This window comes from Leptolyngbya sp. AN10 (assembly GCF_050565645.1).
In the GTDB taxonomy this organism is placed as follows: Bacteria; Cyanobacteriota; Cyanobacteriia; order Leptolyngbyales; family Leptolyngbyaceae; genus Leptolyngbya.
Window position 1 is genome coordinate 170,089 of the sequence record NZ_JBNXVP010000005.1, and the last position, 115,343, is coordinate 285,431.

At 46.3% G+C, this 115,343-nt stretch carries 101 protein-coding genes and 1 pseudogene (1 of these 102 running past the window's edge); 42 read left to right on the forward strand and 60 right to left on the reverse strand.

Annotation, left to right across the window (positions count from 1 at the left end; genetic code table 11):
- Nucleotides 1–314: 314 nt before the first annotated feature.
- Nucleotides 315–1,442 (reverse strand): DNA replication/repair protein RecF, encoded by a 1,128-nt coding sequence (gene recF / locus ACQ4M5_RS09145; protein WP_430675274.1) that lies wholly within the window; start codon nt 1,440–1,442, stop codon nt 315–317.
- A 129-nt stretch (nt 1,443–1,571) separates the two neighbouring features.
- Nucleotides 1,572–4,424: a cation-translocating P-type ATPase gene (locus ACQ4M5_RS09150; RefSeq protein ID WP_430675275.1), complete on the reverse strand. Its 2,853-nt coding sequence runs from the start codon at nt 4,422–4,424 to the stop codon at nt 1,572–1,574.
- 179 nt (nt 4,425–4,603) lie between these two features.
- Here ACQ4M5_RS09150 and ACQ4M5_RS09155 point away from each other — a divergent pair, with 179 nt between their 5' ends.
- Nucleotides 4,604–5,701, forward strand: a complete 1,098-nt coding sequence (locus ACQ4M5_RS09155; protein ID WP_430675276.1) for an AAA family ATPase — start codon at nt 4,604–4,606, stop codon at nt 5,699–5,701.
- 95 nt (nt 5,702–5,796) lie between these two features.
- On the forward strand, nt 5,797–6,036 hold the full coding sequence (locus ACQ4M5_RS09160; RefSeq protein WP_068392294.1) for a helix-turn-helix domain-containing protein: 240 nt from the start codon (nt 5,797–5,799) through the stop codon (nt 6,034–6,036).
- 3 nt (nt 6,037–6,039) lie between these two features.
- Here the strand turns inward: ACQ4M5_RS09160 and ACQ4M5_RS09165 are convergent, their stop codons facing one another.
- Nucleotides 6,040–7,131 (reverse strand): Gfo/Idh/MocA family protein, encoded by a 1,092-nt coding sequence (locus ACQ4M5_RS09165; RefSeq protein ID WP_430675277.1) that lies wholly within the window; start codon nt 7,129–7,131, stop codon nt 6,040–6,042.
- 268 nt (nt 7,132–7,399) lie between these two features.
- Between ACQ4M5_RS09165 and ACQ4M5_RS09170 the strand changes: the two genes are divergently transcribed.
- From ACQ4M5_RS09170 to ACQ4M5_RS09195, 6 genes are all read left to right on the forward strand, one after another.
- Nucleotides 7,400–8,353 (forward strand): alpha/beta hydrolase, encoded by a 954-nt coding sequence (locus tag ACQ4M5_RS09170; protein WP_430675278.1) that lies wholly within the window; start codon nt 7,400–7,402, stop codon nt 8,351–8,353.
- Between the two features lie 5 nt (nt 8,354–8,358).
- Nucleotides 8,359–10,092, forward strand: coding sequence for a phosphatidylglycerol lysyltransferase domain-containing protein (locus ACQ4M5_RS09175; protein ID WP_430675279.1), 1,734 nt, complete (start codon nt 8,359–8,361; stop codon nt 10,090–10,092).
- A 61-nt stretch (nt 10,093–10,153) separates the two neighbouring features.
- Nucleotides 10,154–10,651 carry a pentapeptide repeat-containing protein gene (locus tag ACQ4M5_RS09180; protein ID WP_430675280.1) on the forward strand — a complete coding sequence of 166 codons (498 nt, stop codon included), beginning with the start codon at nt 10,154–10,156 and terminating at the stop codon, nt 10,649–10,651.
- Between the two features lie 3 nt (nt 10,652–10,654).
- Nucleotides 10,655–10,957: a hypothetical protein gene (locus ACQ4M5_RS09185; protein ID WP_430675281.1), complete on the forward strand. Its 303-nt coding sequence runs from the start codon at nt 10,655–10,657 to the stop codon at nt 10,955–10,957.
- Nucleotides 10,958–11,025: 68 nt separating this feature from the next.
- Nucleotides 11,026–11,268, forward strand: coding sequence for a hypothetical protein (locus ACQ4M5_RS09190; RefSeq protein WP_430675282.1), 243 nt, complete (start codon nt 11,026–11,028; stop codon nt 11,266–11,268).
- A complete protein-coding gene (locus ACQ4M5_RS09195) occupies nt 11,261–11,443 on the forward strand; it encodes a hypothetical protein (protein ID WP_430675283.1) in 183 nt (60 codons plus the stop codon). Before ACQ4M5_RS09190 ends, ACQ4M5_RS09195 begins: the two co-directional genes overlap by 8 nt.
- Here the strand turns inward: ACQ4M5_RS09195 and ACQ4M5_RS09200 are convergent.
- Nucleotides 11,440–11,724, reverse strand: coding sequence for a hypothetical protein (locus ACQ4M5_RS09200; RefSeq protein ID WP_430675284.1), 285 nt, complete (start codon nt 11,722–11,724; stop codon nt 11,440–11,442). The two genes, ACQ4M5_RS09195 and ACQ4M5_RS09200, sit on opposite strands and share 4 nt — an antisense overlap.
- Nucleotides 11,725–11,867: 143 nt before the next feature.
- Between ACQ4M5_RS09200 and ACQ4M5_RS09205 the strand changes: the two are divergent.
- The 3 genes and pseudogenes from ACQ4M5_RS09205 to ACQ4M5_RS09215 all read left to right on the forward strand — a co-directional run.
- Nucleotides 11,868–12,434 (forward strand): annotated as a pseudogene (locus tag ACQ4M5_RS09205) (Rpn family recombination-promoting nuclease/putative transposase); the annotation flags it as partial.
- Between the two features lie 471 nt (nt 12,435–12,905).
- Nucleotides 12,906–13,418 (forward strand): hypothetical protein, encoded by a 513-nt coding sequence (locus ACQ4M5_RS09210; RefSeq protein WP_430675285.1) that lies wholly within the window; start codon nt 12,906–12,908, stop codon nt 13,416–13,418.
- On the forward strand, nt 13,415–14,566 hold the full coding sequence (locus ACQ4M5_RS09215) for a hypothetical protein (protein ID WP_430675286.1): 1,152 nt from the start codon (nt 13,415–13,417) through the stop codon (nt 14,564–14,566). Before ACQ4M5_RS09210 ends, ACQ4M5_RS09215 begins: the two co-directional genes overlap by 4 nt.
- Nucleotides 14,567–14,586: 20 nt before the next feature.
- Here the strand turns inward: ACQ4M5_RS09215 and ACQ4M5_RS09220 are convergent, their stop codons facing one another.
- The 5 genes from ACQ4M5_RS09220 to ACQ4M5_RS09240 form a co-directional block, all read right to left on the reverse strand.
- Nucleotides 14,587–15,276 (reverse strand): hypothetical protein, encoded by a 690-nt coding sequence (locus ACQ4M5_RS09220; RefSeq protein ID WP_430675287.1) that lies wholly within the window; start codon nt 15,274–15,276, stop codon nt 14,587–14,589.
- A gap of 9 nt (nt 15,277–15,285) precedes the next feature.
- The gene (locus ACQ4M5_RS09225; RefSeq protein ID WP_430675288.1) at nt 15,286–17,322 is read right to left on the reverse strand and encodes a ribulose bisphosphate carboxylase small subunit; all 2,037 of its coding nucleotides are present in this window, start codon (nt 17,320–17,322) and stop codon (nt 15,286–15,288) included.
- 174 nt (nt 17,323–17,496) lie between these two features.
- Nucleotides 17,497–17,796: a EutN/CcmL family microcompartment protein gene (locus tag ACQ4M5_RS09230; protein ID WP_058998145.1), complete on the reverse strand. Its 300-nt coding sequence runs from the start codon at nt 17,794–17,796 to the stop codon at nt 17,497–17,499.
- A 6-nt stretch (nt 17,797–17,802) separates the two neighbouring features.
- The gene (locus ACQ4M5_RS09235) at nt 17,803–18,144 is read right to left on the reverse strand and encodes a carbon dioxide-concentrating mechanism protein CcmK (RefSeq protein WP_017290237.1); all 342 of its coding nucleotides are present in this window, start codon (nt 18,142–18,144) and stop codon (nt 17,803–17,805) included.
- 62 nt (nt 18,145–18,206) lie between these two features.
- Nucleotides 18,207–18,515, reverse strand: coding sequence for a carbon dioxide-concentrating mechanism protein CcmK (locus ACQ4M5_RS09240; RefSeq protein ID WP_430675289.1), 309 nt, complete (start codon nt 18,513–18,515; stop codon nt 18,207–18,209).
- A gap of 481 nt (nt 18,516–18,996) precedes the next feature.
- Here ACQ4M5_RS09240 and ACQ4M5_RS09245 point away from each other — a divergent pair, with 481 nt between their 5' ends.
- The 7 genes from ACQ4M5_RS09245 to ACQ4M5_RS09275 all read left to right on the forward strand — a co-directional run bounded on the left by ACQ4M5_RS09245 (nt 18,997) and on the right by ACQ4M5_RS09275 (nt 29,097).
- The gene (locus ACQ4M5_RS09245) at nt 18,997–20,832 is read left to right on the forward strand and encodes an NAD(P)H-quinone oxidoreductase subunit F (protein WP_430675290.1); all 1,836 of its coding nucleotides are present in this window, start codon (nt 18,997–18,999) and stop codon (nt 20,830–20,832) included.
- A 7-nt stretch (nt 20,833–20,839) separates the two neighbouring features.
- Nucleotides 20,840–22,360: an NADH-quinone oxidoreductase subunit M gene (locus ACQ4M5_RS09250; RefSeq protein ID WP_430675291.1), complete on the forward strand. Its 1,521-nt coding sequence runs from the start codon at nt 20,840–20,842 to the stop codon at nt 22,358–22,360.
- Nucleotides 22,361–22,363: 3 nt separating this feature from the next.
- On the forward strand, nt 22,364–23,500 hold the full coding sequence (locus ACQ4M5_RS09255) for a CO2 hydration protein (RefSeq protein WP_430675292.1): 1,137 nt from the start codon (nt 22,364–22,366) through the stop codon (nt 23,498–23,500).
- Nucleotides 23,493–23,945, forward strand: coding sequence for a hypothetical protein (locus tag ACQ4M5_RS09260; RefSeq protein ID WP_430675293.1), 453 nt, complete (start codon nt 23,493–23,495; stop codon nt 23,943–23,945). The genes ACQ4M5_RS09255 and ACQ4M5_RS09260 overlap by 8 nt, the downstream gene beginning before the upstream one ends.
- Nucleotides 23,946–24,304: 359 nt before the next feature.
- Complete coding sequence (locus tag ACQ4M5_RS09265) at nt 24,305–26,203, forward strand: NAD(P)H-quinone oxidoreductase subunit F (RefSeq protein ID WP_430675294.1); 1,899 nt, start codon at nt 24,305–24,307, stop codon at nt 26,201–26,203.
- 49 nt (nt 26,204–26,252) lie between these two features.
- On the forward strand, nt 26,253–27,770 hold the full coding sequence (locus ACQ4M5_RS09270) for an NADH-quinone oxidoreductase subunit M (protein ID WP_430675295.1): 1,518 nt from the start codon (nt 26,253–26,255) through the stop codon (nt 27,768–27,770).
- 22 nt (nt 27,771–27,792) lie between these two features.
- On the forward strand, nt 27,793–29,097 hold the full coding sequence (locus ACQ4M5_RS09275) for a CO2 hydration protein (protein WP_430675296.1): 1,305 nt from the start codon (nt 27,793–27,795) through the stop codon (nt 29,095–29,097).
- An 88-nt stretch (nt 29,098–29,185) separates the two neighbouring features.
- Here ACQ4M5_RS09275 and ACQ4M5_RS09280 read toward each other — a convergent pair whose 3' ends face one another.
- Nucleotides 29,186–29,587 carry a fasciclin domain-containing protein gene (locus tag ACQ4M5_RS09280; RefSeq protein WP_068382327.1) on the reverse strand — a complete coding sequence of 134 codons (402 nt, stop codon included), beginning with the start codon at nt 29,585–29,587 and terminating at the stop codon, nt 29,186–29,188.
- A 451-nt stretch (nt 29,588–30,038) separates the two neighbouring features.
- Between ACQ4M5_RS09280 and ACQ4M5_RS09285 the strand changes: the two genes are divergently transcribed.
- Complete coding sequence (locus ACQ4M5_RS09285; RefSeq protein ID WP_430675297.1) at nt 30,039–31,010, forward strand: LysR substrate-binding domain-containing protein; 972 nt, start codon at nt 30,039–30,041, stop codon at nt 31,008–31,010.
- Between the two features lie 255 nt (nt 31,011–31,265).
- Here the strand turns inward: ACQ4M5_RS09285 and ACQ4M5_RS09290 are convergent, their stop codons facing one another.
- Nucleotides 31,266–32,456 (reverse strand): Coenzyme F420 hydrogenase/dehydrogenase, beta subunit C-terminal domain, encoded by a 1,191-nt coding sequence (locus tag ACQ4M5_RS09290; RefSeq protein WP_430675298.1) that lies wholly within the window; start codon nt 32,454–32,456, stop codon nt 31,266–31,268.
- Nucleotides 32,457–32,747: 291 nt separating this feature from the next.
- On the opposite strand from ACQ4M5_RS09290, the gene ACQ4M5_RS09295 reads away from it, so the two are divergent.
- Together ACQ4M5_RS09295 and ACQ4M5_RS09300 are read left to right on the forward strand one after the other, a co-directional pair.
- Complete coding sequence (locus ACQ4M5_RS09295) at nt 32,748–33,443, forward strand: response regulator (RefSeq protein WP_430675299.1); 696 nt, start codon at nt 32,748–32,750, stop codon at nt 33,441–33,443.
- Nucleotides 33,444–33,588: 145 nt separating this feature from the next.
- A complete protein-coding gene (locus ACQ4M5_RS09300; protein ID WP_430675300.1) occupies nt 33,589–35,214 on the forward strand; it encodes a B12-binding domain-containing radical SAM protein in 1,626 nt (541 codons plus the stop codon).
- Here ACQ4M5_RS09300 and ACQ4M5_RS09305 read toward each other — a convergent pair.
- On the reverse strand, nt 35,197–36,279 hold the full coding sequence (locus ACQ4M5_RS09305; RefSeq protein WP_430675301.1) for an acyl-CoA dehydrogenase family protein: 1,083 nt from the start codon (nt 36,277–36,279) through the stop codon (nt 35,197–35,199). The genes ACQ4M5_RS09300 and ACQ4M5_RS09305 overlap by 18 nt on opposite strands.
- Nucleotides 36,280–36,323: 44 nt before the next feature.
- On the opposite strand from ACQ4M5_RS09305, the gene ACQ4M5_RS09310 reads away from it, so the two are divergent.
- Nucleotides 36,324–36,953 (forward strand): rhomboid family intramembrane serine protease, encoded by a 630-nt coding sequence (locus ACQ4M5_RS09310; RefSeq protein ID WP_430675302.1) that lies wholly within the window; start codon nt 36,324–36,326, stop codon nt 36,951–36,953.
- Here the strand turns inward: ACQ4M5_RS09310 and ACQ4M5_RS09315 are convergent, their stop codons facing one another.
- Together ACQ4M5_RS09315 and ACQ4M5_RS09320 are read right to left on the reverse strand one after the other, a co-directional pair.
- On the reverse strand, nt 36,954–37,352 hold the full coding sequence (locus ACQ4M5_RS09315; RefSeq protein WP_430675303.1) for a type II toxin-antitoxin system VapC family toxin: 399 nt from the start codon (nt 37,350–37,352) through the stop codon (nt 36,954–36,956).
- A 2-nt stretch (nt 37,353–37,354) separates the two neighbouring features.
- Nucleotides 37,355–37,651: a hypothetical protein gene (locus tag ACQ4M5_RS09320; protein ID WP_430675304.1), complete on the reverse strand. Its 297-nt coding sequence runs from the start codon at nt 37,649–37,651 to the stop codon at nt 37,355–37,357.
- 90 nt (nt 37,652–37,741) lie between these two features.
- Between ACQ4M5_RS09320 and ACQ4M5_RS09325 the strand changes: the two genes are divergently transcribed.
- A complete protein-coding gene (locus ACQ4M5_RS09325; protein ID WP_430675305.1) occupies nt 37,742–38,326 on the forward strand; it encodes a DUF4340 domain-containing protein in 585 nt (194 codons plus the stop codon).
- A complete protein-coding gene (gene purU / locus ACQ4M5_RS09330) occupies nt 38,323–39,177 on the forward strand; it encodes a formyltetrahydrofolate deformylase (protein WP_430675306.1) in 855 nt (284 codons plus the stop codon). The genes ACQ4M5_RS09325 and purU overlap by 4 nt, the downstream gene beginning before the upstream one ends.
- On the opposite strand, the gene ACQ4M5_RS09335 is transcribed toward purU, so the two are convergent.
- Nucleotides 39,142–40,569 carry an ATP-binding protein gene (locus ACQ4M5_RS09335; protein WP_430675307.1) on the reverse strand — a complete coding sequence of 476 codons (1,428 nt, stop codon included), beginning with the start codon at nt 40,567–40,569 and terminating at the stop codon, nt 39,142–39,144. The genes purU and ACQ4M5_RS09335 overlap by 36 nt on opposite strands.
- 106 nt (nt 40,570–40,675) lie before the next feature.
- Here ACQ4M5_RS09335 and ACQ4M5_RS09340 point away from each other — a divergent pair, with 106 nt between their 5' ends.
- Nucleotides 40,676–41,359 carry a response regulator transcription factor gene (locus ACQ4M5_RS09340; RefSeq protein ID WP_430675308.1) on the forward strand — a complete coding sequence of 228 codons (684 nt, stop codon included), beginning with the start codon at nt 40,676–40,678 and terminating at the stop codon, nt 41,357–41,359.
- 234 nt (nt 41,360–41,593) lie between these two features.
- Here ACQ4M5_RS09340 and ACQ4M5_RS09345 read toward each other — a convergent pair whose 3' ends face one another.
- Nucleotides 41,594–43,069: a pentapeptide repeat-containing protein gene (locus ACQ4M5_RS09345; RefSeq protein ID WP_430675309.1), complete on the reverse strand. Its 1,476-nt coding sequence runs from the start codon at nt 43,067–43,069 to the stop codon at nt 41,594–41,596.
- A gap of 93 nt (nt 43,070–43,162) precedes the next feature.
- Here ACQ4M5_RS09345 and ACQ4M5_RS09350 point away from each other — a divergent pair, with 93 nt between their 5' ends.
- The 3 genes from ACQ4M5_RS09350 to ACQ4M5_RS09360 all read left to right on the forward strand — a co-directional run bounded on the left by ACQ4M5_RS09350 (nt 43,163) and on the right by ACQ4M5_RS09360 (nt 46,566).
- On the forward strand, nt 43,163–43,999 hold the full coding sequence (locus ACQ4M5_RS09350) for a prephenate/arogenate dehydrogenase (protein ID WP_430675310.1): 837 nt from the start codon (nt 43,163–43,165) through the stop codon (nt 43,997–43,999).
- A gap of 91 nt (nt 44,000–44,090) precedes the next feature.
- Entirely contained in the window at nt 44,091–46,364 is a 2,274-nt protein-coding gene (locus ACQ4M5_RS09355; protein ID WP_430675311.1) for a heavy metal translocating P-type ATPase, read from the forward strand.
- A complete protein-coding gene (locus tag ACQ4M5_RS09360; RefSeq protein ID WP_430675312.1) occupies nt 46,345–46,566 on the forward strand; it encodes a hypothetical protein in 222 nt (73 codons plus the stop codon). The genes ACQ4M5_RS09355 and ACQ4M5_RS09360 overlap by 20 nt, the downstream gene beginning before the upstream one ends.
- A gap of 305 nt (nt 46,567–46,871) precedes the next feature.
- Here ACQ4M5_RS09360 and sppA read toward each other — a convergent pair whose 3' ends face one another.
- From sppA to ACQ4M5_RS09380, 4 genes are all read right to left on the reverse strand, one after another.
- A complete protein-coding gene (sppA, locus tag ACQ4M5_RS09365; RefSeq protein ID WP_430675313.1) occupies nt 46,872–48,677 on the reverse strand; it encodes a signal peptide peptidase SppA in 1,806 nt (601 codons plus the stop codon).
- Nucleotides 48,678–48,985: 308 nt separating this feature from the next.
- Nucleotides 48,986–49,405, reverse strand: a complete 420-nt coding sequence (locus tag ACQ4M5_RS09370; protein ID WP_430675314.1) for a heavy metal-responsive transcriptional regulator — start codon at nt 49,403–49,405, stop codon at nt 48,986–48,988.
- Between the two features lie 6 nt (nt 49,406–49,411).
- Nucleotides 49,412–49,699: a hypothetical protein gene (locus tag ACQ4M5_RS09375; RefSeq protein WP_430675315.1), complete on the reverse strand. Its 288-nt coding sequence runs from the start codon at nt 49,697–49,699 to the stop codon at nt 49,412–49,414.
- Nucleotides 49,700–49,791: 92 nt separating this feature from the next.
- Nucleotides 49,792–49,962: a chlorophyll a/b-binding protein gene (locus tag ACQ4M5_RS09380; RefSeq protein WP_072218042.1), complete on the reverse strand. Its 171-nt coding sequence runs from the start codon at nt 49,960–49,962 to the stop codon at nt 49,792–49,794.
- 63 nt (nt 49,963–50,025) lie between these two features.
- On the opposite strand from ACQ4M5_RS09380, the gene ald reads away from it, so the two are divergent.
- Nucleotides 50,026–51,171, forward strand: coding sequence for an alanine dehydrogenase (gene ald, locus ACQ4M5_RS09385; protein ID WP_430675316.1), 1,146 nt, complete (start codon nt 50,026–50,028; stop codon nt 51,169–51,171).
- Between the two features lie 440 nt (nt 51,172–51,611).
- Here the strand turns inward: ald and ACQ4M5_RS09390 are convergent, their stop codons facing one another.
- Nucleotides 51,612–53,228 carry a glycosyltransferase family 39 protein gene (locus tag ACQ4M5_RS09390; protein ID WP_430675317.1) on the reverse strand — a complete coding sequence of 539 codons (1,617 nt, stop codon included), beginning with the start codon at nt 53,226–53,228 and terminating at the stop codon, nt 51,612–51,614.
- A gap of 64 nt (nt 53,229–53,292) precedes the next feature.
- On the opposite strand from ACQ4M5_RS09390, the gene coaE reads away from it, so the two are divergent.
- From coaE to ACQ4M5_RS09405, 3 genes are all read left to right on the forward strand, one after another.
- Nucleotides 53,293–53,868, forward strand: a complete 576-nt coding sequence (gene coaE / locus ACQ4M5_RS09395; RefSeq protein ID WP_430675318.1) for a dephospho-CoA kinase — start codon at nt 53,293–53,295, stop codon at nt 53,866–53,868.
- A 52-nt stretch (nt 53,869–53,920) separates the two neighbouring features.
- Nucleotides 53,921–54,496, forward strand: a complete 576-nt coding sequence (locus ACQ4M5_RS09400; protein ID WP_430675319.1) for a hypothetical protein — start codon at nt 53,921–53,923, stop codon at nt 54,494–54,496.
- Between the two features lie 182 nt (nt 54,497–54,678).
- Complete coding sequence (locus ACQ4M5_RS09405) at nt 54,679–55,719, forward strand: fatty acid desaturase (RefSeq protein ID WP_430675320.1); 1,041 nt, start codon at nt 54,679–54,681, stop codon at nt 55,717–55,719.
- Nucleotides 55,720–55,786: 67 nt separating this feature from the next.
- Here the strand turns inward: ACQ4M5_RS09405 and ACQ4M5_RS09410 are convergent, their stop codons facing one another.
- The 4 genes from ACQ4M5_RS09410 to nusB all read right to left on the reverse strand — a co-directional run bounded on the left by ACQ4M5_RS09410 (nt 55,787) and on the right by nusB (nt 59,353).
- Nucleotides 55,787–56,203 carry a hypothetical protein gene (locus ACQ4M5_RS09410; protein WP_430675321.1) on the reverse strand — a complete coding sequence of 139 codons (417 nt, stop codon included), beginning with the start codon at nt 56,201–56,203 and terminating at the stop codon, nt 55,787–55,789.
- 136 nt (nt 56,204–56,339) lie between these two features.
- Entirely contained in the window at nt 56,340–57,050 is a 711-nt protein-coding gene (locus ACQ4M5_RS09415; protein WP_430675322.1) for a Uma2 family endonuclease, read from the reverse strand.
- 22 nt (nt 57,051–57,072) lie between these two features.
- Entirely contained in the window at nt 57,073–58,692 is a 1,620-nt protein-coding gene (gene ftsY, locus ACQ4M5_RS09420; RefSeq protein WP_430675323.1) for a signal recognition particle-docking protein FtsY, read from the reverse strand.
- A gap of 40 nt (nt 58,693–58,732) precedes the next feature.
- Nucleotides 58,733–59,353: a transcription antitermination factor NusB gene (gene nusB / locus ACQ4M5_RS09425; RefSeq protein ID WP_430675324.1), complete on the reverse strand. Its 621-nt coding sequence runs from the start codon at nt 59,351–59,353 to the stop codon at nt 58,733–58,735.
- 133 nt (nt 59,354–59,486) lie between these two features.
- Between nusB and ACQ4M5_RS09430 the strand changes: the two genes are divergently transcribed.
- Entirely contained in the window at nt 59,487–59,693 is a 207-nt protein-coding gene (locus tag ACQ4M5_RS09430; protein ID WP_430675325.1) for a type II toxin-antitoxin system HicB family antitoxin, read from the forward strand.
- A gap of 13 nt (nt 59,694–59,706) precedes the next feature.
- Here the strand turns inward: ACQ4M5_RS09430 and ACQ4M5_RS09435 are convergent, their stop codons facing one another.
- The gene (locus tag ACQ4M5_RS09435) at nt 59,707–60,048 is read right to left on the reverse strand and encodes a translation initiation factor (protein ID WP_430675326.1); all 342 of its coding nucleotides are present in this window, start codon (nt 60,046–60,048) and stop codon (nt 59,707–59,709) included.
- 137 nt (nt 60,049–60,185) lie between these two features.
- Between ACQ4M5_RS09435 and ACQ4M5_RS09440 the strand changes: the two genes are divergently transcribed.
- Complete coding sequence (locus tag ACQ4M5_RS09440) at nt 60,186–60,653, forward strand: hypothetical protein (RefSeq protein ID WP_430675327.1); 468 nt, start codon at nt 60,186–60,188, stop codon at nt 60,651–60,653.
- A 5-nt stretch (nt 60,654–60,658) separates the two neighbouring features.
- Nucleotides 60,659–61,909 (forward strand): glutamate-5-semialdehyde dehydrogenase, encoded by a 1,251-nt coding sequence (locus tag ACQ4M5_RS09445; protein WP_430675328.1) that lies wholly within the window; start codon nt 60,659–60,661, stop codon nt 61,907–61,909.
- A gap of 384 nt (nt 61,910–62,293) precedes the next feature.
- Here the strand turns inward: ACQ4M5_RS09445 and ACQ4M5_RS09450 are convergent, their stop codons facing one another.
- The 3 genes from ACQ4M5_RS09450 to ACQ4M5_RS09460 all read right to left on the reverse strand — a co-directional run bounded on the left by ACQ4M5_RS09450 (nt 62,294) and on the right by ACQ4M5_RS09460 (nt 64,652).
- Nucleotides 62,294–63,475, reverse strand: a complete 1,182-nt coding sequence (locus ACQ4M5_RS09450; protein ID WP_430675329.1) for an ATP-binding protein — start codon at nt 63,473–63,475, stop codon at nt 62,294–62,296.
- A gap of 64 nt (nt 63,476–63,539) precedes the next feature.
- Nucleotides 63,540–64,157: a hypothetical protein gene (locus ACQ4M5_RS09455; protein WP_430675330.1), complete on the reverse strand. Its 618-nt coding sequence runs from the start codon at nt 64,155–64,157 to the stop codon at nt 63,540–63,542.
- Between the two features lie 177 nt (nt 64,158–64,334).
- Complete coding sequence (locus ACQ4M5_RS09460; RefSeq protein ID WP_430675331.1) at nt 64,335–64,652, reverse strand: hypothetical protein; 318 nt, start codon at nt 64,650–64,652, stop codon at nt 64,335–64,337.
- 213 nt (nt 64,653–64,865) lie between these two features.
- Between ACQ4M5_RS09460 and ACQ4M5_RS09465 the strand changes: the two genes are divergently transcribed.
- Both ACQ4M5_RS09465 and ACQ4M5_RS09470 read left to right on the forward strand, forming a co-directional pair.
- Nucleotides 64,866–66,185, forward strand: coding sequence for an efflux RND transporter periplasmic adaptor subunit (locus tag ACQ4M5_RS09465; RefSeq protein WP_430675332.1), 1,320 nt, complete (start codon nt 64,866–64,868; stop codon nt 66,183–66,185).
- A 6-nt stretch (nt 66,186–66,191) separates the two neighbouring features.
- Nucleotides 66,192–69,515, forward strand: a complete 3,324-nt coding sequence (locus ACQ4M5_RS09470; protein ID WP_430675333.1) for an efflux RND transporter permease subunit — start codon at nt 66,192–66,194, stop codon at nt 69,513–69,515.
- Between the two features lie 414 nt (nt 69,516–69,929).
- Here ACQ4M5_RS09470 and ACQ4M5_RS09475 read toward each other — a convergent pair whose 3' ends face one another.
- Together ACQ4M5_RS09475 and ACQ4M5_RS09480 are read right to left on the reverse strand one after the other, a co-directional pair.
- Entirely contained in the window at nt 69,930–70,691 is a 762-nt protein-coding gene (locus ACQ4M5_RS09475) for a glutathione peroxidase (protein WP_430675334.1), read from the reverse strand.
- Between the two features lie 45 nt (nt 70,692–70,736).
- Nucleotides 70,737–71,333, reverse strand: a complete 597-nt coding sequence (locus ACQ4M5_RS09480; RefSeq protein ID WP_430675335.1) for a TetR/AcrR family transcriptional regulator — start codon at nt 71,331–71,333, stop codon at nt 70,737–70,739.
- A 40-nt stretch (nt 71,334–71,373) separates the two neighbouring features.
- Between ACQ4M5_RS09480 and ACQ4M5_RS09485 the strand changes: the two genes are divergently transcribed.
- On the forward strand, nt 71,374–71,868 hold the full coding sequence (locus ACQ4M5_RS09485) for a hypothetical protein (RefSeq protein ID WP_430675336.1): 495 nt from the start codon (nt 71,374–71,376) through the stop codon (nt 71,866–71,868).
- Here ACQ4M5_RS09485 and ACQ4M5_RS09490 read toward each other — a convergent pair.
- The 8 genes from ACQ4M5_RS09490 to ACQ4M5_RS09525 form a co-directional block, all read right to left on the reverse strand.
- The gene (locus ACQ4M5_RS09490) at nt 71,865–72,746 is read right to left on the reverse strand and encodes an alpha/beta fold hydrolase (RefSeq protein ID WP_430675337.1); all 882 of its coding nucleotides are present in this window, start codon (nt 72,744–72,746) and stop codon (nt 71,865–71,867) included. The two genes, ACQ4M5_RS09485 and ACQ4M5_RS09490, sit on opposite strands and share 4 nt — an antisense overlap.
- A gap of 144 nt (nt 72,747–72,890) precedes the next feature.
- On the reverse strand, nt 72,891–73,241 hold the full coding sequence (locus tag ACQ4M5_RS09495; RefSeq protein ID WP_068390893.1) for a DUF1815 family protein: 351 nt from the start codon (nt 73,239–73,241) through the stop codon (nt 72,891–72,893).
- A 441-nt stretch (nt 73,242–73,682) separates the two neighbouring features.
- The gene (locus tag ACQ4M5_RS09500; protein WP_430675338.1) at nt 73,683–73,895 is read right to left on the reverse strand and encodes a DUF2839 domain-containing protein; all 213 of its coding nucleotides are present in this window, start codon (nt 73,893–73,895) and stop codon (nt 73,683–73,685) included.
- Nucleotides 73,896–73,926: 31 nt separating this feature from the next.
- Nucleotides 73,927–75,450 carry an ATP-dependent DNA helicase gene (locus tag ACQ4M5_RS09505; RefSeq protein ID WP_430675339.1) on the reverse strand — a complete coding sequence of 508 codons (1,524 nt, stop codon included), beginning with the start codon at nt 75,448–75,450 and terminating at the stop codon, nt 73,927–73,929.
- Nucleotides 75,451–75,550: 100 nt separating this feature from the next.
- Nucleotides 75,551–76,444, reverse strand: a complete 894-nt coding sequence (locus tag ACQ4M5_RS09510; protein WP_430675340.1) for a hypothetical protein — start codon at nt 76,442–76,444, stop codon at nt 75,551–75,553.
- Between the two features lie 75 nt (nt 76,445–76,519).
- Nucleotides 76,520–77,125, reverse strand: coding sequence for a DUF1517 domain-containing protein (locus tag ACQ4M5_RS09515; protein ID WP_430675341.1), 606 nt, complete (start codon nt 77,123–77,125; stop codon nt 76,520–76,522).
- 208 nt (nt 77,126–77,333) lie between these two features.
- On the reverse strand, nt 77,334–78,263 hold the full coding sequence (locus ACQ4M5_RS09520) for a CBASS cGAMP-activated phospholipase (protein ID WP_430675342.1): 930 nt from the start codon (nt 78,261–78,263) through the stop codon (nt 77,334–77,336).
- 60 nt (nt 78,264–78,323) lie between these two features.
- Complete coding sequence (locus ACQ4M5_RS09525) at nt 78,324–79,004, reverse strand: hypothetical protein (protein WP_430675343.1); 681 nt, start codon at nt 79,002–79,004, stop codon at nt 78,324–78,326.
- Between the two features lie 115 nt (nt 79,005–79,119).
- On the opposite strand from ACQ4M5_RS09525, the gene dacB reads away from it, so the two are divergent.
- Nucleotides 79,120–80,577 (forward strand): D-alanyl-D-alanine carboxypeptidase/D-alanyl-D-alanine endopeptidase, encoded by a 1,458-nt coding sequence (gene dacB, locus ACQ4M5_RS09530; protein WP_430675344.1) that lies wholly within the window; start codon nt 79,120–79,122, stop codon nt 80,575–80,577.
- On the opposite strand, the gene ACQ4M5_RS09535 is transcribed toward dacB, so the two are convergent.
- From ACQ4M5_RS09535 to ACQ4M5_RS09560, 6 genes are all read right to left on the reverse strand, one after another.
- Nucleotides 80,574–80,981 carry a pentapeptide repeat-containing protein gene (locus ACQ4M5_RS09535; protein ID WP_430675345.1) on the reverse strand — a complete coding sequence of 136 codons (408 nt, stop codon included), beginning with the start codon at nt 80,979–80,981 and terminating at the stop codon, nt 80,574–80,576. The genes dacB and ACQ4M5_RS09535 overlap by 4 nt on opposite strands.
- Nucleotides 80,982–81,165: 184 nt before the next feature.
- The gene (locus tag ACQ4M5_RS09540) at nt 81,166–83,487 is read right to left on the reverse strand and encodes an ATP-binding protein (protein ID WP_430675346.1); all 2,322 of its coding nucleotides are present in this window, start codon (nt 83,485–83,487) and stop codon (nt 81,166–81,168) included.
- A 26-nt stretch (nt 83,488–83,513) separates the two neighbouring features.
- The gene (locus ACQ4M5_RS09545; RefSeq protein ID WP_430675347.1) at nt 83,514–84,359 is read right to left on the reverse strand and encodes an MBL fold metallo-hydrolase; all 846 of its coding nucleotides are present in this window, start codon (nt 84,357–84,359) and stop codon (nt 83,514–83,516) included.
- Between the two features lie 248 nt (nt 84,360–84,607).
- Entirely contained in the window at nt 84,608–85,117 is a 510-nt protein-coding gene (locus ACQ4M5_RS09550) for an inorganic diphosphatase (protein WP_430675348.1), read from the reverse strand.
- Nucleotides 85,118–85,166: 49 nt separating this feature from the next.
- A complete protein-coding gene (gene ilvA, locus ACQ4M5_RS09555; protein ID WP_430675349.1) occupies nt 85,167–86,678 on the reverse strand; it encodes a threonine ammonia-lyase, biosynthetic in 1,512 nt (503 codons plus the stop codon).
- Between the two features lie 51 nt (nt 86,679–86,729).
- On the reverse strand, nt 86,730–87,449 hold the full coding sequence (locus tag ACQ4M5_RS09560) for a Uma2 family endonuclease (RefSeq protein WP_430675350.1): 720 nt from the start codon (nt 87,447–87,449) through the stop codon (nt 86,730–86,732).
- Between the two features lie 59 nt (nt 87,450–87,508).
- Between ACQ4M5_RS09560 and ACQ4M5_RS09565 the strand changes: the two genes are divergently transcribed.
- Nucleotides 87,509–88,402: a heme-dependent oxidative N-demethylase family protein gene (locus ACQ4M5_RS09565; RefSeq protein ID WP_430675351.1), complete on the forward strand. Its 894-nt coding sequence runs from the start codon at nt 87,509–87,511 to the stop codon at nt 88,400–88,402.
- 4 nt (nt 88,403–88,406) lie between these two features.
- Here the strand turns inward: ACQ4M5_RS09565 and ACQ4M5_RS09570 are convergent, their stop codons facing one another.
- The 14 genes from ACQ4M5_RS09570 to ACQ4M5_RS09635 all read right to left on the reverse strand — a co-directional run bounded on the left by ACQ4M5_RS09570 (nt 88,407) and on the right by ACQ4M5_RS09635 (nt 114,149).
- Nucleotides 88,407–89,909, reverse strand: a complete 1,503-nt coding sequence (locus ACQ4M5_RS09570) for a tetratricopeptide repeat protein (protein ID WP_430675352.1) — start codon at nt 89,907–89,909, stop codon at nt 88,407–88,409.
- A 2-nt stretch (nt 89,910–89,911) separates the two neighbouring features.
- Nucleotides 89,912–92,560, reverse strand: coding sequence for a hypothetical protein (locus tag ACQ4M5_RS09575; protein ID WP_430675353.1), 2,649 nt, complete (start codon nt 92,558–92,560; stop codon nt 89,912–89,914).
- Nucleotides 92,561–92,575: 15 nt separating this feature from the next.
- Entirely contained in the window at nt 92,576–94,726 is a 2,151-nt protein-coding gene (locus ACQ4M5_RS09580; RefSeq protein WP_430675354.1) for a hypothetical protein, read from the reverse strand.
- A gap of 1 nt (nt 94,727) precedes the next feature.
- Nucleotides 94,728–96,086: a HAMP domain-containing protein gene (locus tag ACQ4M5_RS09585; protein WP_430675355.1), complete on the reverse strand. Its 1,359-nt coding sequence runs from the start codon at nt 96,084–96,086 to the stop codon at nt 94,728–94,730.
- Nucleotides 96,087–96,392: 306 nt separating this feature from the next.
- Complete coding sequence (locus ACQ4M5_RS09590) at nt 96,393–97,709, reverse strand: hypothetical protein (RefSeq protein ID WP_430675356.1); 1,317 nt, start codon at nt 97,707–97,709, stop codon at nt 96,393–96,395.
- Between the two features lie 4 nt (nt 97,710–97,713).
- Complete coding sequence (locus ACQ4M5_RS09595) at nt 97,714–98,703, reverse strand: phage tail protein (RefSeq protein WP_430675358.1); 990 nt, start codon at nt 98,701–98,703, stop codon at nt 97,714–97,716.
- A gap of 2 nt (nt 98,704–98,705) precedes the next feature.
- Nucleotides 98,706–100,889: a putative baseplate assembly protein gene (locus ACQ4M5_RS09600; RefSeq protein WP_430675359.1), complete on the reverse strand. Its 2,184-nt coding sequence runs from the start codon at nt 100,887–100,889 to the stop codon at nt 98,706–98,708.
- A gap of 32 nt (nt 100,890–100,921) precedes the next feature.
- The gene (locus ACQ4M5_RS09605; protein ID WP_430675360.1) at nt 100,922–101,398 is read right to left on the reverse strand and encodes a GPW/gp25 family protein; all 477 of its coding nucleotides are present in this window, start codon (nt 101,396–101,398) and stop codon (nt 100,922–100,924) included.
- A gap of 124 nt (nt 101,399–101,522) precedes the next feature.
- Nucleotides 101,523–104,336: a hypothetical protein gene (locus ACQ4M5_RS09610; RefSeq protein WP_430675361.1), complete on the reverse strand. Its 2,814-nt coding sequence runs from the start codon at nt 104,334–104,336 to the stop codon at nt 101,523–101,525.
- Between the two features lie 4 nt (nt 104,337–104,340).
- Nucleotides 104,341–106,602 (reverse strand): hypothetical protein, encoded by a 2,262-nt coding sequence (locus ACQ4M5_RS09615; RefSeq protein ID WP_430675362.1) that lies wholly within the window; start codon nt 106,600–106,602, stop codon nt 104,341–104,343.
- A 321-nt stretch (nt 106,603–106,923) separates the two neighbouring features.
- Nucleotides 106,924–109,158: a hypothetical protein gene (locus tag ACQ4M5_RS09620; protein WP_430675363.1), complete on the reverse strand. Its 2,235-nt coding sequence runs from the start codon at nt 109,156–109,158 to the stop codon at nt 106,924–106,926.
- A gap of 192 nt (nt 109,159–109,350) precedes the next feature.
- On the reverse strand, nt 109,351–109,881 hold the full coding sequence (locus ACQ4M5_RS09625) for a hypothetical protein (RefSeq protein WP_430675364.1): 531 nt from the start codon (nt 109,879–109,881) through the stop codon (nt 109,351–109,353).
- Nucleotides 109,878–111,608 carry a hypothetical protein gene (locus ACQ4M5_RS09630; protein ID WP_430675365.1) on the reverse strand — a complete coding sequence of 577 codons (1,731 nt, stop codon included), beginning with the start codon at nt 111,606–111,608 and terminating at the stop codon, nt 109,878–109,880. The genes ACQ4M5_RS09625 and ACQ4M5_RS09630 overlap by 4 nt, the downstream gene beginning before the upstream one ends.
- Nucleotides 111,609–111,617: 9 nt before the next feature.
- On the reverse strand, nt 111,618–114,149 hold the full coding sequence (locus ACQ4M5_RS09635) for a hypothetical protein (RefSeq protein ID WP_430675366.1): 2,532 nt from the start codon (nt 114,147–114,149) through the stop codon (nt 111,618–111,620).
- A gap of 255 nt (nt 114,150–114,404) precedes the next feature.
- Between ACQ4M5_RS09635 and yidD the strand changes: the two genes are divergently transcribed.
- On the forward strand, nt 114,405–114,623 hold the full coding sequence (gene yidD / locus ACQ4M5_RS09640) for a membrane protein insertion efficiency factor YidD (RefSeq protein WP_430675367.1): 219 nt from the start codon (nt 114,405–114,407) through the stop codon (nt 114,621–114,623).
- Entirely contained in the window at nt 114,620–115,312 is a 693-nt protein-coding gene (locus ACQ4M5_RS09645; RefSeq protein WP_430675368.1) for a M15 family metallopeptidase, read from the forward strand. The genes yidD and ACQ4M5_RS09645 overlap by 4 nt, the downstream gene beginning before the upstream one ends.
- Nucleotides 115,313–115,317: 5 nt before the next feature.
- Here the strand turns inward: ACQ4M5_RS09645 and ACQ4M5_RS09650 are convergent, their stop codons facing one another.
- On the reverse strand, nt 115,318–115,343 hold the end of the coding sequence (locus tag ACQ4M5_RS09650; RefSeq protein ID WP_430675369.1) for a Uma2 family endonuclease. Its footprint extends 619 nt past the window's final position; 26 of the gene's 645 nt are visible here — the last part of the coding sequence; its start codon lies off the right edge, out of view; the stop codon is at nt 115,318–115,320.

Consider the following 115,343-nt stretch of genomic DNA (forward strand, 5'->3'; position numbering starts at 1 on the left):
ATCTTTGAGTAAAAATATTAGAAGTGCGATCGACCTCAATAGAGGTGTTGTTTGAGCCTTTCTATACCTGAGAGAATGTTTGAAAAGTATAAAAAGCGGCTTTGCTGCGTTGCCAGTCCGCCCGGAAATGAATCTCCGGGCTAATGGAGGAAACCCCGCTGAAGCGGGCTGGAAGAGTAATGCGGAGTTCTTAGCCCAGTTTAGTGGGCTTCCCCCGATTAGCCCGGAGATTCATTTCCGGGCGGGTGAATGCGACAAACGATTACTTCTCAAACACCCTCTTAGGGCGAATAGACAACGATGCACAGGGTCTTTCAACTTGCAAAAAGCTGTCCTGATTTCACTTCTAAAATCTGCGCCGAATCAATCCATTGAGCATCAAACGATCCTAAATGAGTCGTCGTAATCAAAGTCTGAAACCGATCTTGAATGGCATCTAACAATTGATTCTGCCGATTGAGATCTAATTCCGCCAACACATCATCTAATAATAACAGCGGCGGTTCTCCAATCACATCTTCGATCAACTTAAGTTCTGCTAACTTCAATGCAAGCACCAATGTTCGTTGTTGTCCCTGCGATCCGTATTGACGGGCTGGCGTTTGATTAATCATAAATTCCACCTCATCTCGATGCGCCCCGACGAGCGTTGTCCCTTGATGTTGTTCAGCGATCGCTCTCGCCTGAATCTTTTCTAAAAACGCACTCTGTAAAGCTTCAGGTGTATCCTCTTCAGCCGTTACATTTGGCGCATATCGAATCTCTAACTTTTCGGTACTGCCACTAATGGCTTGATGCCATTGTTCTGCAAATGGAGCTAAACGATCGAGAACTCGCGCCCGTCGTCGGATTACTCTCGAACCTGCGATCGCCAATTGTGCATCCCACAAGGCTAAATCTGGAGCCGCAACTGTTTTACCTTCACTTTCTTCTCTTAATCGCTGTCTCAAGAGTGCATTTCGTTGTCTCAGCACTTGATTGTATTGTTGCAGCACATAAGCATAAATTGGCTCTAGTTGAACTAACAACGCATCGATCCAATGTCTGCGCTGATCGGGACCTCCTCGCACTAAGTCCAAATCTAAACTCGAAAATTGCACCATGTTTAATGTGCCAAGGAAATCAAGTTGTCGCCGGAGAGAAACACCATTCTGAGCAACCGTTCGCCGTCCGCTTTCTCGTAGCGTCATTGACAATTCAAGCTCTCCAGTTTCGCGCTTTAACTGTCCGGTAATCTGAGATAGCATTTCACCATCGAAAATCAAATCGCGATCGCGAGAAGTTCGATGCGACTTCAGCGACGATAACAACTCAACCGCTTCTAATAAATTCGATTTGCCTTGAGCATTATTGCCCAACAGAATTGTTTTTGCAGCCGTAAAATCGATGTACTGATCGTGATAGTTGCGGAAATTGCGAAGGTGCAGAGAGCGCAGATACATGGTGAAGGCAGAAAAGATCATTCGGAATTCGGAAATTGATCAATCCGCGATCCGAATTCCTCACAAGTGTATCAAATGAAATAGCCGCCCTCGATTTGAGAACGGCTAAACAGTTAGATGAAATAATTCTTAGCGCTTCTTGCTGAAATAAAAGCGGAAGAATAATTTCTCCATTTCAATCCACACAAACATTAATGCACTCACACCGAAACACACCATCAATTCGTTGAATGGGAGATAGTGCGTTCCGAAGAAGCCTCGGAGCGGTGGAGCATAGACTAACAACAATTGCAGAATCGTGGTGAGAATCACTGCGCCCCAAACATAGAGGTTCGTGAACGGATTCAGTTCGATCGTGAGTTTGGTGTTCGATCGAATGGCGATCGCGTGTCCCATCTGCGCTAAACACAGGGTTGTGAATACGATCGTTTTCCAGCGATCGGCATCTAGAGCACCCCCAGAGTTTCCAGGTGCATTGGTGTAGTTATAAGCCCAAACCATTGTTGCAGTGGCAAGAATCGCCAACACAATCCCAATTCGGACGATGTACGCGCCTAATCCACGCGAAAAGATGCTTTCACCCGGATGGTTTGGCGGACGGTTCATCACATTCGGTTCCGCAGGTTCAACTGCTAACGCTAATGCAGGTAAACCATCGGTAACGAGGTTCATCCACAGAATTTGTAGCGGAGTCAGGGGAACACTTCCAGTCGCAGCCACCGCTGGAATTAAAACCACGGAAAGCGCGATCGTAATCACTTCCCCAATGTTCGATCCCAGGATGTATTTGATGAAGCGGCGAATATTCGTGTAAACGACTCGACCTTCTTCAACCGCAGAGACGATCGTAGAGAAGTTATCATCCAGCAGCACCATATCCGAAGCTTCTTTACTCACATCGGTTCCGGTGATACCCATCGCGACCCCGATATCTGCTTGTTTGAGCGCAGGTGCATCATTCACACCGTCTCCAGTCATCGCAGAGATTTCGCCCTGTTTTTGGAGTGCTCGAACAATTCGCAGCTTATGTTCAGGAGCAACACGAGCATAAACGCTGACCCGATCGACATGAGTTTCAAGCTCTTGATCGCTCATCGCTTCGAGTTCACGACCGATCAAGACTTCATCACCTGGTTTTGCAATGCCCAAATCTTGAGCGATCGCGCTTGCGGTGAGTTGATGATCTCCTGTGATCATCACGGGACGAATTCCCGCTGTCCGACACCGTTTCACCGCTTCACGGACTTCTGGACGAGGCGCATCTAGCATATTGATTAAGCCAAGCCAGACTAACCCTTGCTCAGAGGCTTCCTCAGAGTTTTCAGGTGGAACTTCCTTCAACGGTTTGTAGGCGAAACCGAGAACTCGAAGACCGTTTGCAGCGAGATCATTGTTCTGTTGTAGCACTTGCGATCGCTGAGCTTGCGTAATCGGCTCTACTCGATCGTGAACTTGTATCTGCTGACACCGCTCTAGAACAATCTCCGGCGATCCTTTCGTAAACATCAGATACGGCGTAGATAAGAAATCCGTTTCAGATTGCAGCAAGCCAGCGGCATCTTTGACAATCACACTCATCCGTTTACGATCGGACGAGAACGGAAATTCTGAAACACGCGGCAGTTTGCTATTCCACTGATCCCGCTCTAATCCCGCTTTCGCCGCTACGGTTAGCAATGCACCTTCAGTCGGATCACCCAAGATAATCCACTGACCGTCCTCTTGTTGCAGAATCGAATCGTTACACAGTGTACAAGCCAGTAGCAATGCTCTGAGTTCAGGATCATCGGATGGAATCACTCTTGAACCATTGTTGAGGAATTCTCCATCCGGTGCATAGCCTTGTCCAGAGACTTTCGGACTCGAACTAATGGAATGAACGGATTGCACCACCATTTTGTTCTGGGTCAGCGTTCCAGTCTTGTCTGAACAAATCGTTGTCACAGAACCCAAAGTTTCTACAGCAGGAAGCTTCCGAATCAGAGCTTGGCGGCGAACCATTCGCTGAGTTCCAATTGCCAAAGTCACAGTAATTACCGCTGGCAATCCTTCAGGCACAACTGCAACCGCCATACTCAAAGCCGTTTGCAGCAAGTTTTGAAGCTTGGTAAAGTCGCGACTGATCAAGAAGCCACCACCGACCACGATCGCGACTAGAATCAGTGCGCCCGTTACCAGGGCTTTACTCAGTTGATCCATCCGTTTCTGCAATGGAGTCGGTTCTGATTCCACCCCTTGAATCTGGGCAGCAATCTTTCCTAACTCCGTTCGCATTCCCGTCCCTGTCACCAACACAGTACCGCGACCGTTAACGACTTCTGTACCTTGGTACGTCATGTTAATTCGATCGGCGGGCATCGCATCTTCTCGGATGACCGCATTCGCATTCTTGCTAACGGCTTCCGCTTCTCCGGTCAGGGCAGCCTCTCGGATTTGCAGATTCGCAGCTTCGAGAATTCGACCATCCGCCGAGATTTGAACCCCTGCTTCGACTAACATCACGTCACCGGGAACGAGATATTTAGAATCGACTTCGGTGATTCTGCCACCGCGTAGGATGCGGACTCTGGGCGATGAAAGTTGTTTTAACGCAGCCAGGGCTTGTTCTGCTCGGCTTTCTTGGACGTAACCTAATGCGCCATTCAGAACCACGATCGCTAAAATTGCGATCGTGTCTTTGAAGGGCACGTCGCCTTCTTTGATGTTGCCTTGAGAGAGTGCAAGCAACTCAAGCAGCCCGGAAACCAATGCAATCCCAATGAGCATCAGCAACATGATGTTCTTGAACTGATCGATCAGAATTACCCAGGCGCTGCGTCCGCCCGTTTCTTCTAGTTCATTGGTTCCGTACTGTTCGAGGCGGAGTGCCGCTTCTTGTTCGCTTAATCCAGTCTTGATGTCGCTGTTCAGGGTTGAAAGCGATCCATTCGTATCTAAGGTATGCCAAGCTGTCGTTGGCGATGGGAGGGAATGAGCAGACATAAAAATTCTCTGAGTTAGGGGATGAATGCCTACAGCACCTTATCATAGTGCCAAACGGCAAAACATAGCACTATTAAATAGTATTATCTTTTGAAGTTTCGTTATAAAATCTAGACGATACAGTTTCAAGGAACGGGTGTGAAGCGTCTAAGGGTACAGATCTCTAGTAACGATGAAGCATGGTGAGTCCTCCGTTTCTTTCTTCTCAACTGGTCGGACGGCAGCAAGAACTCGCGCAGGTGAGTCAGATTTTGATGAGCGATCGAGACGTTCTCTTAGCGGGTGTTCCAGGGATCGGACGACGAACGCTGATTCGTGCTGCTGCGCGTGATTGTGGAGCCAAAGTACTCGAAATCGACTGTCTCCGAGCCACGAACTATTCACGCTTTCTCCAATTGCTGGCAGATGCGATCGTGTCCACTTACGAAACTCCAGAAGAACTGCGCTTTGTCGATCGCTGGAGCAAAGAGCATCCGTTTGTTTTGCGATCGACGAACACTAGACCGCAACTCACTTGGCACGCTTCACCCGGTAAAGAATCGGTTTTATTTGAGGCGCTGTTAACGTTACCACAAGCGATTGCAGAATGGTCAAATAGTCGCGTGGTGATCGTGTTTCTGAATTTTCCACATCTGCGATCGTTCGATCGGGCAAATAAATGGGAGCAATACTTACGTCAGGAAGTCGAGCGGCAAAGTCGAGTCAGCTACGCGCTCATTGCCACGGTTGCCGAACGTTGGTCAGCCTCGAATCAACTTCCGATCGTCTCGCTCAGTCCGGTTTCAGACAAAATCATGCAAACCTGGATTGCCAAAACGATGCTGACAGAAGGCTTAGAATTTGAGCCAGAAAGTCTGCTGCTGTTTCTCAGCTATGTGCAAGGTCATTTTGGAGATGCAATCACCTTGGCGCGTCGAATCTGGTTGGAGTACGGCAAACGCGAGGATCGGAAAGATTTTGACCCTGTAACGCTGATTCAGCCGCATCATGTCGAACGAAGTGCGATCGCGCTGATTGAAGATTTATCCGTTACCTTTGAATCGCTGATTTTACTCTTACCGCAGAGCCAGGTACGAGTCCTAGAAAGTTTGGCACTTGATCCCACCGATAGTCCGCATTCTCGTGAGTATATTCAAAAGCACAATTTGTCGCGTGGGGGCGGATTACAAGGCGCACTCTCAAGCCTGGAACAGAAAGGATTAGTGTATGGAGCCGAGCTTGGATACCGGATTGCGCTACCGATGTTAGCGGCATGGATGAAGTATCGATTGACGTAGAAAAATCTAAACTTATGATAAGTAGCACTCTATTTATTTGCACAGAGTTTAAAACCCGATATAGTCAAAGCATCCACTGTTGTTTAAAACGGAGCATGTCAAAAGCGGGGAGTGCATTGAAACAAGTGCTGGAATCCTACAGCATTACGCAGTATCAACTATCTGCGATCATGGGTGTGAACCGATCGAACTTCAGTCGTTGGCTCCGAGGTGAGCGCGATCCGCTGGCTGAAGTCGTGGTCGAGATTTACAAGGCGTTAAAGTCTTTGAATCCCACTGCGGCTTCTGAGTTTATTCGTCTGTATCTGGGGCTTGCGCCGGACGAGGAGATTTAATCCTTACCAGCGTGGAACTTTCACCCAGGTTCCGGTTTCGGTCGATTCGTGTGCCAGATCCATCAGGAGTTGAGCGTACACGCCTTCTTTGAGTGAGGGCGCGACAGATTCTTGTCTGTCAATACTAATGAGCCATTGATCAATCATTCGGATAAATGGCGCGATTCGTCCATCTGCAAAGACTTGCTCAAACGCATATCGTTTCGGAATTTCAATCTCTGCCAGGTCTTGTCCGATCGCTGCCCCCCAGAGTTTGAATCCGTGCACATAGTCTTTCTGATTGTCACTTCCAAGAATCAATGTTCCGCGATCGCCATAAACTTCGATCCAGTGTCCTCGTCCCTGAGTGGTCACCGAGCTAATACAAATCTGACAGGGCGTTCCGTCTGCAAGTTCTAATGTAATGTTGCAAGTATCATCTGAATCAACAGGCTTGAGTTCGCCTGTCATCGGATCAGGTCGATCGAGAATTGCAGTACTCAGATTGGCAGTTAATCGATCGACTTCTCCGAACAGCCAAGCAATGTAGTCAAACGTATGAGATCCCAAAGCCCCTAAAGCGCCGCCGCCTTGATCTTTTCGGGCGTACCAGTTCCAGGGACGAGACGCATCTGCTCGACTTGAAACTAACCAATCAATCTTGATCAATCGTTTTTGTCCGACATAGTTTTGCGAAAGCAAATCTGCGAACTGTTGCCATGCAGGAACAAATCGGAATTCAAAGTTCATGCTGGTAATTGATCGATTTTTTAGCGATCGACTATACAAATCTTTTGCTTGTTCGACATTCAATGCAGTCGGTTTCTCCAACAGCAAATGTTTTCCTGCATCTAGAACCTGCTTCGCCATGTCATAGTGCAAAAATGGCGGCGTTGAGATACTGACTCCATCGACATTAGGGAGATCTAAAATTTCTTCGATCGACGAACACGCCTGCGGAATCTGATGAGTTTGTGCAATCGACTGTGCTTTCTGCAAATCTCGATGATAGACAGCGACCACTTCAGTTCGCGGATGTGCCTGAAATCCTGGAATATGAACCTTTTGTCCAAATCCCGTTCCAACGATTGCTACACCAAATTTAGAGCCAGCCATTTGATTTGTTTGTCGATCGCGTCTTGATTAGTTTAGATCATTGCGGAACTTGCGCGATTTCTGCAATTGTGGCATTTAGCCGAGTGAAATGGTTTAGATTTAAGTTGACTTTCTCCCCGTATCTAAAACGTCTACCGTTTCTGTTAGCTCCGATTTCTAATCCGGGGCGAGATAGCGCAGAGGACGAAACGCCCAAAATACTCCTTGTTGAGATTGATGCAAGATTTTAAGTTACCGTAGTTAAAAAAGTGGTTGTTTAATCTATACAATGCCACTCACCTCTAAACCCAAACGTAAATCTCGTCTCAAACCTGTTCTGGCATTCATCACGATCGCGTTAAGTGCGATCGCAGGTGGAGCATATTGGTATGTTTTTGTCCTCGGTGCTCCTCAACTAGATACCCCTCAAGTTGAAGAAGTTGCAGGACTCAATTTTCAAGTAAGAAGCTTCTACAGTGAAGCAATGAGTGAACAGCGGCGATATGGCGTAATTCTGCCACCCGGATACGAAAAGCATCCGAATCGACGCTATCCCGTAATTGTTCTCCTGCATGGTGGACACGGAGATGAACGCGATTACTACGAAAAAGCCGCAATCACCAGCACCTTAAAGCAACTCTACAGTAATAAAAAGCTTCCAGCCGCCTTAATCATCATGCCTGATGGCAACGACGATCGAGGTACTAGCCCCTTTTGGGATTCCGATTACTTTGATGGGGAGCATGGCAAAGTTGCAACCTACATTGGCTCAGATTTAGTGCAAGAAGTGAAGCGCCAATTTCGCACGATCGAAGATTCTCACTACTGGGCAATGGGCGGTTTATCTTCCGGTGGTTGGGGTGCGTTTAACATTGGCTTAAGACACATAGAGCGCTTCAACATCTTCTTTAGTCACACCGGATACTTCATCGACGACAGTGGATCTCAGAACAGTCCTCAAAGTTTTGTAGCGCAAATCCCACCTGAAAAGCGTAAACGTATCCGAGCTTATTTAGATGCTGGAGAAGCAGACGAAAAATACTTAGATGCCACCCGTGATTTTCACAAAGTATTGAGCAGTTTAGGAATCTATAACGAATTCTATGTATTTCCGGGTGGACATGGAATTGTCGGACAAAATGTGGGATGGAACTACTGGAGAACGCATCTTGCCGATTCGCTTACTTTTGTAGGTCGCCAACTTCGTCACGCCCAAACCCAGAAAAAACATCGCCACTTTTAAGGTTCATGCAGAAGGTAACTCCTCCCAAATTCGGCTGGAATCGGAAACGACCCGAAACCCTCGATCGTAAAACTCGATTTGGAGTTTGGTCAGCCGCAATCTTAACCGCGATCATGGGATTCGTAAATCTCTGGTCTGCGGTTGTTCCCAGTTATCCAGAGCGAACTGCCTGGTTAAAACATTTCTTTCCGTTTTCAGTTCGAGTAGGCGGTCACTTATTTGCAGCACTTGCAGGATTTATTCTACTAACTCTCGCAGCTAATCTCTTACGGCGAAAACGAGTTGCTTGGTATCTCACAGTTGGATTGTTAATCGTTTCAATTCTGAGTCACTTAATCAAAGGCTTTGACATTGAAGAAAGCACTCTCGCAACCGTTTTATTGATCCAACTATTTTTATTACGTAAAGCTTACACTGCACAATCCGATCGACCTTCGATCGCTCAAGGCATTCGAGTTTTGATTGCAGCAATCTTTTTTACCCTGGCTTATGGAACGATCGGTTTCTACATCCTTGATGGCTATTTCAACATCAATGGACAGCCGATAAACTTCAGCTTTACTGAATCAATCCTGCAAACTTTAGCAATGTTCTTCACCGCAGACAACGCGGGACTTGAACCCAGAAGACGCTATGCTGAATTCTTTGCTAATTCTATCTATGCGGTCGGTGCGATTACTTTAACGTATGCACTCTTTATGCTGCTGCGACCAGTATTGCTACGAGATCCAGCAACTTTAAGCGATCGACAAAGAGCACGTCAAATCATTGATCAATACGGCAAAACTTCACTTGCTCGATTGTCGTTACTTCCAGATAAATCCTACTTCTTCAGTCCATCCGGCAAAAGTGTGGTTGCCTATGTTGCCAAAAGTCGAGCCGCGATCGCACTGGGTGATCCGATCGGACATCCTGATGATATTAAAGAAGCGATCGTTTCTTTTCAAGAGTTCTGCAATCAAAATGATTGGTTCCCTACGTTCTACGAAGTCCTACCAGAGAACCTACCGCTGTATCAATCCATCGGCTATCGTTGGGCACAGATCGGAGAAGAAGCGATCATTGATCTCCACACGTTCAACTTAAAAGGCAAAGCGAATCAAGACTTTAGAACTGCGATTAACAAACTGACAAAAGCAGGCTACCACTTACAAGTTTATGAACCCTCGATCGACGATGGACTACTCAATCGATTAAAGCCCGTCAGCGACGAATGGCTCAAATCCAAACAGGGATCAGAAAAACAATTCTCGATTGGATGGTTCGATCGAGACTATCTCAGAGGTTGTCACATCGCAGTCGTCTACAATGCCAATGGCAAAATCATTGCCTTCTCGAATCTCCTTTCTGGCTACAACCGCAAAGAAGTCACAGTCGATCTGATGCGTCACTTAAACGAGGCAGAAAAAGGCACAATGGACTTCCTCTTTGCAATGATGATCCAACACTTCCAGCAAGCCGGGTACGACAGTTTTAATTTCTCTTTATCACCCTTAGCGGGAGTCGGTGAAGCAGCAGATTCGCTTAGAGTCGAAAAGGGATTACACTACTTCTTCGAGCATCTCAACCAGTTCTACAACTTCAAAGGACTCCATCAATTCAAAGAGAAGTTTCGCCCCCATTGGGAACCGCGCTATCTAATCTTTCCAAGCTTCACCGTCTTACCAGAAATTGCAGTGGGATTAGTTCGAGCCGATTCAGGCGATCGCTTACTCGACTATCTCAAACCCGGTAGTTAAGTTGTCTAGCCCAATGCTTGATAGAATTGCGAAATGTAACGCAATCTAGTTAAGCGATCGTATGCGAACCTGGCAAGTATTTTTCGGCTTTCTTCTAGCAGTCATTCTGATGATTGGATTCCCTCAAACTGCGAATGCGGCGAGTTCAGGTGCAATTCGAGCGATCGATGATTTTTCAGCAACGACCAAAGACTACTCCAAACAAAATCTAATTCGCGCAGAGTTCAGCAATGCCCGTCTCTCTGGCAGCAATTTCAGCGGTGCAGATTTACGAGGTGCAGTCTTCAGCGGTTCCGATCTAAGCAAATCGAATTGGCAAGAAGTCGATTTTGGTGATGGCATTGCTTACATCACAGATTTATCCGGTGCAGATTTGAGCGATGCAGTACTAACTTCCGCCATGATGATCGGTTCAGTTTTCAAGGATGCCAACATTACAGGTGCAGATTTTAGCTTTGCCGTATTAGATCGATCGCAAGTGGTCGAACTCTGTAAAAGAGCCAGCGGCGTAAATTCCAAAACAGGTATCAGCACCCGCGAGTCTTTGGAATGCCCTTGAAGATTGGAGTTACGATTATGCGATGTCATTCGACTGTGGGAAGAACCCGATACTTTGTTTCTGCAATATCCTGGGTTGCTTCCCTTTGCCGCTCTCGGTCAAACAGATGATCCAGAAGCAACGTTGAGACAAACGGCGCAGGCAATCGATAATATTCCCGATCGAAGAAGTCCAACAACTTCAACAACAGCTAAACGAATCAACGCAGAACTAATGCGATCGTACTCTTCGATCGACCCAAGAACGCGAACCCCTTCGGTGAGCGAAATCCCTCCACCTCAAAGCAGCGCAGAGAGCAACTCCTGAGCTTGAGAGATTGACGAAGAATTGATTGCGTAAGACATAATTGAAAATATCTTAAGTGAATCTCCGCTATGTCTTCGCAACTGCAACAAGCGATCGATTTAGCTCAATCTCTACCTTTCGAGGAACAGCTTGAACTACTCAAGACGTTATCGATCGTCATTCAAGAAACTCATGCACGAGAAAACCAATCTTCTGAGGTAGAAGATCACACGGGTTTCTCAGCAGACAGCTTTCGCAAATCTTGGCAGCAAGCCATGACCGGACAAACTATACCGCTTTCTCAACTCTGGGAGGGCATCGACGTTGACTGATTTGCCCGTTGAGATTCGTCCTACTTCCGAGTTTCAACGAGAACTAAAGGATCTTGCCAAGAAATATCGCCAAGTTCGCTGGGATCTTCAGCCTGTACTCGATCAATTGCAATCTGGAGAAATTTTGGGAGATCAAATCTCTGGGATTGGCTTTCCAGTTTGGAAAAGACGTTAACCAGAATATCTACAGCACGTTCTTTGAAATCTTAGACTTCCTGCTAACAACACCCCAGCCCCGATGATCACCCCTTCTCCGACCTCGATCGTGCCTTCATGCGCTTGAATCACCGACCCAAGCCCGACACACACGCTTTGATGAATCACAATCCGACTTCCCGGATCAGCTTGCAGCAAAACGCCTGGTGCGATCGCTGCCCCTGGGTGAACCGTGACATCCCCACTTACATAGCAGTGAGTTGTACTCACGGGCATTAACTGTAGAGGCGGCGATTGCATCAGAGTAAACCGGAATAGGTTGCGGTCGCATGTCTAAAAAGATTAATTAATGAAGACAAGTCGTACAATCGTTCTTATGTTGTGACGACACTTGCCGCTTTCTTGCCGAACACTTCTCCGCCGACTTCGCCAGTTGGCTTCTTGGAGAGCCTATCATCCTAACCGAAATTCAACCGTCGGAGCTTTCACTTGATCCAATTCGAGCCGATGCTCTGATTCTACTAGAGTCGGATCAAACGATTTTGCATCTAGAATTTCAAACTCGTCCTGACCCAGATATTCCGTTTCGGATGTTTGATTATCGCGGACGGGGGTACAGGCGAGATAAGACAAAAACGATGCGCCAAGTTGTGATCTATTTGAAGCAGACCACATCCGAACTGGTTTACAAAACTGACTTTACCCTAGAGCGCACTTATCATGAGTTTGATGTTGTGCGGTTATGGGAGCAGCCTGATGATTTGTTTTTGCAATACCCTGGTCTAATTCCCTTTGCGGTTTTGGGTCAGACCAATAATCCAGAGGCAACGTTGCGACAGGCAGCGCGGGCGATCGATCAGATTCCCGATCGTACAAGTCAAGCAAATCTATCAGCAGCCTCAGCGATTCTTGCTGCGTTACGATTGGAGAGTGAGATTATCTATCGTGTACTAAGGAGAGACATCATGCAGGAATCCTCTGTTTATCAGGCGATTCAAAGAGAGGCATAAGAAGCAAGGGATCGAGAGATCGCGCTTAGTTCGCTACGAGAAGGCTTATCGATCGAAGTAATTGCCCGTATAACAAAATTGTCGATCGAAGAAGTCCAACAACTCCAACAACAGCTAAACGAATCAACGCAGAACTAATGCGATCGCATTTCTCGATCGACCCAAGAACGCGATCAATGCAGTAGGGAACGCTTATCTCATTGAGCAGAGCGCTTATTAAATCCACAACTAGCACACTCAGATATCAAGCCAGAAGCCACTCCTTCACTTCAAATTAAGACGCTTTCGCCGTAAACCACGCTGACTAAAGAGTTCAAATATTGCAAGCTTTTGAAAAACAATTTCTTTGCTTCATCAAATTTAGTTGAATACTTTTTCCATTACCTAGTAAATTGATGTAATCATTTAACGTCTGCTTACGTGAGGGAATTTTGACCGCAAACAATCCACCTTATATTGCCCCTACAATCTTTGTCGGAGCGTCACCAAGCTCTCACTACTTCAGTCGCTGGAAGTTATCTTGAAGCTGCAAGGGTATGTCTTGATCGACATCATATTTCTCCAAAAGAATTCACGCTCAAAGATAACGCGGCTGAAACCATAGCAAAGGTTGAATGGGTTGTAGCAGACGATAGAACCAGAGCTGCTTGGGCAAATGCGGATGATGCCACAAGGGATGGAGCATACGCTTTTGCGATTGCAGCTACTGAACTTTTGAGGGGTATGTTTGCTATAAGACGTGCAGAAACACGCACAGGTGCTGATTATTACATTGTTCCAGCAAATCAAGACTGGGAGGACTTAGAAAATTGCTTTCGCTTGGAGGTTTCAGGAACTCATTCAGATAAGTCAGAAGTACAGAGGCGACTTCGTATGAAGCTTGAGCAGGCAAAGCAAGGTAAAAGCAATCTACCAGCTTTGGCAGCCGTTGTTGGATTTCGAGTACAGTTAATATTATTGCAGACAGTCGATGAGGCATCATGAGTTGGTTAGCGCATCATACTCTGAGTGAAGGGTATGCAAGTCAAGCAGAAGAGTTCTGTAGACAGCAAGACTTTGAGCGTGCTGCTAAGTTCTATCGTCTTGCTGCCAAAGCAGAATTAAATGCGCTAGAAGACATCGATCTAGGTAAAACACGAACGATTGGTATAACAGCCACGAGTGCTGCATCGCTATACTTTAAAGCTCGTGATTTCTTACAGGCAAAGCGACTCGCTCATAAGTGGTTGGCTACTGAACTTTTGCCGCCCTTCGCTGTAGATGAGCTAGAGGAGCTTTTGCAGGTTATTCGATATGAAGAATCGCGAATACAGTCAGGCGTTCAGTTCATTGAGGGTGAAGTATTAGTTTCCGTGAGCGGGGGACAAATCCTGTATGGTGCAGCCCCTTTAGAGCTTGTTCTGCGTAAAGTGGAACAAATCAGAAGTATTTTCTATCGAACGACGGAGCTGCTACTGGATTTACCACTGCGTACACGTGGTGGTCCTACTCAGGATGTCAAAAGCCAGTGTGATCCTTGGCTTCTACAAGCTCCTCCGGGAAGTTATCAATTTGCTGTACGAGTACGTAAGCCGCAAGAGCAGCTAACAATACCTGGATTGCCTGATCTTGGTCTACGTGTTGAGCAAGTGACTAAAAAGTTCCTTCAAATTGTTAGAGCAACTACACAAGATCCAGAAGGTGAGTTAATTGAGGTTGTGCCTAGAGAGGAGTATCGAGAGGCATTCCTGAAGTTGACTCGTGAACTTGCGCCACCCACGTCAGGCAAGTCTTTCAGCCAAATAGAAATAAAATCAAGCAGTGACGTAGAGCCACGCCCTGTACTTCTTCTCCCTGATACTCGTGAGATTATTAAACAGGCTTTGAAGAAATCAGAGCCTGCATCTCAGCAACTTTCTGAAGTTAAAGTGCTTAGACTGCGAGGAACTTTGCGCGGTTTGCAATTGGATAATGACTGGATTGAAATAACTGTTGATGGCGAAAACAGAAAGATCTATGACGCGAAAGAAGAGATTGATGATGTAGTCGGACCTATGGTGAATCGGAAAGTTGTTGCAGAGGTAGTTGAAAGAATCGATAGACCAGTCGATAAAAGATACTCTTTACGCGACTTGCAGCTTGAGGAAGATTGAATGCAGAGCGCCAAATATATCTATACTGATTGAGGCGAATCACTGTTGTTGTTGAGCGATCGCTGATTCGGAAACATCTTACCCAACAATCGATTTACATAAGCCTGCCCATACACCTCGCCATTCTGTGAACCGGGAGACTCAATCTCATCCGACTCTTGCATCTCTTCAGTTGGCTTTGATCCATTCACTTGAACTGGCTCAGGCTTCGATCCGTTTGTTTGTGCGATCGCTCCATTCTGTGGCGCTGGATCTTGCCAAACATCCTCAAGCTCTTCAATCTTTTGCTCTGGTCGTGGCGGACAAAAACCAGGCTCGTAAACTTCTTCCGTCGGCTCTTCTACCGCAGCCGATCGCATTTCCTCACACAACAACGACCCCGGAGGCACGATCGATATTCTTTCGATCGCTCGATTCATTACCGTTGTTCCCGATCCCACACAAGCGCGATCGCCAACGGTTAAAGCTCCAACCAACAACACCCCAGCCCCGATGATCACCCCTTCTCCGATCTCGATCGTGCCTTCGTGCGCTTGAATCACTGACCCAAGCCCAACACAAACACTTTGATGAATCACAATCCGACTTCCCGGATCAGCTTGCAGCAAAACGCCTGGTGCGATCGCTGCCCCTGGGTGAACCGTGACATCCCCACTCACATAGTAGTGAGTCGTACTCACGGGCATTAACTGTAGAGGCGGCGATTGCATCAGAGTAAACTACTTAGCGGGTTGTTGAATCACCATTTCAGCCACACGCCGCTTTGCTTTCGGATCAATTCCGATTAAGCGGACATAGAGACCTGCATAGTTTGCGATCGCAGCTTCAACCTCTAAGATTGCTTCTGCATCGCGGGTCGTTTGAATCGAAGTTGCAGTCTGCCAAGAACTGGTTTTGTAGCGTCGCTGATCCGCGAACTCTACCCCAATCTTGTAGCCTTGACGCACAAGCTGACGAATCTGCTCTACTGTGTCCGAACTTAGCCGACCGTTCCCATTGCTGGAAGGCGTGTACATCGGAGGTGCAGATTGATAGCTCGCAGGCTCGTTATACATCGGAGGTTCAGAAGCAGCAGAGCTACTGTAACCATTACCGTTAGAACTCGCCGCTTTGCCCGGACGATGGATCACACTTTCTGCAATCCGCTTTTTCTGTCTCGGATCAACGCCAACTAAGCGGACATAATGATTCTGATGTTCAGCGAGGAACGAATTCAGAGCCGCGATCGCTTGAGAAGCAGAACTCGCCTGAATCGGAGGCGCACTGTTCCAAGAACCATACTTAAACCGACGCTCATCAGCAAATTCCAACCCGATTACGGCTCCTTGTGCCATCAGTTGCTGGATTTGCTCGGCTGCATCCCCTGAAGCTGAACCGCCACCACTCTGATGATGAACTGGAGCTTGAGGTGCAACGTGCGAAGTTGGCTGTGCGACAGGTTTGCCATCGGGACGCTGAATAATCGTTTCAAGCATCCGCCGCTTGTTCTGAGTGTCAATCCCGATCAAGCGAACATACTCGCCGCTGTGTTCTTGCAAACACCGTTGTAGTTCAGTCACCACAGCCGATTCATTCGTAGTCTGGATCGGAGCGCAACTCTTCCAAGAACTGGTCTGGAATTGTCGCTTGTCTGCGTGTTCGGTTCCAATCCGACCACCTTTTGATAAGATTTGGCGGATTTGTGCCACCAGAGCCGGATCGAGTCCGCTGCTACTGTGACCATTACCATTCGAGGACGGACTGTAACTCGAAGCGGAACTGTAGCTCGAAGCACTATACGACGGAGCCGAATAGCTCGAACCACCTGAAACAGTTGCAGGCTGATCACCGGGACGCTGAATAATTGCTTCCAGCACCCGCTTCTTATTTTTCGTATCAATCCCAATCAAGCGAACATACTCGCCGCTGTGTTCTGCAAGACAGGATTGTAATTCTGCCAACACAGCCGACTCGCCTGTCGCTTGAATGGGAGCACAACTCTTCCAAGAACTGGTCTGAAACTGTCGCTTATCCGCGTGTTCCATTCCGATTCGGTAGCCTTGCGCTAGTAATTGCCGAACGTGGTTAATAACTTCGCCGTTCATAATTGACCCATTTTCTGTAGCGCTATTGCCAGCTTTAACATCTGTCGTGGACTTGGCGACATTCCGACTTGGAACCGCCGCACTTTGAGAACTAACCGTCTGAGAACTTGATTTCGATGCAGTGCCGACAATATAGGAAGCAAAAGCACGATCGCGCTCAGTGACTTCCGGTAATCGATCGGCTTGCTGCTGAGTTGTAATCACTGCGCCTGACGGCACATACTTCCCAGGCGGCACTTCCACATCTTGTACCAGACTGTGCATCATCACAATGCACCCGTTTCCGATTCGAGCGTTAAACACCGTCGATCGAAAACCAATAAAGCAATCGTCACCCACATAGGCAGGTCCGTGAATCAGCGCCATGTGGGTGATGGATGTATTTTTTCCAATCCAGACCGAATAGGAATTTCCGTCGTCCCCAACGACCCGCCCTTGCTCCAAACCATGAATCAGTGCTCCGTCTTGAACGCTCGATCGCGCTCCCAAATAAAACGAAGTGCCTTCATCTGCCCGAATCGAAGTCCCTGGCGAAATTTTCACATTCGCTCCGATTCGCACATCGCCAATCAGATTAGAAAACGAATGCACATTCGCCGATTGATCGATTTTCGGCTCGGCAAGATTCCGCGATCGCAGAGCAGGCGGAGCCGCATCGCTACGGACTGCCATAATCTTTCTCCTAACAAAACCGCACAAGCAAGCTAATCAACTATGCAGGGAGATGAAGTCTAGTGTTGTGTTTGAAGCGAATGGGTAGGGGGTGGGGAGTGGGGAGTAAAACGTTTGAGCTACTCCCCACTCCCTACTCCCCACTTTCCAACCGAACTTCAACTCGACCAACTCCTAATACTGAGTTCCTTTGTTGTACAGCGGGCGATTATCCACGCTCACCGTATCAATAATGGCAATCACAGCAGCATCAACCGGGCGATTCTCACTACCGGGAACCTGCCTAGCTGCACTGCCGCGACTCACTAATACCCACTCATCGACCCCTGCGCCCACGTTGTCAGCAGCCACCTCATACACTGGGAGGGGCTGCCCTTCTTCATCTAAAACCTGCACCAAGAGGAATTTCACGCCTCTTAGACTGGGTTCTTTTTGAGTACTAACAACGGTTCCCCGAACTTTTGCAATCTGCATCGGGGATTATGGACGGTTCAGCGGACGAATACCGCTCACGCTTTCACGGAACGGCTCAACTGCCTCGGTGTAACGAATCGGCAGCACGTATTCAAGGTTTTCGTGCGGACGCGCAATAATGTGAGTAGACAACACTTGTCCACCGTTGACGCGCTTCACATTTTCAATTCCAGCCGCGACCGAAGCTTGCACTTCTGAAACGTCGCCGCGCACGATCACGGTCACGCGACCGCTACCGATTTTCTCGTAGCCCACCAAGGTCACACGAGCAGCTTTGACCATTGCGTCTGCGGCTTCCACAACTGCGGGAAACCCTAACGTCTCGATCATGCCAACTGCAATAGCCATTGTAATTCTCCCTTCCAATCAAAAAAAACGAATGTCAATTCAAACCCAACCAGTCGCGCACTCTAACCTCGGAATTGTTCAACCGCTTCGGTGTATCGAATCGGTAGAACATATTCTAGGTTCTCATGCGGACGCGCAATAATGTGACTTGATACGGTTTCGCCTCCGTTCACGCGCTTGACATTTTCAAGTCCAGCCGCGATCGAAGCTTGTACCTCGGACACATCGCCCCGAACGATAACAGTCACACGACCGCTACCAATCTTTTCATAGCCAACCAGGGTGACACGAGCGGCTTTCACCATCGCGTCTGCGGCTTCAACCACAGCCGGAAATCCCCGCGTCTCAATCATTCCCACAGCGATCGGCATTTCGTCTCTCCATGACTAAGTGGAACTGTTCAATCATCGTAAACTAAAACAGGGACGGGGATCGCCCATCATTCTTAGCTTTGTCGAGTTTTCCACTGTGCTACTTCTTAAGAATAGAGTTGCGCCTGTCACTTGACAATATAAAGTTCTATGATAGTTGCAAATTCATGACATAAGCTGGGCTAATCTCTAGATTCACAAGCGGCTACAAAGAGTTTGACAACTTCTAACCATAGATCGATTTCAATCCAAAATTTGAAAGATTAATAAATAATTAAAAATCTATATAAACGAGAGCGAATCTCAATGATTGGATTTGTCTATCGATCGCATTTTACTTTTCCAAGGTTGAGGCGCTAAGCTGAATTTTGAGGATTTGAAAAGCTAGTTTCTCAACTTCAGAAAATTATGTGAAGCTCCCCCAAGTTCGAGCGGATTGGCTTCGGGGAGCATTTTTATCAACCATTCTAGGTGATGAGCTATGGAGCAGTTTCTTGTCGAAACAAGCTGGTGGATTCCTTCCTATGGAATCTTAGGTGCGGTGCTGACGTTGCCTTGGTCGATCGGATTGATTCGGAAGACGGGTCCTCGCCCTGCGGCTTATCTGAATATCTTGACAACGGTGCTGGCATTTGTTCATGGACTCGCACTGTTTCATGCTGTTTGGGGACAGGAACCGCAACATTTCGCTTTTCACTGGTTGAAGGCGGCAGATTTGGATCTGACGTTTTCGCTAGAAGTTTCTCCGATTAGTGTCGGTGCAGTGTTACTGGTGACGGGTTTGAGTTTGATAGCTCAAGTGTTTGCGCTGGGATACATGGAAAAAGATTGGGCACTAGCGCGATTTTTTGGATTGATGGGATTTTTCGAGGGTGCGATGAGTGGGTTGGCGATTAGTGATTCGCTGTTTCTCACGTATGCACTGTTGGAAATGCTAACGCTCTCGACCTATTTACTCGTCGGATTTTGGTATGCTCAACCGCTAGTCGTAACGGCTGCGCGAGATGCGTTTCTGACCAAGCGGGTTGGGGATGTGTTGCTGCTGATGGGGGTTGTGGCGTTATCGGCATTTTCTGGAAGTTTGGATTTTCCAGGTTTGTATGATTGGGCGGAAAAGGCTGAATTATCTCCGGTTGTTTCGGCATTGCTTGGATTGGCGTTGATTTCGGGACCGATCGGGAAATGTGCTCAATTTCCTCTGCATCTCTGGCTAGATGAAGCGATGGAAGGTCCGAATCCTGCATCGATTCTGAGAAATTCTGTCGTTGTGGGTTGTGGAGCGTATGTCTTGATCAAGCTTCAACCGATCGTGACTTTATCGCCAGTGGCTTCGACTGCTTTGGTAACGCTGGGAACGATGACCGCGATCGGAGCTTCCCTAGTTTCTCTCGCTCAGATTGATATCAAACGCGCCCTTTCTCATTCCACCAGTGCGTATCTAGGATTGGTTTTTATCTCCGTTGGAATTGGCTGGACAGATTTTGCATTCATCTTGCTGTTTGCTCATGCGATCGCGAAAGCACTCCTCTTTATGAGTACCGGATCGATCATTATGACTACAAGTTGCCAGGACATCACCGAAATGGGAGGTCTGTGGTCAAAAATGCCAGCAACAACAACCGCATTTTTAACAGGATGTGCGGGATTAGTGGGGCTGTTTCCGCTGGGTGGATTTTGGGCGTTTCAGCGTGGAATTGATGACTTTTGGAACGACGAACCTTGGTTAGTTGTTGTCATTCTTCTGGTGAATGCGCTCACCGCTTTGAGCTTGACTAGAGTGTATCGCTTAGTGTTCATGGGCGAAGTGCAGCCAAAAACTCGACGCGCTCCAGAAGTGCCTTGGGCGATGGCAGTTCCGATGGTTTCGCTGAGTGTTTTCACTTTGACTGTGCCGCTGATTCTTAATTCGCTGCATTTGCTTCCAAGCTGGGAGTTCGTGAATTGGTCGGCAGTCGGACTGTTGATGATGTCTGGAATTACAGGGACAGCTTTGGGATTCGCGATCACATTGAACTATGCCTGGATTCGTCCGATTCAAGCTCCGTTGCGGTTCTTACAGGATTTTCTGGCGTATGACTTTTACATCGATCGCTTGTATCGCGTCAGTGTTGTTTTAGTGGTTAATGCGATCGCTCATTTTAGTTCTTGGTTCGATCGACATATTGTCGATGGCGTGGTGAACTTCGTTGGAATTGCTTCGATCTTCAGCGGTGAAACTTTGAAGTACAGTGAATCGGGACGATCTCAAGCTTATATGCTGACGATTTTGCTGGTGGTTGGATTGTTAGGTGCAGTTTTAACTTGGTCGATGTGGTAACTGATATATGTTAAGTGCATTAATTTGGATACCGATTTTAGGGGCGTTGATTGTTGGGCTAATGCCGGGATCGATCGCAGATAAGAATGTTAGAAAAATCGCGATCGTAACCCTCAGCATTACGCTGGTTGTATCGCTTTATGTTGCTGCTCGGTTTGACACAATCAATACTGGGCTTCAGTTTCAAGAAGATTTGCCTTGGTTAGAACCTTTGGGTCTTACCTATCGATTGGGCTTGGACGGTTTATCACTGCCGCTGATTGTTCTAAATAGTTTCTTAACGCTGATTGCAGTATTTTCCACATCGCCAACCATTCAGCGATCGCGTCTTTACTATTCATTGGTGCTTGTGATCAATGCTGCGGTTGCTGGAGCATTTCTCGCTCATAACTTGCTTTTGTTCTTCTTATTCTATGAGCTAGAACTCATCCCGCTGTATTTGCTAATTGCTATTTGGGGAGGAGCAAGACGCGGATATGCTTCGACCAAGTTTCTAATCTATACCGCTGTTTCAGGCATTCTGATTCTGATTGCATTTTTGGGTCTAACTTGGTTGAGCGGTGCGACTACATTTGAATACAATCCAGCGTTATCTCAATCGTTGCCTTTGACATCGCAATTTATTCTGCTAGGCGCGATTTTGATTGGATTCGGGATCAAGATTCCTCTGTTTCCATTGCATACTTGGCTACCGGATGCACACGTTGAAGCTTCTACACCAATCTCGGTTTTGCTTGCAGGGGTGTTGTTGAAGCTTGGAACTTATGGACTATTGCGGTTTGGATTGCAGCTATTTCCTCAAGCTTGGGCAGTGATGGCTCCATATTTGGCAATTTGGGCTGTGGTCAGTGTCTTGTTTGGAGCATTTACCGCGATCGCTCAAACCGATATGAAAAAGATGGTGGCTTATAGTTCAGTCGGTCACATGGGATTTATCCTACTCGCTGCTGCTGCGGCAACTCCGCTGAGTTTAATCGGCTGTGTGTTTCAGATGGTTAGTCATGGCTTAATTTCTGCAATGTTGTTTGCTCTTGTTGGGGTGGTTTATGACAAGACGAAAACACGCGATATTACTGTTCTGCAAGGATTGTTAACACCAGAGCGAGGTTTACCGATCGTAGGTAGCTTAATGATTCTGGGTGTGATGGCAAGTGCTGGAATTCCAGGAATGGTTGGATTTATCTCAGAATTTTTGGTGTTCCGGGGAAGCTTTACTGTCTTTCCGGTGCAAACGTTACTCAGCATGATCGGAACTGGTTTGACAGCCGTTTACTTTCTACTGCTGGTGAATCGGACTTTCTTTGGTCGTCTGCCAGATCAGTTTGCGAATTTGCCTGCGGTGTCTTGGTCTGAAAGAGTTCCGTCTTTAGTTGTGGCAGCTTTGATTGTTCTGTTGGGTCTACAACCGAGTTGGTTAGTTCATTGGACAGAAACAACGACGACTGCAATGTTGCATGAGTATTCGACGATCGCAGTTCATCCCGCTCCGATCAAATCTGAACCTATCTCAGTCTTACCGCTGGAGTAAATCATGGTTGTTGCACGTTCCAAATCTACACATCCGCTGGCTGAGATTGTTGATCGTATTGAAGCGGGTGGCGCACTGTTGCCCGAATCGCCTACAAACTTGATCGAAGTAGTTGGCGTTCTCAAGAGCTATGGCATTGTTTTAGATGCTTATTCTCGTAATCTCAAATTCATTGCGAACAATCAGTTTTTAGTGTTGTTTCCGTTTTTCAAATACTTCGATGGCGAGATTACAGCAAAAAAACTTCTAAGGCACTGGTGGCACGATCGGATTAATTACGAGTTCTCTGAATACTGCATGAGAGCGATGATGTGGCATGGCGGCGGCGGACTCGATCCGTATCTTGATAGTCAAGAATTTGTCGATCGCGCACAAGAAGCGATTCAAGCAAAGATCAAAGGCAATTTCTTTATCCGAAATCTGTCTCAAATTTTTCCGAATTTCTTGCTTGAACAAGTTCGGATGTCTTGTTACTACAGTGCGATCGGGCAATTTTGGACAGTGATGAGCGAGATGTTTCTTGAATTAAGCGATCGCTACGACAACGGCGAAATCAAGACGATTCAAGATGTCGTTAATCATGTAAAAGCGGGACTTGTGAACAATGCCGCGTTACCGATTACTTACTCAGTCGAAATTGGCGATCGTTTTTACGAGATCATTCCCGAATCCGCTGGAATAAAATTCTTGATGGACACAGCCGTTCCCTACGTCGAAGCGGTTTTCTTCAAGTCTTTTCCGTTCATGGGAACGATTTCTTACAACGCTCAAGCCCGACAAATTCCGTTAGAACAAGAGCGATTTTCCTACGGTGCGCTGTATGCTGATCCGCTGCCGATTGGGGGTGGGGGAATTCCGCCGACATTATTGATGCAGGATATGATGCACTACTTACCGGATTATCTGCTCGATTATTATCGACAGTTGCCTAGAGGCGAAACAGACGTGCGAGTGAAAATTTGTCTCAGTTTCCAAAGGTCAATGTTTTGTGTCACGACTGCGGCGATTTTGGGACTGGCTCCGTATGCGATCGACACGCAAAATCCGAAAGAACAAGCCGAAAATCGTGTTTACCTTGAAGACTGGCTAGATAAACTAATGGAATCACGCCTTATTAGTTTTCAAGCCAGCGATGTTTAAACAGATTAACGGAATGATTCAAGCTGGATATGGGGTTGCTTCGGGCAATACAGAAAACAGCCCCTATCCAAAAGGCACGATCGAGATGCAAACTCCTTTCTTTAAAGCGTTGGGTCTCGATCTTTCAAGTTTTTTTCCCGGTACATTAAACATCAACATTAGCCCGAACGAATTTGAACTGATTTCGCCACAATATACGTTCAGAAATGTTCGCTGGGCTGATGGATTTCCTCCAGAAGATTTCTCGTTTACGCCCTGTCAGATCCTTTATCAGAATCAAACTTTTGATGCGTTAGTCTACTATCCGCATCCGGAGACGAAAATCGGGCACTTTCAGAATCCGTCGATCGTCGAAGCGATCGCGCCATTGATTCCTGAGCTGAAATATGGCGATCGCGTCACACTCCGCACTAATACTGACGAAATTCGGATTCTTGAGAAATAGATTTTAGGCAATGAAATGCGATCGTAGAATTAATCGCGCAATCGATGAATAATCTCTGCGATTACTATAGAAATTTCCAATGGTTGAATTTAGTATTGATAATTATTGATTCGGATAATCACTACCATAGTCAACAGGTTATAAATATTATCACTATTGAGTTTCAGCGCTTAATTTGAGGGACTCGTCGTGTTTCTTTCAATGCTTAAGTGTGATAAACATTATAGTTACTACCGAGTGTTTAAGAATTTATAAAATCAGTCCCAGGGCGCTATGGCGGTGAGTTGGGCACTGCCTGTTTCTGGACGATTCTCATTCATCTGATTCCGATTCAGCTTGCTATCTAGAGGTGAATTTCGATGGCTCACCCTTTGCTTCAGAGCATTTGGTTAATTCCTTGCTACGCCCTTATTGGCGCTATCCTTTCCGCACTCTGGTTTCCAGGAATTACGCGGCGAACAGGTCCTCGTCCTTCCGGATATCTGAATGCAATCATGTCCTTGGTTACATTTATTCATGCTTCCTTGGCGCTGCCTGCAATCTGGGGTCAGCCTCCTCAAGAGATTTTGATTCCTTGGCTAAATGTTGCAGGACTGAATTTGACAATCCCGATCGAGATTTCCACTCTCAGCGTGGGCGCGATCGTTCTCGTTGCCGGAATTAATCTTCTGGCACAAACCTACGCTTTCGGCTACATGGAAATGGACTGGGGTTGGGCGCGATTTTTCTCGCTGCTCGGTCTGTTTGAAGCGGGAATGACTGCACTCGTCCTGTGTAATTCTCTGTTCTTCAGCTACTTCATTCTAGAAATTCTGACACTTGCAACTTATTTGCTAGTTGGCATCTGGTTCAATCAATCGCTCGTTGTTACAGGTGCGCGAGATGCGTTCCTCACCAAGCGGCTTGGCGACTTGTTCTTGCTGATGGGCGTTGTCGCACTGTTACCCCTAGCAGGAACTTGGAATTTCAACGAATTGGCAGAATGGGCAAAAACGGCTCAAGTCGATCCGAAAGTGATCACTTTAGTTGGATTGGCGCTAATTGCAGGTCCAATGGGTAAATGCGCTCAATTCCCGCTGCACTTGTGGCTGGATGAAGCGATGGAAGGTCCGGTTCCGGCTTCGATTTTAAGAAACTCGGTTGTGGTCGCGACTGGAGCTTGGGTCATGTACAAGTTGGAACCTGTACTAGCTCTGTCTCCTACGGTGCTTGGAGCAACAGTTTTTATCGGTGCAGTAAGCGCGATCGGTGGATCATTAATTGCGATCGCTCAAATTGACATTAAGCGGACTCAATCCTACTTAGTCACTGCTTACATGGGATTGGTCTTCATTGCCATTGGAACTCAACAACCTGAAGCAGCACTCTTACTCGTTCTGAGTCATGCGCTTGCTTCCGCCTTGATCATCATGGGCGGTGGTGCAATCGTTTGGAATAGCATCACGCAAGATATAACGATGTTGGGTGGATTGTGGTCGCGTCGTCCGGTATCGGGCTTCAGCTTCCTAATTGGTCTTGCTGGACTGGTGGCTTTCCCGCCGTTTGGTGGATTCTGGGCGCTGCTGAAAATCTGTGAAGGCGTTTGGGGCACTCAGTCCTGGATTGTTGGCATTGTTCTATTGGTGAATGCGTTTGCAGCCTTTGGAGTCACACGAGTCTTCTGTCTGCTGTTCACTGGTGAAGCGAAGCAAATGTCGCAGCGATCGCCAGAGATTCACTACTGGATGGCATTGCCGATGATCTTTATGATGGGCTTTACGCTGCATCTGCCGCTGATTCTTCAGGCTTTGAATCTTATCCCAAGCTGGGCTGAAATCAATACCGATCTCGCTCTGTTGCTAATTTGGTCAACGATTACAGGAATTGCTCTCGGTGCAGTCGTTTACACCAGCAAGAACATTGCGAAACCTGTGGTACTTCCCTGGAAAGGCTTGCAAGACCTTCTGGCGTATGACTTCTACACGCCGAATCTGTATCGCAGCAGCATCGTATTTATTGTTGCACTCGTCTCTCAAATCACCTCCTGGTTTGATAGATATTTGGTAGACGGCGGACTGAATCTGTTTGGAGCATTGACGATCTTCAGTGGTCGGAACTTGCGATACAGCACATCAGGACAATCGCAGTTTTATATGTTGACGATCGTGTTTGGAATCGCATTGATCAGTGTCTTACTGAGTCTTCCTTTCCTCTCACACGTCACCGTCTCGCTGTTCCCACAGAATGCGACTGAGATTGTGATGAATGTTCAGCGTTAATTGCCATTTCAATTCCCTCTAGATCCTAAGCACGAAAGGAAAGATTTCTATGCTGAGTCCGTTGATTTGGCTACCGCTGATCGGCGCGTTAGTCATTGGATTAGTTCCAAACCTCTCTGCAAAACAAGCTAAATTAGGCGCGATCGCAGTTTCCGGTGCAATTCTGGCTTGGACTGCGGTATTGATGGTGAACTTCGATCTGAGCCAGCCTGGTTTTCAGATGAAGGAATATCACACCTGGATTCCGACTTTGGGAATTAGCTACAGTTTAGCGATCGATGGTTTATCGTTGCCGCTGATTGCTTTAGGAAGTTTGATCACGATCGTGGTGGCTTCCAATAGTGAAGTTGGATTGAAACCAGGGGAAACATTACAACGCCCGCAATTGTTCTACTCGCTGCTTTTGATTGTGTATGCGGGTGTAGCAGGTGCATTCCTCGCTCAGAACTTGCTGCTGTTCTTCTTGTTCTACGAGGTTGAGCTTGTTCCGTTCTATCTGCTGATTCTGATTTGGGGCGGACAGAAGCGCGAGTATGCAGCGATGAAGTTCCTGATTTACACAGCAATTTCAGGCATTCTGATTTTGGCAGCGTTCCTTGGTGTAGCTTGGTTAGGGCATTCAGCAAGCTTTGATTACAGCGATATCAACACTTCAGTTTTACCTCAGAACGTTCAACTCATTCTGTTAACACTGGTACTGATTGGCTTCGGAATTAAAACTCCGTTGGTTCCACTTCACACTTGGTTGCCAGATGCGTATGTGGAAGCTTCGACTCCCGTTGCAATTTTGCTCGGTGGAATTTTGGCGAAGCTTGGAACTTATGGCTTAGTCCGATTCGCACTTGGACTGTTTCCCGAAACCTGGAAGCTTGTTTCACCGGGACTTTCCATCATTGCAGCCGTTTCGATTCTGTATGGGGCATTGTCCGCGCTGGCACAACATGACATTAAGCGAATGGTCGCATTTAGCTCGATCGCTCACATGGGATATGTATTGCTTGGTGCTGCTGCGCTAACTCCACTTGCAATGGTCGGTGCAGTTTCGCAGATGATTGCACATGGATTGATTCTGGCGCTGTTGTTCTACCTGGTTGGATTGGTGGAATCGAAAACAGGAACACGCGATCGCGATGTCTTGAACGGTTTACTCAATCCAATTCGGGGATTGCCGCTGACTAGCGCATTGTTAATTTTGGCTGCGATGGCAAGTGCTGGAATTCCGGGACTCGCTGGATTTGTCGCTGAATTCTTAGTCTTCCAAGGCAGTTTCTCGACCTTTCCAATTCAAACTCTGGTTGCAATTCTAGGAACAGGTTTAACCGCTGTTTACTTTGTGATTCTGCTAAACCGCACTTGTTTTGGAAAGCTGGATAACTACACTGCTTACTATCCACGAGTCAAATTCACCGAGTACGTGCCTGCGCTCGTGTTGACCGCATTAATTTTCTGGTTTGGGATTCAACCCAGTTGGCTCGTGCGCTGGAGTGAGCAAACTACAAAATCGCTAGTCACTGCTGCCATTCCTCAAGTCGAACAAGTTGCGTTTAATTCGGTCGATCGTTCTTAACTGACCCAGGAGAGAGTTCACCATGAATATGCCCGCTCCCACCAAAACCAAGCTGCCTCCATCGCAGCACCCTTTTGCAGACGTGATTCACCGGATGGAAGCAGGCGGCGCAATGCTGCCCGATACGCCAGAGAATCTGATGCAAATTATCGGTCTGTACAAGGCTTATGCAGTTCCGATGGATTTCTACTGGCGCGATTTGCTCTACATTGGTGAGCAAGTGTTCCTCAATCCTTTGCCCGTCTTCAAGTATTTCATTTCTGATGAGTACATGAAGCGCCACAATCACTATGCAGGCGATGACGCGGATTTGCGAATCTGGCGTGGAACTGCGGAAGCACACCCAGAACTGATCGAGTTCATGGAAAAGGGTGAGTTGAATAAAAAGCTGCCCCGTGGACTGCATCACCTTTGGCACGATCGCATTAACATGGAGTTCGCTGAAGAATGTATGCGGGCGATGTTGTGGCATCGTGGCATGTATGTTCCGGTGAATCAGTTCGATCCGTACCTCGATTCTGATGAGTACAAAGCGAACGCCGATCGAGCAATCAAAGCGTATTTCCGCAAGAATCCATTGATGGCTGGTTTGTACAAGCTGTTCCCGGATATGTTCATGGAGCAGTGTCGTCAAGCGTCCTACTATGCGAATCTCGGATTGTTCTGGGAAGTAATGGCTCCGGTGTTCTTTGAGATGTCCGATTTGTATGATGAGGGCAAGATCGCAACGGTTCCGCAAGCGATGGACTTCTTGGTGAATGGAATTTTCGCGATCGCAGGTCGTCCGATTTACCACAATGTTTATATTGATGGTGAATGCTACGAAATTATTCCGAAGTCAAAAGGATTCACTTGGCTGTATGAGGCTGCGTTACCTTACGTGGAAGCAGTTTTTTACAGAACGGCTCCCTTCCGAGGAACGAAGTCTTATAACGCGCAAGCGGGTCAAGTTCCAGATGCTCAGAAAGACTTCCATTACGGCGTTCTGTACGCGGATAAATTCCCGGTTGGAACGGCTGGAATTCCGCCGACATTCTTGGCTCAGGATATGTTGCACTTCCTTCCGCCGTACCTGGTGGAATATTACAAGCAACATTGTCGCGGTGAAGACGATATGCTCGTTCAGCTTGCTGTGAGTTTTCAGCGATCGATGTATTGTGTCACTTCTGCGGTGATTCAAGCGCTGCGCTGTGCGCTGTTGTATCCGTTAGATGATCCGAATCCGAATCATTTGATGGCAAATCGGCGGTTTTTTGAATCACAACTCGATCGATTCTTGCGTCCTGAATCGCGAATCCGTGAAATTCAATCCCAGAATTATCGATAAACCTTGTTGGATCGGGAGTTTACCTGATTCAACTCAAAAAAATTGGGAGTGACTTTAACCATCACTCCCCGAATCATTCATCTGATTCCTAGCCCATCAAAATAACGGTATCAATCACATGAATCACGCCGTTATCTGCTTCGATATCTGCTGCTAATACCGTTGCATTCTTCACTTCAAACCCATCCTCGAAGTGAAACGGAATCGGTGAACCTTCCAAAGAAGGCAATGATTCTAGCTTTTCCAAATCGGCTTTCATATACTTTCCAGCAACCACGTGAAACGTCAGAATGCGGGACAGTTGTGGAATATTTTGGACCAGCGTTGTAATCGTTCCCGGTGGAAGCTTCGCAAACGCATCATCATTGGGTGCGAACACCGTGAACGGACCTGGGCTTTTCAGCGCATCGACTAAATTCGCTGCTTTTACTGCGGTGACAAGCGTATTGAACGAGCCAGCGCCAACTGCAATATCAACAATATCTGCCATAGTTGCGAATCCAAGGGTAGAGGGTAACGGGACAAAGCACAGAACCTTACAACTGTAGTCACCCCATTGAACTTTACAATGAGAATGCTGATTTTGGGAATTAAAGTTCTGTTGCTTTTGGCTCAAGGAAAAAGCATTTGGTCTATCATTCTGAGCCATAAGAAAGGCGTTACACGGGATAGATCTGAAGGAATTAAGTTTTACACTGCGAAACAACACAGTCAGGAAACTCACTCCAACAAAATTCTGAATCGTGTAACGCCAAATTGGAAGGGAGCATATTGCTCTTGTGTATTATCATAGCTACAAAACCTATAAGAAAAAATCGCTGTTGTCTATGAGTTGCATAGACTGGTTTCTATACAGTGATTTTGAATGCCCGAATCAATGCAAGTTTTGCCCGTCCGATTGTTTTGTTTAGCGATCGTTTCTCATATCAGGAGAGTTCATTTTGCAGAATGCGACATTGCACCAGTTAAAGGTATTTGAGGCAGTTGCTCGCCATAGCAGCTTTACTCGTGCGGCTGAAGAATTGTTTCTCACGCAGCCGACGGTTTCGATGCAGGTGAAGCAGTTGTCGAAAACTGTTGGCTTGCCTTTATTCGAGCAGGTAGGAAAACGGCTGTATCTCACTGCCGCCGGAAAGGAATTGTATTCGACGTGCCGCGATGTGTTTGAGCGATTAGATCAGTTTCAGATTGCGATCGCGGATCTCAAAGGTCTGAAGCAAGGAACATTACGTCTCGCCGTTGTCACCACAGCAAAATATGTGATTCCGCGTATTCTAGGTCCGTTCTGTCAGCGATATCCAGGTATTGATGTTTCGCTCACAGTAACAAATCACCAATACGTGTTAGATAGCTTGGCAGATAACCGCGATGATTTGTACATCCTGAGCCAACTCCCAGACGATTCAGAAGCACAGTGTGATCCATTTATGGAAAATCCGCTGGTCGTTTTGGCTCCGAGAAATCATCCCTTGACCAAGGAGAAGAATATTCCGCTGTCTCGGATTTCTGAAGAGCCGTTCATTATGCGGGAACCGGGATCAGGAACACGCAAGGCAGTTCAGAAGCTATTTGATTCTCAAGGCTTGCCGATGAAAGTCAAATTAGACTTGGGAAGCAATGAAGCGATCAAACAAGCGATCGCTGGCGGTATGGGCTTATCTGTACTCTCGAAGCATACTCTGGCGCTTGAAGGCGTGAATAATCAGCTTGCCATTTTGGATGTTGAAGGATTCCCGATCGAGCGGTATTGGTATGTGGTGCATCCTTCTGGAAAGCAACTTTCTGCGATCGCGAAAGCTTTCTATGACTATCTGATGAATGAAGGTAAGCGAGTCGCCGAAGAAACTTCAGTTTTAGGAGTGCTGGATCAGCACGAGAAAGAGCAGAAAGAAAAAGAACCCGTCGAAGTGTAGAGAGATAGGGAGATGGGTTTGATTCCATCTCCTTTCTTTTTAGAGGATGCTTTAAAGGTAATCGTTCATCGCCTAAATCGCCCCTCGAATGGAATTCGGGGCTATCGGAACAAAGTCTGTTGAAACAGACTGAAGAGCGTTCTATTTCTGGCTTCCAGTCCCCTTTAGTGGACTTTTTCCGATAGACCGTGATTGAAAATCACGGGCGGAACGCAACCGCAGCGAAGCGTCTTTCTACCCGTTTCAGACACCCTCTTATTCAGGGAGCTTGTATTGAGAAACGATTTTTTTGGCATAGCCTGGAACGTGCTGCTCTAGCTTCTCAGGATGATTCCGCTTTACGTACAGATAGTTCCGAGTGAAATGAGAATCGATCGAGAATCGAGCATATTCCAAACCTTTGGGACCAATTTTCTCAATCACAACGCCCATGAGTTTCGCTGCCCACATCGGTAAAGTGACTGCTTTATCGTAAGCAGGAATACTTTGCTGAACGGCTTGATGTCGATCGCCCTTCGACATGACAGGCTGACTTTCGATCTGGTCCTGAACGAGATCGAGCATTTCTTGACCTCGATCGTTTCGCACCACAATCCATTGCCATCCAAATGGCGCACCCATGTATCCGACAACTAAATCTGCTAACGAATTCACATAGTCAAAACAGCTTAAACACGAAGGCGCAAACACATCTTTAAGCTGATTTGTTTTCAAACCAAAAAACGGCACTAATTCAGTCGAGCCATCTTCGTGCTTGAAGTGAACTTGGAAATCTTGCATGAATTCGTAGTACACAACCGTTTCTGGCGATCGACTGGTGGTATCTAAGAATTTCTGCAATCCCGCACGAGTCACGTTATCTGTGCAAGGCGTTCCTAAGACATAAAGCTTTTCAAGTCCGAGCTTTTTCTCTACAGCGCGAAGGGCTTGAATCTGACAGCCCACTCCGATCACTAACAATCGCTTCATTCCCGATTGTTCAACTAGCTCTAACACCGAAAGATTCGGGGAAAGTGTGGGTTTGTTCACTCGTGCGGCAAGAATCTCTTCGGGAGTCGTCGCAATAATCGGTTTAGGCTGAAAGCGATCGTCTTCCGTATTTTGAACGCAGACCACACCTTCGACCATTCCACGAGTCAGCATCTCAATGGCGATCGTACTTACAATTCCCGTCCATTGCGCTCCTGGAATTGGCTCAGTCTTTCGGGCTGCCATCATGTCCTGATGTACTCCGAAATACAAATCGTCCGATTGTTCTAGATCTCGGCTGCGCCCGTGGGTTTGTTCTTCAAGTTCGGGAATCTGCTGATTGATAAACGCACAGGCTTCTTTGACGTAGTGAATATAGTGGGTATCACACAGACCACATTCGCTGCACAATTCTTTTGCAGGACGGCGGCTCGAAGGTTTGAGTGCTTTCGCTTTTTTGTGAGGAACCAGGGTCATTTTTTAAAGGTTGAATTCGATCGCTATTGATCACAATACCCCAGGACGGTGACTCAAAAAGATAGAAAACACCCATTTTAGTGCTCTAACAGCAATCAATTCTCAAATTCAAAAATGTATCAAAAAGTTAACAAAAGTCAGACCAATGATAGAGTGAGGAACAAATTTTTTCTTTCTAAAGCTCTGACTTCGGGTAGACCGACTTTTTTAGCCATTCGTTCTAGAATCGTTTCAGCAAAATAAATCTGCAATTGAGCGTAAAGTTTATATTTCTGTTGGGAGAGAGCCAAGATGGATAAGATTCGAGTCGTGCTAATTGAAGACCATGATCTTACTCGGTTCGGAATTCGTGCGCTCCTGAAAGAGCAAGGTGTCGAACTTGTCGGGGAGGCGCGGGATGCTCGATCGGGGTTAAATCTCATCCGCTCGACTCAACCGGATGTGGCGATCGTAGATATCGGTTTGCCTGATATGACCGGGATCGAACTGACCCAACAGTTTAGAGCCGATGCAGAATCGCCTCACACTAAAGTCTTGATCATGACGATGCACGATGATGAAGAGATGGTTTTGGCAGCGTTCGCAGCGGGAGCCGATTCTTACTGCATGAAAGATATTACGGGTGGACGGTTGGCAGAAGCGATTCAAACGACCGCAGGCGGAAATGCTTGGATTGATCCCGCGATCGCAAGAATTGTTCTTTCTCAAGTAAAACTCGCCCAACCTTCGACGGCTGCGACGACGGTGACGATCAATCGGCTTTCGTCTGAAGATAGCGGCATGATTTCTGATTATCCGCTGACAGTGCGCGAGTTAGATGTTCTAGAACTGATTGTCGATGGACGGAGCAATGCTGAAATTGCAGAGCGGTTGTACATCACGATCGGTACGGTGAAAACGCACGTTCGTAATATTTTGAACAAGCTGTGTGTGAACGATCGAACTCAAATTGCGGTTCGTGCGCTGAGAGCGGGATTGATTAAGTAAGGTTTCTTTTTATCTTCAACAGATTGGCTGGGATTGTGTTGTGGGACAGTCTCAGCTTTTTGTTTGTATAGCAGCGAATTCTATTCGCCACGGCATTCACACAAGAGTCCAGTATTCTCGATCGAGTGCTAGGCTGAAGAAGTCAATGCTCGATCGTAATTTTGTGATCTCTCCTTTCTCATCCGAACGCTTGCTGTTTACGCCTGCAACTCCTCAAGCAGACGCAGTTCCGCTTATTTTCGCGTTTCCAAACGAATACAGTGTTGGTATTACTTCGCTGGGATACCAAGTCGTTTGGGCAACATTAGCGGCTCGATCGGATTTGGATGTCGCACGATTGTTCACCGATGTGCATGAATCATTGCCATCTGAACCAGAATTGCTTGGCTTCTCAATGTCTTGGGAATTGGATTATGTGAATATTTTGGGACTGTTGGAATCTTTGGATATTCCGATTTGGAGTCGGGAGCGATCGGATCATCCAATTGTTTTCGGTGGTGGTCCCGTTCTTACGGCAAATCCTGAACCGTATGCAGATTTCTTTGATGTGTTTTTGCTTGGAGATGGTGAAATTCTGCTCGATGCGTTTATCAATGCGTATCAGGAAGTTCGTCATGCCGATCGACAAACTCAACTCAAGCATCTAGCTCAAGTTCCTGGAATCTATGTTCCAAGCATGTACGAGGTAACTTACAAAAGTCCAGACGGTGCGATTGCTGAAATTAAACCGATTGATAGCTTAATTCCCGCTCAGGTTCAGAAACAAACTTATCGCGGTAACACCCTTTCAGCTTCCACAGTCGTTACGGAGAAAGCTGCTTGGGAAAATATTTTTATGGTCGAAGTGGTGCGGAGTTGCCCAGAAATGTGCCGCTTCTGTTTGGCAAGTTATCTAACACTTCCGTTTCGAGTTGCAGATGTTGAAGCTTCTCTGATTCCTGCGATCGAGCAAGGTTTGAAGTTCACCGATCGATTAGGTTTACTTGGTGCATCTGTGACGCAGCATCCAGAATTCGAGAGCTTGTTAGATCATCTCAATCAGCCACAGTTCGATCAAGTAAGACTAAGCTTATCTTCGGTCAGAACGAATACTGTCACTGAGAAGCTGACTCAGACTTTGGTGAAACATGATGCTCGATCGATTACGATCGCGGTTGAAAGTGGAAGCGATCGCGTTCGGCAAATCGTTAATAAGAAGCTTACCTCTGATGAGATTGTTCAAGCTGCAATTAACGCCAAAGCAGGCGGATTAAGTGCATTGAAGCTTTATGGAATGGTGGGAATTCCAGGAGAAGAACCAGAAGATTTAGATCAAACGGTTGCAATGATGCGATCGCTAAAAAAGGCAGTTCCCGGACTAAAACTTACACTGGGTTGCAGCACGTTTGTTCCGAAATCACATACACCGTTTCAATGGTTCGGAGTCAATCCACAATCTGAAAAACGACTGCAATTTTTACAGAAACAACTACGATCGCAAGGCATTGATTTTCGTCCTGAAAGTTACAACTGGTCAGTCATTCAGGCTTTGTTATCAAGAGGAGATCGACGACTTGCTAAGTTCCTAGAATTAGTTCGGAACTATGGAGATTCCTTGGGAAGCTACAAACGAGCATTCAAGGAATTGAAAGGACAGTTACCGGATATGAATGACTATGTGTTCGATCGTTGGGAACTCGATCGTGTTTTGCCGTGGAGCCATTTACAAGGTGCAATTCCACAAACGACGCTAGAGAAACATTTAGCGAGTTCGTTAGCGATCGCGGCGTGAAGTTTCAGCAATACGATCGAGTGTTCCTTCTAAAACCGCATTAGTTTGTCCTGCAACAGAAAACACCAATGCTTCTCGATAAACTCTTTGGGCTGGATGTCGTTTAGAATTGGCTGCACCGCTGGAAACCACTACGGCTGTGTGAGCACAACGAACGGCTAAATCGATCGACCAAACTCGCAATTTCAATCGATCCTCAAAGCTCTGGTCTTGAGCCGAATAGATCAACTGGCGACATCGTTTCAATTCTTCGAGCAGCGTTTCGTATGTAGGCGCGATCGACAAATAAGGCTTCGTTTCCTGAGTTTGGCTCATGATATCGAGTCCTGCTTGAGCGCAACCGAGAGCAAAGAAACTGTGGTTTAAGATGTTTGTGCGATCGCTCTTAAAAATCGCTCCTGCATCAGTAACAAACGCAATCTCCGATTGATCTAAATTCCACTCAATCAATTCCGCTGTTACTGTATTGGTCGAACTCATTGCAGCAAGTTCCATCGGCTCACTAAAGCGAATCGAACCACCAGAATCTTGCTCTGTATCAGTGAAAGGAATCATGCCGTAAACTGCTTGACCGTTTGGTAAAAGTGCCGCTACGAGAACGGTTTCAAAGAAGCCGAATCCAGTAATCCAAGGAATGTGACCGTGAAATTGATAGCCGTTTTTAGTCTCAATTGCCTTTAACGGCGGATCGTCCTGTCGTCTGAGATGCGAAAAGCCAATTCCTACTAATGCTCCTCCAGTTCCCATTCGAGGTAAGTAGGCTTGTTTTAAAGCTTTATTCTCGCTTTTCGATAAGATTGCTCCAGCACTTTGATGCTGAGTTTGCAGAAACGCCAATGCACCTGAAGATCGTGCTACTTGTTCTTGGAACGAGTGAAATAAATGATTGTCTAGATCTGCACCATTGTAAGTTTCAGGAACGCGCAGTGCGAGAAGATGTCGATCGCCTAATCCCTTTAAAGCCGATCGCAGTAGTTCAACATCTTCATCGAGTTGATTTGCGATCGGAGCAATCTCATCCCGCAAATAAATCTCCGAGGTTTCCAGAAGGCTTAGAGTTTCCATGTAGATAATGTGAGAGATTTAATGTTTGTGTTCCGATAGCTTCTATGAACGATCTTAGCCAGACTGCGGTAATAAATTGGGTGAGCCAAGCCAAAATCCTAGGATATTTATTAGTAATTGCTTGGGTCGTTTCGATTCTGAATCTTTCGGTATTTGATAAATGGTTCAATCAGTCTGGCATTCGTCCGCGTGAACTATCAGGCTTGTGGGGCGTAGCGTTTGCGCCATTTCTACATGGAAGTTGGGGGCATTTGGAAAGTAACTCGATCGCATTTCTCACTTACGGCGGGCTGATCCTGTTACAGAATCCTCAAAATTTTGGTGCAGTCACAGCGACAGTCGCTCTAACAAGTGGTTTGGGAACGTGGCTACTAGGGCGAAATCGAACCATTCACATCGGCGCGAGTGGAGTCACCTTTGGATATTTGGGATTTTTGATGTTTTTAGCATTCTTCGATCGAAATATTCCAACCGTTTTGCTATTAGTTTTCACTGCGTTTTTTCACAGCAAATATCTTTGGGGATTATTACCAATTAACCAGCGAATTTCCTGGGAAGAACACCTATTTGGATTCTTAGGTGGAATTTATGCGGCTCGATATTTGCCGCAACTTCGAGAAACTTTTGCTCAATTTCTCTCTTATTTCGATCAATTCGCAGCCTGGATTCGATAATTAAAGCCAATTGTCTAAGCTCAAGAATTCCACATTTTGCAAATCAGCATCATTAGAAATAAGCGTAAGAGAATGAATCATTGCGGTTGCTGCAATTAGAATATCGGCATCTTGAATCGGTCTACCTCGCCGCCTCAAATCAGCATGAATTCTAGAAGCAGTTTCAATAATCTCAAGTTCGTCGATTAACAAAATCTCAAGCGACAAACAGAGCCTTTCAAATTTTGATAATCGACCCATTGCATTGGAGTGCAAAAGCCCTCTCTTAATTTCGTAGTAGGTAATACAACTAATACAAATTCTTGAGCGGGCTTGTCTTGCTGATGCGAATTGATTTACCGCTCGTTGATCATCTTTAATAATTGCGGTGATGATATTCGTATCCAGCAAAAGACTCATTCCTAATTTCCACGCTTCACCGCTTCGTCAAATTGCTGCATCTGCTCCGGTGTCAGATCATTAAGCAACCCTGCTAAGCTTTCCACGACCATAATATCCCGAATGATACTTACTAATTCGTCTTCTGGAATGTCCAAAACCTGTTGAGGTTGCCAGATTTCTAACATTCCATCGGTGTGTTCACGAATTTGCTCAATTCGATCGAACTCTTGAAAATCCGGAGACTGCTCCCGGAGTTGATCCACAATCCGAGTAATTCGATCTTCTACAACTTGCTTCAAATCTGTTGCTTGGGTCATCGCTGTACCCTCCGAATGCTTCACTTTATTGTAACTGAGCCGACATACCGCGAAATCTTCTAGAATAGCTGCGGTGATTTGATTCCGATTATGAAATTTCAGCGCATTTCGTTAATTCTTGTGTTTGCGGCTCTGGCGTTGGGGGGCTATGTGTATTACAGCGAGTCGCAGAAGCCGCCCCAAGTCGATGAAGCAAAATCAGATGAGAAACCGCTGTTCAATTTCAAAGAACAAGATGTTCAAGCGTTTACGGTGCAAACTCCGAAGCAAACCGTAGCCTTTGAGAAATCACCAAACTGGACAATGAGAAAGCCAGAAGTTGCGGCTGCGGACGAAAGCTCGATCGCATTTCTGCTCAATCTTTTAGCATCAGGAAAAAGCGATCGCTCTTTCACAGTTCCCGCTGCAAAAAAATCCGAATTCGGTTTAGATCAACCGTCTGCAATTGTCGATATTAAATTAAGCAATCAACAAAATCACCGTTTAGTGATTGGCAAACCTAATTTTAATCGCAACTTCCTTTATGCTCTGGTTGATCCACCTACAAATCAAGATCTGTCAGTTTTACTAATTCCAATCAATTTCCAAAATGCAGTCGATCGACCTTTGATCGAATGGAAACGCGATAAACCAAAACCATCTCCCTCAGCTAGTCCTTCTCCTTCTCCTCAATGAATACTCCAACTGCAACGCTTTTAATTTCTTGCCCTGATCAAAAAGGTTTAGTCGCAAAAATCGCCAATTTCATTTATTCAAATGGTGGCAATATTATTCATGCAGATCAACATACTGATTTTTCTGCGGGATTGTTTTTGAATCGAATTGAATGGCAGCTTGAAGGGTTCCATTTGCCGCGTGAAGTGATTGAACCTGCATTTCAGGCAATTGCAACTCCTTTGAATGCTCGATGGCAGTTGCATTTCTCGGATGCTGTCCCTCGAATTGCGGTTTGGGTGAGCAAACAAGATCATTGTTTATATGATTTGATTTGGAGACAGCGATCGGGAGAATTCAAAGCAGAGATTCCGGTCATTATGAGCAATCACCCAGAATTGAAAGCGATCGCAGACCAATTTGATGTTGATTTTCATCACATTCCAATTACAAAAGAAACAAAATTGGAACAAGAAGCAAAGCAGTTAGAAATTCTTGAGAAGTATCAAATTGACTTAGTAATCCTGGCGAAATATATGCAGGTTCTAAGCGGAGATTTTGTGAGTAAATTTCCGAATGTGATCAATATTCATCACTCGTTTTTGCCTGCTTTTGCTGGAGCCAATCCTTATCAGAGAGCATTTGAACGCGGAGTGAAAATCATTGGAGCAACGGCGCATTATGTGACTGAGGATCTGGATGAAGGTCCAATTATTGAACAGGATGTTGTACGAGTCAGCCATCGAGACGATGTGAAAGATTTGATTCGTAAAGGAAAAGATTTAGAGCGAATCGTATTAGCAAGAGCGGTCAGATTGCATTTAGAAAATCGAGTGCTAGTTTATGGCAACCGAACGGTTGTTTTTGGATAGCGATCGCTGAACCGCCAAAAGTGGAGTATGTCGCATTAATTCAACAGTGACGATCGTTCCTCGATCGGGTTGACTCTCGATCGAGATCGTTCCTCCTTGTAATTCAAGGCACTTCTTCACAACTGCCAATCCTAATCCAGTTCCGGTTGCATAGGTTGAGTTTTGACCTCGATAAAACGGTTCAAATAATTTCGCTTGATCTTCTGCCGAAATTCCAATGCCTTGGTCTTGGATCTGAAATCGAACTCGATCGTTTGTTCCGTCTAGTTTTAGTAATATTGTGCTGCCTTGAGAGGAGTACTTGATTGCATTTCCAAGTAGATTGCTGAGAACTGAATAAAGCAGTTTTTCGTCTAAATAAGCATAGGTGTATTTATCTTGAGTTTCAAATTGAATCGGATGAGTTGCATCTGTAGAAACTTCAAGATCTTCGATGAGATTGAGACAGAAAGATTCTAGATCGATCGTTTCTGGGTTACATTCCAGTTTTCCGCTTTCTGCTCTTGTTAGAGTTAGCACATCGGTGAAAAGTTGCTTCATTGATTGTGCAGCGGATTGAATACGATCGAGGTTTTTTAATCTCCGCTCTTCTCCCCATCTTGAATTTGCCTCAATCAAAAGTTGAACTGAACCTAAAATAACGCTGAGTGGAGTTCGGAACTCGTGGGAAACCATTGAAAAAAATCGTAACTTTAGATCACTGATTTCTTTTTGCTGGGAGAGCTTGTGTTGAAGTGTTTCTGCATTTTGTCGCTGTACAATCTGATCGTAAAGTGCAATAAAACAAACAACAATAACAATAAACCCGGAGAAGATAAGCTGCATTTCAATTGCTTTTCGCTCATGAATGCTTTTCTTCATCGATTCAATCGATTGACTTAATTCTGTTTGCTGCTGTTGCTCTAAATCCGAGATCGCAATCTGAATCTTTTGCCGTAGTTCGATACTCTGATTTGTTATCGATTCTTGATATTTGTACGTCGAAGCATTCTTTTCATGAAGGATCAGTGATCGCTCTAACAGTTTAATTCTCTGCGAAACTAACGTCTCAATCTGAGAGAGCTTTTGTAACTCTTTAGAATTCGGCTGAAAATGCTCCCTCAATTGATTGAATTGGAATGGAATTTCATTGACAGATGTTCGATAGCGATCGAGTTCATCCACATTTCCTAAATAGATGTAACCGCGTCTTGCCGATTCTGCGATCGTCATCTCAACAAAAACGTCATTCAATCCTTTAATTACTTCAAAAGTCTGCTGGGATTTTTGACTGCTTTTCGTAATTTGGTTGACATTTTGATAAGAAATTACACTACTAATACAAAGCAGCGCAACTAAGCACGCAAACCCGGCAGCGAGCCAATTTCGTTCTGGAGTGTTTAGAAAAGCCATTTTTTGATTCTCAAACAGTCGTAACAAAGTAAAGAGATTAGAAGCAAAAATTAACGATTTCACCCCAATGTATTAAAGTAACGATCGACCCAGCTTACCGTTCGTTATGCGCGTTTTAGTCGTAGAGGATGACCTTCATCTCGCAGAAATTTTGACAGAAGCATTAAGCGATCGTGCTTATTCAGTCGATGTTGTGAAAGATGGCGAGTCCGCTTGGAATTGGATATCGACACTTTCCTACGATCTGATTGTATTAGATGTGACGCTGCCAAAACTTGATGGAATTAGCTTATGCAAGCGGCTGCGAACTGAGCCAAATAACGGAACGACTCCGGTTTTGATGTTGACTGCACGAGATACGATCGCAGATAAAATTCTCGGACTCGATGCAGGAGCCGATGATTATATGGTGAAGCCATTTGATCTTGAAGAATTAATGGCAAGAATTCGCGCTCTCTTGCGACGCGGCACTTTGAGTACTTCTACAGTGATGACTTGGGGCGAGTTGCAGATTGATCCGGGATCGCATGATGTGACGTATGCAGAGGAATTTGTACAACTCACGCCCAAGGAATATGCGCTGTTAGAAGTGCTCGTGACCAGCGGGCGACGGATTTTGAGTCGATCGAGCATTATCGATCGGATTTGGTCGCTCCAAGATCCACCAACTGAGGAAACCGTAAAGTCTCATATCAAAGGCTTGCGTCAAAAACTTAGAAATGCAGGCGCACCTGAAGAGTTCATCGAAACCGTTCATGGAGTCGGTTATCGCCTGAAGCAATTTAAATAAATCAAATCTGCCCGATTTCTGCCCGATTTCTACCCCACATTTCCACTCCAAGGCACTACTCTAATTTCTAGAGAAATCTGGGAAATCTCTTTGCGTTCAAATGGCGCAAGAGCTTCGGTCGCTGGGAAAGGGAAACACACACGATTCAAGCACATAGGACGAATCGAGCGTGGAGAACTGTACCGAAGTTCCAAATCTGCTCATGATGACAATGATTCATCGTGAGCAGTTTTTTTATGTGTGGAAGCTCTGAAGAAACTCGATCGCTTCTTTCTGAGTTGGCGGTATAAACTTCGTCGGCTGTATCAAAAAGGCGAATTCTTCCTCTGTTTCCGAATATTTGATCCGACGCTTGCTAAATTGCGGATTGTCATAAATTGAGATCGCACGATTGGCTGAATTTAATAACGTCGATCGAGTTGGAGCCTGAAAAAATCGAATTCTCTGAATGGCAACCGGAATCACTTGCAAAAGTTTCGTCGTATCTAATTTCTGAATCGATTGATTGAGCGAAGTCACAAGCGAACGGAGAAGCTGCAACTCGTTTGGAATATCGCTGGCAGAGATGGATTGCAGAACATTAATCAGCGCTTTCTGAGTGAGTGTGGCATCCGCAAACGGCAAAATTGCGATAAATGCTGTCCAGAAGAGATCTTCATTGCGATCGAGTTCAAATTTCAAAATCGTTCGCCGCTTGTGGATCTCAATCTGAGGAGGCGCGATCGCTTTTCCTTGTCGTGCAAAATGCTGATAGGCAACTGCTAACGCGCAATGAGCATCTGGAGTTAAGCGATCGTCGATCACAATCTCAACTGTGGGCGGAGTGGAGTGAAAATATTCGCTCGGCTCGTCGGTGAAAAATTGATAGATTTGGCTCTGATCGCCGTTCTGACTGAGATCAATCCAGCGACACGTTGTTCCCTCGGTTTTAATACCAAACGGTGAAACAGCATGAAGTTTTGCCCCTGTGAGATTAGAACCGCTCAGATCGGCTCCTCGCCAATCGACGGAAGCGAGATTCGATCGAGTTAAATCCACGTGCACCAAAGTGGCATCTAACAGCGTCGCATGACTCAAATCGGCTCCGGTCAAATTCGCGCCACTCAGTTTTGCTCCGGTCAAATCTGCCCATCTGAGATTCGCGCCGCTCAAATCTGCCCATCTCAGATTCGCGCCCTGTAAATTTGCGCCCTGTAGATTGGCTCGATTCAAAGTCGCCTGTCTCAGTTCCGCATGACGTAAATCGGCTCCAGACAAATCTGTGCTGCTCAAATCGCTACTGGTGAAATTGGTTCGCTGTAGATTCGCAGAAATTAGCTTGGCGTATTTCAAATCGGCTCGACTCAAATTTGCTCGATTGAGATTGACACAGCGGAGTTTCGAGTCGCGCAGATCCGCATAGCTTAAATTCGCCTCTTGCAAATTCGCCACACTAAAATCGGTGCGAGTCAGTTCCGCCTTGCTCAAATCTGCACCTTGAAGATCGGTATGGCTAAAATCTGCCAGCGTCAAATTGGCTCCATGAAAATTCGCGGCTGGGCAAATCGAGTGACTAAAATCCGCGCTCGTCAATTTAGCGGCGTTGAAATTGGCATTGAGAAAAGTCGATCGACTTAAATTCACCCCTGGCAGACTCACCCCGCTGAGGTTTATCCCCGAAAATTCTCGGAGATCCGCAGCATATTGTTCGAGTAGTTCCTCAACGTTCATTCGTTCATGTCCTAAAAAAATTCGGGTGAATTTAGCGCTAACGTACCCAGATGTAGATCAGAATTACCCTATAGAACGTTGGGAGAATGGGCGATGCAAATCGGAATCGTGGGGTTGGGATTGATTGGCGGATCGCTCGGTTTGGATTTGCGATCGCAAGGTCATACCGTTCTGGGAGTCAGCCGCAAATCTCGAACCTGCGAAGTAGCGATCGCTCGTGGTGCGGTGGATGCAGCCGATACGGATTTGTCGCTGCTGGCGGATACGGATGTGATTTTTGTCTGTACTCCGATCGTGCATCTGGTTCCTACGGTTGAACAATTGATTTCGTGTATCGCTTCAGACACCGTTTTAACCGATGTTGGCTCAGTTAAAGCATCGATCGTGAAAAATATTTCCCCTAAATGGAAAAACTTCGTCGGCGGTCATCCAATGGCAGGAACGGCAGAAAGCGGAATTGAAGCAGCACTTCACGGATTATTTGCGGGAAATCCTTATGTGCTAACTCCAACGAACGAAACGCCTGGAGATGCGATCGATCGAATTGAGTCGCTGTTACGTCCGCTACAGGTGAAACTATTTCATTGCCAACCGGAGGATCACGATCGAGCCGTTGCCTGGATTTCTCATCTTCCAGTGATGGTGAGTGCGAGTTTAATTTCTGCGTGTTTAACCGAGTCAGATTCGACAGTGTTGAAACTCGCTCAAATGCTTGCAAGCTCTGGATTTCGCGATACGAGTCGAGTCGGTGGCGGCAATCCAGAACTAGGACTAATGATGGCACAGTACAATCGTGCGGAAGTTCTACGATCGCTGCATTCGTACCGAACAGAAATCGATCAAATCATTGGATTGATTGAGCAAGAAGATTGGAAAGCGTTGGAAGCGATGTTAATCAAGACTCAAGAAATGCGATCGGCGTTTTTGTAGAATCTGTCGAAATTTCCTTGACTCTCCACTGGACTAGAGACTCCAGAATGAACGTAGGTTAATTCGCTTCAGGAGAGGGCGCAGGTGTGCGATGGAAACTACCACTTTGAAACTGGAAGGGATGAGTTGTGCTGCCTGCGCCAAGAACATTGAAGAGGCGATTCGGGCAGTCAATGGCGTGAATGAGTGCAATGTAAATTTTGGAGCAGAGCAAGCTTCGATCGCGTATGATGCCCGCAAAACGAACATTGCTCAGATTCAGCAAGCGGTCGATGCAGCGGGATATGCGGCTCAACCGATGCAAGAAGATGTTCTAGCTAATGAAGACGATCGACAAGAACGCGCCGAAAAATATCAGAAGCTTCGTCGTAAAGTTGCGATCGCGGGGGGAATTGCGATCGTTCTTGTCGTTGGCTCTATTCCCATGATGACTGGACTTTCGATTCCCTGGCTTCCAATGTGGTTGCATGATCCGATTTTTCAATGGGTGTTAACAACTCCAGTATTGTTCGGGTGTGGTGCATCCTTTTTTGTTAATGCTTGGAAATCTCTGAAGCGACATACCGCAACAATGGATACGTTAGTTGCGATCGGAACCGGAGCAGCTTATCTCTATTCATTGTTTCCGACCTTTTTTCCGCAATGGTTTATCGATCAAGGACTGACTCCAGAGGTTTACTTTGAAGCGGCAACGGTGATTATTGCACTGTTGTTACTCGGTCGATTGTTAGAGTATCGAGCCAAGGGACAGACCTCGGAAGCGATTCGCAAGTTGATCGGATTGCAGGCGCGGACTGCACGAGTGATTCGTCGAGGTCAAGAGATCGATTTACCGATCGCTCAAGTAGTTGTCGGTGATGTGATTCTGGTGCGACCGGGTGAGAAGATTCCGGTTGATGGAGAGATTGTTGAAGGTCGATCGACGATCGACGAAGCGATGGTGACGGGTGAGAGTTTGCCTGTGACGAAGCAAGCAGGCGATGAAGTAATTGGAGCAACGTTGAATAAAACGGGTAGCTTCAAGTTTCGGGCGACAAGAGTGGGGAAAGAAATGTTTCTCGCACAGATTGTCAAACTGGTACAGCAAGCTCAAGGTTCTAAAGCACCGATTCAACGTTTGGCAGATCAAGTCACAGGCTGGTTTGTCCCGGTTGTCATGGCAATTGCGATCGCGACTTTTATTCTCTGGTACAACCTGATCGGAAACGTAACTTTAGCTCTGATTACAACTGTGAGCGTGTTAATCATTGCTTGTCCTTGTGCATTAGGTTTAGCAACTCCAACATCGATCATGGTTGGAACGGGTAAAGGTGCAGAACATGGAATTTTGATCAAAGATGCTGCAAGCTTGGAACTCGCGCACAGACTACAAACGATCGTATTAGATAAAACCGGAACCATTACTCAAGGTAAACCGACCGTTACGAATTACATCACCGTTCGAGGACATCAATATGAGATAAATTTGCTGAGTTTAGCAGCCTCGATCGAGCGAAATTCTGAGCATCCGTTAGCAGAAGCGATCGTGCAATATGCTCAAGCTCAAGATGCGAATTTAACAGATGTGCAAGAGTTTGAAGCGACTGCTGGAAGCGGTGTTGAAGGCTACATTGCAAATCAGCGAATTCAAATCGGAACACATCGCTGGATGAGCGAGTTGAACATTGATACGATCGCACTTCAGCCACAATGGGAGCAACTTCAATCCCTCGGTAAAACTGTGATCTGGATTGCAATCGATGGTAAAGCAGAAGCGATTATGGGAATTGCAGATGCCATTAAACCGTCTTCAGTCACAGCGATTCGAGCCTTGCAAAACATGGGATTAGAAGTCGTGATGCTAACAGGAGACAATCATCAAACGGCTGAAGTAATTGCACGAGAAGCGAACATTCAGCGTGTCTTTGCAGAAGTCCGTCCAGAGCAAAAAGCAGCAACCATTAAAGCACTTCAGCGTGAAGGAAAGCGAGTTGCAATGGTGGGAGATGGAATTAATGATGCTCCTGCATTGGCGCAAGCGGATGTCGGAATGGCAATCGGAACCGGAACCGATATTGCGATCGCAGCCAGTGATATTACGCTGATCTCTGGTGACTTACACAGCATTGTGACGGCAATCCAACTCAGTCGAGCATCGATTCGGAACATTCGGCAAAATCTATTTTTTGCATTCATCTACAACATTGCAGGAATCCCGATCGCGGCAGGTATTCTTTATCCATTCTTCGGTTGGTTACTGAGTCCGATGATTGCTGGAGCAGCGATGGCGTTTAGTTCAGTCTCCGTTGTGACGAATGCACTTAGACTTCGCAATTTTCAACCGAAAGAAAAAAGGGATTTGAACTATGAAACGATTCATCATTAGTGGAATTACGAGTTTAGGACTCTTATTCAGCGCATCAACCGCGATCGCGCAATCGTCACACGAGACAAAACAAACCGAACCCTTTCAACGGATTGAACAGCCTTTTGCGAATAAAGCGATCGTGACGATCGGCGGACTTGGTTTAATCGGTCTAGAACTCTGGTGGTTTTTGCACAGTAAATCAAAGTCTCACAGCGATTAAATTCTCATGTTCCAGAGAGCTACCACACACAAGGCTGAATCGCTTCGTTTCGAGCGGCTAGTGCCCCCTAAATCCCCCAAATTTGGGGGACTTTGAGATCGAAAATTTCTAGAAGCCTAGAACGGTTTCACCCTTCAAAGTCCCCCAGAATGGGGGATTTAGGGGGCGAAAGAGTTCTGCAACAACAGATTAATCAATTTGTGTGTACACAGTGGTGTTCTAGCTGTAAGAGGGGCAGCATTCGGAAATCCGAGAAGCTTGAGGGAGATCTGTCAGGAGAACATCAATGTTGCACTCATCGCAGGTTAGCGAATTGATAAATCGAACGGCAATCGCAGATAAACATCTTTTGGATCGTTCATTGTTTTTAAGCTCTCAAGTTCAGCCTGCACCTTTTTCATCTCGCTGGTGAGCGGATCGATCGTCGGTTCAGATTCGCCCACAACTGCACCCGTTAGCGTTTCAATCAGTCGTTCCTCAAACGATCGAGGGCGTGGATATTCATCAATCTGCCAATCCTCTCCAAGATTTGCCTTCTGTGCTGCCGATCGAATGGCTGCTTCAAGTCCACCCAGTTCATCAACTAAGCCGATCGATTTCGCTTGAGCACCCGACCAGACGCGACCTTGAGCAATTTCCGCAACTCTAGACTTTTCTAGCTTGCGAGAGGTTGCTACTTTGGTGAGGAACTGATCGTAAATACGATCGACTGAAGCTTGAATAATTTTGAGTTCTTCAGGCGTTTTCGGACGGGAAACGGTTTGGCTATCGGCAAATCTCCCAGTTTTCACCACATCCCAGCTAATACCGTTCTGATTTGCAATTTGTTGAACATTGAGAATTCGACCAAATACGCCGATCGAACCTGTAATCGTGGTTGGTTCTGCAAAAATCTGACTGGCATAAGTTGAAATCCAATAGCCACCCGATGCTGCAACGTTGCCCATTGAGACAATCACAGGCTTTTCTTTGTTCGTTAAAATCACTTCGCGCTGAATAATATCCGAAGCCGTAGCACTTCCGCCCGGTGTATTAACTCTGAGAACCACTGCTTTCACATCTTCATCAAGTCGCAGTTCTCGAAGCTGTCTTGCTAAACGGTCTCCACCAATCTGTCCAGCAGTGCCTTGACCATTAACAATTTCACCTTCGGCATAAACGATCGCGATTCTATTCCTGCTCGTTCTGGAGTCGCTGCGATCTTCTGCGACTCGTGAATAAGTTCTGAGATTGATTTGCCGAAATGATTTAGTCTCGTCATCTTCTCCGGTTAGCTTCTTCAAGTCCGCAATCACTTCATCGGTGTAAGCCACTCGATCAACTATTTTCGACTTGATCGCATCGTCTGGCTCTAACTGTCCCGATCGATCCGCGATCGCTTGGAGTTGCTTCGGAGTGAGATTTCTGGATTTGCTCGTGGTACTGAGAAAATCTGTCCAAATGTCTCCCAATAATCTGCGAGTTTGTTCTCGATCGGCAGCACTACGACGATTTTGCAAAAAGGGTTCTACCGCAGATTTGAACCGTCCCACTCGTGTCACTTGCACCCCAATTCCAAACCGCTGAAGCGCACGAGCAAAAAACAAACCTTCAGAACTTAGACCATTCAGTTCCACACCACCGATCGGATGCACCGCGATCGTATCCGCGATCGATCCCAAATAATATTCGCGCTCTTGCCAGTCCACGTCGTAAGCAACGATCCTCTTACCACTGGCTTTGAAGCGCTCTAACGCCTGACGAACTTCTCGCAACGTGGCGTAACCTGTAGTATTTCCACTCCCGCCTTTCAGGTAGATTCCGACAATTCGATTATCTTTCGCGGCTTCATCGATCGACGTTAAGACCGATCGTAGGCTCACTGTATTCGGGCGACTTCCCACCAGTGCCTCATTCAAAACATCACGAGTGCTGGCACTGCTCGGAGCATCACTAATCGGTTGTGATAGATCAAAGACCAAGACCGACTTATCTCGAACGGTTGGAGTCGAGTCGCGGGATGCCATCACCGAAATCGAGATCAAGATCAGCAGAAGTCCGCCGACACTGACACCTAGAAAAATGAACAGCGCTAACAGGGTCGCCAGGGTTTGTTTGAGAAAATCACGCATACGAGTCAGAGAAGCATCCGAAAAAGTCGCCTTTCCATGCTACATCTGATTTCGCGAATTCGAGGGAGCACGATCGTACTCTGAGAGGGTGTTTGAAAAGTATAAAAAGCGGCTTTGCTGCGTTGACAGTCCGCCCGGAAATGAATCTCCGGGCTAATGGAAGAAACCCCGCTGAAGCGGGCTAGGAGCGCAATTCGGAGTTCTTAGCCCAGTTTAGTGGGCTTCCCCCGATCAGCCCGGAGATTCATTTCCGGGCAGATGAATGCGATCAACGATTACTTCTCAAACACCCTCTGATGCCAAAAATCTTACGTAGGCAATTCGTGGAACATTTCGAGATTGGGACAAATTGTGACTTCGGCTAACTCTGGATCGGGCTGTTCTTCCCAGTGAGAAAGCACCGTTTGAAGTTCGCTGCGAAGAGTGTTTAACTGTTCAATTTGCACGGTAATTTGAGCAACTTTGTCTTGGATCTGACCTTTTACCGTTTCGCAGGGCAATAACCCTCGATCGTGAATCGTCAAAATTTCTTTTACTTCTTCTAATCGCAGCCCTAACGATTGTGCGCGTTTAATAAAGGCGAGTCGATCGAGGACTTGTGGCGTAAATAATCGATAGCCAGAGTCCGATCGTTCAACCGTCGGTGTTAGCAATCCAATATCGTCGTAGTAGCGAATTGTTTTAACAGGCAATCCAGTTTTCGCAGCAGCTTCGCCAATTTTCAACATGGTGAATTATTTGAGTTCAGGAAGCGAGGGACGAGACGATCGTTCAGGCAGGGCACGAACGGGCATTCGAGGAGATGGTTCTGGACTGACGCGAACGGGTGCAGGACGTTGAGACAATGCCCACCAGCGAAAGAGGATCGAAAGCGCAACCGTACCCAATCCAAACATAACCAGTGGAGTGCTTTGATCAAATCCTCCGATCGCAACATTCATCGCGCCTGCGGTCAGAATAAATCCTGTAATTGGCTCTTGTCGATATAACGTTCTTAAAAAGCGAAACCATGACACGTTCATAGGACTTTCCGGGAATATGCTGATTCCTATTTTAAAGCGTTTGACCGAGGGACGGTGGAATCCCCCGGTCAGCGTTCAGTAACAGAATCGATCTAGATTAATCCGAGCCAAGTGAGAACACCTTGTCCGGTAACATATTCCACAATCAGCGCTGCCACAAAGCCGATCATTGCTGCACGTCCGTTTAAGCGCTCCGCATAATCGTTAAAGCCAAATTTCGGATTCTCTAATTTCGGGGTGACAGTAGGTTGAGTCTGGGTCATGGTGAACAAAGCCTTCACAATTCTTCATCTCTATTCTAAACGGGAGTCGCGATCGAATCCTGAATGGCTCTAAAATTCACGTTTAAGCTAAAGATAGCTTGTCGATCGAGGTTGAGTATGGAAATTGGTGTGCCCAAGGAAACGAAGGATCAAGAGTTTCGTGTGGGGTTGAGTCCAAGTAGTGTCCGAGTGTTAGTCGAGCAAGGTCATTCGGTATTTGTGGAGTCGGATGCGGGAATTGGATCGGGTTTTACGGATACGGACTACGCACAGGCGGGCGCATCGATCGTCTCTCACATCAAGGAAGTCTGGAATCGAGAACTGGTGATCAAAGTCAAAGAGCCACTCTCCTCTGAATATGATTTTCTACAAAAAGGTCAGATTCTTTTTACTTATTTGCATTTAGCTGCGAATCGAAAATTAACCGAGCATTTATTGAATTCGGGTGTGAGTGCGATCGCTTACGAAACCGTTGAACTTTCAGATAGACGCTTGCCCTTGTTAACTCCAATGAGCATTATTGCCGGACGCTTATCGGTGCAATTTGGAGCACGATATCTCGAACGGCAGCAAGGTGGACGCGGTGTTTTGCTTGGTGGCGTTCCAGGTGTAAAACCGGGACGAGTGGTAATTCTAGGTGGCGGAATTGTCGGAACGGAAGCCGCAAGAATGGCGATCGGGATGGGTGCACAAGTGACAATTTTGGATGTGAATGTCGATCGCTTGTCGTATCTTGAAACGATTTTTGGTTCACGCGCCGAACTCCTCTATAGCAATTCAAGTCATATTGAAGAACTTGCGCCGCAAGCCGATTTATTAATTGGGTCGGTGCTAATTCCAGGGCGAAAAGCTCCGACATTAGTATCGAGAGAACTGGTGAAACAAATGCGATCGGGTTCTGTAATCGTTGATGTTGCGGTCGATCAAGGTGGCTGTATTGAAACGCTCCATCCGACTTCGCACACAGAGCCAACTTATGTCGATGAAGGCGTAGTTCATTACGGTGTACCAAATATGCCGGGAGCCGTTCCTTGGACTGCAACTCAGGCATTGAATAACAGTACTTTGCCGTATGTAATCAAGTTGGCGAATTATGGAATGACAGCGCTCGATCGAGATTCTGCATTAGCAAAAGGGTTAAATGTGCAGAATCATCATTTGATTCATCCTGCTGTTCAAGAAGTGTTTCCTGATTTAGCAAAAATTTAGCATCTGTGAGCAGAATAGTTTGCTGCATCAAAGTAAATTGAATCTATCAAATTCTAATCACAGTGTCCGAAATCAACTTTGCGACATACAAAATCAATTTCAGGACTTCCATTATTTGATTTCGCACGTGCAGAATTAATTTCAGGAGGTGCATTATTAAGTTTCGCTTATGTCGAATCTGAATTGACATAAGCGTTAGTCGATTTTGCACATACAAAATCAATTTCAGGAGGTGCATTATTAAGTTTCGCTTATGCCAAATCTGAATTGATATAAGCGTTAATCGATTTCGCACGTGCATTATCTGATTTGGCGATCGCATAATTTGATTTTGTATGTCGATCGCTTATTTGCGGGTGTGGTTTTGAGTCAAATTCTTGATCACTCTATAAGTAGTCCTCAAGTCGTCATGAAATGCGAGGTTGATCAGCAGCAAAGATCTAGCGGCAATCGTAACCCACGTAGGGGATTCCAATACGGTATTGCTCTTGTGGATTACGATCGCATAATTTCCCCTGAAGCTGTACCTGATTCGGAAAGTCGCGCATTCTCAAGCCAGGAGCGATCGCCCAAAATTTCTGCACAGGTGGAGCTTTTAAGGTTGCTAATTTCCGCCAAAAAACATCATAGCCTTGAGTTCGAGAAACTAATGCAAAGGCAGGTTGGCACTGTTGCTCTTTAGTTTGAATTGCTAGAGCAAACGCCAATCCTAAAGCAATGTCTTGAAAGTCGTTGTAGCTCATTACAACAGCAGTGCAGTTCGGAGACAGAATGTTTTGAGCAACGCGATCGGGTGTGTAAGGCTTGAGAAATACTAAGTTAAAAACCACGAAAATACAGCTTAATGCACCCACAAAGTACATGGGTAACGGCGATTCAAACTTTGAAGGCTTTAACTTCCAGAAGCTTGCACCAATCAAAGCACAAACGGCTGGATAGTAAATAAAGTTATAGCGTGGAACTTGAGTGAGATCTTTTCCGAGAACATAGACGATCGCTAAAAATTCGATCAAGATTCCAGCAACAAAGCTCATCAAAATCAGCGTTGACCAATGTGTTTTTGGATCACTCCACAGTAGCTTTAAGCCTTTGATTACACACCAAATGATCCAACCTGCAAACAGCAACATTGCGATCGCAGAAATCACAATAATCCAAACAGGCTGATACTCAACCGGAAACGATACCACCATCACCAGCCATCCAGCCGCAAACTGATACAGCGGGATCAAAAAACTCCACCAAGCTGTATCAGAAGTTGCTAACCAATCCGTTTCAGGGCGAGTTGTATGGCTAATAAATGTAGGAATCCAAGGTGAGCAAATCGCAATGATTCCTAAGCCTGAAAGCACGATCGTGCCCCAAGTCTTCCACCAAAATCGCCAAGGATGACGCAATCGAATCTGCAACACGAACAATGCAAAAAACTGAGCCGCGATCGCTAACACTAAAAAGTAATGAACATAGAACCCGATTCCATTGATCACAGTCCAACCGATCCAAACTTTGAGCGATCGCTTTCCATGTAGTAAGTCTTGCTCAATCCGAATCAATCCCACCAAACCAACGATCACAAACAACATTGGAACCGTGTAATGACGAGCTTCCTGAGAAAGATAGATCGCAAACGGCGAAACAGCCATGACAAACGCTGCAATTGTTCCTGCACTTGAGGAAAATGCGATTCGATTTAACCAATAGATCAGCGCGATCGCAACAATTCCAGCCACGACACTGAGCGATCGAATTCTCCAAACCCAATCCCCCGGAACCCATTGCAGCCATTGATTCAGCCAGCAAAAAAACAAAGGCGGATGAACCGATTGAACTGCAACCGTTTGAGCAATATTCGCGCAAGTTGTCGATTTTAATTGAAACAACTGATCCAATGCTGAGACAGTAAAAAACTGTTCGACAGGCACTTCTAGATAGTTCCGTCCCATACTGAAAATTGCTGTGATCACTTCATCCATCCACAGCGGTTTAAGGTCGAGATTCCAGAACCTTAGAATCGCGCCAATGATCAAAGCCGTAATCAGACCCAGCAAAGAAGACAAGAGAACCCTCGATCGAGATATCAGCCTGAATCTACACTAGATCGGGAACTTCAGGATACTTCAGATGCGAATTATTGGAATCACAGGCGGAATTGGAATGGGAAAAACCACCATTTCAAACTATCTCGCCACCGCTCATCACCTACCCGTTTTAGATGCAGATTTGATTGCGCGGGAAGCAGTCGAACCCGGATCACCAATTTTGTCTCAAATTATCGATCAATATGGTTCCAGTCTGATTCGACTCGATGGTTCGCTCGATCGCTCCAAACTCGGCTCGATCATTTTCTCTGATCCGGCTGAACGGACTTGGTTAGAGCAGCAAATCCATCCATTTGTGAGAAAGAAACTGGAAACAGAACGCGATCGACTCGCTTATTCCACGCTCGTAATGGTGATTCCCCTCTTATTTGAAGCTCAGATGACCGATTTGGTCACTGAGATTTGGGTCGTGTCCTGCCCAGAATCGCAACAGATTCAAAGACTGATGCAGCGTGAAAAACTCAGTTTAGAACAAGCTCAAGCGCGAATTCGGAGTCAAATGTCGATCGAGGAAAAGCGCGATCGAGCCGACCACATTCTCGACAATTCCACCACGCTCGAAGCTTTGATGCAACAAGTCGATCGGGCACTCAGTTGAAATCGATCGACTTCGACCGCTAGACTGTTCAAGATGAGACCGAGAAATTTTTATGGCAGCCACGTTAAAACAAATTGCGAGTTACCTCGACAAAAAAGAATGGAAATACCGCATCGACGAAGAAGGCTGCCGCATTCTAACGGGTGTGTATGGTGAAAACTTAGAAGATTTCTTAATCGTGATTCAACTCGATGAAGAAGGCGAATTCTTTGAAATGTTCGCGCCACGAGTATTATCCGGAGTCAAAGATCATCCCCACAAAACTGCAATTCTCCAGACAATGCTGGCGATTTCTTGGGAAACCAAAATGTTGCAGTGGGAATACGACCCTTCAGACGGTGAAATCCGCGCAATCATTGAATTTCCGCTAGAAGACTCTACCCTCACCGAACGCCAGTTCAATCGCTGTTTGCACAGCCTCGTTGAATTAGTGGACGAATTAGCGCTACCCCGTCTCAATGCCGTCATGGAAACCGGAGAAGACCCAGGAGATTTACAAGAGGGTGAGCGTTTACTCTTAGCATTACAAGAAGAGGCTCCCGGATTACTCAGCGTTTTAGAACGGGCAATGGAAGCGCGGAAACGGCGCGGACGGAGATTACCCTCCGAGGAAAAAGACGAATCGTGAAGTTGTTTTACAGCGATCGTGGTATAACAATTAAGGTTTCGTAACAGAAAACCTCGTAATTTTACAAGCTGAGATCGGGCTACCGCTGCTTGGAGCCTGATTTTTGTGTGGCAAATTTTCGATCGAGGATTTGTCCGAATCGTTGTGATTTTTACCGTCTTTGTCGGAGAGAAAGATCGTTCATGACAGCATCGCTCACGCCCGATTACTCGACTTTAACGAGTCCTGAAACAAAACTACGATTGAAAGACATTATCAAAACGCTACCGCGTGAGTGCTTTCAAAAAGATATGAAAAAAGCCTGGGCTTCCCTCATCATCAATGTGCTGATGGTTGGTCTAGGCTACTGGAGCATTCAAGCGTCTCCCTGGTTCCTGTTACCGTTTGCGTGGATTTTTACAGGAACCGCATTAACCGGATTTTTCGTAATCGCGCACGACTGTGGACATCGATCGTTTGCTCAACGGAAATGGGTGAATGATTTAATCGGGCACATCTTCATGGCTCCGCTCATCTATCCGTTCCACTGCTGGCGCATTCTGCACAATCAACACCACAACCACACGAATAAGATGGATGTGGATAATGCGTGGCAACCCTGGCGACCAGAAGTGTATGACAATCTCGATCCCATCACGGAGATTGCTTACAGAACCACTCGTGGTCGGCTCTGGTGGTTAGCTTCGGTCTTGCACTGGGCAATCATTCACTTCAATCTCTCGAACTATAAGCCGAAAGACCTCGGCAAAGTGAAATTGTCGATCGCGGTTGTGGTTGGATTTGCTGCGATCGTCTTCCCGACTCTGTTCCTCACCGTTGGCGTTTGGGGCTTTGTCAAATTCTGGTTAATGCCCTGGTTGGTGTATCACTTCTGGATGAGCACCTTCACATTGGTTCACCACACCTTACCAGACATTCAATTCAAAGAACCCGAAGAATGGGACGCGGCACAAGCGCAATTATTTGGCACAGTGCATTGTGATTATCCGAAGTGGGTTGAATTCCTCTGCCACGATATCAACGTCCACATTCCGCACCATTTATCGACTGCGATTCCTTCTTACAATTTACGTTTGGCACATCAAAGCCTTGTTGGAATTTGGGGAACGGAACTGAGACAGGATAAATTCTCTTGGGGACTGATGAAGCAGATTACCGATCGCTGTCATCTCTATCACCCAGAGTACGCTTATCAATCGTTCAAGTCGTACAAGAACCGATAACGGTGAAAAATCAATAGACGTGAAACCCTTCGATCGCTAATCTGATCGAAGGGTTTTTAATATCGCTCTATTGAGGAGCAGGTTCAGAAGTCGTAGCTGCCTCTTCTGCCGCTTTCGCCACTGCTGCTTCCTTTGCCGCCTTCTTCTCTGCCTTGAGCCGCTTTTTCTCAGCTTTTTCAGCCTCCTTCGCTGCTTTCTTCTCTAATTTTTCTTGCTCCTCCAGTTTCTTCTTCTCTGCCTTTGCCGCTGCTTTGGCTTCTTTTTCCGCCTGTTTCGCCGCTGTTTTCGCCGCTTTTTCTGCTGCCTCAGCCGCTTCCGAATCGATTACTTCAGTCGAACTCTCGACAGTAGTAGAAGTGACAGCAGGCGATTCTACCTGAGTCGGTTCGGCTTGAGCAACAGTTGGGAACCCGATCGCAACACTAAACATCAGCAAAAGCGCTACAACGATCGCGCTAAATCTTCGGACAACAGGTTTGAACATACAAGCTCCAAATGTTCCTATTTTTTCTATGCTAGATAGATAGTAGTCGAACAAGCATTAATCTTGGCTTAAGTGTCAAGCGTTGCTGACATCTACACCGATTGTTGCGATCGCAATTTGGCTAAGACGATCGTACTTATTCCGCGTCTGGATCAATTCCAAGCGCTCTCAGGCGTTCTGCTAATCGATCGGCTCGCTGGCGCTCTTGGTCGGCTCGTTGGCGTTCTTGTTCAGTTCGTCGGCGTTCCTGTTCGAGTTGCTGTTCGGCTTCTATTTTTGCTTGTCCTAGTTCGACAAAGGTTAAAAAGCGATCGCCATCTGGACGATACAACTCCAATGTTTCAGGCTGGACTTCAAATCGAATTCCCAATCGCGGACTCGTCCAACCGTTGAGATCTTCAATAATTTGAAATCGACCCTCTAAACGAATCCAGCCTACTAGCTCGACACTATCTGGATCGTAGATGTAGTATTCCTCAATGCCGTAATCATCGTAAAACTTAAATTTTTTGGTCATCTCTTTGAGCCGATTGCTCGGTGAGAGAATCTCAAATGCAACTTGAGGCGGAAGATTGTCTTCCTTCCATTGTTGATAAGAACGGCGTTCCCCTTTCGGTCTGCCGAACACGACCATCACATCGGGCGCTTGGCAGAGAGCATTGTTGCCTTCGATCGGATACCACAACAAATCACCCGCAATAAAAACGCGATCGTCATTCGCAAACAGCAACTCTAAATTTTCTTTGATGGTGACAATCCATCGAAACTGCAAGGTATTGTCCGCCATCGGTTTGCCGTCGCTTTCTGGATAAACGATATTTGATTGTGGGGGAGATTGTAAAACCACGATCGTGCCCTCCAGTAATTGATTAACCGCTGATCAAAGCTTCAACAAATTCATAGCTAGAGAACGGACGCAAATCTTCAATGCCTTCTCCCGCACCAATAAAGCGAATCGGTAATCCAAGCTGTTCAACCACGGCAAGCGCAATTCCACCTTTCGCAGTGCCGTCTAATTTGGTCAGAACAACACCACTCAGTTGTGCTGCTTGTGCAAAGACTTCTGCTTGTCTCAAGCCGTTTTGTCCCAAAGTTGCATCCAGAACTAACAAGGATTCGACTTTGGCATCTCCCGCTTTCTTGTCAATGATGCGACGAACTTTGCTGAGTTCATCCATGAGATTTTTCTTGTTCTGAAGTCGTCCAGCGGTATCAATTAGCAGTAATTCAGTTCCACGAGATTGAGCGGCACTAATCGCATCGAAGACAACGGCAGCGGGATCAGTGTTTTGTCCCGGATTGGCAATCACTTCAACATTACTTCTTTGTCCCCAAACTTTGACTTGTTCAACCGCAGCCGCCCGGAATGTATCCGCAGCACCGATCAAACATTTGTAGCCAGATTTCGTTGCAATATGAGCCAGTTTACCGATCGTCGTTGTTTTCCCCGCTCCATTCACGCCCGTCATTAGCCAAATGTTCAACACATCTTTTTCAGGTGCAAAGAAGGCACTGTGTGAACCTTGCAATGGTTGATCGAGTAAATCACGCAAAATTTGTTTGAGATAAGCGATCGCTTGATCCGGCGGCAATGTTTCCTGTCTTAATTTCGCCTGCAATGCCTCGATAATTTTGTCGGTCGCTTCTACTCCCGCATCGGCTTGAAGCAACAGAGATTCGATCTCATAAACGGCATCTTGATTCAGCGGACCTTGACCGACGATCGCTTTAAGCTGATTCACCAAGCTACGACGGGTTTTATCCAGTCCTTTGCGTAAACGTTTGAGCCAGGTGATTTCTTCGATCGACACATCTTCCGCCCGCCGACCCATTGCAGAAAGCACATCCGCCGACCAGAGGAATCCTTCATCGATCGTAAACGCTGGCTCTAATGCATGTTCTTCAACAACAGGTTCGGGTTCCGTCTCTTCTTCGATCGCGGTGGCTCTGAGACGTTCGAGACGGGCTTGGCTTTCTGCTTGAGATTGTGCCCAAAACGGAACCGCAGGCTGAGGAGCAGGTTCTTCTGTCGCTTCAGGTTCAGCTTGCTCGATTTCGGGTTCAGAGGCTTCAACAGGTTCAGCAATTTCCTCAGAAGCTTCAGCAGGTTCAGAAACTTCGACTGCTTCAACAGGTTCAGCAATTTCTTCAGAAGCTTCAACAGATTCAGAAACTTCGACTGCTTCAACAGGTTCAGCAATTTCTTCAGAGGCTTCAACAGATTCAGAAGTTTCCGCTACAACTTCAACAGATTCAGAAGTTTCCGGCACTTCGACAGGCGGATCTCCGGAGGTTTGGGATTCTTCGGCTTGTTCTCGTTGTTTGCGGCGGAAGGCTTCAACGATCGCTCTTGCGTTGGCAATCCGCGCATCTTCTTCTGAAGTCGTTTCTTCAGCAGGCGTTTCTTCCACAGGTGTTTCTACCGTTGGAGTCGGTTCAGGCTGCTTGTCTTCTTCTTTGTTAAACCGATTGAACCAATTAAACGTCATACCCAAAAATCCAGAACGCCTATCTTAACTCTACTGGATCTTAAGAATTCACATTAATCGCTTCGGTGACACGGCGCAAAATTCCATTAATAAATTTGTGTCCGTCTTCGTTGCTGTAGCGTTTCGCCAGTTCTACGGCTTCGTTGATTGCCACTTTGTCCGGAATGCCAAGAAACATCATTTCAGTCGTGGCGATTCGGAGAATGTCTCGATCGATTCCCGCTAATCGATCGACATTCCAATCGACCAAAATATCGTTCAGCAGTTTATCGACCGTAGGGCGTTCAACCTGAAGCCGCGTAATAATTTCCATCGCGTAGGCACGAACTTCGGCTTGATTCGCAAGTTGGACAAATTCAGGAAGCTCGATCGCGCCTCCGAGTCGATTAATTGCCGCTTGAGCGAGATTGATCGCATCTTGCACCATTGATCGAGCGGTGTCGAGATTGGCAGCACGAGTTTGACTCTTCAGCAGTTGAGCATCGCCGCGTTGAAGTTCAGCCGAAGCAGTTTCGAGCGCGTCACGGGCTTCGGTGGCAAGAGTACGGATCGAAGCGAGAACGAGATCTTGAAGTTTTTGCTGATTGACTTTTTCTAAGTCTGAAGGGAGTTGGCTGATGCTCAAAAGCGCCAGTTCACGGGAGATTCGACGGGCTTGCATAACGGCTTTACGGCAGGGGGTTCACTATGGCTTACGTATCGTAGCGCGAATTCGAGTCGCTCCAGTTGTGTATCTCTTCATGGGTATCTCTTCGCTCGGCTAGAATGACAAAATCGACGATCGTACAATTCTCATGAATCTTTCTAAACAGCAATTTACTGCCATTATCGAACGCGAAGACGAGGGCTACGTCTCGCTTTGCCCTGAGTTAGATATCGCAAGTCAAGGTGAAACGATCGAAGAAGCGAAGCAAAATCTAGCTGAAGCAGTCGAACTCTTTTTTGAAGTTGCGGATTCTTCGGAAGTTCAGCGGCGGTTACACACCGAGCGAACGATTTGAAATTGAATAACCTTTACCCGCCGCTAATTTTCGCTTTGTATCCAAGCCCTGTAAGAATTTGCAGCAATTTTTGAGCGTGATCGCCTTGAATCTCGATCGCGTCTTCTTTCACCGCGCCACCCGTTCCACACTGCGCCTTTAATTTCTTCGCTAAATCGGTCAGCGTCTCCGGTTTGCTCTGAAATCCAGTAATCATCGAAACCGTCTTGCCGCCGCGTCCTTTGCGCGACACTTGAATTCTCACATTCTGCTGATTCGGAGGCAGATCGGGAACGCCTCTTTCAAATACCTCGGAATTGCCAAACTCGGAATAAACGACACGATCTCGATCGCTTGGCTTCGATTTTTTCGCCATAAGAAATGCTCGATGTATCCAAATATTACAAACAAATCACAACTGAATCTTAAGGGGGGCTGAGTCTCCAGAGTGAGAGTGATAGAATTCCAACATAGTCGCGCTAGAAGTCTAATTCTAAACGTGACCTGGGTGCAGTGGAATTAATCCCGCCGCAACAATATCAACCTCCATTTAATAAAACTCCCACCCGACTTGTGCATACCCAGAAGCATCACAAGATAGATCTAGGAACGGATTATCCTTGTCCGTGCCGTCGTCGCGGTCGCCTGATTCCGATCGCGCTCACCGAAGCGTTTGGCTGTAATCGCTGCCAACAGATTTTCGTTGTCGAAGAAAACGGCTGTGTCATTGAACAACTCGCCACCACGTATCCGTATAAGCGATCGTGGCGCTGGACGGGACACCAGTGGAACGTGGTTCAACCAGGACTGGGCGATAGTTATCTGCCTCTGGCACTCGGTATACTGCTCGTTCTGTTGAGCATTTGGCTACCTGTTGCGCTCCATTCGCCCTCCGGAGCCAGTATTATGTTGTGGGCGATCGTGGCATTGGTGTTAGCCGTGCTGCCCGCGCTCATGGTTTGGTTAGCTTATCGGCGGTAGCCCAAATGACGACGGAAATGGGGACATTTGACCCGATTTCAGCCTTGCGATCGGCTCAGATGACTTCGCTCAGGTTGGCGGCAACGAGCGGGGTGGATCGGAGTCGCGTGGTTCAGGCGATGGCACAGGCGTTGTGTCGTCGTCAGAATGATATTTTGGAAGCGAATACGCTCGATTTAGAGATTAGCCGGGAGATGGCGATTTCCGAGTTGTTGCTGGAATGGCTGAAGTTGACCCCAGAACGAATTCAAAATGCGGTTCAGATTTTGAATCGATTGAGTGAACTGCCAGATCCGATCGGGCGAGTGATGCCTGCGAATTTTCAAACCGATCGCGCTCAGACGTATTCTCAGTTGATGCCGTTAGGTGTGATTGCGCTGATTTATGAGGCGTTTCCAGAGTTAAGCGCGATCGCGGCAGGGCTTTGTATCAAATCAGCAAATTGCTTAATCCTCAAAGGGGGAACCGAGGCGAGCCACTCGAATAGCGCGATCGCGGAAACATTACAGCAAGCGCTCGAAGATGAAGGCTTCCCGATCGAGAGTGTCCAATTGCTTCCCGCAGAAGACACACCGATTCGAGATTTGATTATTCAAGATCGGTATCTCAATCTTGTGATTCCTTACGGACGACCCAGTTTGGTTCAGCAAGTTGTCAGACAAGCGACTGCGCCTGTATTGCGATCGGCAATGGGAAATTGTTATCTTTATTGGTCGCCATCAGGCAGCGTGGAAATGGCACGATCGATGATTGTGGATAGTCATTCGACGGAGCCTGATCCGGTGAACGCGATCGAAAAGGTTCTGATTCATCGACAGCAAAATCCTTCCTCGCTGACCATGCTCTGGGATAGCTTGCGAGAGAAAGGTTTTCAAATTCGAGGCGATTTGACTTTGGCATCTGAATTTCCAGGACTCCGACCTGTGGAGGATGCGGAATGGGGACAGGCTTATCTCGATCGCATTGTTAGTTTTCGGATTGTCGATGGTTTAACAAGCGCGATCGAGTGGATTAATCATTACAGTAGCGGTCATGCGGATTGTTTGGTAAGCGAGTCTTATCAAGAAGCTCGGCAATTCGCGATCGGGGTCAATAGTGCTTCGACTTATATCAATGCGTCCCCTCGGTTCTATCGCAATCCGAAGCGGGGAGATGCGATCTTTCTCGGAATGTCGAATCAGAAAGGACATCGACGCGGATTGATTGGATTAGATACATTGACGACCGTGAAACATATTGTTCAAGGCAATGGCTGAGGGTGCATCAGTCTAAGAGGATGTTTGAAAAGTCATCGTTCATCGCCTGAATCGCCCCTCGAATGGAATTCGGGGCTATCGGAACAAAGTCTGTTGAAACAGACTGAAGAGGATCTGACGACTGGCTTTCAGTCCCCTTCAGTGGACTTTCTCCGCTAGACCGTGATTTCCAATCACGGGCGGAACGCAATTGCAGTGAAGAATCTTTCTATACTTTTCAAACATCCTCTAAATGAGCCAGATAGAAGTACCTCTTACTTAGTGCTTTCTGTTGTTCTCATGCCTATTTTGAACGATCGCTATCCGATCAAAACTTGTCTGAGCGATAAACCTGGAAGACGAACTTATCTGGAATTATCTTCAAGTTCCTGTCCAACGCTCTGATCAGTCTTCCTGAATCTCGATCGGGAAAATTGCTGTAAACGTTGAACCTTCTTGCGGCTGTGATGCGAGATAGATATTACCTTGTAACCGTTCAACTAATCGAGCGACGATCGCGAGTCCCAATCCCGTACTATCCGGCGATTTCATTGTTCCAACCCGCTCAAACGGTGCAAACAATCGAAGCTGATCTTGCGGATCGATTCCAATTCCAGTATCGGTCACTGACACTGACCATCGATCGTGTAGTAATGTTCGGCAGACGATCGTAACACTGCCAGATTCGGTGTATCGAACCGCGTTACTCACTAAGTTTGTTAGAACTTGCTGCAAGCGAAAGGGATCAGTGATCACTTCTTCTGGTGCATCTTTGAGATCGGTGACGAGTTGTAAGTCTCGATCGCTAATGAGTGGCTGCATCAATTCCACAACTGCATAGATCAGAGCACGAAGATCGATCACTTCTGGAATCACCTGCATTTTTCCCGCTTCGTATCGTGATAGTTCCAAAGCATCATTGATCAAATGCAACAATCGTCGCCCACCGCGTAAAACCCGTTCGATATGCTCCAAACTTGCAGTAGAATCTCGTTCTTCCTGTCGGGACTGCCGCAAAAATAGATCCGCATAGCCAATAATCGAAGTCAGCGGGGTCTTGAGTTCGTGTGCCAGAATTGAAAGATTATCTTCACTCGATCGAGCTAATCGTTTGAGTTCTGAAACCGTGATGTTCAGTTGACCACGAACCTGTTCTAATTCCTGAAGTCGTTCAGCAACATAGCTCTTAAAACACTCTGATATCGCTAAATCAATCACAGAATCAATCACGGTGATAGCTCGGAATAGTTCTTCTGCTGTTCCGGTTAATAATTCAGAGCGAATCACATTGAAAATTGTTTTGCGTAGGAGATGATATTCTTGAGCAATTTCGCTGGGATCAAAGCCTTGAGTCGCCCGGAGAACACCGTGAGACAGACTTGCTTTTTCGATCGTTGTATCATCGTCTGCCTCAGATTGCGACAGTGAAGCGGACATTGCAAGCAGAACATCATTGATATGATCCTCGATCGCGGTTCGACTGAGAGTATCCGCACTGCGAATTTGTCGATCGCTTGCCACCGCATCTACCCAATCTTGTTTAATGCGATCGATATTTTCTTTCAGCAATTGGCTAAAATCCTGCATAGCAATTCGTTAGTGCTTTGCGGATTGTACGAGAAAAATGATTGAAATTAATCTATCGGACGAATTACTTCAAGGCAGGAATATTCGGACGTAGACAAAGATAAGCGAGTGGACCAAATAATGGAATGAGGGCAACAATCCAAAAGAACTGTGATTCTTTGATCAATCCACGTCGCGCCATATCGTCCGATAACAATGTTGGATAAGGAAATAACAGTGCAAATAAGAACAATGCCAAGGTCATTCCGTGGATGAATTTGTCTGTTTGGAAGGATTGAATGAATAAGCTCCAGTTACCGAATACGATCGCGAATAACAATATAGCGATCGTGCTAATCGTCAGAACAATTCCCGTCGCTTTTGAATCGAGTATTGCTAACCAAGCATCTTTCTCACCTGAGAACTGATCGTTTGGTTCGCGCAGAGCGAGGTAGGGAATTAACCCGACTGTACCAGATGCGATCGAAGCTAACATAAATCCCCAAGCTGGAATTTGCTGCATTCTGCCATCTGCGAAGACGAGACAACTATAGATTAATAGCCAAATTCCAACCATGCTAAAGGCGGAGATTGCAACTGGATTTAATAGGTACGGTAACTGAATGTTCAGGGGTGGAGCGAACCAAAGCACATAAACAATAAACCCAAGCCATATCAGCCATAAGCCTAGTTTTCGTAGCATTGATGTCTCCTCAAAATAATTCGCACAGTATTCAATAGGTCTCCTGCACGAATCGAAGATGCCCACCGAATGGAATTCGCCAGGGCATTCATACAGGAAGTCTAATTTTATTTCAGAAAAAGCACGTTCTAAAAGAAAAGAGGTAGAGGCAAAATTACCTCTACCCAATGTCTAAAGTTACGCTAATGATTCGCCTGCTTGTGATAGCAATTCGCCTAATTGTTCGACCTTCACCGCGACATCTCCAGTCGCATCTGCCGCAGCTTCCGAAGTATCTTCACCCAGATCAATCATGATCTGCGAAATCATACTTGCGTCGCCTTGTTGCAGTGCTGCCTTCAAATCGCCTAGATCTTCAGCTAAATCGGTTCCTTGAAGCTGTTGCTGCCAGCTTTCGATCACTGCGATCGCTTGCTCAACCGGGATCGATGTTAGCCCTTGTTGTAAGGCTGCGATCGTAGTATCGACATCAATTGTCCGAACTGAATCTGCCATTATCTTTCATCCTTGTTCAAGAATTGCAAACATTTTCCTCACACCTGATCCGATTCTTGCAATCTGCCTTTGAAATTCGTCACTCTTTTGGGAGAAATAGCGATCGCGGTTCAGTCCTACGATTTTCGGTAAGTTCAGCCTTCGGATTGATACAGTTAGAACACAAAATATTAAATACTGTGAAGGTCAATTCGCTCCAACGTGCTATTCGTCATGATGCGATTTCCGATTCCTGCCCGCTTAACGCTCAGTCATCTCGGACTCGCTGGAGCGCTCCTACTGGGTGGCTGCAACTTGATTCCAGCGGGCGATGCTCAACAACAACCGAATCCGCAGAATCAGCAGGGTGGCGCGGTCGCCGTAGATACCGCTGTCGCTAAGGTTGGCAGCTTAAACGAGGAACAGACCTACACTGGAACGACGCGACCTTTTCGGGAAGTTTCACTACGATCGCAAGCCGAAGGCAGAATTACAGACATTAGCGTGAATGTGGGCGATCGAGTGCAATCGGGTCAAGTACTTGCTCGATTAGATGGCACGATCGCGAATTCATCGGTCGCGCAAGCAGAAGCAGAAGTAGCAGCACGAGAATCAGAAGTTGCAAGCTTGCAAGCAGAAGTAGAAGAGGCTCGAACTCAAGTAGAACGCGCACGATTGGAATTGCAACAAGCTCGATCGGACTATCAGCGACAAGCACAACTATTTCGACAAGGTGCAACTTCAGAACAGCAAGCCGAAACCGCGAGAACAGCAGTCGGAACGGCACAACAAGCTCTACGATCGGCAGAAAACCAGGTGGCAACTCGACAACAAGCCGTCTCAGCTTCAGCAAGAAGAATTACAGCACAACAAGCGATCGTCAATCAAGAACGAGAACGACAGTCTTTTAGTGCTTTAACTTCGCCTGTGAATGGTTCAGTCTTAGCTCGTCCAACAGAACCAGGGAACTTAGCGCAGGCGGGAACAGAAGTGCTGCGATTAGGTGATTTCAGTCAAGTTAAAGTTCAGGTACAAGTTTCAGAGCGAGAATTTGCCAGCATTCGAGAAGGACAAAGAGCACAAGTTCGCTTAGATGCTCTACCGAATCAAACGATTACTGGAACTGTGACCCGGATTTCTCCAGCAGCAGAAACACGAGCAAGATTGATTCCAGTTGAAGTAACTATTCCGAATCCGAACGGCAGAATTGGCAGCGGATTGTTAGCGCGAGTCACCTTTCAAGGTGGAGAATCTCAGCGCGTCGTTGTTCCAGAAGGTGCGACTCGGATTGGACAACCACGCGGACAGCAGGGGCAACAAGGTCAAGCGCAGCAAAATCAAGAACAGCCTAAATCTGCCACAGTTTATGTTGTAAACAAATCGGGTGAGCAAGCAACTGTAAGTCCTAGACAGGTTCAACTTGGCAACCGGGCAAATGGACAAGTCGAAATTCTGTCGGGTGTGAATGCAGGTGAAACGATCGTGGTTCGCAGTAGTGGCAAGTTAGAAGCGGGTGCGCCCGTTCGATTGAGCATTTTATCGCAGCAAGGATAGATCTTTATGACTATGCAGCCTTCTCGATCGCGCGGGTTTAGTATTAGCTCGACCGCGATTCGACGACATATCGGAACTCTGATGATCACGATTACCGCGATCGTCATTGGTCTGTATTTTCTCTCCAGTCTTCAGGTGGACTTATTGCCCTCGATCACGTACCCGCGAATCGGCGTTCGGGTGAATTCTCCTGGAATTTCTCCAGATGTCGCAGTTGATGAAGTGACTCGCCCACTTGAAGAAGCGCTTTCTGCAACTGAAGGCGTAGTGCAAGTTTATTCTCAAACTCGTGAAGGGCAAGTCAGTGTGGACTTGTTTTTTGAACCGGGTGGAAATATTGACCAAGCTTTGAATGACGCGACGGCTGCATTTAACCGAGCGCGGGGAAGATTGCCCGATACGATCGAAGAACCAACGCTATTCAAAGTTGATCCGTCTCAGCTTCCGGTGTACGAATTTGCAGTCACTTCGCCATCCTCGGAATTAGTCGATCTTCGAGTATTTGCAGATGAAGAACTGGCGCGGGAATTGGGCGTTGTCGAAGGAGTTGCAGCGGTTGATGTTTCTGGTGGTGTTGAAGAAGAAGTTCGAGTGATTGTGGATCTCGATCGACTTCAGGCTTTAGGTGTTGGATTAAATAGCGTCCTTCAGGAACTAGAACAAACCAACCAAGACATTTCTGGGGGTCGGATTTTAGGCAGAAATTCTGAACCGTTAACAAGAACGATCGGGCGATTTAGAGATGCCGCAGAAATTGAGAATTTATCATTTCCCGTTGCGTCTCAACAAACGACATCTACAACCGGAACCACAACCGGAACCACAACAGAATCAACAACACCAGCCCCTCAAGATCGGGTGTATCTGCGCGATTTTGCTCAAGTGAATGATGGCACTCAGAAGCAGCGAGTATTCGTAAATTTAAACGGTCAGCCTGCGGTTAAAGTGAGTGTCCAAAAACAACCGGATGCCAATACGATTCAAGTGGTAGATGGTGTAAAGCAACGGATTGAGGAACTTCGTCGATCGGGCTTGATTCCCCAAGATATGCAGCTTCTTTCAACATTAGATGAATCGACTTTCATTCAATCCTCGCTTGATAGTGTGATTCAATCCGCAGCACTTGGAGCATTACTCGCAGCAGCATCGGTTCTATTATTTTTGGGATCGCTTAGACAGACATTTATCATTAGCTTAACGATTCCACTTTGTACGCTTATTGCAATCACCATAATGCGATTTAGCGGTTTCTCGCTCAATATCTTTAGTTTGGCGGGATTAGCGGTAAGCGTGGGACAATCTGTAGATGCTTCCGTTGTAATTTTGGAGAACATTTACAAACGGGCTGGAATTGATCAAAGTACTGGAAGTAGTCTGACCGAAGAAGGACAATCGAAAGGATCAACGATCGCATTAGTCGAAGATAGTAGCCGCGAGATGGAATCGGCTCTCGTTGCTTCTGCTACAACAAACTTAGTTTCAGTATTACCCTTCGTATTAGTCGGCGGATTCATCTCGCTATTATTCAACGAATTAATCCTAACGATCTGTTTTGCAGTTGGAGCTTCGTTGATTGTTGCAATCACGATCGTACCGATGTTAGCATCGCGACTGTTAATCATTCGCAAATCAAGTCACATCAATCGCTTCTGGCTATTCCGAGAATTCGATCGACGTTTGAAAGGTGCAACTCGGAGCTATGGCAATTTCCTGGCAAAATTAACACTCCGACCGATTATCGCGATCGCGCTCACAGTCTTGGTTCTCGGTGGTAGCGGTCTCTGGATGGTTGGACGAATTCCACAAGAGATTTTGCCGCGAATTAGTACCGGACAAGCGAACTTATTTGCTCAGTTTCCTCCCGGAACGCCGATCGATACGAGTCAGCGAGTCATGCAGGAAGTAGACAAAATCATTCAAGAGCAGCCCGAAACTGAGTATGCGTTTACAACGGTTGGCGGCTTCTTGTTTGGAAACAACACGAGCGAAAACCCACTTCGTGCTTCTAGCAACATCACATTGAAGCAAGGAACAGATGTTGAAGAGTACGTTGAGAAAATAAACCGCGAATTTCAACGGCTCAACTTAGTTGATATTATTTTGCGTCTAAGTCCGGGACAAGTTCGAGGCTTGATCTTGAATAACTCCCCAGTTCGAGGTGCAGAAATTGACGTAATTCTGCAAGGTCAAAACACGGATGCGCTAGAAGCAGCAGGACGGCAAGTGTTAGGGGCGCTTTCGCAGGCATCACTCGCTCGATATCGTCCCGATGCCGATCAACGTCAACCAGAAATTCAGATCGAACGCGATCGAGAACGTTCCGCTGAACTAGGACTGAATACACTCGCCGTTGGAGAAACCATTCAAACCGCGATCGAGGGAACCGTCGCAACTCAGATCCAACGTGGAAACCGATTAGTCGATGTCCGCGTGGAACTTGATGAAGAAGCAATTCAAAATGCTTCCCAAGTCGGACGAATTCCACTGTTTACCAGCGATAACCAGATTGTTCGTCTCAGTGATGTTGCTAACATTCGGACTGGACAAGCACCCGGACAAATTCAGCGAATCAACCAGCGGCAAGTCTTCCAAATTGCTGGAACTTTGAACCAGGGAGCAAGTTTAGGAAATGCGTTGGCAGAAGTCGATCGTATTATTCAAAGCGTCCAACTTCCCGAAGGTGTTTCCCGCTTACCGAGTAGTGCGGCTGAAAGTAACCAACAATTGCAAGAAGCATTACCTGTCTTAGGCGGATTAGCTGCATTCTTAGTCTTTGTGGTGATGGCAGTTCAGTACAACTCGCTGATTGATCCCTTAGTGATCATGTTCACGATTCCGCTGGCACTATCAGGCGGCATTATCGGACTGTTTCTAACTCAAACTGCGATCGGTGCAACTGTAATCGTCGGCGCAGTCTTGCTCGTGGGGATTGTGGTGAACAACGCGATCATCATGGTGGAAACCGCGAACGAGATTTACAAGAATGAGGGAATCGATCGTCGATCGGCAATTCTCAAAGCTGCCCCAGAACGCTTACGTCCAATCCTGATGACCACTGTTACAACAGTTCTGGGTGTGTTCCCACTAGCACTCGGATTAGGCGAAGGTAGCGAATTCCTTCAACCTTTGGGAATTGTGGTTTTCTCTGGACTATCGTTATCAACCCTGCTCACCCTGTTTATCATTCCGTGTTTTTACATCTTGTTGCACCGATGGACAGACGGAGGATTGAGTGGATTGATGCGGAAAAAATCGCGAACCAAGCGATCGGTTCCCCCAGTCAAGGAAACTGTATCGGTTCCTAAAACCTCTCAAGACGGAATCGCATAACCAAAATAAAAATGCCCCGATCGATTCGTATAGCAGTAGAAGTTTAGATGAGGACATCCTCGGAGTCGCCCCCAAACTTGGGGGTTTGGGGGCTTAGGAGATTTATCGAAAACAAATTACCCGCTGTCTTCGGCTTCGCTCAGTCAGCTAGAGATCGCGCCCTGAGCGAAGCCGAAGGGCAGTCTTTCAAGCGGTAAGCTCTTTCGTAGAAATCTCCTTAAGACTCTTGCTCCCCCAAACTTGGGGGCTGGGGGGCGATCTCGAAGTGTCCTAACTGAAATAAGTACGGCTATATCAGGGCATCTTTATTTCACTAAAAATTGGCTGTTAGTCTACGAAGGCGGACTTTGTTTGCATAGACGCGAATTCTACTCGCCACGGCATCAAATACAGCATTGAGTATCAAAACACCTTCTAAGCTGCCTCTCCCAAATAAGCTGCCAATGCTTCAGAGCCACCAATCAGCGTTCCATCCACAAACACTTGCGGAACCGTCGATGCTCCCGTCACCGCTCTTAAGGTACGAGGACTAGCATCTCGACCCAGAACAATCTCTTCATAGTCAAGTTCATGCTCACTCAACATCTGTTTTGCTCTGGCACAGAACGGACATCCAATTTTCGTAAACAATGAAATCGCTTTCGGTTTTTCTGCGGTTTCATTGATATATTTCAACATCGTATCGGCATCCGACACTTTGAATGGATCACCTGGCTCATCCGGTTCAATGAACATTTTCTCGATCGTGCCATCTTTCACCAGCATCGAATAGCGCCACGATCGCTTTCCAAATCCAAGATCAGTTTTATCGACCAACATTCCCATCCCGTCAGTGAATTCCCCATTTCCATCAGGAATCATTCGGATGTGGTCAGCCTGTTGATCTTTGCACCATTCGTTCATGACAAACGCATCATTCACAGAAACGCAAATAATATCGTCTACACCATTCGCTTTGAAAACTTTTGCGAGTTCATTAAAACCTGGAACGTGCGTTGATGAACACGTTGGCGTAAATGCTCCCGGTAGCGAGAACACAATCACGGTTTTTCCTGAAAATAATTCGTGTGTGGTGATGCTCACCCACTCATTATTTTCGCGTGTGCGGAATGTTACGTTTGGAACTTTTTGTCCTTCTCGATTGGCTAACATAAGCGCGTTTTTCTGCTGAATCATTGCTTTCTCAAATCGTACTCGGAATGACTTCGACTTGTCAAGCGGTTAATTATTTGTAGATAGATCTAAATTTAGAATCAGAGCTAGGGCGCGACGAACATAATCTTTCCAGGATTCTGCCACCGGAAACAGCAGCGCATACAACATGATTCCGCTCATCGAATCGAAAACGAGATCAGCGTCCAAGGTCGGAGAAATCTCATTTCTTGCTTTTGCCCGTTCTAGAACGATCGCAAAGGCTTGACGACGAGGAAAAAGATATTTTGTCCAATAAATCTGTGCAAATTGGGAATTGCTAGCAGCACTACTGAGAATCATGGCGATCGCTTGCTTTCCCAACGGAGTTAAGCTGATTCGAGCCGCATTTTCGATTAACGCATCCAGATCACCTTGCAAATTTCCAGTGTCCGGAATAAGAATCTCTTCGCGAATTTGCTCGATCGCGTCTGCAACAAGTTCTTCTTTAGACGCATACCGCCGATAGATCGTGGTTTTACCAACTCCCGCACGAGCCGCGATCGCTTCAATACTCATTGCTTCATAGCCAACCTCGCCCAAGCATTCTAACGCTGCTTGTAATATCGCCTGATGCGATCGAGTGCTGCGAGGTCTACCGAGCAATTTCTTATTCGTCTCATTCATAAATGCTAATATTACGAAACAGCAGCGTATCGAAAATAAGATGAATCAAACATTGCACCCCCGCTACATGGATAGAAATAGTACTCAAACGCTTCGCGAAGGGTTAGAAGAATACTATGCACTCAATCCTCACGTTACGCCACCAGAAACTCAACCGCCTGACTTCGGCAAGATTCTACTAGCTCACGATATTGGGCACGTGATCTATGGGTGTGATACTGAAATGTACGATGAGCTTAAAATTCTGCCGCTGTTTTGGTGGACAAGCGAATGTACGTTTCAGACATATTTGAAGATGAAAAATTCGCCTGCGGTCGATGTAATGTACGCAGATTTGATTAAAGAAAAAGGCGAATTGTGGCTCTATGGAACCGTGTTACGAACGCTTCCTGTATTGATACCAGAACTGATTTCGATCTGGTTCAGAACTCGTAATCGTCAAAAGCTCGTGCCGTTTCTGGAATTTGAGCCGTTACTTGATCGAACTCTTCTCGATATTCGTCAGGAATTCGATCTGCTGCAATTTATTCCCTAAGCCCAGGCTGGACTTCTCAGAAATTCAATCAGTTCACGATTCACCGTTTGCGGGGCTTCTTGCTGAATCCAATGTCCACAGTGCGGGATCAGCTTGAACTTAAAGGGAGCCGTAATCCAATGCTCGATCCCGTCCATTAACCTCGGACTCAAGATCGAATCCTCATCGCCCCACAGAACCAGCGTCGGAGCCGAAATCGGATCAGGCGATCGCATCCAATCCCCAATCCAATGCCCCGGTAGAAACAATTGCCGATAGTAATTCATCGCCGCTCCGATCGCTCCCGGTTTTTGTAGCGCCAGTTGATACTTCTGAATCAAATCTTGAGTAAACTCCCCTTTCCGCACCGCTTGTTCCTGAAACATATTTTGAACAAACGCTCTTAAATTCGACCGAATCAGCCACTCAGGAAGCGAGGGAACCTGAAATGCTAGAACGTACCAACTCCGACGTAATTGATCAAGATTGCTCAAAAGATCTTTTGCGAATCGCTGCGGGTGTGGGGCACTGAGGAGCGCTAAACGATCGAGCGAATTTGGAAACCTCTGAGCAAATCGCCATGCGATCGCGCCTCCCCAATCGTGCCCAACAACATGAGCGCGGGAGTAGCCTAATTGATGAATTAAACTCTGAATATCTGTACTTAAAGTATCGAGGTCGTAGCCGCTCTCTGGCTTCTCTGAATCGTTATAGCCACGGAGATCGGGGACAACTACTTTGAAATGTCTTGCCAATGCTGGAATTTGGAATCGCCACGAATACCAGAACTCAGGAAATCCATGCAGCAGGAGAACCAAATCGCCTTCCCCTTGAGTTACATAATGCAATCGGATTTTATTGGCTTCAATGAATTGATGCTGCCAATTTGAGTCGGTCATAGTCGCTTCTATTACCAGCCACGAAGTTCGGTACGTGAGGAGCATCGGGCTGTGTGAATGAATGCACCTCGCTTTCTGTCAATTATCTCATTGAAAGCGTACCAACAGAAACGAGGGGATCACTCACGGTTCAACGGATTCAGCCTATCGCAGGCTTTCTACAGGTGCAGTTGGGCGATAGTCTGACGGTTTGATTTGATACTTCACCAGGTTGGCAAGTTCTTGAAGCTGACTGATTGCCTCTGCGCCTTCCAGCTTCATCAATTCTCGATCGTCGCGCATTTCAGTCCAGGTGATGCCGTAATCGGACACCAGGAACCGAATCAGATGGTTATTGCCGAGGCTCACCATAAACGAAGCGCTATTCATTTGACCGCCACAGGTGTAGCAGGATGCCAGGTAGCCCCGGTTCTCTAGTACAGTTGCCAAGGCTTGGAGATTCATCACCAAGTCTTGAACAAATTGACGGTGTTGTTCTGCTAGTCGTAAGAACACAATTGCCCTCCAATCACCACAACCAATTCTAAACCTTGTCTTAAGAATTTACCGAACATTTCTTCGATACTATACCGCAATCGCGGAGAGTTACAGTATTCCAAATGTTAAATAGGACACTTCAACTATCTGCTATGTTAGCGGACTGAACTTTAAACCAAAGTAACAAACGCAACAAGTCTAAGAAAGCAAGGAATTCTTAATCTTTTGTACCAGTTTTGTTGACGAGAATTTGAGTAGCACTTGCACCAAAAAATCTTGGGAAATTAAGCGCCACTGCTATTCAAGCTATGCATATTCTAGTCGCGAGATCAGGAAATAGTGCTGAATCGATCGACAGATTTCACCTTATCAATACATAAGTTTTATAACAATAATAAAGGGGATCAATTGATCCCCTTTATCAAACCAACAGGTGCGTTTTTTCTAGGCAGAAATAATCTAATTTGCCTGCCACCAGCCTGCCGCTGGACCAACAAATCGAACCACAATCCAAGCAACTACAAGCATCCCAATTCCGAACCATGCTCCGGTAGATGTCCACTTCATGAATTGTTGCGTTTGCGTTTTGGTTACTGGAAACCAAGGCGCGATCGTGGGTTCTTTTCCATAATCTTCACCCAACGATTCTCTACGACGTTTTGCTTCTCCCATAGTTTTCTTATTCCTTGAAGTCTTATGCCGATCATATCGTGTTTGATTCGTCGCCTACAGGACTGAATAAAGTGGCATCCAGGTAATTAATCCGAGCAAATGGGCTAAGTGCGGTTAAGACTTGACTGCCATAACTGCGGTGAAGAACTCGACTATCTAAGAGCGCGACAATTCCCTGACTTTCTCGAACTGGGGAAACCGCGCGTTGCAATTCGCTCAATGCTTCCGGCAGCAGATACAACCGAAACCAGTCTTGACGGTGCTGTTTATAGTGAGCAACACGACCCGCGACGAGGGGATGTTCGAGTGAAGGAATGGGCAGAGTTGCGATCGCTAAAACTTGCGGTGCAGGCAATACGCTCTGATGCTCCCGCCAAAATTCCCAACCTGTGACAAGAATGCCATTTTCCTCTAAGCAGGTTCGCTCCACTTGAACTCTAGAGCCAAATTCCGCCGCCAGAATTGATCCCACTTGAGATTTCAGCGGAGTATCGCCCACGAGAATGACAGAAAAACCTTGAGTTGAAATGCTCAGGAGCGATCGCAGTTCTCGTAATAATGCAGGCTGAAATTGGGGCGTATTTGGAAGGGGAATGCCTTCAGGTTGATAAAGCTGAATTTGATCCTCTTGTCGATCGAGCGCAAATTTCAAACAGGTCAAATCTTGATCTAACCCAATCGACGATCGATAAATCGTTGCATCTGAATCAAGATCGAGCGCACCTCCAATTAATACAGTCGGTTGCTGTGACCAAATTGGAGCCAGCGAAGAAGCGACTTCCACGGGAGCGCAGTAGAGCGAAAATTGTCCAGCTTGTCGAGCGATCGTCACCCAAGTTAAGCGATCGTTTTCATTAAATTGTTCAAAGAATTTCGCCCAATTCGACGGCAAAGATTCCGTTAATCGTAGTTGTAATTCCGTTAAAATATCGCGTTCAGATTTCTCGAATAAGTAACACTCATAAGGATTAGCCGGATGCTGAAACACGGCGCGAATGAGTTGGATTCGAGTATCGCGAATCAGTTCCACATGAGCGGGACAAGCCAACATCAACGATTCCCAGTCCGCCGTATCGAGATTTAGCGTCAATTGATCCCGCGTCCAAGCTTCGAGATCGTCCACGCCATCGACCACTGTAGGAATTCCAGCGGGAAATCTGCCTTCCTGATTGAGTCGATCGCTTAACCAAGCTTGCGGAGTCGTAATCAGAATGCCGTTGTAATCGGGAGAAATCCAGCGATCGCTGACTTGAATCGGTTTTGGGTAATTGATCCACTGACGCAAGCGGGGTATTTCAACTCTAAGAAGCCGCTGCTGGATCGCTTCAGGCACAACCAAAATCACAGGCTCATGCCACATCAAAATCGGCACAAGATAGCTCAATCGATAGCGTCCCTGAAGATCTGAAGGAGCACCTGTTTGAATCAGCGCACTCCGACCGATCCGAAGCGCACGAGCAACCAACCGCGCCATCGTCAAATGATGCGACCAGTACAATTCGCCCTGCTCTCTCAGAAAGGCTCGTAGCTGTTGATGGACTTCTACCTCAATCACACGCTTCTCTCATTGGGAACTAATCAATCATTTTGACACACCCATAAAAAACCCTGCGGCAAGTTATCTCACCACAGGATTCTTTAATTTTTATGACAGATTAACGTCGTCTACCACTGCCAAATGAAGAGCGAGGACGCACCGATCGCGTTCCGCTACCAAATCCACCTGGACGATTGACGCGGCTCGGAGTTGACCGATTCGATCTCCGAAGCGTACTCGTTCCATAACCCGATCCAGTGGGTCGATCGTTCGTAACACGAGGACGAGCTACCCGCGTATTCGGCGTTCCGAGTCTGCCTGTCGATCGAAAGACTTGACGGTTCCTTTCCACTACAGGCGGCGCTTGATAACGCTGTTGATAGCGCGAAACGGCTTGACCATAAGACGCACCGTATCCACCAAATCCCGTCAGCGGCGCACCTGGACGATAAACGGGCGGCACATAGTACTGCGGACGGAACAAGAGACTGCCGATCGCCTGACCTGCGATCGCGCCTGCAAACGGTGCCCAGAAATTCGGCTCTTGGCGAACGACCACGGTTTCCGTTCGTCCAGTCTGAGGATCAGTAACGTTTTCCGTCACGTTATGAACGTATTCGATCCGGAAGTCTTCAGGAATGTGCAGCGAAACCTGACCATTCTCAGACTTGAGATACCCTTTCTGACCCGCTTTCACTTCGTCCGGCGTTAATTGTGCCAGGGGTAAATTTTCAGTTCGGTAGGACGAACTCACTCCCGCAGGCGTGTCTCTTAACAAAACCGTGTATTCCCCAGTGCCATCATCAAACGTGGCTTGCTGAACCGCGAATTGTCCGTTTGGCAAAGATTGAGTTTGACGCGCCTCAGTTGTGGGACGAGTCGTTTGAGTCCGAGCCGGATCACCCAGAGAAGAACTGCTGCATCCTACTGCCGTCCAGCAGAGCGCAACCGACATAGAGAGAGCAAGAAATTTTCGCATGATCGATCGAGCGAATTTAATAGAGAAAAACATGGCTCGTTTCCTAATTCCGTTCTAGAGTCTTTTCTTACACTATCCAGCATCCTAACGAGAGAACACCGCATATTTCTAGAGAGGGATCAGTTCCGGGTAAAATTCCAACAACTGATCGGAATTCAGTTCGTCGCCCAGACGCGAAGGAGAAAAGTGAACTTGGATGGCTCTTAATCGCTCTTGGTACTGCAAGTTAATGATGGCTTTCAGCCCGTTCTGTAGCGCTCTGAGGTCAGCTAAATCTGTTTCAAGCTCAGGAACCTCTCCTTCTGCTGCGATCGTAATCATTACAATCAGGTTCTGGGTAACGGGTAACGTCAATTCATCGTTAGGGCTTCCCGTACTCGTCTCCAACTCCGGAGCACTCAAGTAGCGCTGAGCAGAATCGGTAAATAATTCATTGACATAATCGCCTGCTTCCCCTTCATCCCAAACCGCATCGCCTTCATTCGCTGCCGATCGCCAATAGGTTTGATATTGCAGCAAACTTTGACAAACTTCGACCAGTCCTTCGCCCAAAACTTGAATATCGCCGTCGGACTCGATCGCGTCTCGTCCAGCGCGGTTCAGGATACCGAGCAGCGGAGCCACTTCATCTCCAGCCAAGTGAATAAAAATGCGACAGACCACGAAGCGATTTTTGCCTGTGAATTGATTGAATTGATCGCGCCAAGAAGTCATAAAAACAACCTAAACTCTGTTTATAAACAAGAGACAACGTACTAAATCTCTAAAATACAAACGTCTGTCATTAGGGGGGCGTTCTCTTCACACAAGACTTTCTTTACACAAGATTTTATTGATGGTCTTTCCGAAGTGCGACATTACTTGTGAATCTGAGTAGAGACGCGATCGACCCGCGCCCTTCGTCGCGCCTCTACAGATCGATTTACAGTACCTCGCACAATCGCATCAGATTTTCCCGATCGCGCTTCAGTAAAATCGCCGCCTCGGTCTTCAGATCCGCGATATTTTCCGCAGTTGCATTATCCATTTCATCAACCGCCGTTTCGAGCTTTGTCTGGAATCGATAGTAATTCCCTTCCAAAAGCTGCTTCATTTGATAATCTGCGGCATCGGACACGCCATCAAACACGCAGCTTAACAACGGACGCAGCCACTCGATCGCGCCCCAATCTTTTGCCTGCTCATACCGAATCGTCCGAGTTTGCTCTCCAGTTCCCAAGGAAACCACCAGAAATTCTCGCTCATCTGGAAAGATTCTCAACGCTTCGGCATAAGCGGAAACACAAGGCGTATTCATGAACACGCCCCCGTCAATCAGCGTTTTGGTTTGCTGGCTTACCCTAACCTGAACGGGTTCAAAATACGTTGGAGCCGCAGAAGTCGATCGAGCCGCATCCAGCATTTTGATCGATCGATGTTCTTCTCGCCAGCTTTTGAAAAAGAACGGTTCACGATGCTCGATATCGTAGGAAGTAATCAAGGTTTTAGTCAGACAAGAACCGAGAAGATCATTGCCGAAATAGCTGCCCAAGACCGAATCGATTCCTTCTCTCGGATACTTTTCATCGATCATTCCCATCGCTGTGGTGATGGTGCGACAGAGCGATTTAGGGAAAATCTTTTCTCCTTCGCGTTCGTATAACTCGACTAATTCTTTGGCAGAGTATCGGGGATTGCCTTCTCCGTTGTCTTTGCTGAGTCCCAAAGCCAGAATTCCGCCTGTTGAAGTGCCAGCAACAAGATCGAAAATCTCTGAAATCGGTTTCCCGATCGACATTTCAATCTCTGCCAAAACTAACGCTGGAATAATTCCCCGAATACCGCCACCATCAATGCTGAGAATTTTTTTCATACCGTCTGTTTGAGTTCACTGAATCAGTTCCAGCATTCCCCATCCAGACGGTTGATTCTCCTAACTGATCGGCACATTACGAAACACACGGACATTCGGAATATCGAGATCAATTCGATCGAGATTTTCTGGTACACGCACGATCACCGACGCATTGATGCTTGATCCTGGATTGAGACTCGCCATATTGATAAAGCGGTCTTGAGGCGTTCGGGCTTCGATCGCAGTGTACCGCTCATTCGTGCGAGAGTTGAGCGCGATCGTATTTGGTAAATCGATTTCGCTCAGTCCTTGTACAGATCGATCGAGACGACGAATTCTCATGTCGATTCGGGCAAAGTTGAGATTTCCCGATCGTTCAATTCGCCGCGCTGAGAGCAGTTCGACTTCGCCTGTTTGATCTTCAGTCGGTTGGCGAAATACACCCGGCTTTACTTCTTGGAATCGAGTTTGAGCGATCAAGGGCGCGAACGGACGACTTTCAGGCTGATTCGATGAATTCGATTGGGTTGCGGGTCGGACAGGTTCTAATTGCCGTCGAACGCTACTCGCTTGAATCGCGGCATAAGAACCGAGAAAAAACGCGATGATCGAGAGCAGCAACGCTAAACCCGAAGCGATATCGGTCACGGGAGTCCCTGAATTCTGATTCACGACGGGCGGAATCGGGCGGGGGTCAGTGCGACGATCGAGATCTGGCTCTTGAACTTTCCGAGGCGTTGAATTACGTTCTTGCACCATAATGGTCACTCTCGAAAGATTGTGATTCAATTCTAGTGACGAAAGAGAATCATCGGTCCTCTCTAAAGTAGGATTTGTCCTCGATCTGACGGTGCATAGTTTCTGAGAACTTTCCATGACGGCTTTATTTACCCGCTCTGCTGCAAGTCTAATTAGTCTCATTCCGATCGCATTTTTTGCTTCAAGTGTCCGCGCCAATCCTGCTGCTCCGATCTGTTCAAGAGATTTAGCACCACAGATTGAAGCGATCGTGAATCGCCCAAATTTTGCTCGATCGCGCTTCGGTGTCTTGATTCAAACGTTACGATCGCGACAAACGCTATTCAGTCGAGATGCCGATCGCTTTTTTATTCCCGCCTCTAATGTAAAAATTTTGACGACTGTAGCAGCACTACAACGTCTCGGTTCCAACTATCGAATTCGGACTTCGGTATTTGGCACAGAATCGCCGAATGGCTGGCGAGTGAGATTAGTTGGACGGGGCGATCCGAGTTTTAGCGATCGACAGTTGCAAGATCTCGCTCAACAATTAAAACAGCGTGGAATTCAGCGAATTTCAGAATTAATTGTTGAAGATAGCTATTTTGGGCGCGAGGCATTAAATCCAGATTGGTCGGTGGGCGATATTCCAGAAACTTACGCGGTTCCGGTCAGTAGTTTGATTTTGGATGAGAATAGTTTGGGCTTCAAACTCGTACCGCAAGCTGTCGGACAACCGCTCAAAGTGAAATGGGACGATCCAATCGAAGGAAGTTTCTGGAGAATTGAGAATCGATCGCAAACGGTTGATGCGAAAACTGAAGAATCGATCGAAGTCGGACGCGATCTGAGTCAACCGATCTTGAAGGTTGGAGGACAGTTGCGAGTTGGTGCTACCCCTGCACCTTATGGAATTGCGGTTCCGAATCCGGGAGAACGATTTTTGCGAGAATTTGTCCGATCACTGAACGCAGCAGGAATCGCTGTGACTCGATCGAGTGTAAGTGATCAACCCGCTTCATCGAACGGAAGTGAAATTGCAAAGATTGATTCTCCACCGCTAAGCGAATTACTAAAACAAGCCAATCAATTCAGTGATAATCTTTATGCGGAAGTACTTTTAAGAACACTAGGTGCACAGAGTTCAAGTTCATCAGGACGCACCGTATTAGAGCGTAGTATCACATCTTTAATCAATGAATTAAGTAGACTTGGAATCGCTAAAACTGAAATTGTTTTATCAGATGGTTCAGGCTTGTCGAGACAGAATTGGACAACTCCAACAGCATTAGTGCAAATTCTAGAAGCAATCTTACGACAGCCAAATGGAAACAATTTTCGAGAATCACTCCCGATCGCAGGAGTGAGTGGAACGTTACAAAGCCGATTTCAAGATAATCCAGCAAAAGGAATCGCACGAGCGAAAACCGGAACGTTAACGGGAGTAACAGCGCTATCGGGATACATCGATCCGCCCAATTATGAATCGATCGCATTCAGCATCGTGATTAATCAGGCTCCAGACGCGGCTCCTGTGCAGCGAAATGCGATCGATGAAATTGTCGGATTACTTGCGAGACTACGATCGTGCTAATCGTTCGAGCAGCACCCTTTGGGCAAAATGGTTCGATCGACCTGAGACTGGCTCAAATCTAAATCGATCGGGCTTGCCTCGGTCAACGATGCCCATCTTAAGTCCGCATTTTCCAGATTTGCACCCGCCAAATTCGCTCTCAACAACAGCGCTCCTCGCAAATTTGCACCTCGTAAATCGGCGTTCCGTAAATCGGCATGACAAAGATCGGCTCCGTTTAAATTTGCGCCACTTAGATTCGCGTGTCTCAAGTTTGCTCTACCGAATGACGATCGACTGAGATCACTGTCTGACAAATTCACGTCTTCCAGGTCTGCATTGCTCAATTTTGCCTGAGCAAAATCCATTCCATGAAAATCGCGATCGCCCGCCGTGTAACGCTCTAAAATTTGATTCCAGTTCATAATCAGCCTCATGTCCTATCTGGGTCGTTAAAACTTGGATTCCCTGGCGAATAGAATTCGCGGCTATACAAACGAAGTCCGCCGTCGCGGACTGACCTGAAAAATGGCTGTTAGTGTGCCTCCGCACACTTTGTCTGTATAGACGCAAATTCATTCGCCAAGGATTATGCAGCCTATTTACCCGCTAAGGTAGCGGCTGTTGCGATATAGAATCTCTATCTATCGAAATAGCCAACTGAAATTGTTTCTCAATTTCTGCCAGTAATGTTTCCAGCACGATCGGCTTACACACATGAGCATCAAATCCTGCCGCGATCGCACTCAGTCGATCTTCTTCTCTGGCATTTGCCGTCAACGCGATCGCGGGAATTCGCTCTGTTTCCATTTTGCGAACTTGCTGAATAAAGCGATATCCATCGACATCGGGCATACTGACATCGCTAATGATCAAATCTGGAGTTGCATTTTGAAGATGAGCGATCGCTTCTTGAGCCGAGCTAGTTAACAAAACGGTCGCCTGCTCTGATTCTAAAATGTATTTCAACAATTCCCGCGCATCCGCATCATCTTCGACAATCAAAACGCTTTTACCCTTGAGAATGCTGGTTTTTGGTGTCGGAGTTGCTTCAGGGACAAATACTTCCGCTTCAGAATGTGCGATCGGTAAAGTGACAATAAAACTCGCACCTCGATCGACTCCTTCACTTTGCGCTTCAATTTTGCCGTGATGCAGTTCGACTAAATGACTGGCGATCGCGAGTCCCAATCCCAATCCACCAAAGTGCCGAGTTGTACCACTATCTTCCTGACGGAATCGCTCAAATACACACGGCAAGAAGTCGGGATGAATCCCTTTCCCAGTATCAATCACGCTAATTTTGGCGAACTTTGAGGAATGCTCTAAAACGATCGTGACTTGCCCCTCTGGTGGCGTGAATTTAATCGCATTCGTGAGCAGATTAACCATCACTTGCTGTAATCGATTCGGATCACCATGCACTAAGATTCTGGAATCGGAATCCGGTTGGATAAACGTAAGATTGACCGATTTCGCTTCTGCTGATAGTCGCACCGTCTCGATCGCCGATCGAATCACTAAGCTGATATCTAATTCAATCTCACGCAAAACGAGTTTACCGCGCAGAATTCGAGAGACATCTAGCAAATCTTCGATTAATTGCGACTGAAGTTTAGCATTGCGATCGATGGTTTCTAACGCTTTCTGAGTTGCCGTTTCATCGAGCTTTCCATCGCGTAAAAGCCTTGACCAGCCAAGAATTGGATTCAGTGGCGTTCGGAGTTCATGAGACACGATCGCTAAAAATTCGTCTTTAATCCGGTTCGCAGTTTCGGCTTGTTCTCGTGCCGCTTGTTCTCGCGATAACAGTTCATCTTTTTCGTGATTGGCTTGCTCTAATCGCGCATTCGTTTGTTTCAGAATCTCCGTTAAGCGCGATCGTTCCTGATACTCCGCCAGTTGAATCTGAGAAATTGCCAACTTCACCTGAATCTGCGTCTGTTGCGTCACCGCCGTCCCAATGAACAATCCAATCACACACTGCGTAAATAAACTCAGCTTATGAACCGTCAGCACTCCTGGATCGAGCGGAAACTCAGGCAATCTCAGCGCGTCCGGATACTTCACCACATAGCTCAGTAACGCGGCTATGACACAAAATGTAGCGGTTCCTGCCCCTCCCACCGCTCCAAATCGCAACGCCGCCCAAAGAATCGGCACAAAATTAAGAAACGCCAGTTGTTGAAACGCAAGACCATACTGGCTCGTATGCGAAACACTCAAAATTGCAGTTCCAATACTCAGAGCCGCGATCGCAATTGCTTCATTTCTAACCCGTGGCGAATTCAGAGATTGAGGATCAGCCAACGACGATTCACCCGGCAGCCAGTTCCATCGCTGCAAAACCGGAGTCAAAGTCAAGAGCGCGATCGGTGCAATCACCATCGTCCCGATCGCATTCCCCAACCACCACTGAGGCATTGCACTTCCGACGTTCTCCCAAGGCATTCTGCCGACGATCGCTAAAACGAGACTCCCCACGATCGCAGAACTCGCACAGGCAAACACGGGCGCACTCAGGATAAACGCACTCACATCTTTCAGTCGTTCTAATCCCGGCGATCGCTGCCAAAATTTTCGATAAAACCACCACGCAACCAAGGGTTCAACTGCATCGGTTAATCCCACCCATTGCAGCCAGCCATGACTTCCCCAAAGTGGCGCAACGAGGGTAGAAACCAGTCCTGTGACGATCGCAGCAGGCACTCCAAACCAAACGGCAAGCGTAATCGCAACTCCCGACGGTGGAAACCAAAGCGAAATACTTGGATGAATCCGAAATAACAAGGCGGCATAGTGAGCCAATAGCAACAGAACCGCACCCAATAAGAGTGGGAGCCAATCTTGCTTAAAGCCGCGCTCGTTCATATTCGGTGAGGCAAATTTAATATTCGGCTCTATCCTACGGCGTAGTGCAGAGCGTTTCATACCTCAAATGATAGATTTCTTTCGGTCTAATCAACGGGTAGGATCATGCCCTCACGCGCTAACAGACTATTTGGAAAGACCGATCGGACTTGTGCTTCAATTCCATCCAGAAAATCATCGTCGTGGTTCGGATCGTGATGGAACATGACCGCTTTTTTGACTCGTGCCGCATCAACGACTTTTAACGCTTCTTGCCAAGTCGAGTGTCCCCAACCAATTTTGGGCGATTTCTCGTCGTAATATTCTTCGTCGGTGTAGCAGGCATCGTAAATTAGAACATCCGCATCCCGCGACAAATGGACGAGATCTTCATCAATGCGATCGGGGTAATGTTCGGTGTCAGTGGCATAAACTACGGTTTTCCCGTTGTATGTCACCCGATAGCCGATCGCAGAATTGGGATGATTCAAAGGTCCCGTTTCAATCCGAATATCATCAAGTTCGATCACATCGCCCACGATGACATCGGTAAATTTCATATCCGACTTCATGATTTGCATCGGAACGGGAAAGTTCGGATGGTGCATTTGATCGCTGAGGCGTTTTTGCATCGATGCCCCGTTGGGAGCGATCGCGCCATAAATGTGAAAACAGTTACCAGGGACAAAGGCGGGAATGAAGAATGGAAACCCTTGGATGTGATCCCAGTGCGAGTGCGAGAAAAACATATACGCTTCGACGGGCATTTGCTTGAGCATCGATTTTCCGAGCACCCGTAGTCCCGTTCCACCATCAAAAATCAGGCGCTTTCCACCGACGCGCATTTCGATACAGGACGTATTGCCACCATAGCGGACGGTTTCATTGCCAGGGACAGGAATGCTGCCTCGAACGCCCCAGAAGTGAATGAAGAAATCGGAAGAGTGGGTCATTGCTGAATTCAGAGTTGCTTCAAGCGCTTGTGCGTAAAACCCAACGAGAGCGAATTATTCTCTAGAGTGCCTATGATCACAAGCTGTGTGCAGTGATGCCGTCCAAAGACGGTGGGAGCATTCTCCCTCTATCTAGGCTACCCATTGGGTTAGGGTGGATACCAAGTTGAATCGAATTATAAAGCTCAGAATAAAAAAAGGCTCAGGAATCTTCCCAAGCCTACGAAGTACCTGTAATTTTACGGAGATTAGCTGGCGGCTTTGATGCACTCTTCGACCAGCGGCAGCACTTTATCGACATCCTGCCATCCCAGAATTTCAGTAACTTTCTTCTCCAGGTTTTTGTAGGTTCTGAAGAATTCTGCTACTTCATCCAAACGGTGAGAAGCAATGTCACTCAGCGATTTGACGTTTGCATAGCGAGGATCTTTGTCGGGAACGCAGAGGATCTTTTCATCACGATCGCCACCATCGATCATTTCCAACATTCCGATCGGGCGAGCCGCGATCACACATCCAGGAAAAGTGGGCTGATCCATGATCACCATGCCATCGAGCGGATCGCCATCATCTGCCAAGGTGTTCGGCACGAAGCCATAATCGAACGGATACATCACCGAGGCGTAGAGAACTCGATCGAGCGCAAAAGCGTTCAGATCTTTGTCAAATTCGTATTTGTTCTTGCTGCCTGCGGGAATTTCGATCAGGACGTTGATCAAGCCCGGTTTGGGTTGGGCGGGAATGCGTGATAAATCCACAGCGGTTCTCCAAGCTAAACATTTTCACCATTCTGAATTGTAGGGGAGTTCATGCCAAAAAGAGTTTGTAGGCGGGATTTTGGTTTTCGTCCCAATAGCGATAGTCGATCGAGTCTAAAAATGTTTGCCAATCATCCATTTCATCGGGTGGCACTTGAATGCCCAACACGATTCGCCCGTAGTCGGCTCCATGATTTCGATAGTGAAATAGGCTGATATTCCAATCCGGACGCATTGAGGTGAGGAATTTGATCAGCGCCCCCGGACGTTCAGGAAATTCAAACCGATATAACACTTCGTTTTCCGCTAACGGCGATCGACCTCCTACCATGTGCCGCAAATGTAATTTGGCAAATTCATCATCTGTAAGATCTAGCGTCTTAAAGCCGTTTTCCTCGAACTTTGTCACCATTTGAGCGGCATCCAATCGCCCAGAGACTTGCATACCCACAAAAATATGAGCAATGTTCTCATCCGCGATTCGATAGTTGAACTCTGTGATATTTCGCCGTCCTAGCAAATCACAGAATTTCCGCAAACTGCCGCGCTCTTCGGGAATGGTGACAGCAAAAATCGCTTCTCGTCGTTCTCCGAGTTCTGCCCGTTCCGCCACGAATCTTAAGCGATCGAAGTTCATATTCGCGCCGCAAGCAATTCCAATCAAGGTTTGATCGGTGATTTGTTCACGTTCTACATAGGCTTTCATTGCTGCGATCGCTAATGCTCCAGCAGGTTCAAGAATCGATCGAGTATCTTCAAATACATCCTTGATCGCGGCACAAGTATCATCCGTATCGACCAAGATCATTTCATCTACATATTGCTGGCAGAGTCGAAACGTTTCTTCTCCAACTTCTCGAACTGCTACGCCATCTGCGAATAAGCCGACGTTTGGGAGTCTGATTCTTTGTCCAGCTTTTAGCGATCGAGTCATTGCATCTGCATCGACTGGCTCGACTCCGATAATTTTCGTCTCCGGTCGCAGTCGTTTGATGTAAGCCGCAATTCCAGAAATTAGACCACCACCCCCGATCGCGACAAACACAGCGTGAATCGGTTGTTGATATTGCCGCAGAATTTCCATCCCGATCGTGCCTTGTCCTGCGATCACATCTGGATCATCGAATGGATGAATAAAGGTGAGACCTTTTTCCGCTTCTAGCTGTCGGGCGTGAGCGTAAGCATCATCGTAAGTATCGCCATGTAGAACAACTTGACCACCTCTCGATCGAACGGCATTGATTTTCACCTGCGGTGTCGTCACAGGCATCACAATAATTGCCGTTGTCCCCAACCGTTTTGCACCGAGCGCGACTCCTTGAGCATGATTTCCAGCCGAAGCCGCAATCACCCCCTGAGTGAGAACTTCAGGAGAAAGCTGCGCCATCTTGTTATATGCGCCTCGCAGCTTGAACGAGAACACCGACTGCATATCCTCGCGTTTCAACAGCACTCGATTGTTCAGTCGAGCCGAAAGATTAGGAGCAAATTCGAGCGGCGTTTCTTGAGCAACATCATACACACGGGCATTTAGAATCCGCTCTAGGTAGTCACCAGACATAAAGCTTGTGAGGAAATTTGATGAATCCTCATTGTACGAGGTCTGGGGGATCTACAAGTCTTCGTCGGGAATTTGATCGGGATCGACTCCCATCGATCGTAGATATTCCGCAAGTCGATCGGCGCGTTGGCGTTCTTGTTCTGCCCGAAGTTGTTCTTGGTCTGCCCTCAGCCGTTCTTGGTCTGCTCGAAAGCGTTCCTGATCAGCGCGATCGCGGAGTTCGACCGGGCTGAGAAAGCGATCGCCATCGGGTCGGTAAATCGTCAGATCTTGCGATGTGAGTGCAAATCGAATCCCCAAGCGAGGACTGATCCAACCGTCCATTTGTTGAATTTCAGCGAGTCGTGATCCCTGTCGAATCCAGCCTTTGAGATTTTTACGATCGGGATCGTAGAGATAGTACTCTTCAACGCCGTGAGTTTGATAGAACTCAAATTTTTTCGCCATTTCCGCATCCGTATTGCTCGGCGAAAGAATCTCAAATACAACTTGTATTGGAATATTTTCTTCTTCCCATTGCTTGTATGAGCCTCGTCTGCCTTTCGGTCGCCCGAATACGACTAAAGCGTCAGGAGCCACGCCGCGCACGTTTTGGGATTTCACAGGATACCAAAGCAGATCACCCGCAACAAATACGTTTGGATCGTCGGCAAATAGGATTTCGAGATTTTCCTTGATCAGCACGATCCAATTAAACTGCTCCGTATTGTCTGCCATCGGTTGACCGTCGCTATCCGGGAAATACAAATCAATTGAAGAATACGAAGTCATAGCAGTGGCTCGACAACGAAGATATTCTTAAGTGTAACTGATCGTTGTTTTCTGATTTTATGAAGAACTCACAGCGCATCTATCTCCCGTTTGCAGAGGGCGATCGAACTTTAACTCTCGGTTTGAAGCCACTGAAACCCGAAGATTGGATCGAAATCGATGAGCAGTTCAGTTCTTATGTGCAACGAAAAACTGAGCTACTAGAAACAATTCACTCCGAAGTGTTTGCAAGTTTGCCGAACACAGAAATCGCACAGCAGGAAGTTCGCGATTTGTTGTTAGAGCATTTATCGCAGCAGTTTCCAGAATTGTACGATCGTACTTCTAAAACCATTACTGTGAAAGCGACTGAGCAAACTTGGAACATTGATGATTTTGAACCTTTAGATCTAGCTGGTCGATTAGTTCAGGAAGATTTTTGTTTAATGCAGCCGAGCGATCGAGGTTACATTCTCGCGGCTGCATCTCTTTGTTTTCCATTGCGGTGGCGATTGTTAGAAAAGCTTGGTAATCCGATGATGCAGATTCATCAACCTGTCCCAGACTATCCAGAGCAATTGGGAAATCCGGTCGATCGATTGTTCGATCGATTAAAAGTCGATCGTCCGGTGTTTCGCTTGAATTGGAGCATTGTTGAAACACCAGAACTCTATCTTGGTCATCTGAGCCATTCCAGTACAGCACCCATTGAACTTACACCAGAAAATCTCTGGATTCGGGTAGAGCGGCAGACCTTGAGACGATTAGAACAATCGGGCTGGGTCTTGTTTACGATTCGGACTTATCGGTATCCGTTGATGATATTGAAGAACTATCCAGAAAGTGCGATCGCGCTTTCGTCAGTGATTCAACAGCTTCCGCCTGGAGTGCAGCTTTATAAGAATTTGCTCCCGATTCGGGAAATGCTTTTAACAACACTCAAGCAAATAGAGACGCAGACCTACTCATCATAAAAAGTTAGTTTGCACTCTGTTGAGCTTCTTTTTTCTGTTGTGCAAGTTGTTGTTTTAATTTTGCCCTTGCAACTTGAGCAGCCTTGTTACTTGGATCAATCTTTAGTACGCTTTCAAACGCGATCGAGGCATCTTCTAATCGATTCATCTTTTGCAGTAACTTCCCTTGTTCAATCAGCGCATTGATGTGTCTAGAATCTAATCTTAAGGTTTGTGTAAATGCTGTCAAAGCTTCATCGGTGCGTTGTAGTGATTTGAGCCGTAAGCCTTTTTGATACCAGGTCTCGATCGCGGTTGGATTCAAAGCAAGAATTCGATCGAGTACATTCAATGCTTCTTGCTGTCTTCCTAAAGCTTGTAATGTTTGTGCTTGAAGCTGCAACAAAGTCACATTATCAGGATCTAACTCTGTTGCTTTTGTGTAAGCTTCATTTGCTTCTCGGTGGCGTTTTAGAGCAGATAAAGCGAGTCCTTGATTGTACCAAGCCCGAACCGATTTTGGTGCAAGCGTCGTCGCTCGTTGTGCTGCTTCTAGTGCTTCAGAATGTCGATCGAGCTTCCACAGCACAACACTCCGATTCGTCCACAGATCAGTCCATGCTGCATCCTGATTTAAGCTAATTTCTCCGGTTATTGCTCGATCGAATGCGGATAGTGCTTCTTGATATCTTCCCAATGTTTTGAGCACTGTGCCCTTGTTGAACCAAGTTTGTGCGGATTCAGGTTGAATGGCTAGTGAACGATCGAATGCTACTAACGCATCAGAATACCGTTTTGCTCTCCACAAGATTGCACCTCGATTGCTCCAGAGATTCGGATCTTGCGGCTTCAGGACTAAACCTCGATCGATAGAAGATAATGCTTCATCTAGCTTGCCGGGTTCAGAAGATTGGGACGCGATCGCGACTGCTCTCTGGTTCCAAGCTTCCGCAGCACTACTCTCTCCCCAACGTCCATTCCCGACTAAAGCCTGATCGCAGATGGTTAAAGCATCACTCGATCGACCAATTTTATTTAAGGCAGTACATCGACCGACTAAAGCTAAAGAATCGTCTGGACTCAGTTTTAGTGCCCAATCGTAGGAAGTTAGCGCTTCTTCAAATCGATTTAGTTTTGCTAAGACTAATCCATGATTCGTCCAGAGGATTGCATCCTTTGGATTGATTGCGATCGCATGATTATAAGCTTCTAGAGCAGCAGTATAGTTCTGCGATCGCGCTCGATTGATACAGGCGACAGAAACCGGATTGCAGGCAGCGCGAACAGTGGGATAGTCTCCTGAATGTGTAAGCGCGGTCGCTTGATTTGACCATGCTATGACAGGGTTGAATCGTCCCCAAGCTTGATTGAGTTGTAGGGCTTGTTTGCAAAGTGCGATCGCGTCTCGATAGTTCTTTTGCTGAATGGAATCAATACAACGCTGAGTTAATGTTTCAGATGTGATTGATGTGGCAGTCGCTTGGAGTGCGATCCAGGGACTTAGAAACACGAAGAGAAAACGCTTCATGGCTAGTTAAACCGGGGCGGAACATTGGAAGGAGCGGGATTCGAGGAATCGATCGGGAGTTGGGGAGGACGAGCAGCAGGGGGCGTGAGTGGAAGTGCAGGAGGAGCAATCGGAGGAATATTAGTGGGTGCGGGTGGTGGAATCAATACCGTTGGTGGAACTGTCGGATTAGTAGGATCGGGATTGAAAAACTCAAGCTCGATCGATCTCGTGATGCTCTTCCCACTCGCATTCGTAACTTGTAGGGTGAGCGTAGTTTTTCCAGTAGTTGGACTGATTGGATAGCGCAGTGAACCTTTTAGCGGAACAGTTCCAGGAGTTGGGGGGAGTTCAACTTTGATGCCTTCTGCGGGTTCGATTTCCCAGGCGAGGGTGATCTCTCGGAGAGGCTGATCAGGATCGATCGGTAAAAGGTACTTCGGTCGAGCATCTTGTCCATTGATTTGGAACGAGCGAATTTTTGGCGGTGCAGGCTCGATCGACAAGGTATCTGTCTTTTTACTATCTGAAGGTTCTGAACCGTTTTTGGGAATCACAGTTAACTCGAACACTTGGTTGCCAAATTTAGATACAGGAAGTGCAAGATTCTGACAGACTAATTCTTGAGCTAACGTACAGAACGGTTGCAGCGATCGAGGAATGCCTTGAGCAAAATTAAACTGCATCAATGGACTTGTTACGCTACCATCTGGGGCACGACCAATTAGCCGCAGTTCACCAAGCTGATCCGCTTGATTAATCTTCCAGCGTTGCAGGATAACAGGCTGTTTTTCATCCGAATTCGGTCGAGCTACAACAGCACTGAATTCTTGGATTTTTGGCGGTACGATCGGCTGAATTTGAATCGTGTCCGTACTCTTAGAAACAAAAGATTGCTGATCTCTCAAAGTAGCCTGGAGTTCAAACACATAGTCGCCTGCTTTTCGGGCATCGGTTGGAACATTGCGGCATGTTAGAGTTTCAGCGATCGTACAATATGGTTCTAATTGTTTCGGAATTCCGCGACTAAAATCATACATCACAGGTTCACTCAGGACTGTGAGATTTCCTTGAGCACGTCCTAGAAGCTGTAATCGTTCAATTCGCTTCGGATTGCTAATTTGCCAATTAAGTCGAATTGGACTGCCTTTGGCTTCATTGTAAGATAGTTCTGAGGCTGTTAATAAAGTAATCTTAGGAGCGGCATTTGGCTTGAAGAAGACAAACCAGATTGCAAAGATAATTGCTGCGATCGCGCCTCCTGCGGTCAGAAGCAACAGTAACAACTGCCAGAAGGGTCTTGCTTTCCAAACGATTGTGCCTTGGAGCGGATCAGGAGGTAAAGGAAGCTGTCGCGCATCTTCGAGAGCGATCGCAAAATTTGAAGTTTTTCCTGAACCAATGAGCGGACGTTTCCACCATTGCTGAGGTTTGACTTGTAGCCCGATCGTCTGAGTTTGCTTTGGTGATAGTTCAATGATAGAAGCATCATCCCAGCGATATTGATATAAATCTGCTTCATCCTCATCTAGACTTCGAGCATTGAGAGCAATCTTTCGGGCTGTATTTCCAGAGTTTAATAGTTTAACTTGGTAGACTCCCGGTAGATTCCGAACCTTACTAACAAGCGTGTGCAGTTCCGCATTTAATAGATGAATCGGTGCAATTTCAAAGTGAATCACATCGAGTAGATTTAGGGCTGGATTGTTTGTAGAGATTAGCTCGATCGTCGGTGAATTCCGTCCTGCGGGTGTGTCGATCGCAGGTGTAATCGAGAGCAAAATTTCGCCTTTTGTATTCGGATTCAGTCTTAATCCATGATTCGAGGTAATCAATCCAAACCCTTCTAGATTTTCAGGATAGTGAATTGCGTACCAATCTTTTTGCAGATCTGAACAATTGAGATAGAACTGATCGACTCGATCGCTGCGGTTAAAAACTTCGATTCGTACATCTAATGTACCTCCCGGTTGTACGATCGCAGGCTTACTCGATGTTGTTGCAGGCTTTAGCGCAAAGGTCGGATCGTTAGCTTGTGTGATTGTTCCAGTCGGCGGAAGGATTTGCAGCGTTTTTGTAAATTGAATCGGCGTGTCTTCCGGATAATGCTGCGGTGCATCAATGACTAATTGATAGGAATACGTTGCAGGCAGAATTTGAATTGGGATATGGAAAGTAAAAATCACTTCATTACTTTCTCCCGCGCCTAATGCTAATCGTTCTGACGGTGAAACGCACCATTGGCGGAGTGCTTGAGCAGTTTCATCAATGAATACATCTACGATCGCATTTTCATTACCGCGATTGAACACCGTAACGCTCAGATCGAATGTCGAACCCGCCGCGATCGCATAATGACTCGAAGGACTGACAATAATCGAGAGTGGACTAATTGCTGATCCTTGAGTTCCAATCCGACTCCGAGATTCAGATGAAGAAGTCTCGATCGCTTCAATAAATCCTTGCTCAATTAAGCGATCGACAATGGTTTCAGCAATTTCTTCTGACTGTCCCAAATGCGCTGCAATCTCTTCTAAACTGGCAGATTCTTGCTGATTCAACCAAGCTAATAATAGCTGTTGAGAATCAGGCAATAGATACAGAGCCGCAGTTTGCTCTGCGATCGCACGATAAGTTTGCAGCGTATTGGATGGAACAAGATGAGAAGTCATAAGTGTTAGGATGTATTAATTCAGTTGATCACACATTGCAGCCGAAGTTCGTTCTGCTTTGCTCACTCGAACTTGTTGATCGTCGTTTCCACTCGCAATCAAGATATCTCGATTTACTAAAGTGACATCTACACTGTTAAAAGCGGTTGATACTTTTTCAATCTGACGACCATTGATAAATTGCGTCGATCGTTTCCCGTCTTTAGTTAAGTTCCAAAGCATCACTTTTCCATCTGCACCTGCACTGGCTAGATAACATCCTTGTTCGCTCAGAGCGACCGATCGTACAGGCTTTGTTTGATGTCCATCTTGCCAATCTTCTAGCAATTCACATTGTCCGCCCTCTAGACAACCTTGCAAATTCCATAGAGAGAGAAACCCTTGATTGTCTGATAAAGCTACTAAATTCGGTCGATTTTCTGCATGAGCGATCGCGGTAATATAATCGCTCTGTCCACCCAAGCGCGGATAGTTGACCGAAACGACTTGATCAGTCTTTAAGTTCCACAGTACAAAGCGATTGTATCGTCCAGAAATCGCTAGATATTGCTCTTGCTCACCGACGATCGCAATACTATAAATCGCGAAATCGAATTGTTTTTCTGAGACTAGAGCAGATTGTTTTGCCTGATTCGCTTCAACCCCAGGATAGTGCATTTCCCAGACTTGAACTTTACCACTACCATGAGCGCTATAGAGGTACTGCGAATCGCGAGAGAATGCTAGATCCATGACTCGATCGCCTGCTTGCTGACCCAAGACTAAAGGCGGCTGATTTCGAGCTAAATTCCAGAGTTGAATTTCTCCAGTTTCTAGCCCTGCTGCAATCCAGTTGTTATCTACTGGACGATAACGAACTACACGAACTGCCTTCCCGTCGCCCGTTTTACCGACCATTCCTAAATTCTGATTTGCCAAGGGATTCTGAAAGCCTAAAGTGCTCCAGCGCAAGATTCGAGGCTCATTCGCAGCACTCACAAGCTCAGTCGCAATCCCATTAAATCGAACAGAATTCACGGCTGCACTATGTCCAAACCAAGGATTGCCAGGATTCAACCAAGACAATGCCCATAGAACATAGAGCAAGACTATGAACAATGCAGCCTGTATCCATAAAGGGAGCTTCGGCTGAACTTTTAATTTAACAACCTGAGTATCATTCCGAACATCTAAACGAGGATCAGAATCGATCGCTTTAACTTGAAACAATTGTTGTCGTTCCCAACCGAGCCAAGGGCGACGAGTCCGAACGGTTAATGCGATCGGTAATTGTTCTCCTGGCTGTAAAACGGGTTGATCGGGAAACACTTGGAACACACAGTCATCTTGATGTTCACTTTGAATCTCAACACTGATAGATTGCACTACATTACTTTCATTTGCAATATGCAACGTGTAAGTTCCAAGGTCTGACCACCATTGTTTGAAAGCTGCGTTCTTCGGTGGCATCGAAAGCGCGATCGGAGAACAGGAAAAATCCATCCAGCCCATCGGCAAGACTTCTAACACACCAGAACAGTGTGAGCGCGAACCTTGATGAGTCTCTGCTTGAATCGTAAAAGGATAAGTATGACTCTTTGCAGCAACCAAATCTGGTAAAACTGCTGTGAATGCAATCTCGATCGTAGCTCCAGGACTAATCCGAATCGCTTGAGTGTCCGGAGTTGTCAACCATTCGTTCGGAAGTCCTGAAATCGAAATTTTTGCTTCTGCTGGATTCTGTCCTGGGTTCTTGATGCGAACTGGAATTGTTGCAGAATCAGTTGGGTAGAGTTGAAATTGCTTAACAGGCAACTCTAGTTTTAAGGGAACTTCTCCGCTTTGCTCGATCGCTAATCGAATCAGTTTGCGATCTTCCCCTAATTCAACCGAGAAGGTGCGAATCGTCAAGTTGACAATGCCCGCAAATCCAGGCACAGGAGTATCAAAGATTGTGACTCGAAAGCACGATCGATCTCCGGGTGGTTTTTTCGTAGCGACATCGGGTGCAAGCTCATACCAACGCCGTTTTGAGGTGGGATCGGCTCCAGGTGCAAGCAGTTCGATCTGGAAAGTAGCAAAGCGATCGCTGGTATTCACAACCATCACTTCAAACACAGCGGGAGTGTGTCCAGGTTTTAGTGTCAGTTCTTTGTGTGAAACCGTTGTTGAGATCACCGACTGCATTTTACTTTGCTCCTCTCACTGCTTTTGCTCTTTCCAGAAGTCGCTGAAAATATTGTTCTTCAGTTGCTTCACCTTGCGTCTGATTCGATTGATTTTGTAGGTCTTTGAGTTGAGTTTGTAACTGTCGCTCTCGTGCGTAAACAATGTCTGTCATTTGTTCAAACACCCGCGCCAACTGTCCAATTTCATCCGATCGCGTTTTCACTTCTTCTAATCGCTGCGTATCAAATCGCTGTGCTTCAATATCTTGCGCGGTTTGAATAATTTTCTCGATCGGTCGAATGATCCATCGTGCCGTGGTTAAACCGAGCAGTGATGCTAATCCAGCGAGAGCAAAAGCAATCATCAAGCTCGATCGAGTATTGGCTTCGATCGATCCCATAAAGTCAGATTCGGGCACAACCATTACCAGCAACCAATCTATGCCGCGCTCATCTTGAATCGGCTCGATCTCAGCAAATTGGGTCTGACCATTGAACTCGAATTCAATAAACTGCGAAGACTTTACTTGCTGAAATTCACCCAGTCGCTTTGATAGTTCTTGTGATGTCGTTTTGATCAACGGATTATCGCTTTGTGAGATAGATAAGCGCTGAAGTTTTCCATCCCGTTCTACGATCGGCACTCCTGAAGAAGTCGCAACCAGTGTTCCATCTCGCTCCAGAATAAACATTTGCCCGGTGCGACTAAGGTTGGTAGTGCGAAGTAGATCGCTAAGTTCTGAAAGTGGCAAGTTATAGGCAAGCACTCCTTGAAGTTGTTGAGCGGTGTTATAAATTGGTGTTGTTGCCGCAATCATCATCACACCCGATTTGGAGAGATAGATTGGACTCCAGCCTGCTTTTCCAGATTCTTTTGCTCCCGTATACCAAGGACGAGTGCGCGGATCATAGTCGATCGATTCAATTTTCTCTGTGCGATTTCCCTGCTTGTCTAATCGATAGACATCTCGCTTTGTTCCAGTGGAGGCATCTTTGATATAGGCAGCAATTTCTTCTTTAGCTATCATTTCTACGCCGACAAAGTTCCCTTGCTCATCACCATAGGAAGGATAGATTAAGGAGCTTGCGTCTTGGGTTTGTTGCCAGAAAAAATCTTCTAATTGAGATAAGTCACTTAGACTTGCAAGCGAACTACGATCGCTGTTATTTAGCGTTTGATTAACGACTTGAGGACGCTGTAGATAAGACAAAATCCGATTATCGATTTGTTGTCCAGCGCGATTGGTGAGTTGTTTTGCAAAGTCAGTCATCACGCGGCGATTTCCTTCTAGCTGAATGGCTGCGGTGATTCCAGTCGCAATCAGAAACGGTGTGATGATTAAAATAGGTAGCGCTTGTCGGATCGAAATCGATGGCATAGCGGCTAAAGAATGAGGAAAATCATCGCAAGTTTAGAAGGATTCTCGATCGAGCAGTAGTAGCCAAAGGTCGAACTTCGATGCTTGATAATTAGAGGGTATTTGAGAAGTCATCTTTCATCGCATCAATCGCCCCTCGAATGAATTCGGGGCTATCGGAACAAAGTCTGTTGAAACAGACTGAAGAGACTGTTTCAATTGGCTTTCAGTCCCCTTTAGTGGACTTTTTCCGATAGACCGTGATTTCCAATCACGGGCGAACTGCAATCGAAGCGCAGAACCCTCTTATACCTCTCAAACATCCCCTTAGGCTAATTGCTGTAATTGCGTCAGATGATGTCTTACCCAAGCATAGTGTAGTAGATTGATGCCAAGTTCTTGAGCCGATCGAATCGTTTCTCTCGACAAAGTACGATCGCTGTTCTGCCAAGCGGTCGATAGCTCACCGAACATTACAATCAAACCCTCTCCTGCCCAAAGCTGAATCGGTTGGTGCTTCACTGTGGGAAGTGCGCTAAACAGGAATGGCTTTGAGAGCAATAAATGATCGTTTTGAAGCTGATTCCAAGGAATTAAGGTGGTATCTAGAGATTGGGCAAAGTCTTGATACGGTTGAATCGCGGATTGTGCGATCGCTTGAGTTGCGGTGTTAATTGCCTCCAGTTCAGAAGAAAGCGATCGACCCAAAGATTCCGTGTCCAATGTGTTCATTCTGGAGTTCGGAGAATATAGTTTCGTGTCGAGTTCTGCGATCGCATTCTCTAATTGTTGCTGCACCAGTAGCATCTCTCTGAATCTGGTATTCTCGATCGAACTTTCAATCAAGACTGTTCCACCTTGCTGAACATACTGTCGAATTGGCTCTAATTGTGATGCCGTAAACGAAAGTGCTGATGAAGATAAAACGACGAGTTGATGCTGATTCCAGTTTGTTTCGAGTTCGCGAACATTAATTTGTAAGTCCGGATAAAGTCCTTGACTCGATCGAGCTAATGATCCCAATCGATCGAGAATTTTCGATTGATTTAGTGTTGCAACTTGAACGCTTTCTTGCGCCTTAGACTGTGCTGAAACGCGATGTCTTAAATCTAGGCTATTGTGCTGAGGAAATAGTACTGAGGTTGCAGTTTCTATTCTTTCAATTCCTGGCTGTAATTCGACTCGACAAAGCTCAATTTCGAGAGCATCTGGTAAATGATTTTTCTCATCAATTCGGAAAGATTCTGCAACCAATTCCAAGCCAGAAGGACGATAAAGCTGATCAGGATCAACATAGCTAATGACAACATACACGAGCAACGGTTGATCATTGAATGGCTCAGAAGAAATCCGAAAGTCGATCGCTTCTGGAACCACGATCGGATTTCCTAACGCATCGATCGCAAGTCCCGGTTGAATCTGAATCCAGCGTCCATCTCGATACTGTGAAGTCACTTCTGCTGGCGCTTCAATCGGACAAACTCCCAATCCCCAAACAATTCCCGCCTGATTCAGCGATTGATACAGAACATTCTGGCGCTTGCGATGATAGTCATGCGCGTGTTTCCAGCGATCGGCATTGATTAACAATCCATCCGAAACTTGTAAGCGCTCAAAGGGTTGGAGTGAGGGAACTAATGTCATCAGATTAACCTTCTACGATCGACAATTCATAAGTACAAAACGCAGGCTTTTCTTGCTCGATGATGTAGCGAATCAATTTCTCATCGATCGACATCTCTGAGGGCTTCCGCAATCGAACAATGAAATGATAAGGACGACCCCGACCAAGTGCAGTGTCTTGACCGAGTGCAACTGTTCCGAGATGGAAAGCTTTGTAAGTTGCTTCTTCAATGCAAATATGTTTATCCGATTCATTGCTGAGATGATCATCGATCGGAAGGTTTGTGTATAGATGCAGAAAAAGCCGTAACCCTCGCCGAGTTCCCCGCCAGCGATAGATCTCGATCGCATTTTGAATCAATCGCCGCTGTTGTGCGACACTCCAACGCGGATCAGGTCGCCAATCTACCCAATGCGCTAGAAAGGGCAGTAAAGCTTGAGGTGCAGTATTTGGATTGAGATATGCCCAGAAGGTATCACTAGCATTAACAACAGGTTCAAATGCTTGCTCAAAGATCTTGAGAAATCGATTGATAAAATCAACTTCTCGATACACTGTTGGTAGAAATTGCGAATACTGACTCTGTGGACGAACAAAGAGATTCAGTGCTGCATATTCAATCTCTGGCTCGGTTTGCTCTGCCTCGTGATAAGAGACGACGACTTGCCCTTGATAGTCGATCGTTAATGTCTCACCCGATCGCAATGCGGTTTGATTCTCAAAGAAATCACTCGGAATCTGGAAATACAGAACCGCGTCCATTCTCCGTCCGGGTAATAGTTCTTGTCCTTCGACTCCAACTTGATGCCACGAAGCTGGACAATTACTTTCTAGTCGCAGATCAATGAATAGCGATCGAGTTCCCAAATTTTCTAATTGCACTAACAGTTCTGTGGGTTCTCCCGGATGCAATGTTAAGTTAAAGCCACTTGTTTCGGTGGATGGCGTTGCTTCCATCACCTTCATTGCAAGCAGTTGAACCCGCAACAATCGATTGGAAAACGTTTGCAGCATAGTTAGGCAATCAAGTTAATAGAATGATTGGCACGAAGTTGTCGATCGTTCCAAGAGCAAATCAGTCCCAATGCTCCCGGATCAATCGCAGTTTGCGGGGAAGGATTCCGAACCCATCCGGTCGATTGATATCTTAGTTCAAATAGCTGCACTGCTCCTAGATATCGCACTCCTTGAACTTGCTGGAACAATGCCACAATGTCGGACGGATACAAAGGTCGCCCAAATTCCCAACCCATACCATCTAAACCTCCGATAACTGGGTTTAAGAAACGATACAACAACGATCGTAATTGACGCAAAATCGTTTCTCGCGCTTGAGGATTGCTATAAACCGGATCAATTCCTACTTCAACCCGAACTGAAACTCCAATATACTCAGGTGTTTCGAGTTGAATTTGTACCCCTAATAGCTTTCGTTCATTCAGGTAAGCCAAGATTTGCTCTCTCAAGCTTGAACTAATGATCATTTGATCAGGATGAGTGCCTGAACTTTCATCGATCGAGCTTAAATTCACTTTCGGCACAATTAACAATCGAACGGTTCCTGCTGCTTGATTGTGACTCGCAGGCAAACATCGACAGCGGGCAACTCCACCTGCTTGTAAAGTCAAAGTTTCAAAGTCTTCGGGAGTGACAGCGCGATTGTTCGATCGTAGTAATTTCGGAACTCGAATTGCCGCGTGTTCTAACGATTCCGCATCTGTCCCATTTTGTGCAGGCTCATGATTAATCACGGATGCGACAAATGGAACTGCTGTTTTCAACACTCGCAACATTCCCCGTTGAACATTGCCTTGCTGTCCACCTCCTGTCCGATAAGACAGCATCCGAATCGTTGATCCGCGTGGTGGAATTGCTCCATACTGACGTTCTAAAGTCTCTAGTTCAGTCGGTGAAGTGACCGCTGCTCCTCGCTTCTGAGATTGAATCTGATTACGATCGTGCATTTCTTGGCGCAGTTGCATCGGTTCTCGAACTAACGGACCAAACTGCACCATTCCGGTTAAAGAATCAATCACATAATGTCGATCGTGAGCATCGGAAGCCGAGAAATCAGGGACTTCTTGCCAGGTCTGCGGCAAGCTATTCGGCGGGATCACTTGTAAATATTCGCCTTCAGTTCGACTTAAAACTGGAGCACCGAACAATTGAAATGTCTGTCCCGCAGTCCCATCGCTAGTTCCCAAAATTTCATCTTCAATTCGAGAGCATTGACTAGCAGGAACCATTCCCCCGATCGATTGTACGGATAGTCCTAAAACTTGCGGCGATCGACGATAATCAGGCTGTTTGCCATTGGTCGAAACACACACACAGCGTAACCAATGTCCTCGATACGATTGGAACTGCGACACTGGAAATTCCTTTGGCAAATGAAGAACTACATCTGCGGTTTGAACTGTATTCGGGCGTTGCTGGCTCAAATCACTAAAGCTAAATCCCTGAGTGCGATCGTCTTCTTCAGTCCGCAAAATTGGCTCCCAAGCTTGCCCATTCCACGCTTCCCACCGACGCGGTGGAACATGAGGATTGATCCCAGTCGAAGTTGCTGCTTCTCCTCGAACTGTAATCGAAACCACATTGCCGCTTAATGATTCTCGTGGATCAAACACTAGATAGAAGCAATTTCCGGGCTGTGGCTGTTCTGCAAACAAACATTGTTCTGCACCCGACCAAGCTCCATCTGATGTTTGTATCCATCGACTTGTGAAACAATCGCGTAAGTTTGCAGGCTGATCTTCTGTGGTTTCTGCGGTGAGAAAATGACGCAGCATTGGAACATCGATCGTTAAATCTTGATCGGTACTAAAGACGATCGCAGATTCTGCTTCTGTTCTAAGCGTTGCAACTTCAGTATTTTGAGCGATCGTATAAGGTTCAGATAAATTGGTGTTGAGATAGAAAGTTAAATCTGTTCGGGCAGGCATTGGAGGCTGGAGTCGCACCCCTAATAGTTCTAAAAAGGCAACATAGTTTCGACGCGGAACTTGATTGAATCGTTGAAGCATTTGCTCGGTCATCCAAGCAAACAACTCAATCATGGTTACACCCGGATCACTCGGATTAAAGTTTGTCCACTCCGGGCAATAGCGGGGAATTCTAAGTAGAGCTTCATCGACAAGATCTTGAAAACTGCGATCGTCTAAATTAGATTTGGGTAACTGAGGTAAAAAGTCCATCATAGAGCCATTGATTCGGATTTACTGAGATAAGTTCACCAATCTTGCAAAGCCTGAAATCCTCCCATCCCTTCCGCTTCTAGGTCTTCCCCTTCGTCTTGTTCTCCCTGAAGATAGAACGGATACACTAAACTTCGCGGCTCATAAGTTTCCAACACAGAATAGTCAATCAGAATATCAACTCGTCCATTGATCGGATCAGGTTCAGCTTGCACATTCTCAATCTCAATTCGAGGCTCCCACTGTTCTAATGCTTCTTCCACCGCAACACACATCAAAACTAATGTGTCCGAATTCAATGGAGCAAAGGTCAATTCAGACAACGTAGAGCCAAATTCTGGGCGACCAACCCGTTCACCCACATTTGTACTCAAAATCAACCAAATCGATTCCTCAATGCTGCGGTCTCCACTACTAAGCTGAACATTGCCTTGAACATTAATGCGAATCGGAAAGCTCCATCCTTTTCCAAGGAAAGCTTGCTCGGTCACGGTTTGAGGTAAATCTGACATGAGACACGATCGACTAACTGAGACACTCTACCCAAGGATCTCAGTCTGAAGTATTCGCCAAAAGTCGAGTCTTGACGAAAAAAATGCCGCAGTTTCTCATTGATAAGAACTACGGCAAAATTGGCTAGATATTATCAGAGATACCGATTAATGTTTCTTCGGTCGAAATAAATGCACTCTGTCGGAGTTGATTGTCTTTTACGATCGTAAGTCGATATTGAAACGATCGCTTCGTTCGATCTTTAAGCGAGATGCGTAATGGAACTGGCGCAGTTGATGTTCCCGATAGTTCTAAGCGTTCTTCACGGTTGTAGCGATTGACCGGATCATTGTATTTCACATCAATGAACGCCATTCGCAATGATCCAGGGGCAAACAAGGGGATGAATTGAATATCTAATCCAGCCTCGAATGGATCATTCAGCGCGATCGCGCTTACCTCGGTTGTGATCGTTTCAGATTCTTGCTTGGTTCCGTCTTTGAGATGATAGGTGAATCGATAATGGTACGATCGAGCATTCGGATCATCTAGTCGCAGTTTCCAATTCTGAGTTGCTGAAGTAGATGTAAACGTGAATGTCTTAGTCTTGTTCCAGCCTGTCGGACTTTGGTAAAGCAAGATTGCATCAATCGAATCTATCACACCCCAATCAATTCGATTCGGAACAACCCGCGCTTCTAAGAATCCCAAATGTTCAAATGGATTGATCGCAAGCGTTCGATCGTCTGTGGGAACCGCAGGAATTTCATAAGAGTAAGCCCGTCCTTCCCAATCTGAACCTGGATCAAAGTGATATTGAACGCTATATCTATAAGTCGTGTCAGCAGTCGAGTTCATGAACACCTCGAACTTTTGTTCAGTCGGCTCATTCGGTTCAAAGACAAAATCAGCATGTTTATGCTCGATCGCATTGTTTGGATTGCCATAGTCGATCGCAACTTGAGCCGATTTTAAGCCGATGCGTTCAAAGTCGATCGAGCCATCTAACTGAACAGTGAAAACTCGAAAGAATGGATCATCTAAATCGACTTCAACAAAGTGTTTGCGCTTGTCTGCTAAGTCATTGAGCAACAATCCGATCAAGCCTTGAGGCGCATAGGTTCGCTGCACTGCTTCAGAGCGATTGTATTGTAAGGTGACTGTTTTTTGCTCTTCTTGGTGAATGAACTTGAGCTTGAGTGCGATCGCTGGATCTCCGGCAATTGGTACTGGCTGGGGTGCGGGTGTTGGAGTTGGAGTCGGAGTTGGAGTCGGTGTTGGAGTTGGGGTAACACTAGCAGCAGGGCGGGAAAGTTTAGCTTCAATCTTTGCGGCTGGTGTAGCAATGACTTTTCCGGTGATTTCGGCAACGCGATCGCGAAAATCTCCGACTCTCTGAGGTTGGGCATCTCTGGCTCGTGTGTGTCCGAAGGCGTTCTCGGTAGTGCTGGTGACAAGCGGTAGGATTAGACCTTTCGCAACTTGTAAGCGCCGCTGAGAGAGCTTGAGATTGAAGGATTGTTTCTGTGGTGAATCATCATTCTCGAAACTGGCATGAGCCTTGATCGTGACATCTTTGGGAACTGCAAGTCGGTTTCTTACCCAATCTTTGAGTTGGTTGCCATCACCGGAAATGTGTGATCCTTGCGCGTCGGTAATTCCTTGGCGCGATGCTGTGTTTGAGAACTCTGTATCCGGTGGATTTGGGGTATTGTTCAGATAGTTCAGGTAAGTTCTCGAACTGGTAGACCAACCGGATTCGCGAGGTTTGTCATAGTCAAAGAAGAGATGGAACGTTTCATCTGTGGTCGTTGCAGGATATTCGACAATGATATTCGCGTTGGTATTGTCGGCAATGTCGATCGTGATTTGATTGTTGGCATCAAGCGATCGCACTTCACCGTTAACTCTTACGGTTGGATTAGTACCTCGAATGGTAAGGGTTTCAGCGGTTCCGGTTGAAGAGGGAGTATGTTCGATCGTACAGCCATCGGGTAAAGGGTTCGGATCGCGATTAGTAATTTCAAGCGTTGCAGATTGACGCTCCGAAGTTGAAGCGGGTGGAGTTTCAGGCGGATTCTCTGTGGGTGGATTGCTCGGAGACGGTCTATCGGGTAGTTCAGGGGCAGTGACTTGTCCGCCTGCGAGTTGACCCGGAGTTAAGGTTGGCTCAAACCATTCTTTGAGCAAGTTTTCCTTAAAAAAGTCGAGTGCCCATTTCTCTTTTTCGGCTCGATCGTCTGCACTGGAATAGTTAATCACCTCGATTTTGATTGCACCATTTTGCACCAAGCTTTCAAATGCAGCTTCGATTCCCACTTTGACAAAGTAGTATTGTCCGCTTAAAGCTGCACTGAAGTGATTGTAAACGCGCTTGAGATCTGCGGTAATTTTGACCTCTAAAGCAGGGCGCATTCCTGTGTATTTGAGATTGTAGAGAACGCCAACGGGCGTAGTTCCCTGCTCAAATGCTTGCTCTAAGATAGTTGCTCCTTCTTGGCTCAACGTTAAGCTTAACGTTGCTGAGTTCGTAGCATCGAGAGAAGGAATGGTTGCACCGAGAATCTTTTCAACGGCTTTGAATGTTCCATCGGGTGCGGTTGTTCCTCCAGAGCCTTGTAAGTTGAGAGCAACACAGGCGACGGTTCCTTCATCAAATGACACCGCAGAAAGTTTTGGTCGATCGGGGGCAAATGCTCTTAATTTCCCTAAGATTCTCTGTTCGATGGCGGGATCTAACTGCAAATCCACATCGAACATCAAATATCCGCCCCCTTTTGCCCCTCCTGCGACCGCTGCGGGCTTGTATTTAATAAAAGTGAAACTGGCACGTTTATCAGCACCTCTACGGGCGAATTTGACGGGACGAGGTAAATACCAGAATTGATTCGGATCGGCGTGATCCGCAAAAATCGTCGTATTCTCGATCGTTAAAGTTTTAGTTCCAAGTAACAGCATAGTTCTAGGCAACAGGTAAAAGGAGCAGATCAGTATTAGTCGTGATCCAATCAATTGATCGAGACAAGCCGTTCAGATAGCGGTAAGTGATGCGGTAGCGGTAGGCTGTCTTTTGCTGATCGGAATAGTCAAACTCGAAAGTTGCTCGATCGTTGTTCGATTCAAAGGTGAACAGATCCGAAAAGCTCAAACCATTGTCTTCATCTTCATAGTTCAGTTCGACTTGAATTTCTGCCAGTCGTTTCGTTGCAAAGTCTGTCTTCTTCGGCTGAACGGTGATGATGCGATGACCTTGCATATCAGTTCGGAGAATAATTCGTCGATCGTTGGTCACAGAAGGCGGAATCTCTAGCGTCCGACCGCCTTTGAATAGCAAAGTAACTTGATAAGCGATCGTGCGATAGTCTGGATTTACAAGATCCACTTTGAAAGTTTTAGAACTACTATCTTCTTTGTTGAACTCAAATGATTGTTCGACAAACACATCATTTTTCGCATCATCGTAAGTTAGATCTACAAAAGCTCGATCGACCAAATTCCAATCTAAGCTAGAAGCAATCGTTAGCGATCGCTTATTCGGTCTTGGATCGCGCAAAGTAATCCGTTCATCAATTCCATCTAAGAACGGCGTTTCAATGTCACGATTGTTCGCTGCACGATAAATCAGCTTGTACTGGAATTGTGTAAGCTGTGAATCGCGAACAAACATTTTCCAGGTCTGTTCACTGTGCGATTGATCTAGCAGAAAGCTATCATCCATCCGAATCCCGTTCTTTTCATCGGTGTATTTCAGATGCACTTCAACTTGTGGATAGCGATCCCAGGGAAAACTTAGAGCAACGATCGGGATATGAACTAGCGAATAAAGTTCACGCGGATTGATTTCTAAACTATCCCCATCGAAAATAGTTGGAGCCGATTCAACTGCGATCGGTCTTTCATTCCCATCAATGCCTTTGAAGGTTACTTTGTACTGAGCCGTAACATCCCGCTGCATGATCGAATTGTTGACAATACTTGCCCAATCGAGTTGAGTCCGAGCATTGGAAGACTCTAACAGCACATTCGTAGGCGAACTTCCATAGTTCAATCGAACATTGATCGAGCTAATTGAGTCCTCCTCAAAGTTGCCGCGAGAAATCACTGCTAACCGACGACGCTCAAACCAAGGATCATCCAAATCGACCGACAGAATAAAGTCTTTCAGGTCTAATCCTTGTTGAGCGATCGTGCGAGTTAATCCGCTCAAATGACCTTGTGGATAGATGCTTCGTTTAACAGTGGTTCGCTCGCTGATATTGACATCCAGAGATTTACGATCGATGCGCGTATAGTCCAATTTCTTATACGAGAAAGTCCCCATCGAAGCCCATCCGCCCGTCGTCGCAATTTGAGAAACGCGATCGGCAACATACAACGCTTTATCCCATCCATCTTTTTCCTCTTTCACAGGATCAATGCTAGGTTTGAAAAACGCACCGGTGATCATATCGCGAACTTCGTTCACCGCTTGATCTCGTCGTCCTAGCACTGCGCTTTCGTCTTCTCCTTCTGGCACAAAAGTATCTGCTTCAATCACGATCGCTCGATTTTCGATCAGTTCATCGACCGCTTTATCAATGTCGATCGACACAAACATCGCATCAATTCCGAAGTGTTCATCCAAATGCTTCTGAACTCGATCCCAATCGACGTTAAGCTTGACTGAGTAAGCAGGACGAAGCGCCAAATAATCGAGTGAGTAAACAATCCCGATCGGAGACATTTCACCTTGTAGCGCTTTCTCCATCACCGTTACACCATATTGATCCAGCGCAACGGAAAAGGCAGCTTGGTTACTTCCATACAAAGAAGGTTTCGCAGATTGATCAATCTTGAGTACAAACTGAGGAGTACTACTCGGATTTGAAATATCGCCTGTTTGCTTACCGAGTAACAAGAGCCGTACAGTACCATCCACTAAAGGAACCGGAGCTAGGCGAGGAGTTTGAGATAGATTTGCAACTTGTTTGAGCTTTTGACGAATTTTCTCTAAAGCTTCCTCTTCAATGCCAATGTTGACATCAAAGTTGAGAAAACCGCCATTGCCTGCCTTACCACGATACTTGATCAGTTGAATTTGGGGGATTTGTTGACCTGTGATTTTGTCCTCGATCGTGGTCAACTTCGGCATCAATGGCAGATAGTAATATTGCAGCGGATCAGCATGATCGCTAAAGAGTGAAACGCCTTCGATGATGTGGAAAGGTGGATTGAGATATAGCATGATTGTTTCTTTGACTTGTGGAGGAGTGGGATCTGATTTTTGTAGAGAAATCGGATCTCAGTTGAACATCGACTCAGATCTTGCATTAGTCTTAACAAGCGATTTTCAAGGCTCTTGTTCATCGCATTCGCCCGCCCCGGAATGAATTCGGGGCTATCGGTGCGAAGTCCGTTGAAACGGACTGGAGAAGCTGAAATGGTTTCTCAGTCCCGTTTAGGGGACTTTGTTCTGTTAGCCCCGAATTCATTCCGGGGCGAGATAGCGCAGAGGACGAAACGCCCAAAATACCTCTTGTTAAGATTGGTGCAAGTTTAAGTCGAACTACACACCAACAGGCATCCGAAGCGCCAATGTTAGTGAATCAGACAATTGAGGCGTTGCATTCATCTTGCGTTCCGAACCATCCGCCATGTAGAAAACAGCATTCCAGCTATACTTGTTCAGATGCTTGTCTTTCAGCGGCACAGACCAAGTTTGAGGTGTCTTTGCACTCGCATCGAAAGTTAAATCCGTTCGTGCAATGATGTCATTCTTGAGGTCTTCATAGCTCAGAGATACAACTACGAGCATTACCTTGTTAAAGTCAATGCCAACCGGAACAACTTTCACATTCAGCATATCCTCGATCTTGCGACCGACCATGATCGTGATGTCATCCGTCTCAGTTTCGGGAATTTCCTCAACTTGACCATTTTTAAGCTGGATTGTACCTTTGTAGACTACAGTTCCGCCAGATTCGTCGATCGCTGGAAATGTCCAATCAAAGAACGGCTGAGATTTGCTCAGGGCAACGGTTGTAGATTTGATGTACTCATTCTTAGCATCAATGTACTTGACATCGACAAAGATGGTTTGAATGTCTTTGTCGAGATCGCCTGCTGCTCGTAAGCTCACCGTCTTCGTCGCATTGAACGGATCATTGATGTAGAGTTGCGGCGATCGAGAAGTTTTCTCAGTCACTTGGTACTCTTTACCATCTGCCATAAAGTACTTCACAGTATAGCGATACGGCGTTTTCACAGGTGCAAATACAACTTCTCTCAGCCTTGCTTTTGGATTGCTCTTATCGAGTAAATATTCGCGCTCAATTTGACCTACACCTCCTTCTGAGGCATCATAGGCGAGTTTTACTTGAGCTTGAGTGACTTGATTCCAGTTCAAATCGCCGGGGAGGATGTCGATCGCTAAAATTCCAGTCTCACCTACGTTGATTGTGAGAAACTTTTCATCAGTAACAGCTTCTTGCGACTTGTAAGCGCGGCTCTGGTTTTTGTAGTTCACCTGATACCAATACTTGTAAGTCCATTCGCCATTTTCGATAAATGACTTGAACTTCTCAACTTTGTCAGGATTGTTAAAGCTGAACTCATCAATCTGGTGAACTGTGCCTTCCTGATAGTCCAGGTGAACTTCCACACTATCAAGCGGCAAATCTTTGAAGTCAGCATTCACGCGAGTTGTAACCTGCAAGGTCTTGAAGAACGGATCATCCAGATCGACAGTCGTTGCATAGTCTTCCCATTTCAGCGGCTTACCATCTTTATCGAGCAGAGTCGTAATCGGCTGCAACATTCCTTGAGGAGCCATATTCCATTCTACGGCTTGACTTTCTTTGTAGGAATTATTAAAGCTACTGAACTTGTATTGACTCAGCCGCAGATGAAAATCGGTTGCATTGTCAGGAATTTTCTTCTGCTCTTCGGTGAATGGCTGCAACTTGTCTTCGTTAGAATTCTTGATTGCTTCTGCTAAAGAATTCATTGCCCAATCGCGAATTTTTTGCTTGACATCATCGGATGTTTTGAAGTCTTTGAAGTCGATTTCAACGCCGCCCCATTGATACTGAGTTGCATATTCGCTCACAGTTTTGTTGATGGTAGTTCGATTGCGATTTGTGCCACCAAACAACCAGCGCCAAACTGTACCAAATGCTCCCTGGGATTGTTCTCGTTTGGTAAAATCTTCAACAAAGCTTTGAAACTTGCTGGAATCAAACCAGATCCGAGCCGTGATTGCAGGCAGTTTCACGACACAGTAGAGATCATAAGCAACTTGAACAAATCCACCTTTGTTTTGGAGGGCTTGCTCGAAGAAGGTTGCACCAAGATCCGTTAATTCGATAGTAAATGGGGTGATGTTCCGTCCGTAAAGCGAGGGTTTTCCAGGGTTGAAAACGGTTTCAACAAACTTATCGCTGATGCTTTCAACGTTGAGCTTTGCAGTTCCTTTGGTATAGGTAATGGTTCCAATCTGAACTTGAGGCTTTGGATTGCTACTTGGGAACAGTTGATCAACTTGTTCTTGAAGCTTTTTGACAATGAGTTGTTTCTTATCTTCAGGAACACTAAACTCGACATCGCATACTAAGAAACCGCCGCCTTTGGTTTGATCTGCTCGATCGATAGGCATCCGATATTTGTAGAAGCTAAACGATGGGCGACCGTCATCATTCATCCGAAAGCGTGGCAGGTCAGGGACGAGATAGAACAATGTAGGGTCTTCGTCACCATAAACTGTGATACCTTCGATGACTTGAACTTTTTCAATTTGTAGCATGATTGTTAGTCCTGATGTTGCGTATCTGTGTTAATTCTGCGAAATCAGAGGGGGAAATGAGAGTAGCCGATCGGGGAATGTTTAGAGGGTGTTTGAAAAGCAATCGTTCATCGCATTCACCCGCCCGGAAATTCATTTCCGGGCGGACTCGCAACGCAGCAAAGCCGCTTTTTATACTCCTCAAACATCCTCTTAAATGGCTAGAACTTGAACATAGTCCATTCCATTCCCACAGCCAAACCAGGTACTTACATCCGTAGTTCGCTCAATAACGGATGCTCTTAACACTGCTTTGTAAGTAATGATTAATTGTTCTTTTCGACCATTAAAAGCCGCGATCGCTTGTGCTTTCTGATCGCCTTCAAGCTGCACACTAAACACCGCTGTGTAAGGTGGATAGCCTGATGATTCACTCTCACTGAGAACTTCATAATCACCCTTGTTCGTTCTCAGCGATAGTGTGACTGACTCAATAGACAGTGGAGCAGGCTGTAGAGAAACGGTTTCTAGCTCGAACTGTTCTGTGATCGCGCTTTCCAATTCTTCTAATTCCTCACTCCGGACACTCCATTCACTGCTTAATTGCAGCATTGCAACTTGATCCAGCACAATCATGGATGCCGCAGGATGACCTTGAGGCGTTTCTTGAGACTTGGGAGTGCCCGGAATGTAGTAAAACCGAGTCGGATCAGAGCGATCGACATAATATTCAATGTCCTTCATGTTAAATCACCTTGAATTTTGAGTGGAACAAATGGAGACTGCACCTCTGACCATTCGGCAGCAGGTTCACGGCGCGGACGATAGCGATATACAGCTTTGAAGGGTGATTTTGCAAACCAACTCCAAACTTTGATGGGATCAGCAGGTGTGAAGAACAAGATGCGGCTTTCCGAGGAATCTTCGGGAATTAGCTCGATCGCATAAACTTTCAAATCGCCACTAAATTCGCATTCAATCCTGACCTGATGTGCTCCATACTCTCGAAATGAGTGCAGACCGATTTGGCAGTTTTTTGCAGGGAATGGAGGGATTTTGAGCGTTTGAGAACTATCGAGAGATTGCGCTGTTAGTTCAAGTGTTGGATTTGTCGCAGTCTTTGGAAGTGCTAATGCAAGTTCACTGTCAAGATCAAACCATTGTGCATTCGATTTTTCATGGTCTTGCCAGCGACAAATTCCTTGAACTTTGGCAACCGATAACAGCGATCGAGCAATATCCATCAAAATGAAATTCACTGGGAACTGATCGGGACGAATATATAAGCGATCGCCCTTGTGTACAAAGTTCTCACTGTTCAATTGCTGAATCCCGTTCACATCCTGAACTACGACCGAAGTTGAAAAAGTATAGTTCGGCTGCTCATTCGGAGAGAGCCTAAGAAGTAACTTTGCCGAGTCATTTGGTGGAACCAATTCAGAGGAAACGATTCGCGCTTGAGGACGATGTGGAAGCACAGGAGGCGCTTTGAGACAGACACTAATCGAAAGTACTCCAGGTCTACGATCGGGTAAATTTGCCGCAACATTGATCGACCAAGATCCTGTAGGAATTGCAGGCACGATCGCTTCTTGAAAAATGGCGCTCAATCCTCGCTCCTGAACAATTCGACGTGCAGAAGCTAACGGATCAAGCGTTAAAATCACTGTTCGATAAGCTTGCAATGGTTGAGACAAGTCCCATTCATAGTAACCTGAACTAACAGACGCAAGTTCAATATAAGCTCTACCGTCATTGTTTGGAGAAGGAATGAATGTTCCAAAATGAGCGCGAACCCAATCGGTCATTGTTTCCGCAAGTTCAGGATTTGAACTATCTCCAATGATTTCCAGCAGATTTAGATTGTTTCGGAAGAAGGTTGTAATATCCTCGCAAGCAATCTGTCGAGAGTTACCTGATAGACGATCGAGCAATACCGCTGGATCAAATCGAACTCGAATCGGTAAACGCGGCGCAACTCCAATCATCTCCATTTCAGCCCGCGCCATTAGTTTGAGAATGTTCCCTATCAATGCGCCTTTGAGTTCGATCGCAGTTAAATCCGAAACGGTCAATCCATATCGCGCACTGGTTAAACCATTCCAAGCGAGTGGAATTGGAACTTTAAGATCATCTGGAGCTTGATCTGCATACAATCTCAGAAATCCTGCTCTAAAAATCACAGGTTGAATCGTTGCATCCGATATCTTAGTTCTGATAGCCTCTAGCGCTTCAGTGAATGGATAATGTGGCTGCAATCGGAACTCTAACAATCCATGTGGTTTTGGGGGAAGGATTGGATTCTGACCGCGAACTAGGATGAGGCTGAAATCGGGTTTATCATTTGTGTTCCCAATGTCGATCGCATTCGGCAATACGAAGCAATCTCCCGCATTTTCATAGGGATAAAACACCCAACCCTGATCGAATTGCAGCGGTTTTTGAAAGTCTGGAAGTCTTTGAAACGACATTATGACCTCCTAAGCGATTGGCGGCAGCTTCTCAGCCGTAATCCATAACGGTTCTCGACTTTCCGATCGCCATTGTCCTGCTGTGTCTTCAAGACTCGTTCCATTGCTGAGAATCACTTGCGATCGATAGTCATAACTCCCGGTATCTACCTTGTTCAAAATCCAATCGCGAACAGGTGTAACCAGATCAGCTTGAACAATCAATCGATCTGGAGTTGTATCGCGCAGGAAGGTGATAGAAGTGCCTGATTTGAGATCAATGCTAATCGCTGCAATACGATCGCCAAAAATAGCATTCACGGTTCTGACTTCAAGTTTGCGCTTGTAAGTTGCAGTTGAATCAAGTCGAACAATCGAACTCCAGATTGCTTCTCGATCGGCAATGACATCAACACCACTAAAATCGAAAACAGCTTGAGAACTATTATTGAGCGGAATTGAACTATTTACCGTGAGATTGATTGAAGCACCCGGAGCAAGATCGATCGGGAAAGCAAGACCCGTAATCGTGGCTTGGACTTGTAGGTTTGTATTGATTCTGGCAGAGAGGGAATTGAGCCGAATGGGACTCTCGATCGCATTCTTCAAAGTGACTTGAATTGTTCCGGTAGTAATGTCGATCGACTGAGTTACATCAAAGATTTCTCCGACCATATCATCGACTTGAGCAATGAACGGAATTACTTCGATCTTACTGTTCGGTAAGCTTACTTTTACTTGTCCCTGAAACAGTTGCGTTGAAGTAAACAAAGCATTGTAAATCTTCTGAAAGGCTTTCATTGAAAGCGTACAAGAATCGCGAAAACCGCTTCGCATCTCGACTAAAACATTCGATCGCTCTCGATAGTCCAGCGAACCATCTTCTTTCGGCAGTCCTAAGAACAACTGAGGAGAAGTTTCAGTCACTAGCGGCTTAAATTCAACACCCGGAGAAGGTTGGGGGATGTATTGCTCTAAATCTCTTGCCGCTGCTACCAATCGAGCAGGATTCACATGAGGATAAGCCCAGAACTCGATCGAGACTTGCATCTCTTCAGAGCCTTCGATCGGCTGAAACTCCATCGATAGCATGGGATAGTGCGGACTCTCTGGACGACGCACTAATTTGAAGCTATCCGGCAGATAGTAAAATACATGACGTTCCGCCGGATCTTGATAGTAGCTGTAACCGTTCGATTGACGAAAATCAAGCTTAAAGCTGGTATTGTTGTCGGTTACATTGCGATAGATGTAAGGATATAGACTTGGAGGAAAAACAAACGGACGGTATTCGCTCTGAACATCTAGCACCCGCGTTGTTTCGCGAAACTGAGGTTCAATCGGTGGACGATATGTAATCCATTGAATCTTAAGATTATAGCCATATTCAATGACTTGAACTTTGGCAAAGTTACCACCATTTGTTCTAACTGCGAAAACGCTTCCATTTGTTAGATTGTTCGTGCGGTTTGGTGCAGGATCATCAGAAATCACAATGGGAGGACGTTTCACCGGAATTCGATCGATAGGAAGTCGATTAATTCGATCGACCGGAATTCGACTTACAACATCGACTCTAAGAAGCTCGTTTTTCGGACTCACTCTTCCCGGATCAATGCCGCCAATCGGTCTTCCAACTCTATCAATTCGATCAACAATATCAATCGGAAGCCGTTTCCGCCAAACTACGATCGAGCCATCAATTGGATTAGAACTATAAGACAGCGATCGCAGTTCATCTACAGTAATCGCATCAAAATCGCGCATTCCCAAGCTCACAATCTGAGCATTGCCTGTTGGAGTCATCTTTCGCAATACGTCCGTTTCTTGCTGCCAAAAAACATCGCCTGTCGCTTCTGTTCCTGTATCAAAGTTAAAGCTCCAAGTTCCGCGAATCGTTCCCGTTCCAGAAGACACGATCGAAGTCGCAGTTTGAGAAAGTGGAAGTGCGATTTTTGTCGATCGACGAACTGTTAACATCGCAGCATAAGCCGTATTGGTCAAAGCTTGATAGACTAAACCCCGTTCTGCCAGCGAAGAGAGTTGTAAAACCGCTTTGATTCCTTCCGGTTCTGGTGTAATTTCCTGAAAGATTAGCTCTTTTTGTCCAGCATTCGGATCATTCGGGTCAAGGCGATGCTGCAAAATTACACTGGTAGAATGATTCAATTCTTGAGCCGATCGCGCTTGTTCCTGAATCACCGGAGCCGGATATTTCTCAAGATGAATCGTCAAACTCCAACCTTGAGGACTTTCTGCCATGAGCATCTGAATTTGTTGATTGCGTTCAGACACTCGATATCGCGGCAAATAATACTTCGTTCCACCCGTTGGAGCTTCAAACAGAACTTCATCGCTGACCGTTCCATCTAAGCTAATCGGAACAGTGATTTGATTGCGCGGAACACCGTTGATCGGTTCGCGAATCAGTGCAATTTTAGAGGCTAGATCAGGATTAATCCATTTGACCTGATCGAGTGGAATTCGAGCGGCTGCGATGTCTGTGGCTGAGATGGCTTGCGAGAGTTGAAGCGTTCTACGATCGCGAATGTTGGTAAACACAAAGCTCTCCTTGATGCGTGGCTTTGTTTCTATGGTGGAAGGCGCGATCGAGCAAAGGCAGTACCCATCCGGGGAGTTTTTCGTTTACGATCGAACGATAGCCATACTTATCTCAGTTAAGACACTCTAGAAAGCCCCCCAGCCCCCAAGTTTGGGGGAGCAAGAGTCTTAAGCCCCCAGAATTGGGGGTTTGGGGGCAACTCCGAGGATGTCCTACTCTAAACTTCTACCGCTATATCACTGCCTGTTCTCTGTATGAAAGTTCTACTAATCGGACTCGTCAAAGCCTATCGAGTTGCTATTTCGCCGCTATTGATGCCGAGTTGTCGGTTTCATCCCACTTGTTCGCAATATGCGATCGAAGCTCTCAACACTCACGGTGCACTTAAAGGAAGTTGGCTCACAGCCAGTCGAATCTGCCGCTGTCATCCTTTCAATCCCGGTGGTTATGATCCTGTTCCAGAGAAGAAATGATGAAACCGTATCAAACAATCGCGATCGCTGAATGCAATGAACCGTTAGTTGAGCTTCCCCAACAATTTGCACGAGTCACTCCACATCCGTATGCAAAATTGGGCGCACCGTATGAAGATCGCTCTCCCTTTTTTGTAAGACAGGGGATTCTCGATCGCTTACTGATTGCAAATTTTCAGCTTCAAAAACTGCAACCCGGTTGGAAGATTCAAATCTTTGATGCGTATCGTCCGGTTGCAGTTCAGCAATTTATGGTTGATTACACGCTAAAAGAATTAGTCAATGCGAACGGACTCGATTTAGAAACACTATCCGGGACGCAAAGAGAAGAATTCCAGCAACAAGTCTATCAATTCTGGGCAATGCCAAATTTAAATCCCGCCACTCCGCCGCCACATAGTACCGGAGCCGCGATCGACATTACATTGCTCGATGAAACTGGAAATGCGATCGACATGGGTTCAGAAATCGATGAAATCTCTCCAAGATCGTTTCCAAATCACTTCGAGAATTCTGATTTACCGTATCACCGACACCGAGAAATTTTGGCTAAAAGTATGATCTCCGCAGGTTTTAAGCGCCATTGGAATGAATGGTGGCACTTTTCTTATGGAGATCAGATCTGGGCATGGCTGACGAATCAGGACAATTCGGAGGCTTATGCGATCGCCAAATATGGCAGAGTTTGAAACTGCTATTCGTTTACAGGGCGAAATCGTT

Excerpts from the sequence above, each read along its gene's own strand:
- recF (WP_430675274.1), bottom strand. The coding sequence starts at position 1,442 with ATGTATCTGCGCTCTCTGCACCTTCGCAATTTCCGCAACTATCACGAT.
- ACQ4M5_RS09150 (WP_430675275.1), bottom strand. The coding sequence starts at position 4,424 with ATGTCTGCTCATTCCCTCCCATCGCCAACGACAGCTTGGCATACCTTA.
- ACQ4M5_RS09155 (WP_430675276.1), top strand. The coding sequence starts at position 4,604 with ATGGTGAGTCCTCCGTTTCTTTCTTCTCAACTGGTCGGACGGCAGCAA.
- ACQ4M5_RS09160 (WP_068392294.1), top strand. The coding sequence starts at position 5,797 with ATGTCAAAAGCGGGGAGTGCATTGAAACAAGTGCTGGAATCCTACAGC.
- ACQ4M5_RS09165 (WP_430675277.1), bottom strand. The coding sequence starts at position 7,131 with ATGGCTGGCTCTAAATTTGGTGTAGCAATCGTTGGAACGGGATTTGGA.
- ACQ4M5_RS09170 (WP_430675278.1), top strand. The coding sequence starts at position 7,400 with ATGCCACTCACCTCTAAACCCAAACGTAAATCTCGTCTCAAACCTGTT.
- ACQ4M5_RS09175 (WP_430675279.1), top strand. The coding sequence starts at position 8,359 with ATGCAGAAGGTAACTCCTCCCAAATTCGGCTGGAATCGGAAACGACCC.
- ACQ4M5_RS09180 (WP_430675280.1), top strand. The coding sequence starts at position 10,154 with ATGCGAACCTGGCAAGTATTTTTCGGCTTTCTTCTAGCAGTCATTCTG.
- ACQ4M5_RS09190 (WP_430675282.1), top strand. The coding sequence starts at position 11,026 with ATGTCTTCGCAACTGCAACAAGCGATCGATTTAGCTCAATCTCTACCT.
- ACQ4M5_RS09200 (WP_430675284.1), bottom strand. The coding sequence starts at position 11,724 with ATGCAATCGCCGCCTCTACAGTTAATGCCCGTGAGTACAACTCACTGC.
- ACQ4M5_RS09215 (WP_430675286.1), top strand. The coding sequence starts at position 13,415 with ATGAGTTGGTTAGCGCATCATACTCTGAGTGAAGGGTATGCAAGTCAA.
- ACQ4M5_RS09220 (WP_430675287.1), bottom strand. The coding sequence starts at position 15,276 with ATGCAATCGCCGCCTCTACAGTTAATGCCCGTGAGTACGACTCACTAC.
- ACQ4M5_RS09225 (WP_430675288.1), bottom strand. The coding sequence starts at position 17,322 with ATGGCAGTCCGTAGCGATGCGGCTCCGCCTGCTCTGCGATCGCGGAAT.
- ACQ4M5_RS09230 (WP_058998145.1), bottom strand. The coding sequence starts at position 17,796 with ATGCAGATTGCAAAAGTTCGGGGAACCGTTGTTAGTACTCAAAAAGAA.
- ACQ4M5_RS09235 (WP_017290237.1), bottom strand. The coding sequence starts at position 18,144 with ATGGCTATTGCAGTTGGCATGATCGAGACGTTAGGGTTTCCCGCAGTT.
- ACQ4M5_RS09240 (WP_430675289.1), bottom strand. The coding sequence starts at position 18,515 with ATGCCGATCGCTGTGGGAATGATTGAGACGCGGGGATTTCCGGCTGTG.
- ACQ4M5_RS09245 (WP_430675290.1), top strand. The coding sequence starts at position 18,997 with ATGGAGCAGTTTCTTGTCGAAACAAGCTGGTGGATTCCTTCCTATGGA.
- ACQ4M5_RS09250 (WP_430675291.1), top strand. The coding sequence starts at position 20,840 with ATGTTAAGTGCATTAATTTGGATACCGATTTTAGGGGCGTTGATTGTT.
- ACQ4M5_RS09255 (WP_430675292.1), top strand. The coding sequence starts at position 22,364 with ATGGTTGTTGCACGTTCCAAATCTACACATCCGCTGGCTGAGATTGTT.
- ACQ4M5_RS09260 (WP_430675293.1), top strand. The coding sequence starts at position 23,493 with ATGTTTAAACAGATTAACGGAATGATTCAAGCTGGATATGGGGTTGCT.
- ACQ4M5_RS09265 (WP_430675294.1), top strand. The coding sequence starts at position 24,305 with ATGGCTCACCCTTTGCTTCAGAGCATTTGGTTAATTCCTTGCTACGCC.
- ACQ4M5_RS09270 (WP_430675295.1), top strand. The coding sequence starts at position 26,253 with ATGCTGAGTCCGTTGATTTGGCTACCGCTGATCGGCGCGTTAGTCATT.
- ACQ4M5_RS09275 (WP_430675296.1), top strand. The coding sequence starts at position 27,793 with ATGAATATGCCCGCTCCCACCAAAACCAAGCTGCCTCCATCGCAGCAC.
- ACQ4M5_RS09280 (WP_068382327.1), bottom strand. The coding sequence starts at position 29,587 with ATGGCAGATATTGTTGATATTGCAGTTGGCGCTGGCTCGTTCAATACG.
- ACQ4M5_RS09290 (WP_430675298.1), bottom strand. The coding sequence starts at position 32,456 with ATGACCCTGGTTCCTCACAAAAAAGCGAAAGCACTCAAACCTTCGAGC.
- ACQ4M5_RS09295 (WP_430675299.1), top strand. The coding sequence starts at position 32,748 with ATGGATAAGATTCGAGTCGTGCTAATTGAAGACCATGATCTTACTCGG.
- ACQ4M5_RS09300 (WP_430675300.1), top strand. The coding sequence starts at position 33,589 with ATGCTCGATCGTAATTTTGTGATCTCTCCTTTCTCATCCGAACGCTTG.
- ACQ4M5_RS09305 (WP_430675301.1), bottom strand. The coding sequence starts at position 36,279 with ATGGAAACTCTAAGCCTTCTGGAAACCTCGGAGATTTATTTGCGGGAT.
- ACQ4M5_RS09310 (WP_430675302.1), top strand. The coding sequence starts at position 36,324 with ATGAACGATCTTAGCCAGACTGCGGTAATAAATTGGGTGAGCCAAGCC.
- ACQ4M5_RS09315 (WP_430675303.1), bottom strand. The coding sequence starts at position 37,352 with ATGAGTCTTTTGCTGGATACGAATATCATCACCGCAATTATTAAAGAT.
- ACQ4M5_RS09320 (WP_430675304.1), bottom strand. The coding sequence starts at position 37,651 with ATGACCCAAGCAACAGATTTGAAGCAAGTTGTAGAAGATCGAATTACT.
- ACQ4M5_RS09325 (WP_430675305.1), top strand. The coding sequence starts at position 37,742 with ATGAAATTTCAGCGCATTTCGTTAATTCTTGTGTTTGCGGCTCTGGCG.
- purU (WP_430675306.1), top strand. The coding sequence starts at position 38,323 with ATGAATACTCCAACTGCAACGCTTTTAATTTCTTGCCCTGATCAAAAA.
- ACQ4M5_RS09335 (WP_430675307.1), bottom strand. The coding sequence starts at position 40,569 with ATGGCTTTTCTAAACACTCCAGAACGAAATTGGCTCGCTGCCGGGTTT.
- ACQ4M5_RS09340 (WP_430675308.1), top strand. The coding sequence starts at position 40,676 with ATGCGCGTTTTAGTCGTAGAGGATGACCTTCATCTCGCAGAAATTTTG.
- ACQ4M5_RS09345 (WP_430675309.1), bottom strand. The coding sequence starts at position 43,069 with ATGAACGTTGAGGAACTACTCGAACAATATGCTGCGGATCTCCGAGAA.
- ACQ4M5_RS09350 (WP_430675310.1), top strand. The coding sequence starts at position 43,163 with ATGCAAATCGGAATCGTGGGGTTGGGATTGATTGGCGGATCGCTCGGT.
- ACQ4M5_RS09355 (WP_430675311.1), top strand. The coding sequence starts at position 44,091 with ATGGAAACTACCACTTTGAAACTGGAAGGGATGAGTTGTGCTGCCTGC.
- ACQ4M5_RS09360 (WP_430675312.1), top strand. The coding sequence starts at position 46,345 with ATGAAACGATTCATCATTAGTGGAATTACGAGTTTAGGACTCTTATTC.
- sppA (WP_430675313.1), bottom strand. The coding sequence starts at position 48,677 with ATGCGTGATTTTCTCAAACAAACCCTGGCGACCCTGTTAGCGCTGTTC.
- ACQ4M5_RS09370 (WP_430675314.1), bottom strand. The coding sequence starts at position 49,405 with ATGTTGAAAATTGGCGAAGCTGCTGCGAAAACTGGATTGCCTGTTAAA.
- ACQ4M5_RS09375 (WP_430675315.1), bottom strand. The coding sequence starts at position 49,699 with ATGAACGTGTCATGGTTTCGCTTTTTAAGAACGTTATATCGACAAGAG.
- ACQ4M5_RS09380 (WP_072218042.1), bottom strand. The coding sequence starts at position 49,962 with ATGACCCAGACTCAACCTACTGTCACCCCGAAATTAGAGAATCCGAAA.
- ald (WP_430675316.1), top strand. The coding sequence starts at position 50,026 with ATGGCTCTAAAATTCACGTTTAAGCTAAAGATAGCTTGTCGATCGAGG.
- coaE (WP_430675318.1), top strand. The coding sequence starts at position 53,293 with ATGCGAATTATTGGAATCACAGGCGGAATTGGAATGGGAAAAACCACC.
- ACQ4M5_RS09400 (WP_430675319.1), top strand. The coding sequence starts at position 53,921 with ATGGCAGCCACGTTAAAACAAATTGCGAGTTACCTCGACAAAAAAGAA.
- ACQ4M5_RS09405 (WP_430675320.1), top strand. The coding sequence starts at position 54,679 with ATGACAGCATCGCTCACGCCCGATTACTCGACTTTAACGAGTCCTGAA.
- ACQ4M5_RS09410 (WP_430675321.1), bottom strand. The coding sequence starts at position 56,203 with ATGTTCAAACCTGTTGTCCGAAGATTTAGCGCGATCGTTGTAGCGCTT.
- ftsY (WP_430675323.1), bottom strand. The coding sequence starts at position 58,692 with ATGACGTTTAATTGGTTCAATCGGTTTAACAAAGAAGAAGACAAGCAG.
- nusB (WP_430675324.1), bottom strand. The coding sequence starts at position 59,353 with ATGCAAGCCCGTCGAATCTCCCGTGAACTGGCGCTTTTGAGCATCAGC.
- ACQ4M5_RS09430 (WP_430675325.1), top strand. The coding sequence starts at position 59,487 with ATGAATCTTTCTAAACAGCAATTTACTGCCATTATCGAACGCGAAGAC.
- ACQ4M5_RS09435 (WP_430675326.1), bottom strand. The coding sequence starts at position 60,048 with ATGGCGAAAAAATCGAAGCCAAGCGATCGAGATCGTGTCGTTTATTCC.
- ACQ4M5_RS09445 (WP_430675328.1), top strand. The coding sequence starts at position 60,659 with ATGACGACGGAAATGGGGACATTTGACCCGATTTCAGCCTTGCGATCG.
- ACQ4M5_RS09450 (WP_430675329.1), bottom strand. The coding sequence starts at position 63,475 with ATGCAGGATTTTAGCCAATTGCTGAAAGAAAATATCGATCGCATTAAA.
- ACQ4M5_RS09455 (WP_430675330.1), bottom strand. The coding sequence starts at position 64,157 with ATGCTACGAAAACTAGGCTTATGGCTGATATGGCTTGGGTTTATTGTT.
- ACQ4M5_RS09460 (WP_430675331.1), bottom strand. The coding sequence starts at position 64,652 with ATGGCAGATTCAGTTCGGACAATTGATGTCGATACTACGATCGCAGCC.
- ACQ4M5_RS09465 (WP_430675332.1), top strand. The coding sequence starts at position 64,866 with ATGATGCGATTTCCGATTCCTGCCCGCTTAACGCTCAGTCATCTCGGA.
- ACQ4M5_RS09470 (WP_430675333.1), top strand. The coding sequence starts at position 66,192 with ATGACTATGCAGCCTTCTCGATCGCGCGGGTTTAGTATTAGCTCGACC.
- ACQ4M5_RS09475 (WP_430675334.1), bottom strand. The coding sequence starts at position 70,691 with ATGATTCAGCAGAAAAACGCGCTTATGTTAGCCAATCGAGAAGGACAA.
- ACQ4M5_RS09480 (WP_430675335.1), bottom strand. The coding sequence starts at position 71,333 with ATGAATGAGACGAATAAGAAATTGCTCGGTAGACCTCGCAGCACTCGA.
- ACQ4M5_RS09485 (WP_430675336.1), top strand. The coding sequence starts at position 71,374 with ATGAATCAAACATTGCACCCCCGCTACATGGATAGAAATAGTACTCAA.
- ACQ4M5_RS09490 (WP_430675337.1), bottom strand. The coding sequence starts at position 72,746 with ATGACCGACTCAAATTGGCAGCATCAATTCATTGAAGCCAATAAAATC.
- ACQ4M5_RS09500 (WP_430675338.1), bottom strand. The coding sequence starts at position 73,895 with ATGGGAGAAGCAAAACGTCGTAGAGAATCGTTGGGTGAAGATTATGGA.
- ACQ4M5_RS09510 (WP_430675340.1), bottom strand. The coding sequence starts at position 76,444 with ATGTTTTTCTCTATTAAATTCGCTCGATCGATCATGCGAAAATTTCTT.
- ACQ4M5_RS09515 (WP_430675341.1), bottom strand. The coding sequence starts at position 77,125 with ATGACTTCTTGGCGCGATCAATTCAATCAATTCACAGGCAAAAATCGC.
- ACQ4M5_RS09520 (WP_430675342.1), bottom strand. The coding sequence starts at position 78,263 with ATGAAAAAAATTCTCAGCATTGATGGTGGCGGTATTCGGGGAATTATT.
- ACQ4M5_RS09525 (WP_430675343.1), bottom strand. The coding sequence starts at position 79,004 with ATGGTGCAAGAACGTAATTCAACGCCTCGGAAAGTTCAAGAGCCAGAT.
- dacB (WP_430675344.1), top strand. The coding sequence starts at position 79,120 with ATGACGGCTTTATTTACCCGCTCTGCTGCAAGTCTAATTAGTCTCATT.
- ACQ4M5_RS09535 (WP_430675345.1), bottom strand. The coding sequence starts at position 80,981 with ATGAACTGGAATCAAATTTTAGAGCGTTACACGGCGGGCGATCGCGAT.
- ACQ4M5_RS09540 (WP_430675346.1), bottom strand. The coding sequence starts at position 83,487 with ATGAAACGCTCTGCACTACGCCGTAGGATAGAGCCGAATATTAAATTT.
- ACQ4M5_RS09545 (WP_430675347.1), bottom strand. The coding sequence starts at position 84,359 with ATGACCCACTCTTCCGATTTCTTCATTCACTTCTGGGGCGTTCGAGGC.
- ilvA (WP_430675349.1), bottom strand. The coding sequence starts at position 86,678 with ATGTCTGGTGACTACCTAGAGCGGATTCTAAATGCCCGTGTGTATGAT.
- ACQ4M5_RS09560 (WP_430675350.1), bottom strand. The coding sequence starts at position 87,449 with ATGACTTCGTATTCTTCAATTGATTTGTATTTCCCGGATAGCGACGGT.
- ACQ4M5_RS09565 (WP_430675351.1), top strand. The coding sequence starts at position 87,509 with ATGAAGAACTCACAGCGCATCTATCTCCCGTTTGCAGAGGGCGATCGA.
- ACQ4M5_RS09570 (WP_430675352.1), bottom strand. The coding sequence starts at position 89,909 with ATGAAGCGTTTTCTCTTCGTGTTTCTAAGTCCCTGGATCGCACTCCAA.
- ACQ4M5_RS09575 (WP_430675353.1), bottom strand. The coding sequence starts at position 92,560 with ATGACTTCTCATCTTGTTCCATCCAATACGCTGCAAACTTATCGTGCG.
- ACQ4M5_RS09580 (WP_430675354.1), bottom strand. The coding sequence starts at position 94,726 with ATGCAGTCGGTGATCTCAACAACGGTTTCACACAAAGAACTGACACTA.
- ACQ4M5_RS09585 (WP_430675355.1), bottom strand. The coding sequence starts at position 96,086 with ATGCCATCGATTTCGATCCGACAAGCGCTACCTATTTTAATCATCACA.
- ACQ4M5_RS09590 (WP_430675356.1), bottom strand. The coding sequence starts at position 97,709 with ATGACATTAGTTCCCTCACTCCAACCCTTTGAGCGCTTACAAGTTTCG.
- ACQ4M5_RS09595 (WP_430675358.1), bottom strand. The coding sequence starts at position 98,703 with ATGCTGCAAACGTTTTCCAATCGATTGTTGCGGGTTCAACTGCTTGCA.
- ACQ4M5_RS09600 (WP_430675359.1), bottom strand. The coding sequence starts at position 100,889 with ATGATGGACTTTTTACCTCAGTTACCCAAATCTAATTTAGACGATCGC.
- ACQ4M5_RS09605 (WP_430675360.1), bottom strand. The coding sequence starts at position 101,398 with ATGTCAGATTTACCTCAAACCGTGACCGAGCAAGCTTTCCTTGGAAAA.
- ACQ4M5_RS09610 (WP_430675361.1), bottom strand. The coding sequence starts at position 104,336 with ATGCTGTTACTTGGAACTAAAACTTTAACGATCGAGAATACGACGATT.
- ACQ4M5_RS09615 (WP_430675362.1), bottom strand. The coding sequence starts at position 106,602 with ATGCTATATCTCAATCCACCTTTCCACATCATCGAAGGCGTTTCACTC.
- ACQ4M5_RS09620 (WP_430675363.1), bottom strand. The coding sequence starts at position 109,158 with ATGCTACAAATTGAAAAAGTTCAAGTCATCGAAGGTATCACAGTTTAT.
- ACQ4M5_RS09625 (WP_430675364.1), bottom strand. The coding sequence starts at position 109,881 with ATGAAGGACATTGAATATTATGTCGATCGCTCTGATCCGACTCGGTTT.
- ACQ4M5_RS09630 (WP_430675365.1), bottom strand. The coding sequence starts at position 111,608 with ATGTCGTTTCAAAGACTTCCAGACTTTCAAAAACCGCTGCAATTCGAT.
- yidD (WP_430675367.1), top strand. The coding sequence starts at position 114,405 with ATGAAAGTTCTACTAATCGGACTCGTCAAAGCCTATCGAGTTGCTATT.
- ACQ4M5_RS09645 (WP_430675368.1), top strand. The coding sequence starts at position 114,620 with ATGATGAAACCGTATCAAACAATCGCGATCGCTGAATGCAATGAACCG.